General features: G+C 71.4%; 120 protein-coding genes (2 of these 120 running past the window's edge). 85 read left to right on the top strand and 35 right to left on the bottom strand.

The window, feature by feature from the left end:
• The 24 genes from fabG to cysE all read left to right on the top strand — a co-directional run.
• Window positions 1–261, top strand: the final stretch of a protein-coding gene (fabG, locus tag A37W_RS0100805) for a 3-oxoacyl-[acyl-carrier-protein] reductase (protein ID WP_018301119.1). Its footprint begins 477 nt before the window's first position; only the last 261 of its 738 coding nucleotides appear in the window; its start codon lies beyond the left edge, outside the window; the stop codon is at window positions 259–261.
• Between the two features lie 188 nt (window positions 262–449).
• A complete protein-coding gene (locus tag A37W_RS0100810) occupies window positions 450–683 on the top strand; it encodes an acyl carrier protein (protein ID WP_018301120.1) in 234 nt (77 codons plus the stop codon).
• A gap of 377 nt (window positions 684–1060) precedes the next feature.
• Window positions 1061–2320 (top strand): beta-ketoacyl-ACP synthase II, encoded by a 1260-nt coding sequence (gene fabF / locus A37W_RS0100815; RefSeq protein WP_026198212.1) that lies wholly within the window; start codon window positions 1061–1063, stop codon window positions 2318–2320.
• On the top strand, window positions 2320–3498 hold the full coding sequence (gene mltG, locus A37W_RS0100820; RefSeq protein ID WP_018301122.1) for an endolytic transglycosylase MltG: 1179 nt from the start codon (window positions 2320–2322) through the stop codon (window positions 3496–3498). The genes fabF and mltG overlap by 1 nt, the downstream gene beginning before the upstream one ends.
• A gap of 113 nt (window positions 3499–3611) precedes the next feature.
• Complete coding sequence (locus A37W_RS0100825; RefSeq protein ID WP_018301123.1) at window positions 3612–3986, top strand: hypothetical protein; 375 nt, start codon at window positions 3612–3614, stop codon at window positions 3984–3986.
• The gene (locus A37W_RS0100830; protein ID WP_081617003.1) at window positions 3886–5247 is read left to right on the top strand and encodes a DNA-packaging protein; all 1362 of its coding nucleotides are present in this window, start codon (window positions 3886–3888) and stop codon (window positions 5245–5247) included. Before A37W_RS0100825 ends, A37W_RS0100830 begins: the two co-directional genes overlap by 101 nt.
• 83 nt (window positions 5248–5330) lie before the next feature.
• Complete coding sequence (locus tag A37W_RS0100835) at window positions 5331–6182, top strand: SDR family oxidoreductase (protein ID WP_018301125.1); 852 nt, start codon at window positions 5331–5333, stop codon at window positions 6180–6182.
• A 592-nt stretch (window positions 6183–6774) separates the two neighbouring features.
• Window positions 6775–7971 carry a phage portal protein gene (locus A37W_RS0100840; RefSeq protein ID WP_018301126.1) on the top strand — a complete coding sequence of 399 codons (1197 nt, stop codon included), beginning with the start codon at window positions 6775–6777 and terminating at the stop codon, window positions 7969–7971.
• Window positions 7961–8182 carry a GTA head formation protein, RCAP_rcc01685 family gene (locus A37W_RS0100845; protein WP_018301127.1) on the top strand — a complete coding sequence of 74 codons (222 nt, stop codon included), beginning with the start codon at window positions 7961–7963 and terminating at the stop codon, window positions 8180–8182. Before A37W_RS0100840 ends, A37W_RS0100845 begins: the two co-directional genes overlap by 11 nt.
• 10 nt (window positions 8183–8192) lie before the next feature.
• Window positions 8193–8741, top strand: a complete 549-nt coding sequence (locus tag A37W_RS0100850; RefSeq protein WP_018301128.1) for an HK97 family phage prohead protease — start codon at window positions 8193–8195, stop codon at window positions 8739–8741.
• A 31-nt stretch (window positions 8742–8772) separates the two neighbouring features.
• Window positions 8773–9966, top strand: coding sequence for a phage major capsid protein (locus tag A37W_RS0100855; RefSeq protein ID WP_018301129.1), 1194 nt, complete (start codon window positions 8773–8775; stop codon window positions 9964–9966).
• Between the two features lie 70 nt (window positions 9967–10036).
• On the top strand, window positions 10037–10636 hold the full coding sequence (locus tag A37W_RS0100860) for a head-tail connector protein (RefSeq protein ID WP_018301130.1): 600 nt from the start codon (window positions 10037–10039) through the stop codon (window positions 10634–10636).
• The gene (locus A37W_RS0100865; RefSeq protein ID WP_018301131.1) at window positions 10633–10971 is read left to right on the top strand and encodes a head-tail adaptor protein; all 339 of its coding nucleotides are present in this window, start codon (window positions 10633–10635) and stop codon (window positions 10969–10971) included. The genes A37W_RS0100860 and A37W_RS0100865 overlap by 4 nt, the downstream gene beginning before the upstream one ends.
• The gene (locus A37W_RS0100870) at window positions 10968–11381 is read left to right on the top strand and encodes a DUF3168 domain-containing protein (RefSeq protein ID WP_018301132.1); all 414 of its coding nucleotides are present in this window, start codon (window positions 10968–10970) and stop codon (window positions 11379–11381) included. The genes A37W_RS0100865 and A37W_RS0100870 overlap by 4 nt, the downstream gene beginning before the upstream one ends.
• Before the next feature lie 28 nt (window positions 11382–11409).
• Window positions 11410–11829: a phage major tail protein, TP901-1 family gene (locus tag A37W_RS0100875; RefSeq protein ID WP_018301133.1), complete on the top strand. Its 420-nt coding sequence runs from the start codon at window positions 11410–11412 to the stop codon at window positions 11827–11829.
• Window positions 11829–12143, top strand: coding sequence for a gene transfer agent family protein (locus A37W_RS0100880; protein WP_018301134.1), 315 nt, complete (start codon window positions 11829–11831; stop codon window positions 12141–12143). The genes A37W_RS0100875 and A37W_RS0100880 overlap by 1 nt, the downstream gene beginning before the upstream one ends.
• A complete protein-coding gene (locus A37W_RS0100885; protein ID WP_018301135.1) occupies window positions 12140–12352 on the top strand; it encodes a rcc01693 family protein in 213 nt (70 codons plus the stop codon). Before A37W_RS0100880 ends, A37W_RS0100885 begins: the two co-directional genes overlap by 4 nt.
• Window positions 12339–12998: an RcGTA-type gene transfer agent tail tape measure protein gene (locus tag A37W_RS0100890; protein ID WP_018301136.1), complete on the top strand. Its 660-nt coding sequence runs from the start codon at window positions 12339–12341 to the stop codon at window positions 12996–12998. The genes A37W_RS0100885 and A37W_RS0100890 overlap by 14 nt, the downstream gene beginning before the upstream one ends.
• A gap of 12 nt (window positions 12999–13010) precedes the next feature.
• Window positions 13011–13643 (top strand): DUF2460 domain-containing protein, encoded by a 633-nt coding sequence (locus tag A37W_RS0100895; RefSeq protein ID WP_018301137.1) that lies wholly within the window; start codon window positions 13011–13013, stop codon window positions 13641–13643.
• Window positions 13640–14500: a phage/gene transfer agent baseplate hub protein gene (locus A37W_RS0100900; protein WP_018301138.1), complete on the top strand. Its 861-nt coding sequence runs from the start codon at window positions 13640–13642 to the stop codon at window positions 14498–14500. The genes A37W_RS0100895 and A37W_RS0100900 overlap by 4 nt, the downstream gene beginning before the upstream one ends.
• Window positions 14497–14925 carry an NlpC/P60 family protein gene (locus A37W_RS0100905; RefSeq protein WP_018301139.1) on the top strand — a complete coding sequence of 143 codons (429 nt, stop codon included), beginning with the start codon at window positions 14497–14499 and terminating at the stop codon, window positions 14923–14925. The genes A37W_RS0100900 and A37W_RS0100905 overlap by 4 nt, the downstream gene beginning before the upstream one ends.
• Before the next feature lie 14 nt (window positions 14926–14939).
• Window positions 14940–18848 carry a baseplate multidomain protein megatron gene (locus tag A37W_RS0100910; protein ID WP_018301140.1) on the top strand — a complete coding sequence of 1303 codons (3909 nt, stop codon included), beginning with the start codon at window positions 14940–14942 and terminating at the stop codon, window positions 18846–18848.
• The gene (locus A37W_RS20620) at window positions 18848–19141 is read left to right on the top strand and encodes a DUF7742 family protein (protein WP_018301141.1); all 294 of its coding nucleotides are present in this window, start codon (window positions 18848–18850) and stop codon (window positions 19139–19141) included. The genes A37W_RS0100910 and A37W_RS20620 overlap by 1 nt, the downstream gene beginning before the upstream one ends.
• Window positions 19142–19208: 67 nt before the next feature.
• Window positions 19209–20024, top strand: coding sequence for a serine O-acetyltransferase (gene cysE, locus A37W_RS0100920; protein ID WP_018301142.1), 816 nt, complete (start codon window positions 19209–19211; stop codon window positions 20022–20024).
• Window positions 20025–20245: 221 nt separating this feature from the next.
• Here cysE and A37W_RS0100925 read toward each other — a convergent pair whose 3' ends face one another.
• From A37W_RS0100925 to pdhA, 8 genes are read right to left on the bottom strand one after another with little or no spacing between them, the layout of a single operon-like run.
• Complete coding sequence (locus A37W_RS0100925; protein ID WP_018301143.1) at window positions 20246–21628, bottom strand: pyruvate dehydrogenase complex dihydrolipoamide acetyltransferase; 1383 nt, start codon at window positions 21626–21628, stop codon at window positions 20246–20248.
• A 3-nt stretch (window positions 21629–21631) separates the two neighbouring features.
• A complete protein-coding gene (locus tag A37W_RS20625; protein WP_018301144.1) occupies window positions 21632–21886 on the bottom strand; it encodes a hypothetical protein in 255 nt (84 codons plus the stop codon).
• Window positions 21886–22143: a hypothetical protein gene (locus tag A37W_RS23620; protein WP_018301145.1), complete on the bottom strand. Its 258-nt coding sequence runs from the start codon at window positions 22141–22143 to the stop codon at window positions 21886–21888. The genes A37W_RS20625 and A37W_RS23620 overlap by 1 nt, the downstream gene beginning before the upstream one ends.
• Before the next feature lie 3 nt (window positions 22144–22146).
• Window positions 22147–23541 carry a pyruvate dehydrogenase complex E1 component subunit beta gene (locus A37W_RS0100940; protein WP_018301146.1) on the bottom strand — a complete coding sequence of 465 codons (1395 nt, stop codon included), beginning with the start codon at window positions 23539–23541 and terminating at the stop codon, window positions 22147–22149.
• Between the two features lie 6 nt (window positions 23542–23547).
• The gene (locus A37W_RS0100945; protein ID WP_018301147.1) at window positions 23548–24111 is read right to left on the bottom strand and encodes a hypothetical protein; all 564 of its coding nucleotides are present in this window, start codon (window positions 24109–24111) and stop codon (window positions 23548–23550) included.
• Entirely contained in the window at window positions 24111–24644 is a 534-nt protein-coding gene (locus A37W_RS0100950) for a hypothetical protein (RefSeq protein WP_018301148.1), read from the bottom strand. Before A37W_RS0100950 ends, A37W_RS0100945 begins: the two co-directional genes overlap by 1 nt.
• 31 nt (window positions 24645–24675) lie before the next feature.
• Entirely contained in the window at window positions 24676–25224 is a 549-nt protein-coding gene (locus A37W_RS0100955; RefSeq protein WP_018301149.1) for a hypothetical protein, read from the bottom strand.
• A 40-nt stretch (window positions 25225–25264) separates the two neighbouring features.
• The gene (gene pdhA, locus A37W_RS0100960) at window positions 25265–26299 is read right to left on the bottom strand and encodes a pyruvate dehydrogenase (acetyl-transferring) E1 component subunit alpha (protein WP_018301150.1); all 1035 of its coding nucleotides are present in this window, start codon (window positions 26297–26299) and stop codon (window positions 25265–25267) included.
• 185 nt (window positions 26300–26484) lie between these two features.
• Between pdhA and A37W_RS22605 the strand changes: the two genes are divergently transcribed.
• Window positions 26485–27036 carry an alpha/beta fold hydrolase gene (locus A37W_RS22605; protein WP_018301151.1) on the top strand — a complete coding sequence of 184 codons (552 nt, stop codon included), beginning with the start codon at window positions 26485–26487 and terminating at the stop codon, window positions 27034–27036.
• On the opposite strand, the gene A37W_RS0100970 is transcribed toward A37W_RS22605, so the two are convergent.
• The 3 genes from A37W_RS0100970 to A37W_RS0100980 form a co-directional block, all read right to left on the bottom strand.
• Entirely contained in the window at window positions 27026–27325 is a 300-nt protein-coding gene (locus tag A37W_RS0100970; RefSeq protein WP_018301152.1) for an FtsB family cell division protein, read from the bottom strand. The genes A37W_RS22605 and A37W_RS0100970 overlap by 11 nt on opposite strands.
• Before the next feature lie 114 nt (window positions 27326–27439).
• On the bottom strand, window positions 27440–28093 hold the full coding sequence (locus A37W_RS0100975) for a hypothetical protein (RefSeq protein ID WP_018301153.1): 654 nt from the start codon (window positions 28091–28093) through the stop codon (window positions 27440–27442).
• Window positions 28094–28153: 60 nt separating this feature from the next.
• Window positions 28154–28681: a hypothetical protein gene (locus tag A37W_RS0100980; RefSeq protein WP_018301154.1), complete on the bottom strand. Its 528-nt coding sequence runs from the start codon at window positions 28679–28681 to the stop codon at window positions 28154–28156.
• Between the two features lie 113 nt (window positions 28682–28794).
• On the opposite strand from A37W_RS0100980, the gene A37W_RS0100985 reads away from it, so the two are divergent.
• Window positions 28795–30396: an acyl-CoA dehydrogenase family protein gene (locus A37W_RS0100985; protein ID WP_018301155.1), complete on the top strand. Its 1602-nt coding sequence runs from the start codon at window positions 28795–28797 to the stop codon at window positions 30394–30396.
• Window positions 30397–30860: 464 nt separating this feature from the next.
• Here A37W_RS0100985 and A37W_RS0100990 read toward each other — a convergent pair whose 3' ends face one another.
• The 7 genes from A37W_RS0100990 to A37W_RS0101020 all read right to left on the bottom strand — a co-directional run bounded on the left by A37W_RS0100990 (window position 30861) and on the right by A37W_RS0101020 (window position 40223).
• Entirely contained in the window at window positions 30861–32489 is a 1629-nt protein-coding gene (locus A37W_RS0100990; RefSeq protein WP_018301156.1) for an alpha-D-glucose phosphate-specific phosphoglucomutase, read from the bottom strand.
• Window positions 32490–32537: 48 nt separating this feature from the next.
• The gene (glgX, locus tag A37W_RS0100995) at window positions 32538–34622 is read right to left on the bottom strand and encodes a glycogen debranching protein GlgX (RefSeq protein WP_018301157.1); all 2085 of its coding nucleotides are present in this window, start codon (window positions 34620–34622) and stop codon (window positions 32538–32540) included.
• The gene (gene glgA / locus A37W_RS0101000; RefSeq protein WP_018301158.1) at window positions 34623–36044 is read right to left on the bottom strand and encodes a glycogen synthase GlgA; all 1422 of its coding nucleotides are present in this window, start codon (window positions 36042–36044) and stop codon (window positions 34623–34625) included.
• A 4-nt stretch (window positions 36045–36048) separates the two neighbouring features.
• Window positions 36049–37305, bottom strand: a complete 1257-nt coding sequence (glgC, locus tag A37W_RS0101005; protein WP_018301159.1) for a glucose-1-phosphate adenylyltransferase — start codon at window positions 37303–37305, stop codon at window positions 36049–36051.
• A 442-nt stretch (window positions 37306–37747) separates the two neighbouring features.
• Window positions 37748–38371: a nucleoside/nucleotide kinase family protein gene (locus A37W_RS0101010; RefSeq protein WP_018301160.1), complete on the bottom strand. Its 624-nt coding sequence runs from the start codon at window positions 38369–38371 to the stop codon at window positions 37748–37750.
• Between the two features lie 140 nt (window positions 38372–38511).
• Window positions 38512–39795 (bottom strand): homoserine dehydrogenase, encoded by a 1284-nt coding sequence (locus tag A37W_RS0101015; protein WP_018301161.1) that lies wholly within the window; start codon window positions 39793–39795, stop codon window positions 38512–38514.
• Window positions 39796–39929: 134 nt separating this feature from the next.
• Window positions 39930–40223, bottom strand: a complete 294-nt coding sequence (locus tag A37W_RS0101020; protein ID WP_018301162.1) for a hypothetical protein — start codon at window positions 40221–40223, stop codon at window positions 39930–39932.
• Between the two features lie 107 nt (window positions 40224–40330).
• Between A37W_RS0101020 and A37W_RS0101025 the strand changes: the two genes are divergently transcribed.
• On the top strand, window positions 40331–40813 hold the full coding sequence (locus tag A37W_RS0101025) for a hypothetical protein (protein WP_018301163.1): 483 nt from the start codon (window positions 40331–40333) through the stop codon (window positions 40811–40813).
• On the opposite strand, the gene glmS is transcribed toward A37W_RS0101025, so the two are convergent.
• Together glmS and glmU are read right to left on the bottom strand one after the other, a co-directional pair.
• Window positions 40814–42631 (bottom strand): glutamine--fructose-6-phosphate transaminase (isomerizing), encoded by a 1818-nt coding sequence (gene glmS, locus A37W_RS0101030; RefSeq protein ID WP_018301164.1) that lies wholly within the window; start codon window positions 42629–42631, stop codon window positions 40814–40816.
• A 3-nt stretch (window positions 42632–42634) separates the two neighbouring features.
• Window positions 42635–43978 carry a bifunctional UDP-N-acetylglucosamine diphosphorylase/glucosamine-1-phosphate N-acetyltransferase GlmU gene (glmU, locus tag A37W_RS0101035; RefSeq protein ID WP_018301165.1) on the bottom strand — a complete coding sequence of 448 codons (1344 nt, stop codon included), beginning with the start codon at window positions 43976–43978 and terminating at the stop codon, window positions 42635–42637.
• Window positions 43979–44080: 102 nt separating this feature from the next.
• Here glmU and A37W_RS0101040 point away from each other — a divergent pair, with 102 nt between their 5' ends.
• Both A37W_RS0101040 and A37W_RS0101045 read left to right on the top strand, forming a co-directional pair.
• Window positions 44081–44743: an HAD-IA family hydrolase gene (locus A37W_RS0101040; RefSeq protein WP_026198215.1), complete on the top strand. Its 663-nt coding sequence runs from the start codon at window positions 44081–44083 to the stop codon at window positions 44741–44743.
• A gap of 153 nt (window positions 44744–44896) precedes the next feature.
• Window positions 44897–46108, top strand: coding sequence for a DegT/DnrJ/EryC1/StrS family aminotransferase (locus A37W_RS0101045; protein WP_018301167.1), 1212 nt, complete (start codon window positions 44897–44899; stop codon window positions 46106–46108).
• 49 nt (window positions 46109–46157) lie between these two features.
• Here A37W_RS0101045 and A37W_RS0101050 read toward each other — a convergent pair whose 3' ends face one another.
• On the bottom strand, window positions 46158–46634 hold the full coding sequence (locus A37W_RS0101050; RefSeq protein WP_018301168.1) for a pyridoxamine 5'-phosphate oxidase family protein: 477 nt from the start codon (window positions 46632–46634) through the stop codon (window positions 46158–46160).
• 163 nt (window positions 46635–46797) lie between these two features.
• On the opposite strand from A37W_RS0101050, the gene A37W_RS0101055 reads away from it, so the two are divergent.
• The gene (locus tag A37W_RS0101055) at window positions 46798–47163 is read left to right on the top strand and encodes an NADH-quinone oxidoreductase subunit A (protein ID WP_018301169.1); all 366 of its coding nucleotides are present in this window, start codon (window positions 46798–46800) and stop codon (window positions 47161–47163) included.
• 25 nt (window positions 47164–47188) lie between these two features.
• Window positions 47189–47839 carry a cation efflux transmembrane domain-containing protein gene (locus tag A37W_RS0101060; protein WP_018301170.1) on the top strand — a complete coding sequence of 217 codons (651 nt, stop codon included), beginning with the start codon at window positions 47189–47191 and terminating at the stop codon, window positions 47837–47839.
• Here A37W_RS0101060 and A37W_RS20635 read toward each other — a convergent pair.
• Window positions 47793–48461: a TetR/AcrR family transcriptional regulator gene (locus A37W_RS20635; protein WP_047772263.1), complete on the bottom strand. Its 669-nt coding sequence runs from the start codon at window positions 48459–48461 to the stop codon at window positions 47793–47795. The two genes, A37W_RS0101060 and A37W_RS20635, sit on opposite strands and share 47 nt — an antisense overlap.
• A gap of 108 nt (window positions 48462–48569) precedes the next feature.
• Here A37W_RS20635 and A37W_RS0101070 point away from each other — a divergent pair, with 108 nt between their 5' ends.
• The 17 genes from A37W_RS0101070 (at window position 48570) to A37W_RS0101150 (ending at window position 59876) form a co-directional block, all read left to right on the top strand.
• Window positions 48570–49106, top strand: a complete 537-nt coding sequence (locus A37W_RS0101070) for a GFA family protein (protein ID WP_018301172.1) — start codon at window positions 48570–48572, stop codon at window positions 49104–49106.
• Window positions 49107–49192: 86 nt separating this feature from the next.
• Window positions 49193–49480 carry a DUF6958 family protein gene (locus A37W_RS0101075; RefSeq protein ID WP_018301173.1) on the top strand — a complete coding sequence of 96 codons (288 nt, stop codon included), beginning with the start codon at window positions 49193–49195 and terminating at the stop codon, window positions 49478–49480.
• 79 nt (window positions 49481–49559) lie between these two features.
• The gene (locus A37W_RS0101080; protein WP_018301174.1) at window positions 49560–50180 is read left to right on the top strand and encodes a NuoB/complex I 20 kDa subunit family protein; all 621 of its coding nucleotides are present in this window, start codon (window positions 49560–49562) and stop codon (window positions 50178–50180) included.
• Between the two features lie 11 nt (window positions 50181–50191).
• Window positions 50192–50815, top strand: a complete 624-nt coding sequence (locus A37W_RS0101085) for an NADH-quinone oxidoreductase subunit C (protein WP_018301175.1) — start codon at window positions 50192–50194, stop codon at window positions 50813–50815.
• A 2-nt stretch (window positions 50816–50817) separates the two neighbouring features.
• Window positions 50818–51717: a sulfotransferase gene (locus A37W_RS0101090; RefSeq protein ID WP_018301176.1), complete on the top strand. Its 900-nt coding sequence runs from the start codon at window positions 50818–50820 to the stop codon at window positions 51715–51717.
• Window positions 51714–52943, top strand: a complete 1230-nt coding sequence (locus A37W_RS0101095) for an NADH-quinone oxidoreductase subunit D (RefSeq protein WP_373286040.1) — start codon at window positions 51714–51716, stop codon at window positions 52941–52943. Before A37W_RS0101090 ends, A37W_RS0101095 begins: the two co-directional genes overlap by 4 nt.
• Before the next feature lie 321 nt (window positions 52944–53264).
• Window positions 53265–53534 (top strand): hypothetical protein, encoded by a 270-nt coding sequence (locus A37W_RS0101100; protein WP_018301178.1) that lies wholly within the window; start codon window positions 53265–53267, stop codon window positions 53532–53534.
• 16 nt (window positions 53535–53550) lie between these two features.
• Complete coding sequence (locus A37W_RS0101105; protein WP_018301179.1) at window positions 53551–53805, top strand: hypothetical protein; 255 nt, start codon at window positions 53551–53553, stop codon at window positions 53803–53805.
• Between the two features lie 110 nt (window positions 53806–53915).
• Window positions 53916–54236 (top strand): hypothetical protein, encoded by a 321-nt coding sequence (locus A37W_RS0101110; protein ID WP_026198217.1) that lies wholly within the window; start codon window positions 53916–53918, stop codon window positions 54234–54236.
• Window positions 54233–54358 carry a hypothetical protein gene (locus tag A37W_RS24495; protein WP_018301181.1) on the top strand — a complete coding sequence of 42 codons (126 nt, stop codon included), beginning with the start codon at window positions 54233–54235 and terminating at the stop codon, window positions 54356–54358. The genes A37W_RS0101110 and A37W_RS24495 overlap by 4 nt, the downstream gene beginning before the upstream one ends.
• 4 nt (window positions 54359–54362) lie before the next feature.
• Window positions 54363–55535 (top strand): NADH-quinone oxidoreductase subunit E, encoded by a 1173-nt coding sequence (locus A37W_RS0101120; RefSeq protein ID WP_018301182.1) that lies wholly within the window; start codon window positions 54363–54365, stop codon window positions 55533–55535.
• A gap of 139 nt (window positions 55536–55674) precedes the next feature.
• Window positions 55675–56640, top strand: coding sequence for a helix-hairpin-helix domain-containing protein (locus A37W_RS24100; protein ID WP_018301183.1), 966 nt, complete (start codon window positions 55675–55677; stop codon window positions 56638–56640).
• A gap of 6 nt (window positions 56641–56646) precedes the next feature.
• Window positions 56647–56859, top strand: coding sequence for a DUF5337 domain-containing protein (locus A37W_RS0101130; RefSeq protein ID WP_018301184.1), 213 nt, complete (start codon window positions 56647–56649; stop codon window positions 56857–56859).
• A 7-nt stretch (window positions 56860–56866) separates the two neighbouring features.
• A complete protein-coding gene (gene nuoF, locus A37W_RS0101135) occupies window positions 56867–58153 on the top strand; it encodes an NADH-quinone oxidoreductase subunit NuoF (protein ID WP_018301185.1) in 1287 nt (428 codons plus the stop codon).
• A gap of 472 nt (window positions 58154–58625) precedes the next feature.
• Window positions 58626–58955, top strand: coding sequence for a hypothetical protein (locus A37W_RS0101140; RefSeq protein WP_018301186.1), 330 nt, complete (start codon window positions 58626–58628; stop codon window positions 58953–58955).
• 4 nt (window positions 58956–58959) lie between these two features.
• The gene (locus A37W_RS20645) at window positions 58960–59430 is read left to right on the top strand and encodes a DUF3291 domain-containing protein (RefSeq protein WP_018301187.1); all 471 of its coding nucleotides are present in this window, start codon (window positions 58960–58962) and stop codon (window positions 59428–59430) included.
• Window positions 59427–59876, top strand: coding sequence for a hypothetical protein (locus tag A37W_RS0101150; protein WP_018301188.1), 450 nt, complete (start codon window positions 59427–59429; stop codon window positions 59874–59876). The genes A37W_RS20645 and A37W_RS0101150 overlap by 4 nt, the downstream gene beginning before the upstream one ends.
• A gap of 22 nt (window positions 59877–59898) precedes the next feature.
• Here the strand turns inward: A37W_RS0101150 and A37W_RS0101155 are convergent, their stop codons facing one another.
• The gene (locus A37W_RS0101155; protein WP_018301189.1) at window positions 59899–60177 is read right to left on the bottom strand and encodes a hypothetical protein; all 279 of its coding nucleotides are present in this window, start codon (window positions 60175–60177) and stop codon (window positions 59899–59901) included.
• A gap of 231 nt (window positions 60178–60408) precedes the next feature.
• Between A37W_RS0101155 and A37W_RS0101160 the strand changes: the two genes are divergently transcribed.
• From A37W_RS0101160 to A37W_RS0101250, 19 genes are all read left to right on the top strand, one after another.
• Window positions 60409–60822 (top strand): DUF5333 domain-containing protein, encoded by a 414-nt coding sequence (locus A37W_RS0101160; protein WP_018301190.1) that lies wholly within the window; start codon window positions 60409–60411, stop codon window positions 60820–60822.
• Window positions 60823–60932: 110 nt separating this feature from the next.
• On the top strand, window positions 60933–61943 hold the full coding sequence (locus tag A37W_RS0101165) for an alpha/beta hydrolase (RefSeq protein WP_018301191.1): 1011 nt from the start codon (window positions 60933–60935) through the stop codon (window positions 61941–61943).
• Window positions 61944–62046: 103 nt separating this feature from the next.
• Window positions 62047–64068: an NADH-quinone oxidoreductase subunit NuoG gene (gene nuoG / locus A37W_RS0101170; RefSeq protein WP_018301192.1), complete on the top strand. Its 2022-nt coding sequence runs from the start codon at window positions 62047–62049 to the stop codon at window positions 64066–64068.
• Window positions 64068–64451, top strand: a complete 384-nt coding sequence (locus A37W_RS0101175; protein ID WP_018301193.1) for a YNQ4 family lipoprotein — start codon at window positions 64068–64070, stop codon at window positions 64449–64451. Before nuoG ends, A37W_RS0101175 begins: the two co-directional genes overlap by 1 nt.
• 21 nt (window positions 64452–64472) lie before the next feature.
• Window positions 64473–65513: an NADH-quinone oxidoreductase subunit NuoH gene (nuoH, locus tag A37W_RS0101180; protein ID WP_018301194.1), complete on the top strand. Its 1041-nt coding sequence runs from the start codon at window positions 64473–64475 to the stop codon at window positions 65511–65513.
• Window positions 65513–65743, top strand: coding sequence for a hypothetical protein (locus A37W_RS0101185; RefSeq protein ID WP_018301195.1), 231 nt, complete (start codon window positions 65513–65515; stop codon window positions 65741–65743). Before nuoH ends, A37W_RS0101185 begins: the two co-directional genes overlap by 1 nt.
• Entirely contained in the window at window positions 65740–66234 is a 495-nt protein-coding gene (gene nuoI, locus A37W_RS0101190) for an NADH-quinone oxidoreductase subunit NuoI (RefSeq protein ID WP_018301196.1), read from the top strand. Before A37W_RS0101185 ends, nuoI begins: the two co-directional genes overlap by 4 nt.
• 97 nt (window positions 66235–66331) lie before the next feature.
• Window positions 66332–66736, top strand: a complete 405-nt coding sequence (locus A37W_RS0101195) for a carboxymuconolactone decarboxylase family protein (RefSeq protein WP_018301197.1) — start codon at window positions 66332–66334, stop codon at window positions 66734–66736.
• Window positions 66733–67341: an NADH-quinone oxidoreductase subunit J gene (locus A37W_RS0101200; protein WP_018301198.1), complete on the top strand. Its 609-nt coding sequence runs from the start codon at window positions 66733–66735 to the stop codon at window positions 67339–67341. The genes A37W_RS0101195 and A37W_RS0101200 overlap by 4 nt, the downstream gene beginning before the upstream one ends.
• The gene (locus A37W_RS0101205) at window positions 67338–67766 is read left to right on the top strand and encodes a hypothetical protein (protein ID WP_018301199.1); all 429 of its coding nucleotides are present in this window, start codon (window positions 67338–67340) and stop codon (window positions 67764–67766) included. Before A37W_RS0101200 ends, A37W_RS0101205 begins: the two co-directional genes overlap by 4 nt.
• The gene (locus tag A37W_RS0101210) at window positions 67766–68173 is read left to right on the top strand and encodes a hypothetical protein (protein ID WP_018301200.1); all 408 of its coding nucleotides are present in this window, start codon (window positions 67766–67768) and stop codon (window positions 68171–68173) included. The genes A37W_RS0101205 and A37W_RS0101210 overlap by 1 nt, the downstream gene beginning before the upstream one ends.
• A complete protein-coding gene (locus A37W_RS0101215) occupies window positions 68170–68598 on the top strand; it encodes a hypothetical protein (protein ID WP_018301201.1) in 429 nt (142 codons plus the stop codon). Before A37W_RS0101210 ends, A37W_RS0101215 begins: the two co-directional genes overlap by 4 nt.
• 56 nt (window positions 68599–68654) lie before the next feature.
• Window positions 68655–68960 (top strand): NADH-quinone oxidoreductase subunit NuoK, encoded by a 306-nt coding sequence (gene nuoK / locus A37W_RS0101220; protein ID WP_018301202.1) that lies wholly within the window; start codon window positions 68655–68657, stop codon window positions 68958–68960.
• A 7-nt stretch (window positions 68961–68967) separates the two neighbouring features.
• Window positions 68968–71190, top strand: a complete 2223-nt coding sequence (gene nuoL / locus A37W_RS0101225) for an NADH-quinone oxidoreductase subunit L (protein WP_018301203.1) — start codon at window positions 68968–68970, stop codon at window positions 71188–71190.
• Window positions 71190–72737, top strand: coding sequence for an NADH-quinone oxidoreductase subunit M (locus A37W_RS0101230; RefSeq protein WP_018301204.1), 1548 nt, complete (start codon window positions 71190–71192; stop codon window positions 72735–72737). The genes nuoL and A37W_RS0101230 overlap by 1 nt, the downstream gene beginning before the upstream one ends.
• 1 nt (window position 72738) lies before the next feature.
• Window positions 72739–74172: an NADH-quinone oxidoreductase subunit NuoN gene (gene nuoN / locus A37W_RS0101235; RefSeq protein ID WP_018301205.1), complete on the top strand. Its 1434-nt coding sequence runs from the start codon at window positions 72739–72741 to the stop codon at window positions 74170–74172.
• A gap of 19 nt (window positions 74173–74191) precedes the next feature.
• Window positions 74192–74923 carry a biotin--[acetyl-CoA-carboxylase] ligase gene (locus A37W_RS0101240; protein ID WP_373286043.1) on the top strand — a complete coding sequence of 244 codons (732 nt, stop codon included), beginning with the start codon at window positions 74192–74194 and terminating at the stop codon, window positions 74921–74923.
• Window positions 74924–75011: 88 nt separating this feature from the next.
• Window positions 75012–75785 (top strand): type III pantothenate kinase, encoded by a 774-nt coding sequence (locus A37W_RS0101245; RefSeq protein WP_018301207.1) that lies wholly within the window; start codon window positions 75012–75014, stop codon window positions 75783–75785.
• Window positions 75782–77449, top strand: a complete 1668-nt coding sequence (locus A37W_RS0101250) for a ribonuclease J (protein WP_018301208.1) — start codon at window positions 75782–75784, stop codon at window positions 77447–77449. The genes A37W_RS0101245 and A37W_RS0101250 overlap by 4 nt, the downstream gene beginning before the upstream one ends.
• 254 nt (window positions 77450–77703) lie before the next feature.
• On the opposite strand, the gene A37W_RS0101255 is transcribed toward A37W_RS0101250, so the two are convergent.
• Window positions 77704–78345, bottom strand: coding sequence for a hypothetical protein (locus A37W_RS0101255; RefSeq protein WP_018301209.1), 642 nt, complete (start codon window positions 78343–78345; stop codon window positions 77704–77706).
• A 67-nt stretch (window positions 78346–78412) separates the two neighbouring features.
• On the bottom strand, window positions 78413–79891 hold the full coding sequence (locus tag A37W_RS0101260) for a DEAD/DEAH box helicase (protein WP_018301210.1): 1479 nt from the start codon (window positions 79889–79891) through the stop codon (window positions 78413–78415).
• Window positions 79892–80086: 195 nt separating this feature from the next.
• Here A37W_RS0101260 and A37W_RS0101265 point away from each other — a divergent pair, with 195 nt between their 5' ends.
• A complete protein-coding gene (locus tag A37W_RS0101265; protein ID WP_018301211.1) occupies window positions 80087–80521 on the top strand; it encodes an OsmC family peroxiredoxin in 435 nt (144 codons plus the stop codon).
• Window positions 80522–80650: 129 nt separating this feature from the next.
• Here A37W_RS0101265 and A37W_RS0101270 read toward each other — a convergent pair whose 3' ends face one another.
• From A37W_RS0101270 to A37W_RS0101300, 7 genes are read right to left on the bottom strand one after another with little or no spacing between them, the layout of a single operon-like run.
• A complete protein-coding gene (locus A37W_RS0101270; protein ID WP_018301212.1) occupies window positions 80651–81265 on the bottom strand; it encodes a hypothetical protein in 615 nt (204 codons plus the stop codon).
• Window positions 81262–82605: a M81 family metallopeptidase gene (locus A37W_RS20650; protein ID WP_018301213.1), complete on the bottom strand. Its 1344-nt coding sequence runs from the start codon at window positions 82603–82605 to the stop codon at window positions 81262–81264. The genes A37W_RS0101270 and A37W_RS20650 overlap by 4 nt, the downstream gene beginning before the upstream one ends.
• The gene (locus tag A37W_RS0101280) at window positions 82602–84476 is read right to left on the bottom strand and encodes a beta-N-acetylhexosaminidase (protein WP_018301214.1); all 1875 of its coding nucleotides are present in this window, start codon (window positions 84474–84476) and stop codon (window positions 82602–82604) included. The genes A37W_RS20650 and A37W_RS0101280 overlap by 4 nt, the downstream gene beginning before the upstream one ends.
• On the bottom strand, window positions 84473–85576 hold the full coding sequence (locus A37W_RS0101285; RefSeq protein WP_018301215.1) for an N-acetylglucosamine-6-phosphate deacetylase: 1104 nt from the start codon (window positions 85574–85576) through the stop codon (window positions 84473–84475). The genes A37W_RS0101280 and A37W_RS0101285 overlap by 4 nt, the downstream gene beginning before the upstream one ends.
• Window positions 85573–86472 carry an ROK family protein gene (locus tag A37W_RS0101290; RefSeq protein WP_026198221.1) on the bottom strand — a complete coding sequence of 300 codons (900 nt, stop codon included), beginning with the start codon at window positions 86470–86472 and terminating at the stop codon, window positions 85573–85575. The genes A37W_RS0101285 and A37W_RS0101290 overlap by 4 nt, the downstream gene beginning before the upstream one ends.
• Window positions 86469–87536, bottom strand: coding sequence for an AgaS family sugar isomerase (locus A37W_RS0101295; RefSeq protein WP_018301217.1), 1068 nt, complete (start codon window positions 87534–87536; stop codon window positions 86469–86471). Before A37W_RS0101295 ends, A37W_RS0101290 begins: the two co-directional genes overlap by 4 nt.
• Window positions 87533–88390, bottom strand: coding sequence for a hypothetical protein (locus A37W_RS0101300; protein ID WP_018301218.1), 858 nt, complete (start codon window positions 88388–88390; stop codon window positions 87533–87535). Before A37W_RS0101300 ends, A37W_RS0101295 begins: the two co-directional genes overlap by 4 nt.
• Before the next feature lie 177 nt (window positions 88391–88567).
• On the opposite strand from A37W_RS0101300, the gene A37W_RS0101305 reads away from it, so the two are divergent.
• From A37W_RS0101305 to kynU, 9 genes are all read left to right on the top strand, one after another.
• On the top strand, window positions 88568–89281 hold the full coding sequence (locus A37W_RS0101305) for a copper homeostasis protein CutC (protein WP_018301219.1): 714 nt from the start codon (window positions 88568–88570) through the stop codon (window positions 89279–89281).
• On the top strand, window positions 89272–90420 hold the full coding sequence (locus A37W_RS0101310) for a Gfo/Idh/MocA family protein (RefSeq protein ID WP_018301220.1): 1149 nt from the start codon (window positions 89272–89274) through the stop codon (window positions 90418–90420). The genes A37W_RS0101305 and A37W_RS0101310 overlap by 10 nt, the downstream gene beginning before the upstream one ends.
• Entirely contained in the window at window positions 90417–91364 is a 948-nt protein-coding gene (locus A37W_RS0101315; protein ID WP_018301221.1) for a carbohydrate ABC transporter permease, read from the top strand. The genes A37W_RS0101310 and A37W_RS0101315 overlap by 4 nt, the downstream gene beginning before the upstream one ends.
• Window positions 91361–92203, top strand: a complete 843-nt coding sequence (locus tag A37W_RS0101320) for a carbohydrate ABC transporter permease (protein WP_018301222.1) — start codon at window positions 91361–91363, stop codon at window positions 92201–92203. The genes A37W_RS0101315 and A37W_RS0101320 overlap by 4 nt, the downstream gene beginning before the upstream one ends.
• A gap of 31 nt (window positions 92204–92234) precedes the next feature.
• Window positions 92235–93452 (top strand): extracellular solute-binding protein, encoded by a 1218-nt coding sequence (locus A37W_RS0101325; protein WP_018301223.1) that lies wholly within the window; start codon window positions 92235–92237, stop codon window positions 93450–93452.
• 103 nt (window positions 93453–93555) lie between these two features.
• Window positions 93556–94671 (top strand): ABC transporter ATP-binding protein, encoded by a 1116-nt coding sequence (locus A37W_RS0101330; protein ID WP_018301224.1) that lies wholly within the window; start codon window positions 93556–93558, stop codon window positions 94669–94671.
• Entirely contained in the window at window positions 94671–95447 is a 777-nt protein-coding gene (gene nagB, locus A37W_RS0101335) for a glucosamine-6-phosphate deaminase (RefSeq protein ID WP_018301225.1), read from the top strand. Before A37W_RS0101330 ends, nagB begins: the two co-directional genes overlap by 1 nt.
• A gap of 37 nt (window positions 95448–95484) precedes the next feature.
• Window positions 95485–96279, top strand: coding sequence for a hormone-sensitive lipase (locus A37W_RS0101340; RefSeq protein WP_018301226.1), 795 nt, complete (start codon window positions 95485–95487; stop codon window positions 96277–96279).
• On the top strand, window positions 96276–97460 hold the full coding sequence (kynU, locus tag A37W_RS0101345) for a kynureninase (protein WP_026198223.1): 1185 nt from the start codon (window positions 96276–96278) through the stop codon (window positions 97458–97460). The genes A37W_RS0101340 and kynU overlap by 4 nt, the downstream gene beginning before the upstream one ends.
• Here kynU and A37W_RS0101350 read toward each other — a convergent pair.
• Window positions 97457–98209, bottom strand: a complete 753-nt coding sequence (locus tag A37W_RS0101350) for a sulfite exporter TauE/SafE family protein (RefSeq protein ID WP_018301228.1) — start codon at window positions 98207–98209, stop codon at window positions 97457–97459. The two genes, kynU and A37W_RS0101350, sit on opposite strands and share 4 nt — an antisense overlap.
• A 190-nt stretch (window positions 98210–98399) precedes the next feature.
• On the opposite strand from A37W_RS0101350, the gene A37W_RS0101355 reads away from it, so the two are divergent.
• A complete protein-coding gene (locus A37W_RS0101355; protein ID WP_018301229.1) occupies window positions 98400–99263 on the top strand; it encodes an NAD(P)-dependent oxidoreductase in 864 nt (287 codons plus the stop codon).
• A 7-nt stretch (window positions 99264–99270) separates the two neighbouring features.
• On the opposite strand, the gene A37W_RS20655 is transcribed toward A37W_RS0101355, so the two are convergent.
• On the bottom strand, window positions 99271–99759 hold the full coding sequence (locus A37W_RS20655) for a MarR family winged helix-turn-helix transcriptional regulator (RefSeq protein ID WP_018301230.1): 489 nt from the start codon (window positions 99757–99759) through the stop codon (window positions 99271–99273).
• 136 nt (window positions 99760–99895) lie between these two features.
• Here A37W_RS20655 and A37W_RS0101365 point away from each other — a divergent pair, with 136 nt between their 5' ends.
• Genes A37W_RS0101365 through A37W_RS20670 form a run of 7 tightly spaced genes read left to right on the top strand, consistent with a single transcriptional unit; the run spans window position 99896 to window position 107792 of the window.
• The gene (locus A37W_RS0101365) at window positions 99896–101590 is read left to right on the top strand and encodes an AMP-binding protein (protein WP_018301231.1); all 1695 of its coding nucleotides are present in this window, start codon (window positions 99896–99898) and stop codon (window positions 101588–101590) included.
• Window positions 101587–102396, top strand: a complete 810-nt coding sequence (locus tag A37W_RS0101370; RefSeq protein ID WP_018301232.1) for an enoyl-CoA hydratase/isomerase family protein — start codon at window positions 101587–101589, stop codon at window positions 102394–102396. Before A37W_RS0101365 ends, A37W_RS0101370 begins: the two co-directional genes overlap by 4 nt.
• Entirely contained in the window at window positions 102393–103292 is a 900-nt protein-coding gene (locus tag A37W_RS20660; RefSeq protein ID WP_018301233.1) for an SDR family NAD(P)-dependent oxidoreductase, read from the top strand. Before A37W_RS0101370 ends, A37W_RS20660 begins: the two co-directional genes overlap by 4 nt.
• Window positions 103293–103344: 52 nt before the next feature.
• The gene (locus tag A37W_RS0101380) at window positions 103345–104367 is read left to right on the top strand and encodes a TRAP transporter substrate-binding protein (protein ID WP_018301234.1); all 1023 of its coding nucleotides are present in this window, start codon (window positions 103345–103347) and stop codon (window positions 104365–104367) included.
• Window positions 104368–104426: 59 nt separating this feature from the next.
• On the top strand, window positions 104427–104936 hold the full coding sequence (locus A37W_RS20665; RefSeq protein WP_018301235.1) for a TRAP transporter small permease: 510 nt from the start codon (window positions 104427–104429) through the stop codon (window positions 104934–104936).
• A complete protein-coding gene (locus tag A37W_RS0101390; RefSeq protein ID WP_018301236.1) occupies window positions 104929–106224 on the top strand; it encodes a TRAP transporter large permease in 1296 nt (431 codons plus the stop codon). The genes A37W_RS20665 and A37W_RS0101390 overlap by 8 nt, the downstream gene beginning before the upstream one ends.
• 32 nt (window positions 106225–106256) lie before the next feature.
• Window positions 106257–107792: a tannase/feruloyl esterase family alpha/beta hydrolase gene (locus A37W_RS20670; RefSeq protein WP_018301237.1), complete on the top strand. Its 1536-nt coding sequence runs from the start codon at window positions 106257–106259 to the stop codon at window positions 107790–107792.
• Between the two features lie 31 nt (window positions 107793–107823).
• Here A37W_RS20670 and A37W_RS0101400 read toward each other — a convergent pair whose 3' ends face one another.
• Window positions 107824–108317, bottom strand: partial view of a cytochrome P450 gene (locus tag A37W_RS0101400; RefSeq protein WP_018301238.1) — the final stretch only. 706 nt of this gene lie beyond the right edge of the window; only the last 494 of its 1200 coding nucleotides appear in the window; its start codon lies beyond the right edge, outside the window; it ends in the stop codon at window positions 107824–107826.

The raw sequence follows: 108317 nt of genomic DNA on the forward strand, positions 1-108317 counted from the left end.
GTCGGCTTCTCCAAGAGCCTCGCCAAGGAGGTCGCGACGCGCGGCATCACCGTCAACTGCGTCGCGCCCGGCTTCATCGCCACCGCGATGACGGACAAGCTGACGGACGAGCAGAAGGCCAAGATCGACGTGCAGATTCCCGCCGGCCGGATGGGCACCCCGCGCGAGATCGCGGCCGCCGTCCTGTACCTCGCCAGCGAGGAAGCGGCCTACGTGACCGGCGCGACGCTGCATGTGAACGGCGGCATGTCGATGGTCTGACGGCCCCTCCGGCCGCGGGGTGAAAGCGTTTGCGGCCGGGGAAATCTCTGCTATTAGCGCCAGTGATCTCAAGGCCGGTCCCTTCCGGAGCCGGCCGTGACGCCCCGCGATGTCGGGCAATCGAGCCGCCCCGAGGGGCATCAGCAAGCCGGGCCGGGAACAGGCGCGGAAGAACATGAGGAAGTGACATGAGCGACGTCGAAGACCGCGTGCGCAAGATCGTGGTGGAGCACCTTGGTGTCGAAGAGGACAAGGTGACCGAGAGCGCCTCCTTCATCGACGATCTGGGCGCCGACAGCCTCGACACCGTCGAGCTGGTGATGGCGTTCGAGGAGGAGTTCGGGATCGAGATCCCGGACGACGCCGCCGAGACCATCCAGACCTTCGGCGACGCCGTGAAGTACATCAAGGAAGCCACCTGAGCCTCTCCGGTTCACGGGTTCAGAGAGGGCGGCGCCGAGAGGCGCCGCCCTTTCTCTTTTCGGGCAGGGCCGACTGAGCGCCGGCGTGCCCCGCGGTCGGTTCCTGATATGCCCGCCCCGGACCTGATCCGGGGCCCCGATCGGCGAAGCACCCTCATTGGGCGAGGTCCCGGGTCAAGCCCGGGACGGGCTTTCGGGGGTGGGACCCTCCCGCTCCCCCCGGCGGGCCGTCGGGTCGAGCGCGCCCTCGGTCTCTGTCCCCCGGGGTCGCCTTCCTCCGCGGTCCGCCGCCGAGCGTGCGGGGCCGCGCCCTTGCCCCGTCCGCCCCGCGCGTACTATCAGGGCCGGGAAAAAGCGGGCCGAGGCGAGGGCGGAACATGCGGCGAGTGGTTGTCACGGGACTGGGACTGGTCACGCCGCTGGCGGACGGGGTGGAGGAGAGCTGGACGCGCATCCTCGCCGGGCAGTCCGGGGCCGGGCCGATCACCCAGTTCGACCCCTCGAACGTGGTCACGACCTACGCCTGCGAGGTGCCGCGCGGCGACGGCAGCGACGGCACGTTCGACGCCAACCGCTACATGGAGCCGAAGGACCAGCGCAAGGTCGACGACTTCATCCTCTACGGCATGGCCGCGGCGCAGCAGGCGGTCGAGGATTCGGGTTGGAAACCCGAGGCGGCGGAGGACCAGAACCGGACGGGCGTGCTGATCGGCTCGGGCATCGGGGGCCTCAAGTCGATCGAAGAGACGACGCTGCTGATCCGCGACAAGGGCGTGCGCCGCGTCTCGCCGTTCTTCATCCCCGGCGCGCTGATCAACCTGATCTCGGGGCAGGTCTCGATCCGCTACGGCTTCAAGGGGCCGAACCACGCGGTCGTCACCGCCTGCTCGACCGGTGCGCACGCCATCGGCGACGCGACCGAGATGATCCGCCGCGGCGCCGCCGACGTCATGGTCGCGGGCGGGGCCGAGGCCGCGATCTGCGAGATCGGCATCGCCGGCTTCAACGCCTGCAAGGCGCTGTCGACCAAGCGGGCGGACGACCCGACCAAGGCCAGCCGGCCCTATGACGCGGACCGGGACGGCTTCGTCATGGGCGAGGGCGCGGGCGTCGTCGTGCTGGAGGAGTACGAGCACGCCAAGGCGCGGGGCGCGAAGATCTACGCCGAGGTGCTGGGATACGGCATGTCGGGCGACGCCTACCACATCACGGCGCCCAGCGAGGACGGCGACGGCGGCGAGCGCTCGATGCGGGCGACGCTGGAGAGCGCGGGCCTGCAGCCGGCGGACATCGACTACATCAACGCGCACGGCACCTCGACAATGGCCGACGTCATCGAACTCGCGGCCGTCGAGAGGCTGATGGGCGACGCCGCGGCGAAGGTGACGATGTCGTCGACCAAGTCGGCGACCGGCCACCTCCTCGGCGCCGCCGGCGCGATCGAGGCGATCTTCTCGATCCTGGCGATCCGCGACCAGGTCGCGCCGCCGACGATCAACCTCGACGACCCTGCGGTGGACAGCCCCGTCGACCTTGCCCCCAACGCCAAGCGCGAGCGGAAGATCGAGGTCGCGCTGTCGAACTCCTTCGGCTTCGGCGGCACCAACGCGAGCGTGATCTTCGGGACGCCCCGCTGATGTGGCGACATGTGGCGTCCAACGCCCTGACGTTCTTCGTCGTGGTGCTGTTCCTGGTGGGCGGCCTCATCACCTGGGGCGTCGGACAGTACCGGGCCGAGGGACCGCTCGACGCCGCCATCTGCCTGAACGTGCCGTCCAACAGCTCCATGCGGTCGGTCAGCGCCGAGCTGGCCGCGCAGGGCGCCGTGACGTCGCCCACGGTCTTCCGCATCGGCGTCGACTACGAGGATATCGGCGGACAGCTGAAGGCCGGCAACTTCCTGATCCCCGCCGGCGCCTCGATGGAGGCGATCGCGGCCGAGATCACGGGCACCGGCGCGTCCACCTGCGGCACCCGCGTCGTCTATCGCGTGGGCGTCGCGCGGACGGTCGCCGAGGTGCAGTCGCTGGATCCCGCCACGGGCAGCTTCACCGAAACGGCGGAATTCGTGCCGGGCGAGGGCGAGCCGCCGGCGGAGTACCTCGAGGCGCGGGAGGCCGCCGACACGACGTTCGAGTTCGACGTCGTCCCCGGCGTCACCAGCTGGCAGGTGGTGCAGGCGATGGGGGCGATCGACCTGTTCGAGGGGACGGTGCCCGAGGTGCCGGCCGAGGGCTCGCTCGCCCCGCGCGCCTACGAGATCGAACCGGGCACCGATCCGGCGGCGCTGCTGGCCGAGATGGAGGAGCGGCAGGCGGCGATCCTCGCCACCGCGTGGGAGAACCGCGCCGAGGGGCTGCCGATCGAGACCCCGGAGGAGGCGCTGATCCTCGCCTCCATCGTCGAGAAGGAGACGGGCGTTCCCGACGAGCGGCCGCAGGTCGCCTCGGTCTTCGTGAACCGGCTGGAGCAGGGTATGCGGCTGCAGACCGATCCCACGGTCATATACGGCATCACCAATGGCGAGGGGGTCCTCGGCCGCGGCCTGCGCGCCAGCGAGCTGCGCGCGGCGACGCCCTACAACACCTACGTGATCGCGGGCCTGCCGCCGACGCCGATCGCCAATCCCAGCCGCGAGGCGATCGAGGCGGCGCTGAATCCGGCGACGACCGACTTCATCTTCTTCGTGGCCGACGGGACCGGCGGGCACGCCTTCGCCACCAACCTCGAGGACCACAACCGCAACGTCGCCGTCTGGCGCGAGATCGAGGCCGAGCAGGCCGCGGCCGCCGAGGCGGAGGCGAGCGACGGCTGATCCTGCCGGCACCGCACGGACCCTTCGGCGGCGCGTAACCCGCGCCGCTGTACATCTCCTCGCCGAGGCCCGGGATCGTCGGACGGTCCCCTGAGGGCCCGGATGGGGGCGACATGACCGAGACAGACGAGGCGCGGGACGATCGGTCCGCGTCCGACGAGGCGGAGCTCGCGGGTCTCAGGCGCGATGCGATCGCGCTGCTGGAGTCGGTGCGGACGTCGGTGAGGACCCTGCTGGACGGCGTGAAGGACGACGCCGCCAGCCACCCGGACGTCAGGGAACTGACGGCGCGTACCGCAGAGTACGAAAAGGCGATCCGCATCTACCTCGAGATCCAGACGCGGCTCGACGAGCTGTTCGCCAAGCATGCGAGGGTGATTGCCGCGTATGAAATCGACTTCGACGCCGTCCGGCACGACATCGGGTGCCGCCTCGCTCGCATCCGCGAGTGCTGCGCAGAGGGAGACGTTCCTGGCGACCCTGACTGAGGCCGAGCTTCGCGGGCTGCCCTACCTGTTCGACTTCTGGGCGCTGCCGCACCAGCTTGCGCCGCCGGGGAACTGGCGGACGTGGCTGATCCTCGGCGGGCGCGGCGCGGGCAAGACCCGGGCGGGGGCGGAGTGGGTCCGGTCGATGGTCGAGGGGCCGACGCCGCGCGCGCCCGGCCGGGCGCGCCGCGTCGCGCTGGTGGGCGAGACCTACGACCAGACCCGCGAGGTCATGGTGATGGGGGACAGCGGCCTCCTCGCCTGCTCGCCCCCCGACCGGCGGCCGGACTGGATCGCGACCCGGCGCCTGCTGGTCTGGCCGAACGGCGCCGTGGCGTCCCTGCATTCGGCCAGCGAGCCGGAGAGCCTGCGGGGGCCGCAGTTCGACGCCGCCTGGGTGGACGAGCTGGCGAAGTGGAAGAAGGCGAAGGACACGTGGGAGATGCTGGCGCTGGCCGTGCGGCTGGGCGCCGACCCGCGGATCTGCGCGACGACCACGCCCCGGTCCGTGCCGTTCCTCAAGGCCCTGATGGCGCGCGACAGCACCGTGACCACCCGGGCGCCCACCGAGGCGAACCGGGCGAACCTCGCCGACAGCTACCTCGCCGAGGTGCGGGCGATGTTCGGCGACACCCGGGTGGCGCGGCAGGAGCTGGACGGCGAGTACCTCGACTCCGTCGATGGTGCGCTGTGGCCGTGGCCGCTGATCGAGCGGCAGCGCTGTGCCGGGGTGCCGCAGCTGACCCGTGTCGTCGTCGCGGTCGACCCGCCGGCCAGCGGGCATGCCGGGTCCGACGCCTGCGGGATCGTCGTTGCGGGCGCGGTCACGGACGGACCCGCCCTCGGCTGGCGGGCCTTCGTGCTGGAGGACGCGACCGTCGAGGCCGCCTCGCCGCAGGCCTGGGCCGAGGCGGCGGTCGCGGCCTACCACCGCCACGGCGCCGCGCGCCTCGTCGCCGAGGTGAACCAGGGCGGCGCGATGGTCGAGGCGGTTGTGCGGGGCGTCGATCCCCTCGTCAGCTACCGCGCCGTCCACGCGCAGCGGTCCAAGGCGATGCGGGCCGAGACCGTCTCGGCCCTCTACGAGCGCGGGCAGGTCTTCCATGCCGGGGGCTTCCCGCGGCTGGAGGAGCAGATGAGCCTGATGACAGCGCAGGGCTTCCAGGGCGGCGGCTCGCCCGATCGGCTGGACGCGCTGGTGTGGGCGTTGCACGAGCTCCTGCTGCGCCCGGCAGGCGATCCGCGGATGCGGGCGATCTGACGCCGTCGCTGCCCGTACGGCCGGAACGACCGCGTGCGGCGGGGGTTGGAGGGGCGAGCCCCTTCAACCCATGGAGCGATCCCATGACCGAGCACGCCTTTCCGCCGCAGCATCAGGACAGCATGCCGGCGGACGAGCACGAGATGACACCCGCGCCCGACTATACCCCGCGCTTTCCCGGGGTCGGCAAGCTGAAGGACAAGGTCGCCTTCGTCTCCGGCGGCGACAGCGGCATCGGCCGCGCCGTCTCGGTCCTCTTCGCCCGCGAGGGCGCGAAGGTTGCCATCGCCTATCTGGAAGAGCACGAGGACGCCGAGGAGACGAAGCGCCTGGTGGAGGCGGAGGGGTCCGAGGCGTTGCTGATCCCGGGCGACCTCGGCCAGCGGGCTCACGCGTTCGACGCGATCGCGAGGACGGTGGAGCGGTTCGGCAAGCTGGACGTCCTCGTCAATAATTGCGCCCAGCAGTGGGTCGACGACCCGCTCGAGGACCTGAGCGAGGAGCGTCTGCGCCGGACGATGGACAGCAACGTGATGGCGCAGGTCTTCGTGACGCAGGCGGCGCTGGCGCATCTGAAGGAGGGGGCGGCGATCGTGAATACGACCAGCGTCAACGCCTTCAAGGGCAACGATTCGCTGATCGCCTATTCGACCACGCGCGGCGCCACGCTGGCCTTCAGCCGGTCCATCGCCAAGGCGCTGATCAAGCGCGGCATCCGGGTGAACGCGGTGGCGCCGGGGCCGATCTGGACGCCGTTCATCCCCGGCTCGATGGACGCCGAGACGGTCGCCGGCTTCGGCACCCAGACCGAGATGGGCCGCGCCGGGCAGCCGTGGGAAGTGGCGACGGCCTACCTGTTCCTCGCCTCCGAGGACGGCAGCTACTTCAACGGCCAGACGCTGCATCCCAATGGCGGGACCATCGTGGGGGCTTGAGGAGCGGTTGGTCAAAGTAGGGCTGATCCCGTCCCGGGCTCGACCCGGGACCTCGCGGGACAATCCAGTGCGCTCCCGGGATCGCGCGAGGCCCCGGCTCAGGGCCGGGGCGGGATATTTCGAATCGAACGAGCTTGATCCGGCGGCCACCCCCCGCGGTCACCTAAACGGGCTTGCTCATGGTCGACGTCTGCCGGACTGAAACTCGCCCGGACTCAGCCGCGCCAGCGGCCCGGGCAGCGTCTGGCCGCCCCTCCGGCCAGGCGCTTCCCCACCACCTGCGCGATGATCACCGTCGTCCGGAGCGGCTCCATAACGGACCGACCACAATCGTCGGAGCGTCTGACCGCGGCCAGACACTGCCCTCCGTCGGAAAGGGCTTCGGAGGCGCGGAACGCCGGCACGCCGGGTCCGCCAAAGCCATCATATCGGATCTGCCAACGCCCGGCACTCCGGCGAATCTGATCATCGGCAACCGAGACGCCTTCCCCGTTGCGCCCGACCTCCGCCCGCCGGCCGGTGCCCTTCCTCCGCCTTAAGCCACGTCCTGCATAACGGCCTCCATCGACGCGCGGCGACCCGAGGAGGCCCAATGTTCGACTTTCTGAAGCGCGACGCCGCGCCCGCCGGTCGGGTCGAGGCCCCGGCCGAGACCAAGGCGTCCGCGGCGGGGCGGGTGATCGCGATGGGCGGCTCGGGCCGGGTCGTCTGGTCCCCGCGCGATGCGCTCACGCTGACGAAGAACGGCTTCCTCGGCAATCCGGTCGGCTTCCGCGCCGTCCGGCTGATCGCCGAGGCCGCCGCGGCGCTGCCGCTGACGCTGCAGGATCGCGAGCGGCGCTACACCGCGCACCCCGTCCTCGACCTCCTCGGCCGCCCGAACGCGGCGCAGGGGCGGGCGGAGCTCATGGAGGCGCTCTACGGTCAGCTCCTCCTGACCGGCAACGGCTACATCGAGGCGGTCGGCGACGCCGGCCTGCCGGTGGAGCTGCACGTCCTGCGCTCGGACCGGGTGTCGCTGATCCCCGGCGCCGACGGCTGGCCGGTGGCGTTCGAATACGCCGCCGGCGGGCGCAAGCACCGCTTCGCCGCCAGCGTCGACGGGCCGAGCGCGGTTTGCCACGTCAGGACCTTCCACCCCCAGGACGATCACTACGGCCTCTCCGCCCTGCAGGCTGCGGCGAGCGCGATCGACGTGCACAACGCCGCCTCCGCCTGGTCGAAGGCGCTGCTCGACAACGCCGCGCGGCCGTCGGGCGCCATCGTCTACAGCGGCCCCGACGGCGCGGCGTCGCTGACGCAGGACCAGTACGATCGCCTCGTCCACGAGATGGAGACGCAGCACCAGGGTGCGCGCAACGCAGGGCGGCCGCTGCTGCTGGAGGGCGGGCTCGACTGGAAGCCGATGGGCTTCTCGCCGTCCGACATGGAGTTCCGGCAGACGAAGGAGGCCGCCGCGCGCGAGATCGCGACCGCCATCGGCGTGCCGCCGATGATGCTGGGGATCCCCGGCGACGCGACCTACGCCAATTACCAGGAGGCGAACCGGGCGTTCTACCGCCTGACCGTGCTGCCGCTGGCGGCGCGGGTGACGGCGGCGATCGCGGACTGGCTGTCGGACTTCGGCGGGGAGCGGGTGGAGCTGCGGCCCGACCTCGACCAGATCGCCGCGCTCGCGCCCGAGCGCGAGGCGCAGTGGCGGCGCGTCGGTCAGGCGACGTTCCTGACGGCGGCCGAGAAGCGGGCGCTGCTGGGCCTGCCGGCGCTGGAGGTCGGCGATGACGGGTAGGCCGACCGAACGCTTCGCCTGCGCCCCGGGCCTGCGCATCGATGCGCTTGAGCGGCTGAGCGAGCTGCAGTTCGAGCAGGCGGCCGGAGCCATGGCGCGGCTGGAGGCGGCGATGGAGCGGCTGGAACGGCGGCTGTGGCTGGCGGTGTTCGGCATGGTGGCCGCGGTTCTCGCCGAGGCGGTGCAGCGGCTGACGCATCTGGCGGGATGAGGGGAACGGGATGGAACTCGAATACAAGTTCGCGCAGACCGGCGCGCCGGTCACGGTCGAGGACGGCCACCGGATCAGCGGCTACGCCTCGCTCTGGGGCGCGGTGGACGGCGGCGGCGACGCGGTCGAGAGGGGCGCCTACGCGGAGAGCCTCAAGCGGCTGGGCGAGGGCGGCGGCAAGGTCCGGATGCTGTGGCAGCACGACCCGCGCGAGCCGATCGGCGTCTGGGACGAAGTGACCGAGGATGCGCGCGGGCTCAAGGTCTCGGGCCGGCTGCTGCCCGACGTGGCGCGGGCTCGCGAGGCCGCGGCGCTGGTGCAGGCGGGCGCGATCGACGGGCTGTCAATCGGCTACCGCACGGTGCGCAGCGCCAAGGCCGAGGGCGGCGGCCGCCGCCTGATCGAGCTCGAGCTGTGGGAGGTGTCGCTCGTGACCTTCCCGATGCTGCGCGAGGCGCGGGTGGGGGCGAAGGGCGCGGACGCGCCGGACGCCGCCGCCTGGCGCGAGATGGCGCGCGCCGTGCAGGCGGCGCGGGCCGCGATGGCCGGGCGGGACTGACGCCCGCGAGACGACCCCGAGAAGGAGAGAGATGGTGACACCCGAGACCACGTCCCGGGCCGGGGAGGATCTGTCCCCGGCCGAGGATCTGAAGACTTCGATGACCGCGTTCATGGGCGATTTCAGGCTCTTCGCGGGCGACATCCAGAGCCGACTTCAACAGCAGGAAGACCGCATGACCAAGCTCGACCGCAAGATGCAGACCGGCGGGCGCCGGCCCGCCCTCAGCGCCGCCGCCGAGGAGGGCGCGCCGCACCAGAAGGCGCTGTCCGCCTACCTGCGCACCGGCGACGACGACGCGCTGCGCGGCATCGTGCTCGAGGGCAAGGCGATGTCGACCGCGGTCGCCGCTGACGGCGGCTACCTCGTCGATCCGCAGATGGCGGACACGATCGCCAGCGTGCTGGCCGGCGCCGGTTCGATCCGCTCGGTCGCCAACGTGGTGAACGTCGAGGGCGGCTCCTACGAGGTGCTGATCGACCGCGCCGAGGCGGGCGCCGGATGGGGCACCGAGGCCGGCCCGCAGGCCGAGACCGGCACGCCGCAGATCGACCGGATCAGCATTCCGCTGCACGAGCTGGCGGCGCTGCCGCGGGTCAGCCAGCGCCTGCTGGACGATGCCGCCTTCGACATCGAGGACTGGCTGGCGGGCCGGATCGCCGACAAGTTCGCCCGCTCCGAGGCCACCGCCTTCGTCGGCGGCAACGGCACCGACAAGCCCACCGGCTTCCTGTCGGCGACCAAGGTGGCGGACGCCTCCTGGGCCTGGGGCTCGCTCGGCTACGTCGCCACCGGCGCGGACGGCGCGTTCGACGCGGCCGACCCGGCGGACGCGATCATCGACCTCGTCTATGCGCTGGGCGCCCGCTACCGCTCGGGCGCGACGTTCGTGATGAACTCGCGGACCGCCGGCGCGGTGCGCAAGCTGAAGGACGCCGACGGCCGGTTCCTGTGGTCCGACGGCCTGTCGGCGGGGGAGCCGGCGCGCCTTCTGGGCTACCCGGTGCTGGTGGCCGAGGACATGCCGGACATCGCCTCCGACAGCTTCTCGATCGCGTTCGGCAACTTCCGCGCCGGCTACACCATCGCCGAGCGGCCGGACCTGCGGGTCCTGCGCGACCCCTTCTCGGCCAAGCCGAACGTCCTGTTCTACGCGACCAAGCGCGTGGGCGGGGCGGTCAGCGACTACGCCGCGATCAAGCTGCTGCGCTTCGCGGCCAGCTGAGTGTGACGGCGGCCCGGGGGCGGAGTTCCCCGGGCCGCCGGGCCGAAGCGCTGAGGGGAAAGTGACGACGATGATGCTGGTGGAGACGACCACGGTGCCGGACGGGGCCTTCCCGATCGCCGCCTTTCGCGAGCACCTGCGCCTCGGCACGGGGTTCGCGGACGACGGGCTGCAGGACGGGCTGCTGACGGGGTTCCTGCGCGCCGCCATGGCCGCGGTCGAGGGGCGGACGGGGAAGATCCTGCTGGAGCGGGACTTCGCCTGGACGCGGGACGGCTGGCAGGGAGAGACGGCGCAGGACCTGCCCGTGGCGCCGGTGAGCGCGGTGGCGGGCGTGGACCTGATCGCCCCGAAGGGTGCCGAGACGGTCGCCGACGCCGCGAGCTGGCGGCTGGTGCCGGACCTGCACGTGCCGCGGCTGGAGGCGACGCGCGCGGTGCTGCCCCGTCCGTCCTTCGGCGGTTCGGTCAGGGTCCGCTTCACCGCCGGCTTCGGGCCGGACTGGGGCGACCTGCCGGCCGACCTCGGCCAGGCGGTGATGCTGCTGGCCGCGCATTACAACGAATACCGCCACGATACCGGGCTGGACGCCGGCTGCATGCCGTTCGGCGTGACCGCGTTGATCGAGCGCTACCGGACCTTCCGCCTGTTCGGCCGGGGGCGCGCATGACCCCGCCGCGCCTGAACCGCCGGCTGTCGCTGGAGCGGCCGGTGAGGACGCCCGACGGCGCGGGGGGGTTCGCCCCCGGCTGGCAGCCCGTCGGGACCGTCTGGGCCGAAATCCGGCCGCGGTCGGGCCGCGAGGCGGACGGCGCGCCCGGCGCCCTCAGCCTGCAGGCCTGCCGCATCGTGATGCCCGCCGCGCCCGTCGGCTCGCCCCGCCGGCCCGCGCCCGACCACCGCTTCCGCGAGGGGCCGCGGGTCTTCGTGGTTCTCGCGGTGACCGAGATGGATCCAGGCGGCCGCTACCTGATCTGCGAAGCCCGCGAGGAGGTGATCGCGTGACCTATGCCCTCGCCTCCGTGCTGCAGCAGGCGCTCTACGCCCGGCTGACCGGCGACGCGGCGCTGGACGCCCTCGTCGGCGGCGCCGTCTACGACGCCGCGCCGCCGGGCGTGCCGCCGTCCCTCTACGTGCTGATCGGGCCGGAGAAGGTGCAGGGCCGCTCCGACAAGACGGCCGGCGGGGCGGAGCATGATCTGTCGGTGTCGGTCGTCACCGACGCGGCCGGCTTCGCCAACGCCAAGGCGGCTGCTGCGGCCGTCTGCGACGCACTGGTGGACGCGCCGCTGGCGTTGTCCCGCGGCCACCTCGTCGGCCTGCACTTCCGCCGCGCCACCGCTGGCCGCAGCGGCACCGAACGGCGGATCGACCTCACCTTCCGCGCCCGCGTCGAGGACGACGCGGCCGCCTGACCCACACCCAAGGACGGAGGGACCGCACATGGTCGCCCAGAACGGCAAGGACCTGCTGATCAAGATCGACATGACCGGCGACGGCCTGTTCCAGACGGTCGCGGGCCTGCGCGCCACGCGCCTGTCCTTCAACGCCGAGAGCGTCGACGTCACCAGCCTGGAGAGCCAGGGCGGCTGGCGCGAGCTCCTCGCCGGCGCGGGCGTCCGCTCGGCCGCAATCTCGGGCTCGGGCGTGTTCCGGGACGAGACGACGGACGAACGGGCGCGGGCGATCTTCTGGGGCGGCGAGACGCCGGCCTTCCAGGTGATCGTGCCGGACTTCGGCACCGTCGAGGGGCCGTTCCAGATCACGTCGCTGGAGTACGCCGGCAGCCACGACGGCGAGGCGACCTACGAGCTGTCGCTCGCCTCCGCCGGCGCACTCACCTTCCTCGCCGAGGCGCCGTGATGGCGAACCCGCATGCGGGCGAGGTGGAGGTCGTCGTCGACGGCGTGCCGCGGACGGCCAAGCTCACCCTCGGCGCGCTGGCCGAGCTGGAGGCGGCGCTGGGCGAGGACAGCCTCGTCGCGCTGGTGGAGCGGTTCGAAGGCGGGCAGGTCGCCGCGCGCGATGTGTTCCGCCTGCTGGTCGCCGGTCTGCGCGGCGGCGGCTGGCGGGTGACCGAGGCGGAGCTGGTGTCGGCCGACATCGCGGGCGGTCCGGTGGGCGCGGCGAAGGCCGCGGCGGCGCTGATCGCCCGCGCCTTCGCGGTGCCGGAATGAGCCTCGACTGGCCGGGGATGATGCGCGCGGGGCTGACCCGGCTGCGCCTGCGCCCGGCAGAGTTCTGGGCGCTCACCCCGGCCGAGCTGATGCTGATGCTGGGCCTGGGCGCAGGCGTCCGCCCGATGGCCCGGGCCCGGCTGGAAGAGCTGGCGCGGGCCTTTCCCGACCGGCCGAGAGGCGAGGAGAGACAGGATGGCGAGCCCTGACTTCGACGATCTGGACGCCGAAATGGGCGACCTAGGACAGGCGATGGAGGCGGCCGGCACGATGGCCCGCGCCTTCACCGCCGAGCTGGCCGAGGTCCGCCTCGCCATGGGGGGCGCGGTGCGCGACCTCGGCCAGCTGGAACGCGGTTTCTCGCGCGGGCTGCGTCGGGCGATCGACGCGGTGGTCCTGGACGGCGCCAGCCTCGGCGACGCGCTGCGCGGCTTCGGGCGGTCGGCGGTGGACACGATCTATTCCAACGCGATGCGGCCGGTGACGGACCATGTCGGCGGCATCCTCGCCGGCGGCCTCAACTCCGTCGTCTCCGGCCTCATGCCCTTCGCGAACGGCGGGGCGTTCACCCAGGGGCGCGTCATGCCCTTCGCCCGGGGCGGCGTGCTCTCGGGGCCGACCACGTTCCCGATGCGCGGCGGCACGGGCCTGATGGGCGAGGCCGGACCGGAGGCGATCCTGCCGCTGGCCCGCGGCGCCGACGGCCGCCTCGGCGTGCGCCAGCAGGGCGGCGCGGCGCCGGTCCACGTCACCGTCAACGTGGCGACCCCCGACGTCGAGGGTTTCCGCCGCAGCCAGGGCCAGATCGCCGCCCAGGTCGGCCGCGCCCTGTCCCGCGGCGCCCGCAACCGCTGAAGAGGTAGTCCCATGGCCTTCCACGAAGTGCGTTTTCCCGCCAACCTCAGCTTCGGCTCCGTCGGCGGTCCCGAGCGGCGGACCGAGATCGTCGCCCTCGCCAGCGGCCACGAGGAGCGCAACAGCCCCTGGGCGCAGTCCCGCCGCCGCTACGACGCAGGCCTCGGCCTGCGCAGCCTCGACGACGTCGAGGCGCTGATCGCCTTCTTCGAGGCGCGGGCCGGGCAGCTGCACGGCTTCCGCTGGAAGGACTGGGCCGACTACAAGTCCGCGCTGCCGACGCGCGAGGTGACGCCGTTCGATCAGGAGATCGGCACCGGCGACGAGGTGACCGAGAGGTATCAGCTGGTGAAGCGCTACGCCTCGGGCGGCTACGAGCATATCCGTGCCATCCACAAGCCCGTCGCCGGCAGCGTCGTCGTCGCGGTCGAGGGCGACGAGCTGCAGGAGGGGGTGGACTTCACCGTCGACCCGGAAACCGGGATCGTGACGTTCCTGGAGGTGCCGGCCGTGGGCGCGACCATCACCGCGGGGTTCGAGTTCGACGTTCCCGTGCGCTTCGACACCGACCGGATCGCCGTCTCGGTCGCCTCGTTCCGCGCCGGGGACGTGCCGAACGTGCCCATCGTCGAGGTGCGGACATGAGCCGCGCCGCGCTTCTGGGTCACCTCGCCACCGGCGACACGACTGTCTGCCGCTGCTGGCGGCTGACGCGGGCGGACGGCGTGACCTACGGCTTCACCGACCACGACCGCGACCTGACCTTCGACGGGCTGACCCACCGCGCGGACAGCGGCTTGACCGCACGGGCGCTGGTGCAGGGGACCGGCCTGTCGGTGGACAACAGCGAGGCGGCGGGCGTCCTGTCCGACGCCGCGATCCGCGACGCCGACGTCGAGGCGGGGCGGTTCGACGGTGCCGAGGTCGAGAGCTGGCTGGTCAACTGGGCCGATCCGTCCCAGCGGATGCTGCGCTTCCGGGGCGCCTTGGGGGAGATCCGCCGCGAGGGGGCGGCGTTCACGGCCGAGCTGCGGGGCCTCACCGACCTTCTCAACCAGCCGCAGGGGCGGTCCTACACGCCGTCCTGCCAGGCGATCCTCGGCGACGCCGCCTGCGGCGTGGCGCTGGGGCCGCTCGCCGAGGTGCGGGAGGCGGAGAGCGTGGAGGACGCGCAGGTCTTCTTTCTGCCCGGGCTCGACGCCTACGCCGACCGCTGGTTCGATCGCGGCGTGCTGCGCGTGCTGGAGGGGGAGGGCGCGGGGCTGGAGGGCATCGTGAAGGTGGACCGCCTGCTGCCGGACGGGCGGCGGCGGATCACCCTCTGGGCGCCCATCCGGGCCGAGGTGCCGGCGGGCACGTCGCTGCGCCTGACGCCCGGCTGCGACAAGCGCCTCGCCACCTGCCGCGACAAGTTCGCCAACGTGGCGAACTTCCGCGGCTTCCCGACCATCCCCGGCGAGGACTGGCTCGTCGTCCCGCCCCGCGCGGGGGATGCGCCGTGAGCGCCATCGTCGCCGCCGCCCGCGGCTGGATCGGGACGCCCTACCGCCACCAGCAATCGGTGCGCGGTGCGGGCTGCGACTGCCTCGGCCTCGTCCGCGGCGTCTGGCGCGAGGTCTGCGGGCCGGAGCCGGCGCAGGTGCCGCCCTACAGCCGCGACTGGGCCGAGCCGCAGGGCGAGGAGCGCCTGTGGCGCGCCGCCGGCCTGTATCTCGCCGAGCGGCCGAAGGACGCCCCGACGCGCCCCGGCGACATCCTCCTCTTCCGGATGCGCGACCGCGCCGTCGCCAAGCATCTCGGCATCGCCGCCGAAATCAGCTCCGGCGCGACCTTCGTGCACGCCTACAGCGGCCACGGCGTCGTCGAGAGCCGCCTGACGTCCCCCTGGGCGCGCCGCATCGTCGCCCGCTTCGCCTTCCCCGACTGAACGAGGTCCCGCCCATGGCCACCATCGTCCTCTCCGCCGCCGGCATGGCGCTCGGCGGCTCCCTCGGCGGCTCGGTCCTCGGGCTGTCGACCGCCGTGGTCGGCCGCGCGCTCGGCGCCGCGGCGGGCCGCGCGATCGACGCCCGGCTGCTGGGGCAGGGGGCCGAGCCGGTGGAGACGGGCCGGGTCGACCGCTTCCGCCTGACCGGCGCGTCCGAGGGGACGCCTGTCGGGCGCGTCTGGGGGCGGATGCGGGTGCCGGGGCAGGTGATTTGGGCCGGCCCGTTCCGGGAGAGCGCCGAGACCAGCGGCGGCGGCAAGGGCGCGCCCGCCGGGCCGCGGGTCACCGAATATTCCTATACGGTGAGCCTCGCCATCGCCCTCTGCGAGGGAGAGCTCACCCATGTCGGCCGCATCTGGGCCGACGGAAGCGAGGTCGCGCCGGACCTCCTGAACCTGCGTCTCTATCACGGCACCGAGGACCAGCAGCCCGATCCCGCGATCGAGGCGCACGAGGGCGCCGGCAACGTCCCCGCCTACCGCGGCATCGCCTACGTCGTCCTCGACACGCTGGACCTCGGCCCGTTCGGCAACTGTGTCCCGCAACTGCAGTTCGAGGTGTTCCGCCCCGCGGCCATCGGCGACACGGCCGCCGCCGAGGACATGGCGCACCTGCTGCGCGGCGTCGCGCTGATCCCGGGGACGGGGGAATATTCCCTCGCCACCACCCCCGTCTACCTGGAGCGGGCCTACGGCGAGCAGGTGGCGGCCAATGTCGCCACCGCCTCGGGCCGCAGCGACCTCGTCACCTCCCTCGACGCGCTGCAGGGGGAACTGCCGAACTGCGGATCGGTCAGCCTCGTCGTGTCCTGGTTCGGCGACGACCTGCGGGCCGGGCACTGCACGGTGCGGCCGAAGGTCGAGCAGGACGAGATGGATGCCGAGGGCATGCCCTGGCGCGTCTCCGGCCTCACCCGCGAGACCGCCGGCCTCGTCGCCCGCGTCGCGGATCGGCCCGTCTACGGCGGCACGCCCACCGACCAGGCGGTGGTCGAGGCGATCCGCGAGATGAACGCCCGCGGCCTCAAGGTCATGTTCTACCCGTTCATCCTGATGGAGCAGCTCAGCGAGAACGCCCTGCCGAACCCCTGGACCGGCGAGGACGGCCAGCCCGCGCTGCCCTGGCGCGGCCGGATCACGACCGAGCGGGCGCCCGGCGTCGCCGGGACGACCGACGGCACCGCCGCCGCGACGGCGGAGGTCGCGGCCTTCTTCGGCGCGGCCGCGTCGGGGGACTTCGCGCCCGGCGAGGATCATGTCGGCTACACCGGCCCCGACGAGTGGGGACTGCGGAGGATGATCCTGCACTACGCCCATCTCTGCGCCCTCGCGGGCGGGGTGGACGCCTTCTGCATCGGCTCCGAGATGGTGGCGCTGACGCAGATCAGGGACGATGCCGGCTTTCCGGCCGTCGACGCCTTCCGCGCCCTGCTGGCGGACGTCCGCACGATCCTGCCGGAAGCCAAGCTCGGCTACGCCGCCGACTGGTCGGAATATCACGGCTATCAGCCGCCGGGGACGGGCGACAAGCTGTTCCACCTCGACCCCCTCTGGGCCGAGCCCGCTCTCGATTTCATCGGCATCGACAATTACATGCCGCTCTCCGACTGGCGCGACGGCGAGACCCACGCCGACGCGTCGGCCGGCTCCATCCACGACCTGGGCTACCTCACCGGCAACGTCGCGGGCGGCGAGTTCTACGACTGGTACTACCATTCCGCCGAGGCGCGGGACGCGCAGATCCGGACGCCGATCACCGACGGCGACGGCGAGCCGTGGGTCTGGCGGGTGAAGGACCTCGCCGGCTGGTGGTCGAACCCGCACCACGACCGCGTGGGCGGCGTCCGCCAGCCGCAGGCGACGGCGTGGGCGCCGAAGTCGAAGCCGATCTGGTTCACCGAGCTCGGCTGCGCCGCCATCGACAAGGGCACCAACCAGCCGAACAAGTTCCTCGACCCCAAGTCGTCGGAATCGCAGCTGCCCTACTATTCGAACGGCCTGCGCGACGACCTGATCCAGGTGCAGTACTACCGCGCCGTCCATCGCCACTTTTCGGACCTCGCCGCGAACCCGGCCTCGGACGTTTACGAGGGCCGGATGCTGGACCTCTCGCGCAGCCACGCCTGGGCGTGGGACGCGCGGCCGTGGCCGGCCTTCCCGGCGCGGGACGATCTCTGGGCCGACGGCGACAACTACCACCGCGGGCACTGGATTACGGGCCGGACGGCGAACCGGCCGCTGGACTCCGTCGTGCGGGAAATCTGCGCCGCCGGCGGCGTTGGGCCGGTGGACACGTCGCGCCTGCACGGTCTGGTGCGCGGCTACGGGGTGGACGATGTCGACACGGCGCGGGCGGCGCTGCAGCCGCTGATGCTCGCCCACGGCTTCGACGCGGTGGAGCGGGACGGCGTGCTCGCCTTCCGCAGCCGTACCGGCGGGCCGGCGACGGTGCTGGAGCCGGAGACGCTGGTGCTGGAGGAGGGCGAGACCGCGCCGTTCCTCCGCGAGCGGGCCTCGGCGGCCGAGGTGACGGGGCGCGTCCGGGTCGCCCACATCGGCGCAGGCGGGGACTACGGGACGGCGGCGGTGGAGGCGCGCCTGCCGGACGGCCGCGCGGTCGCCGTGTCGCAGACCGACCTGCCGATGGTCCTGACCCGCCCCGAGGGCCGCCGCATCGCCGAGCGCTGGCTGGCCGAGGCGCGGCTGGCGCGCGACACGCTCTCGCTGGCGCTCCCGCCCTCGGCGCTGGAGATCGGTGCCGGCGACGTCGTCGCGGTCGCCGGCACCCCCGGCCGCTGGCGCGTCGACCGGATCGAGGCGACGGAGGCCCAGGCGATCGAGGCGGTCCGCGTCGACCCCGAGACGTACCGCGCCCACGAGACCGGGGACGAGGACGGGATCCCCACGCTCTTCGTTCCGCCGGTGCCGGTGGAGGCGGTCTTCCTCGACCTGCCGCTGCTGACCGGGGCAGAGGTGCCGCACGCGCCCCATGTCGCCTTCACCGCGCGGCCCTGGCCGGGGGCGGTCGCCCTGCAGGACAGCGAGACGGACGCGGACTACGCGCTCGACCAGACCGTCGCCGTGCCGGCGACCGTGGGCACCACGCTCACCCCGCTCCTCGCCGCGCCGTCCGGCCTCTGGGACCGCGGCCCGGCCCTGCGGGTGCGGCTGGTGCGCGGCACGCTCGCGTCGGTCACGCCCGACCAGGTCCTGGCCGGCCGCAACGCGATGGCGATCGGCGACGGGACGACCGACCTCTGGGAGGTGTTCCAGTTCGCGGAGGCCGAGCTGGTCGCCCCCGGCACCTGGGACCTGCGGCTGCGTTTGCGGGGGCAGGCGGGCACCGACGGGGTGATGCCGGACGCCTGGCCGGCGGGCAGCCGCGTGGTGCTGCTGAACGGCGCGCTGCAGCAGGTGGGCTATCCTCCGGCCGAACGCGACGCCCTGCGGCACTATCGCTGGGGGCCCGCCGCCCGGCCGATCGACGATCCGACCTGGCGGCACCGCGCCGCCGCCTTCCGCGGCATCGGGCTGCGGCCCTATGCCGTCTGCCACCTCACGGCGACCGAGGCGCCGGACGGTGCCCTCGCGGTCCGCTGGATCCGCCGCACCCGGATCGGCGGCGACGCCTGGACCGGCCCGGACGTGCCGCTGGGGGAAGAGGCGGAGAGCTACCTCGTCCGCGTCGTCGTGGACGGCACGCCGGTGCGGGAGGAGGTGACGGCAGCGCCCTCGTGGGACTACCCTGCCGCCGCCCGAGCGGCGGACGGCGCGGCCGCGTCGGGCTGCCGGATCGAGGTGGCACAGGTCTCCGCCCTGTTCGGGCCCGGCCCCGCGCGCCTGATCGACATCGCGCCCGCCTGATGCGCCCGGTCCTGATCGGCGACGTGACCGAGGCGGCGCGCGCCCTCCGCGCCGTGCCGCCCGCCGCGCGGCGGGCGCTGGCCGAGGCGCTGATCGCCGAGGCCTGCGCCGCGGACCGCCACCGCCGCACGCACCGCCGCCTGCCGCGCACGGGTGGCGACGGCTCGCTCATGGCCGCCGCGCGGGCCCGGCCGCAGGCGCCGCCGCTGGCGCGGCTCGATCCCGCCGCCTGCGCCGCGCTGATCGACGTCCTTCACGCTCTCCTCCGCCGGGAGGCGGGGGCGGGCCTTTAATCGTGGCGCGACGCGGCTATCTTCGCTAGGACGGAAGCCGGATCCCGCGGCGAGAAGGAGACGCGCCTTGGCCAAGCTGAACCCGACCATCGCGCCGGTCGACCCGGTCTGGGACCGCATCCGCCGCGAGGCCGAGGAGGCCATCGCCGCCGAGCCGCTGATGGGCGGCCTGATCCATTCGGGCGTCCTGCACCACGACAGCTTCGCCCGCGCGCTGAGCTACCGGATCGCGCTGAAACTGTCCTCCGGCGAGATGAGCGAGCAGATCCTGCGCGAGATCGCCGACCACGCCCACGCCTCGGAGCCCGACCTCGGCGCCGCCGCCCGCGCCGACCTCGTCGCCGTGTTCGAGCGCGATCCGGCCTGCCACCGGTTGATGCAGCCCTTGCTCTACTTCAAGGGCTACCAGGCGCTGCAATCCTACCGCCTCGGCCATTGGCTGTGGCAGGAGGGGCGGCGCGACCTGGCCTACTTCGTCCAGATGCGGGTGAGCGAGGCGTTCGGCGTCGACATCCACCCCGCCGCCCGGATCGGCCGGGGCATCATGATCGACCACGCCCATTCCATCGTCATCGGCGAGACGGCGGTGGTGGGCGACAACGTCTCGATGCTGCATTCGGTGACGCTGGGCGGCACCGGCAAGGAGGAAGAGGACCGCCATCCCAAGATCGGCAACGGCGTGCTGATCGGGGCGGGGGCCAAGGTGCTGGGCAACATCCATATCGGCCATTGCAGCCGCATCGCGGCCGGGTCGGTCGTGCTGTCGGACGTGCCGCCCTGCAAGACGGTCGCGGGCGTTCCGGCGAAGATCGTCGGCGAGGCCGGCTGCGACCAGCCGTCGGTGTCGATGGATCACCTTCTGCAGGCGGTGCCGCAGGCGTAGGGGCGAGGCGGGGCGCGATCGAAATTCGACGAATTTCGTTCTGGGCGCAGACGAAACTCGAAATCTCTTCGCGCTGCCGGCGGGTGCCGACGCGCCAGCAGATCGAAGGAGCGCGTTCCGCGCAGTCCCTTGCGTTCGGGGGGCTGTCTGCCCCCCGTCCGCGCCGGGGCGGCGCGGACTCCCCCCGAGGGATATTTATGGCTCGATGAGAGGGAGAGGGGTCAGGCCAGCATCGCCACCGGATTCTCCAGGTTCTCGACGATCTTTTCCAGCAGCTGCGCGCCGAGCGCCCCGTCGATGACCCGGTGATCGACGCTGAGCGTCACGCTCATCACCGTCGCCACCGCCAGCTCTCCGTCCGCGCCGACCACGGGCTTCTTCACTCCCGCGCCGACCGCGAGGATGCCGCCGTGGGGCGGATTGATGACCGCGTCGAAATTGTCGATGCCGAACATGCCGAGATTGGAGACCGCGAAGGTGCCGCCCTGGTATTCGTGCGGGGCGAGCTTGCGGTCGCGGGCGCGCTTCGCAAGATCCTTCATCTCGGTCGAGAGGGTCGACAGCGTCTTCCGGTCGGCGTCCTTCAGGACCGGCGTGAAGAGGCCGCCCTCGATGGCGACGGCGACGGCGACGTCCGACGGCTTCAGCTTCAGCACGCGGTCGCCGGCCCAGACGGCGTTGGCGTCGGGCACCTGCTGCAGCGCCACGGCGCAGGCCTTGATGATGAAGTCGTTCACCGACAGCTTCACGCCGCGGGCTTCCAGCTGCCTGTTCAGCTCGCCCCGGAACTTCAGGAGCGCGTCGAGGCGGATGTCGCGGCGCAGGTAGAAGTGCGGGATCGTCTGCTTGGCCTCGGTCAGGCGGGCGGCGATCGTCCGGCGCATCCCGTCGAGCTTGACCTCTTCATACTCGCGGCCCTCGTACATCTTCTTCACCGCGTCGGCGCCCAGGCCGGCGGGCATCGCGGGCTTCGCGCCCTCGGTGGCGGCGGGGGCCGCCTTCGGCGCCTCGGCTTCCTTCGCGGGCGCGGCGCCGGGCTGGGCGGCCTCGACGTCGGCCTTCACGATGCGGCCCTTCGGGCCGGAGCCGGTCACCTGGCTCAGGTCCAGACCCTTGTCCTTCGCGATGCGCCGGGCGAGCGGCGAGGCGAAGATGCGCTCGCCCGAGCCGCTGCCGCTCCCGGCCGTCTCCTCCGCTCCGCCGCCCGTCGACGGTTGCGCCGTCTGCGGCGCACCCGCGGGCTCGGCCTTGCCGGGGGAGGGGGCCTGGCCGGCGCCGTAGCCCTTGGTCGCGTCGGACTCGGCCTCGGCGGTTTCCGTGTCCTGCCCGCCGGAGGCGTCGCCGATCTCGTCCGCGGACTCGCCCTCCGCCAGCAGGACCGCGATCGGCGTGTTCACCTTCACGCCCTCCGTCCCCTCGGCGACCAGCAGCCTGCCGACGGTGCCCTCGTCCACCGCCTCGAACTCCATCGTCGCCTTGTCGGTCTCGATCTCGGCCAGGAGGTCACCGGACGAGACGGTGTCGCCCTCCTTGACTAGCCACTTGGCGAGGGTGCCTTCCTCCATCGTGGGCGAGAGGGCGGGCATCAGGATCTCTGTCGGCATCGTCTAGTCCTCCACGAGTTCCATCCGGTTGAACGGCCGGGGGATGCGCCCCTCGCCGGACCGGAGGGCCTTGAGCGTCAGGTCGATCTCGCCCGCGTGCCGGGCGATCCAGTCGTAGGCGGTGGCATGGCCGTGGCCGCCGATCAGCAGGCCGCGGCCGATCACGTGCTCGGGCAGCAGGCCGACGATCCGGCCGTCCGGCGTGTCGGTCGCCACGCGGAAGGCCTCGCGCGCGGGGTCGCGGCCCAGCACCTCCATTACGGCACCTCCTCGACGAGGAGGCCGCCCCAAGGCGCGTCCACGACGCCGCCGGTCTCGCGCGCCGTCACCACGCCAAGGATGCCGGCCAGGTGCGCCTCGATCCAGGCGCGCCGCTCGCCTTCCGTCGCCGAGGCGCCGAGTTCCTCGTCCAGCATCGGGCCGGGCACGGTCACGCGGTAGCCGGCGCCCTCGAGGCCCGAGAGCCTCAGCACGTAATCCTCGCCGCGTTTCTCGATCGGGGGCGCCTCTGCCATGGTCTACCTGTAGGTCACCTGCTTGACCGCCTCGACCACCTCGTCGGCGGTCACCAGCGCCAGCTTCTCGAGGTTGGCGGCGTAGGGCATCGGCACGTCCTTGCCCGTCAGCGCGATCACCGGCGCGTCGAGCCAGTCGAACGCCTTCTGCATGATCTGGCTGCCGATCCAGCTGCCCACCGATCCCTGCGGCCAGCCTTCCTCGACGGTGACGCAGCGATTGGTCTTCTTCACGCTCTCCAGCACCGTGTCCATGTCCATCGGCCGGAGCGTGCGCAGGTCGATCACCTCGGCGTCGATTCCGTCCTCGGCCAGCTTCTCGGCGGCCTGCAGGGCGTAGGTCATGCCGATCCCGAAGCTGACGATGGTGACGTCGCTCCCCTCGCGGGCGATCTTCGCCTTGCCGAACGGCACGGTGAAGTCGTCGAGATCCGGCACCTCGAACGAGCGGCCGTAGAGGATCTCGTTCTCGAGGAAGATGACCGGGTTCGGATCGCGGATCGCGCTCTTCAGCAGGCCCTTGGCGTCGGCGGCGGTGTAGGGCATCGCGACCTTGAGACCCGGCACCTGCATGTACCAGGCGGCGTAGTCCTGGCTGTGCTGGGCGCCGACCCGCGCCGCCGCGCCGTTGGGGCCACGGAACACGATGGGGCAGCCCATCTGCCCGCCGGACATGTACAGCGTCTTGGCGGCGGAGTTGATGAGCTGATCCATCGCCTGCATGGCGAAGTTGAAGGTCATGAACTCCACGATCGGACGCAGGCCGCCGAAGGCCGCGCCGACGCCGATGCCGGCGAAGCCATGCTCGGTGATCGGCGTGTCGATCACCCGCTTGGCGCCGAACTCGTCCAGCAGCCCCTGGGTGATCTTGTAGGCGCCCTGGTACTCGGCCACCTCCTCGCCCATCACGAAGACGCTGTCGCTTCGGCGCATCTCCTCGGCCATCGCGTCGCGCAGCGCCTCGCGGACGGTCTGCGTCTTCATCTTGGTGCCCTCGGGCCAGTCCGGCGTGCGCGGCGGCTTGGGCGCCGCGGCGGCGGGAGAGGCGGCGACGGGCTCGCTGGTGGGCGGGGGCGCGTCGGTCTTGTCCTTCTCCTTCGCCTCGGCCTTGGGCGCGCTGCCCGAGCCGGCATCCTCGGCGGCGGAGGCGTCCTCGCCCTCCTCCAGCATGACCGCGATGGGGGTGTTCACCTTCACCCCTTCGGTGCCCTCGGCGATCAGGATCTTGCCGAGGACGCCCTCGTCGACGGCCTCGAACTCCATCGTGGCCTTGTCGGTCTCGATCTCGGCCAGGATGTCGCCGGAGGAGACGGGATCGCCCTCCTTCTTCAGCCACTTGGCGAGCGTCCCTTCCTCCATCGTGGGGGACAGGGCCGGCATCAGGATTTCGGTCGCCATACGGGGTCAGTCTCCCTCGCTGTCACGCGCGGCGCAGAAGGCCGCAAGATCGGTCACGGCCTCGGCCACGGTGTCGATGTCGGTCTCGGCGGTGTCGCCCGTCACGGTCAGGTACACGTCCCGCGCCTCGGTCGAGGCGTCGCAGTACCAGCCGTCGCAGGTCGCGCCGTACTTGTCGATGTAGGTCCGGTGCAGCTTGCCGGTGATGTCGTAGAGCGTCAGGTCGTAGCGCACCGGCGGCGCGCCCTCGCGCAGCGGCACGACGAGCTGCAAGGACCCGGCCGAGATCGGCTCGGCCACGGCGCCCGCCGCGTCGACGTCGGCGTAGTCCACGGCAACCCGCGTCTCCACCTCGACGCCGTCGCCCAGACGCTGGGTGCTGCGATGGCTGTAGAGGCAGGGCGCGTCGCGGCCCATGATCGAACTGTGGGTGGACCCGGTCCGGTTGAGGATGCGGTTCATCCGGTCGAAGGCGAGGAACTCGTCGGGGTCGATCGACTGCGCGGACGCGAGCGCCGGCGCGGTCAGCGCCAGCGCCCCGAGGGCCGGAAAGAGGGCCCCCGCCTGCATCAGCCGCAGGCCGCCGCGAAGTCGCTGAGCGCGGTCGAGAAGGCGCGCGCCCGGTCCATCCCCGCCTCTTCGCCGGCGACGTAGAACACGACCGGCATCCGCGGCGCGGCCTGCGTGGCCGAGCAGGGACCGGCGGCCGAGCAGTCGGCGCCGAGGCCGGCGGCGAACGTCTCGCGCAGCGTCGGGTCGTCGTTGTCGAGGATCATCGTCAGCTCGATCGGGGCCTGATCCTCCCGCGGGATCCAGATGTTGAACCGGTCCTCCTTGGGGTCCGGCGTGAAGGCGGCGGGGAACAGCTCGCGTGCGTCCACCGTGGCGGTCGCCGTCATCGGCGCGCCCAGCTGCGACGAGACCGCCGTCGTGGAGGAGGTCAGCATGCAGCCGTCGGCGGTGATCGCGACATGGGGCACGTCGCCCTCGGCGCCGGTGTTCGCCAGCTCCTGCAGGGTGGCGAGCGCGGCGTCCGCGTCCTGGGCGAGCGCCGGCAGCGCGAGGGTGCCGGCGAGTGAGAGTGAGAGAAGAAAGGTCTTCATGTGGTCAATGTCCTTATCAAAAACGGGCCGTCTATCCGCCGCAGACCGCGACGAATTCCTTAAGGGCGGAAATGATCGCCCCTTCCTGTGCGTCGCGGTCGTCGTCGAGCGCGAGAAGTATGACCTCGCCCTCCTCGATCACGTAGGTGCAGCCGCTGTCGTCGCAGCTGCCGCCGGGAATGTTCTCCTCGAAGAAGGTCCGCTGCTCATCCGTGTCGGCCGGCGCGGTGACGATGCGGTCCACGCCGGGCGTATCTGGCTGGATGCCGCCGAAGACGATGGTGCGGACCTCGATGGCGGGGTCCATGAGGATGTCGTCGTCGCTGTCCGGGTGCTCGAGGTCGAGGGCGGCCGGGTCGAACGTGAAGGTCGCGGTCAGGACCGTCGGGCCGACCGCCTGGCTGGCGGAATAGGTCAGCGCGCACCCGTCGCCGCGGCTGATCCCGGCCGTCGTGACGTTGGTCCCCGCCACGCCACGGGTCGCCGCCGCGTCCAGCGCGGCGAAGGCCGCGTCGGCGTCCTGCGCTGCGGCGGGGGCGGCGAGGGAGAGGCAGAGGGCGGCGAGGGCGGGACGGCGCATGGGAGGTCTCCGGAAGGCTCTGATCGCGGGGCGGGGGCCGTCAGGCTTCCGCCGGCTCGCCCTGGGGGATGTCGGTGGCGTAGATGTCGGTCCACAGCTCGGACACGTCGGGCTCGGGGCTGTCCTTGCTGAACTCCGCCGCCTCGTTGACGATGTCCTTGATCTCCTTGTCGATCGCCTTCAGCTCGTCCTCGGAGGCGTGGCTGCCGGTCAGCAGCAGCTGGCGGACGTTCTCGATCGGGTCGCGCTCGTCCCGCATCTTCTGGACTTCCTCGCGGGTGCGGTACTTCGCCGGGTCCGACATGGAGTGGCCGCGGTAGCGGTAGGTCTTCACCTCGAGGATGTAGGGACCCTTGCCGGCGCGGCAGTGCTCCACCGCCTTCTGGCCCGCGGCCTTGACGGCGAGGACGTCCATCCCGTCCACCTCCTCGCCCTCGATCCCGTAGGCGGCGCCGCGCTGCCAGTAGGTCGGCGACTTGGTGCTGCGCTTGGTCGAGGTGCCCATCGCGTACTGGTTGTTCTCGATCACGAAGACGACCGGCAAGTCCCACAGCTCGGCCATGTTGTAGGTCTCGTAGACCTGGCCCTGGTTCGCCGCGCCGTCGCCGAAATAGGTGAAGGTCACGCGGTCGTTGCCGAGGTACTTGTCGGCGAAGGCGAGGCCGGCGCCGATCGGCACCTGCGCCGCGACGATGCCGTGGCCGCCGTAGAAGTGCTTCTCGCGGCTGAACATGTGCATCGAGCCGCCCTTGCCGCCGGAATAGCCGCCCTCGCGGCCCGTCAGCTCGGCCATCACGCCCTTGGGGTCCATCCCGCAGGCCAGCATGTGGCCGTGGTCGCGGTAGGAGGTCACCCGCTTGTCGCCCTCGTCCGCCGCGGCCTCCAGCCCGACGACGACGGCCTCCTGGCCGATGTAGAGGTGGCAGAAGCCGCCGATCAGGCCCATGCCGTACAGCTGTCCCGCCTTCTCCTCGAAGCGGCGGATCAGCAGCATCTCGCGGTAATAGTGCTTCAGCTCGTCGGCCGAGACGTTGGCCTTGGCATCCGGTTTCGCACCCGACTTCGCGGTGGCCATGGGCGGGCCCTCCCTCGCTGCGGCAGATAGTTTAGCCTTAAACGATCTTGTAGCGCAGTCGCCCGCCCCGCGCCACCGGGAAACGCGACCGCCCACAGACAGGCTAGCGGTCGGAGGCGCCCTTGCAAGGGGTGGCCTTGCGGCTAGCTTTCGCGGGGTCGGGCCCAGGGGCGGCGGAGGCGACGATGATCCTGTTCCTGCACGGTGCGGGCGTGACGGCGGCCGATCTCCGCCCTGGCACCTATCCGCTGCTGCGCCGGCTGAACGACGTCGCCGGTCCGGGAGCCGAGATCGTCGTCCCGGTCCTCGCAGGTGCGTCGGCTGCCGAATGGATGGACGCGATCGGTGACGCCGCCGCTGCGCTGGGGCCGCAGGACGCCGTCGTCGGGCATTCCCATGGCGGCGCGATGGGCCTGAAGTGGCTCGCCGAGCGCGCGCCCGGCCGTCCACTCCGCGCGTTTGTCGGCTGCGCGATGCCGATGTGGGGCGCGCCGGACTGGGACGGGGACGATTACAGGCTGCCGGACGACCTCGCCTCGGCCATGGCGGGCGTGGAGCGGATCGTTCTTGCGCAGGCAGACGACGACGACACGGTCGAGCGGGGCCATCTCGACCTCTACGCGTTCCGCCTTCCCCGCGCGGAGGTCCACCGTCTCGCCGGTGGGGGGCACGACCTCGACACCGATGCGGTCGAGGAGGCCCTCGCCGTCGCGGCGCACTCGGCCGTCAGCGGATGACGACCTCGTCGGCGCGCACCAGGCCCAGCACGTCGCGGGCCTGCTCGTCCAGAAGATCGAGGTCGAGGTAGGTGTCCGACAGCCGCTGGGTGAGGTTCTCCATTGCGGCGACCTCGGCCTCCAGTTCGCTCAGCTGGGTCTGCAGCACCCGCGCCTCGGCGGCGACCTCGGCCCGGCGGAAGACGCCGTAGTCGCCCTGCACGGCGGCGAAGACGAAATAGAGGCCGAGCAGGAGCATCGTCAGCATGTAGGCGACGAAACCCAATGCGGGGCGGGACTTGCGGATCATTCTCTGCCTCGTTCCCCGGCTTCGTTTCTCGTCCGGGTGACGGCAAGACTCGCACAATCGACTGCGCTTGGGAATCCCCTATGCGCCCACGTCCGACGCAAATCGTTCACGTTTTCACAGGCTGTCGAACTGGATTTCGGTGTCGAAGGTGCCTTCGACACGGCGGCAGTCCGTCTCGTCGAAGGCGATCGCCTCGCCGTCGGTCGGGCAGACCGTCGCCGCATAGCGCCCCGTCGCGTGCCCGTAGACCTCGTCGCCGTCCCGCTCCAGCGTCTCCAGCACCAGCGTCGCGGCCCCGGGGAGGGACTGCCAGCGGGGCCCGACGATGCTGTCCTCCTTCGTGAGCGCGACCACCGCCGCCGTCGTTTCGCCCGGCGCGAGCGACGGAAGGGTGCCGCGGACGAACAGCCAGCCACGGTCCGCCTCCGGGTCGCCGTCCGGCAGGCCCCTCAGGGACAGCTGGATGGCGCCATCCACCCGCTGCAGCCACGCCGTGGCGTCGAACGCGCCGACCGAGAAGTCGAACGTCGTCCACTCGAAGGGCCGGCCGTCCAGGCGCGCCCGCATCGTCCCCATCACCGGCCATCCGCCCTCCGGCGGACCGGGCACGAAGGTCCGGATCACCTCCATCCCTTGCGGCCCGCCCGAGGTCGTCGTGACGAGCGTGCCGCCCTCGACCTCTTCCTCCGCGACCACCGTGCCCGGCGGCGGGACGGTTTCGGCGCAGGCGGCGAGGGCCAGGAGGGCGAGGACGAGGAAAGGGCGCATGGAGACCTCCAGATGACGCTGCGGCATCCTGCCGCGCGGCGGTGCCCGGGCCAACCCCGGTCACATGCTGTCGAACCGGATTTCGGTCTCGAAATGCCCCTCGACCTCGCGGCAGTCGTTCGGGTCGCGAGTCGCCGCCTCGGGATCGCCGTCGGCGAGGCAGAAGCGGCCGGCGAAGTCGCCGCGGGCGCGGCCGTAGCCGTCGTCTCCCGCGCGCTCCAGCGACGTGACATGAAGTGTTCCGGCGCCCGGCAGCGTCTCCCACCGCAGCCCCACGAGGTCGGCGCCCACGAGGGCCAGCCTCACCTCCTCGGCCGCGCCGGGGGCGGCGTCCGGCAGCACGCCGACGAGGAGGATCCGCCCCTCGCCCGCGTCCGGTTCGCCCGGCCGGTAGCCCAGGATCGACAGGCGGACGCTCCCGGTGTCGTCGGTCATCCGGGGCGACGCGCCGGACGCGCCGACCGAGAGGTCGTAGGTCGTCCAGAGCTGCGCCAGCCCGTCCACCTCGGCGGTGACTGTGCCCCTCTCGGACCACTCCTCGGACAGGGCGGGAGCGGCTGCGAGGCAGAGGGCGAGGGCGAGACGCATGGGGCACCTGTGGCGAAGCACGCCCCCTTGAACCCGCTGCCGCCACGTCGCGCAAGGGCGCAGTCTGGCCGCGGTGCGCCTGCCTGCGCATACTCGGCCCCGGAGGTGACCCCATGGCCCAACCCGTCTCCGACCTCGGCACGCACGAGGTGACGAACCAGCCGGGTCCGCGCCCGGCCGTCGACCCGTGGGCGGCGGACCCGGTCCTGCGCGCCCACGCCGCCGCCGCAGGCGGTGAGGACGCTCCGCTCGCCGCGCTCGGCCGGCGGATCGTGGAGACGGACGCGATGGCCCTCGGCGAGGCGGCGCGCCGCGTCCCGCCCGAACTGGTCCAGTTCGACCGCGCCGGCCGCCGCCTCGACGAGGTCCGCTTTCACCCGGCGTACCACGACCTCATGGCGCTGGGGCTGGAGGCCGGCTACGCCGCCGGCCCGTGGCGCGGCGGGCGGCACGCGACGCACGCGGCGATGGTGTACCTGATGACCGGCGTGGAGCCGGGCGTCTGCTGCCCGATGACCATGACCTACGCCGCCGTCCCGGCGCTGCGCACCGACGCGGACGTCGCCGCGGTGTGGGAGCCGCCGATGACAGCCGCTGCCTACGACCCGCGCGCCGTGCCGGTCGGCGACAAGCGCGGCGCGACCCTCGGCATGGCGATGACCGAGAAGCAGGGCGGTTCCGACGTCCGCGCCAACGCCACGACGGCCGAGCCGGACGGGCGAGGCTACCGCCTCACCGGGCACAAGTGGTTCTGCTCCGCGCCGATGTCCGACGGGTTCCTGACGCTGGCGCAGGCGCCCGGAGGCCTGACCTGCTTCCTCGTGCCGCGCTGGCTGCCGGACGGGGCGCGCAACGGCATCCGCCTGATGCGGCTGAAGGACAAGCTCGGCAACCGCGCCAACGCCTCGGCCGAGATCGAGTATATCCGCGCCTTCGCCCACCGCCTCGGCGAGGAGGGGCAGGGCGTGCGCACCATCATCCGCATGGTGCACCACACCCGCCTCGACACCGCGATCGCGCCCGCGGGACTGATGCGCTGGGCGCTGGCCGAGGCGCTGCACTGGTGCGAGGGGCGGACCGCCTTCCAGAAGCGGCTGATCGACCAGCCGCTCATGCGGACCGTCCTTGCCGATCTCGCGCTCGACTGGGAGGGGGCGCTGGCGCTGGGGATGCGCGTCGCGGCCGCGTTCGACGACGAAGGGCAGGGGCCGTTCGCCCGCGTCGCGGTGGCGCTGGCCAAGTTCCTCGCCAACAAGAGGGCGGTGCCGGTGATTGGCGAGGCGATGGAGGTGCTGGGCGGCATGGGCTACGTCGAGGACACGCCGCTGCCGATGCTCTACCGCGAGGCGCCGCTCAACGGCATCTGGGAAGGGTCGGGCAACGTGATCTGCCTCGACATCCTGCGCACCCTGGGGCGCGAGCCGGCCGCCCGCGACGCGCTCGAGGCCGAGCTGGCCGAGGCGCGGCCAGCCAGCCTCGCCTACGGCACCGCGCTGTCGGAGTTCCAGGCCCGGTGGCCCGGCCTGCCCGACGAGGCGGAGGCCCGCGCCTGGGCCGAGCGGCTGGCGACCCTCCTGACTGCGGCGGTGCTGCTAAGGACGTCGCCCGTGGGAGAGGCCTACGCAGCCTCGCGCCTGGGCGAGCGGGGCCTGGTGCCGGGCGCGGTGCATCTGGACGCCGGGCCGATCCTGGCGCGATTGACGGGCGCCGCCTAAGCGGCCGTCGCTTCCCGCCAGCATACCGCCCCGGGCTCGACCCGGCGAGCGGGGCCTGGTGCCGGGCGCGGTGCGTCTGGACGCCGGGCCGATCCTGGCGCGATTGACGGGCGCCGCCTAAGCGGCCGTCGCTTCCCGCCAGCATACCGCCCCGGGCTCGACCCGGCGAGCGGGGCCTGGTGCCGGGCGCGGTGCGTCTGGACGCCGGGCCGATCCTGGCGCGATTGACGGGCGCCGCCTAAGCGGCCGTTGCTTCCCGCCAGCATACCGCCCCGGGATTGACCCGGCGAGCGGGGCCTGGTGCCGGGCGCGGTGCATCTGGACGCCGGGCCGATCCTGGCGAGGTTGACGGGCGTCGCGTAAGCGGCCGTCGCTTCCCGCCAGCATACCGCCCCGGGCTTGACCCGGGGCCTCACGCCAAGCTGGACGAGATATCCCGGGAGCCTCGCGACAGAGACCTGTCCTCAGGTGATGACGTCCGGTGCGTCGCGCCCCGTATGCTCGCGAATCCGGGCGATCTCGTCGGCGGCCGCGATGACGTCCGACAGCGCCTCCTGCGGGTCGCGGTCCATCTTGTCGGGGTCGGTCTCCACGCTCTCGAGGTAGACCCGCAGGGTCGCGCCTTCGGTGCCGGTGCCGGACAGGCGGAAGACGGCGCGGCCGCCGCCCTCGAACCAGACGCGCAGGCCCTGGCCCTGGGCGCGGGAGCCGTCGACCGGGTCGTCGTAGGCGAACTCGTCCGCCTTCTCGACCGTCAGCCCGGCGGCCGTGGTGCCGGGGAGGGAGGACAGCTTGCCGCGCAGGCCGTCCATCAGCGCGTTCGCGGCGCTGGTCTCCACCGCCTCGTAATCGTGGCGGGAGTAGTAGTTGCGGCCGTAGGTGCGCCAGTGCTCTGCCATCAGGTCCTTCACCGACTTGCCCGTGGCGGCGAGGATGTTGAGCCACAGGAGCACGGCCCACAGGCCATCTTTCTCGCGCACGTGGTCGCTGCCGGTGCCGGCCGACTCCTCGCCGCACAGGGTGGCCCGGCCGGCGTCGAGGAGGTTGCCGAAGAACTTCCACCCCGTGGGCGTCTCGAAGCAGGCGATGCCCTTCGCCTCGGCCACGCGGTCCACCGCCGCGCTCGTCGGCATGGAGCGGGCGACGCCCTTGAGCCCGCCCGCGTAACCGGGCGCCAGGTGCGCCTGTGCCGCCAGCAGCGCCAGGCTGTCCGACGGCGAGACATAGAGGCCGCGGCCGAGGATCATGTTGCGGTCGCCGTCGCCGTCGCTCGCCGCGCCGAAGTCGGGCGCCGCGTCCGACAGCATGTGATCGACCAGATCCTTCGCCCAGATCGGGTTCGGATCGGGGTGACCGCCGCCGAAATCGGGCTTCGGCTCGGCATTGACGACCGACCCTTCGGCGGCGCCGAGGCGCCCTTCGAGGATCGCCTTCGCATACGGCCCGGTCACGGCGTGCATCGCGTCGAAGCGGACGCTGTGATCCTTCAGCCAGCCGGAGATGGCGTCCATGTCGAACAGCCGCTCCATCAGCGCGGCGTAGGCCTCGACCGGGTCCACCACCTCGATCGTCAGGCCGCCGAGCGTGGTCTCGCCGACGGTGGCGAGATCGACGTCCTCGCTCTCGACCATGAAGTAGCGGGTCAGGCCGTTGGTCGCGGCGTAGATCTTGTCGGTGATGGTCTCGGGCGCCGGGCCGCCGTTCGGCGTGTTGTACTTCAGGCCGAAATCCTCGTCCGGGCCGCCGGGATTGTGGCTGGCGGACAGGATGAGGCCGCCGTCGGTCCCGCGCTGGCGGATCAGGTTGGACGCAGCGGGCGTGGACAGAAGGCCGTTCTGCCCCACGATCGCCCGCGCCGCGCCGTTCGCCGCCATCATCCGCAGGATCACCTGGATCGCGCGATCGTTGAAGTAGCGGCCGTCGCCGCCGACGACGAGGGTCTTGCCCTCGATCCCGCCGATGCCGTCGAAGATCGACTGCACGTAATTCTCGAGGAAGTGCTTGCCCATGAAGACCCGCGTCTTCTTGCGCAGGCCGCTGGTGCCCGGCTTCTGCCCCTGGATCGGGGCGGTGGCGACGGTATGCACGTCCATGTCTGTCCCTCCTTCGGCCGCCCTTGAACGGGCGGTCCTCTTTCTGTGTCAGCCCTGCGCTTCCTGCACCAGCACGGCGACGGAATTCGCGGCCACGCGGATGCGCCGGCCCACCGGGCGCGGCACTCGCGGCATCTGCACGGTGTCGACGTGGCGCACCCAGTGCCGGTTCCGGCTGGGATCGGGCAACGTCACGAAAAGCCCCGCGCCGGCATTGAACACGGCAAAGATGCCATACTCCAGCACCGCATATTCGGGGGTGCCCCGCGCGGTGCGGATCTCGGCGCAGACGTAGCGCAGATCGGGGTTCGACCAGTCCGCGTCGGTCATCGGCCGGCCATCGGCGCGCCACCAGAACAGGTCCGGCTTGCCGTCGACGAGGCGGGCCATCGAATGCAGGAACCGCTTCTGCCGCAGGACCGGATGCTCGCGCCGGAAGCGGATCATCGTGGCGCAGAAGTCGAGGAACTCCTCGTCGGCATTGTCCCAGTCGATCCAGCCGGTCGGGTTGTCCTGCGCGTAGGCGTTGTTGTTGCCGGACTGGCTGTTGCCGATCTCGTCGCCGCCGAGGATCATCGGCGTGCCCTGGCTGAGCAGGAGCGTCGCCATCATGTTGCGCCGCCGCAGCGCCCGGGCGGCGAGGATCGCGTGGTCCGTCGTCGGCCCCTCGACGCCCATGTTGTCCGAGGCGTTGTCGGAATGACCGTCGCGGTTGTCCTCGCCGTTCGCCTCGTTGTGCTTCTCGTTGTAGGACACCACGTCCGCGAGGGTGAAGCCGTCGTGCGCGGTCACGAAGTTGACCGACGCGGTGGCGGGCCGGCTGTCGTGGTCGAACCGCTGCGCGCTGCCGGCGAGGCGGGTGGACAGCTTGCGGTGCATCCCCGCCTCGCCCTTCCAGAACCGGCGCACCTGGTCGCGGAACTTGTCGTTCCACTCGGCGAAGGGGTTGGGGAAGGCGCCCAGCTGGTAGCCGCCGGGCCCGACGTCCCACGGCTCGGCGATCAGCTTCGCCCGCTGCAGTACCGGATCCTGGCGGATTGCCTGGAAGAACGGCGCGTCCCGGTGAAAGCCGTCGTTCAGCCGCCCCAGTGTCGTTGCGAGGTCGAAGCGGAAGCCGTCGACGTGGAACGTCTCGACCCAGTAGCGCAGGGAATCCATGACCATCCGCATGACCTGCGGGTGGTCCATGTTCAGCGTGTTCCCGGTGCCGGTGTCGTTGATGTAGTAGCGCGGCGTCTCGGCCAGGCGGTAGTAGCTGGCATTGTCGAGGCCGCGGAACGACAGGGTGGGGCCGAGATGGCTGCCCTCGGAGGTGTGGTTGTAGACCACGTCGAGGATCACCTCGATGCCCGCGGCATGCAGGCGCGCCACCGTCTGCTGCAACTCGGCGATGCGGCCGTGGCGCAGGTAGCGCGGGTCGGGGGCGAAGAACCCGTGGGTCATGTAGCCCCAGTAGTTCGTCAGGCCCTTCTCGATCAGCCAGCGGTCGTTGAGGAACGCCTGCACCGGCAGCAGCTCGATCGCGGTGACGCCGAGCTTCAGCAGGTGCTCGATCACCGGCTCGGACGCGAGGCCGAGGAAGGTGCCGCGGTCCTCGACGTCGTGCCGGCCCATCGTCAGGCCCTTGACGTGCGCCTCGTAGATCACCGTGTCGGTCCACGGCGTCTCGGGGCTCCGCTCGGCGCCCCAGGAGTAGGCGGGATCCACGACGATGCACTTGGGCATGTAGCGGGCGCTGTCGCGGGTGTCGTAGGTCAGGTCCTGGTGCCGCGACTTCACCTCGTAGCCCATCAGCGCGTCGTGCCAGTACGGATGGCCCGTCAGCTGCTTGGCGTAGGGATCGAGCAGCAGCTTGTGCGGGTTGAACCGGTGTCCCTCGTCCGGGCGGTAGGGCCCGTGGGCGCGAAAGCCGTAGCGCTGCCCCGGCGTGATTCCCGGCAGCCAGCCGTGCCAGATGTGGCCCGTCCGCTCGGGCAGGTCGATCAGCAGGTACTCGTTCCCGCCGCGGTCGAACAGCGACAGGATCATCCGCGTCGCGTTCTGCGAGAAGACGGCGAAGTTCACGCCCTCGCCGTCGAAGGCCGCCCCCAGCGGGTAGGGGCGCCCGGGCCTGATCGCGATGTTGCCGGTCATTCAGCCCCTGTGGAGGAGGTCCCTGTAGAGGGCGGCATAGGCGGCGGCGGAGCCGTCCCATCCCACGGGGGACTTCATCGCGTTCTTTTGCATCCGGGTAAATGCCCGTGCGTCGGCGAAAAGCTCGCAGAGGCGCGACAGTGCGTTTCTGAGCGCATCCACCGTCACGGGATGAAACTGCAGGCCGGTCGCGCATCCGGCGGCGAGGGCGGCGGGCGAGGCGTTGATGACGGTGTCGGCGAGGCCGCCGGTCAGGGCGACGACCGGGACGGTGCCGTAGCGCAGGCCGTAGAGCTGGGTCAGGCCGCACGGCTCGAACCGCGAGGGGACGAGGATCGCGTCGCCGCCGGCGATCATCCGGTGCGACAGCGCCTCGTCATAGCCGATGCGGACCGCGACGTTCGGATCGCGGGCGGCGTTGAGGAACGCGCTCTCCAGCCCCCGGTCGCCGGAACCGAGGAGGGCGAGCTGGCCGCCGCAGGCGAGCAGGGTCGGCAGCGCCTGAAGCAGCAGGTCGAGGCCCTTCTGCTCGGACAGGCGCGAGACGACGACGCAGAGTGGCCCGTCCGACGGCGGCAGGCCCAACTCCTCGCGCAGGGCGTCGCGGTTGCGGGTCTTGCCGCGGGGGTCGGCATAAGCGTGGATCGCGGGATCGTCGGCGGGGTTCCAGGCGGTCTCGTCGATGCCGTTCAGGATGCCGCTCAGCGCGCCGCGCCGCGTCCGCATCAGCCCGTCGAAGCCCATGCCGAACTCCGGTGTCGTCAGCTCGTACGCGTAGGTCGGCGAGACGGTGGTGAGGCGGGTGGCGCCGATCAGTCCGGCCTTCAGCGCCGAGACGCGGCCCCACGCCTCGTAGCCGTCCGGATGGAAGCGGCCGGGATCGAGGCGGAGATCGGGGATCAGCGCGGGATCGGCCGAGCCGTGGAAGGCCATGTTGTGGATCGTCAGGACGGTCGGCGTCGCGAGATGCCGGTCGCGCAGGTATTCCGGCACCAGCCCCGCCTGCCAGTCGTGCAGGTGCAGGACGTCCGGCCGCCACTCGCCCACGCCCTCGGCCGCGATACGGGCGGCGGTCCAGCACAGGGCCGCGAATCGCTGCGGGTTGTCCGGCCAGTCCCGGCCGTCGGGTCCGAGGTAGATGCTGCCGGGCCGGTCGTAGAGGTGCGGCGCCTCCAGCACGTAGACCTGCTCGTGCGGGGCGCGGACGGACAGGACGCGGGCCGGCCCGCCGAAGAGGTCGTCGTCGCTGAGGACGTCGACCTCCGCCTGCGTCGCCTTCATCACGGCGGGGTAGCCGGGCAGGAGGACGCGCATCTCCACGCCCTGCGGCGCCAGCGCGGCGGGCAGGGCGCCCACGACGTCGGCGAGGCCGCCGGTCTTGATGAGCGGCACGCATTCGGACGCGACCGAGAGGACCTTCATGGCCTCACCGCGCCGCCAGCCACTTGTCCACCATCGGCTGCGTGATGAGGGTCGTGCCCTTCTCGGACACGCGGAAGAATTTCGCGTCCTCCGTCGGGTCCTCGCCCACCACGAGCCCCTCGGGGATCGTCACGCCGGAATCGATCACCACCTTGCGCAGCCGGGCGGACCGGCTCACCACCACACGCGGCAGGACGACCGCATGGTCGAGGACGGCGTAGGAATTGGTGTGGACGTTGGTGAAGAGGAGCGAATTGCGCACCTCGGTGCCCGAGATGATGCACCCGCCGGACACCATGGACGAGATGGCCATGCCGCGGCGATCCCGCTCGTCATGGATGAACTTGGCGGGCGGCACGCTCTCGGAATAGGTCCAGATCGGCCATTGCCGGTCCCACAGGTCGAGGTCGGGGGCGAAATCGGTGAGGTCGATGTTCGCCTGCCAGAAGGCGTCGACCGTGCCCACGTCCTTCCAGTAGGCCGGCGCGCCCTCGTCGCGGACGCAGCTGTCGTCGAAGCGGTGCGCCATCGCGTTGCCGCCACGCACGATGTCGGGGATCAGGTCGTTGCCGAAATCGTGGGACGAGGCGTCGTTCGCACCGTCCTTCAGCAGCAGCTCTCGCAGGTACTTCCACGAGAAGACGTAGATGCCCATGGAGGCGAGCGCGACGTCGGGATCGTCGGGCGTGCCGGGCGGGTCGGCGGGCTTTTCCAGGAAGTCGGTGATCCGGCCGCTCGCGTCGGTGGCCATCACGCCGAAGGCGGTCGCCTCCATCCGCGGCACGGTCAGGCAGCCGATGGTCACGTCGGCGCCCGACTCGACGTGCTGCCGCAGCATCACCTCGTAGTCCATCTTGTAGATGTGGTCGCCAGCCAGAACGATGATGTAGTCGACGTCGTAGCTGTCGACGATGTCGATGTTCTGGGTCACCGCGTCCGCTGTCCCGCGGTACCAGTCCTCGCCGCCCAGGCGCTGGCTCGCCGGCATGATGTCGAGGAACTCGTTCCGCTCCGCCCGGAAGAAGTTCCAGCCGCGCTGGACGTGGCGGATCAGGCTGTGGGCCTTGTACTGGGTCGCGACGGCCATCTTCCGGATCCCGCTGTTCATCGCGTTCGACAGGGCGAAGTCGATGATCCGGGTCTTGCCGCCGAAATAGACGGCCGGCTTGACGCGGCGGTCCGTCAGCTCCCTCAGCCGCGAGCCGCGGCCTCCGGCCAGCACGAACGCCATCGAGCGCTGCGTCAGTCTGCGATTCTCCATGCCCCTCTCCTCCCTCTTGCCCATAGGCGGCGGGGCCGCGGTCCGGTCCCCCATCCTGCCCGCCTCCCGCCGCGTCACGCAAGCCGCGTTGCGGCGTAACGGATTGAATAAAGGAGGGTAGGGCGGCGCGGCACTTGTCCAGAGGGGCGGGGGCGGGGCGGGTGTCGGAACGGAGCGGCGCCCCCTGTTCGATCGGGTGCTGGCCCATACGGACCGCCCCGCCCGGATTCAGCCGCGCAAGCGGCCCGGGCAGCGGATGGCCGCCCCCCGGCCAGCCGCTTCCGCAGCGTCGCGCAACGCTTGCAGAAGGTCCGGAGGTGGCAGGACAAACCTCGGAAAATCACTGTCCGGAGCGGCTGACCGCAGCCATCCGCTGCCCTCCGATGGCGAAACAGCGTAACGCCGAGGGCTCCGGGGTCGGCTGTGGTGCCGAGCTGTCCCCCTACCGCAGCAGGTAATCCGCCGCGAGCCGCCGCTCGATCACCCGGCGGGCGTTGACGAGGTCGTTGCCCTCGGCCCGGCGGGTGGCGGCGGCGCGGCTGAAATTGTGGCTCAGCCAGCGCTGGATCAGGCGGGCGCGCAGCTCGGGAACCTCGACGTCGAGGTAGGCCGAGACGTCCCACATGTCCCACAGGTCGGACCAGGGGTCCTCGTCGAGGAGCAGGTAGTTCCCCTCCACCACCACCACCGAGCAGTCGCGGCCCACCACCTGCGCCCCGGCGATCGCGATGTCGCGGGCGCGGTCGAAGACCGGCGCGTACACCGCCTCGCCCGCCTTGATGCGGCGGATCATCGCGACGAAGCCTGCGGCGTCGAACGTCTCGGGCGCGCCCTTGCGGCCCCGGATGCCACGGGCGTCGAGGATCGCGTTGTCGAGGTGGAAGCCGTCCATCGAGACGACGACGGTCGGCACCTTCTGCAGGTTCAGCCGGTGCGCCAGTTCCGCCGCGAGCGTCGACTTGCCCGATCCCGGCGCACCGGCGATCGCCACGACCTGCCGCGGCACCTCGTCCCGCAGCTCGTGGATGCGGTCCGACAGGACGTTCACCTGATGCGTGACGTTCATCAAAACGCGGCCCCTGCTCAGGCCGGTTCGAACTCTGTCTCCGGCTCTTTGGGTCCCGTCATATACGCCACGGCGTCCGACTTCGAATGATTTCTGGCTTCGGAGCTGTTTGAAGCAGGATCGAGACAGGGCTCTGCCCCTCAGACCTCCTCGATGCGGATCGCCACCGGGGGCGCCTCGACGACGCCGGTGGAGTCAAAGGCCGCGATCGCCTCGTCCAGCGCGAGGCGGGTGGTGCGGTGGGTGACGATCAGGACCGGCGCGGCGGTGTCCTCGTGTCCGTACTGGCGCATGCGGTCGATCGAGATGCCCGCCTCGCCGAGGCGCTGCGCGATCTTGGCCAGCGCGCCCGGCTTGTCGACGAGCGACAGGCGCAGGTAGTAGGGCGCCGGCACCGCGGCATAGGCGGCGCGGGCCTGGCGCAGCGCGCCCACCGGCTGGCCGAAGGTCGGCAGGCGCAGGCCGCGGGCGATGTCGATCACGTCGCCGATCACCGCGCTGGCCGTCGGCCCTTCGCCCGCGCCGGCGCCGCGCAGGACGATCTGGCCCACGGCGTCGCCTTCCAGCACCACCATGTTGGTGCCGCCCTGCAGCTGGCCCAGGGGCGAGGTGTCGGGGACGAGGCAGGGGCTCATCCGCTGCTCCAGCCCGCGGCCGGTCATCTGCGCGACGCCGAGCAGCTTGATCTTGTAGCCCATGTCCGCCGCCTGGCGGATGTCCTCGATGGTGACCGAGCCGATCCCCTCCAGCCGGACGTTCGGGAAGTCGACCCGCGTGCCGAAGGCGATCGCGGCGAGGAGTGCCAGCTTGTGCCCGGCGTCGATGCCGCCGACGTCGAGTTCGGGATCGGCCTCGAGGTAGCCCAGGCCATCGGCTTCGGCGAAGGCCTCGTCGTAGGTCAGGCCGGCGTTTTCCATCCGGGTGAGGATGTAGTTGCAGGTGCCGTTCATCACGCCCATGACGCGGCGGATCTCGTTGCCCGCCAGCCCCTCGGTCAGCGCCTTGATGACCGGGATCCCGCCCGCGACCGCGGCCTCGAAGCGGATCACCCGGCCCGTTGCCTCGGCCGCCTCGGCCAGCGCATGGCCGTGGATCGCGAGGAGTGCCTTGTTCGCCGTCACCACGTCCTTGCCGGCGGCGAGCGCGGCTTCGGTCGCGTCCTTCGCCGGCCCCGCGGCGCCGCCCATCACCTCGACGAAGACGTCGATATCGTCCCGCCGGGCGAGGGCGACGGGGTCGTCCTCCCACGCGTAGGCGTCCAGCGGCACGCCCCGGTCCTTCCGCGAGCGGGCCGAGACGGCGACGATTTCCACGGGACGTCCGGCGCGCGAGGCGAGGAGGTCCCGGTGGGTCTGGACGATGCGCACGACGCCGCGGCCGACGGTGCCGAGGCCGGCGATGCCGAGGCGGATTGGGTCTGTCATGGCGGCACGTCCGGGTCTGCTGAAGTCGCGCCGAGGCCTAGCCGGTTCCCGCCGCCAGTTCAACGACGGCCCCGGGGTCTGGATCGCGGGACCGAGGTCGCTCGGAGGGCGCCCGTCCTCATCCCGGAGCCGCGTCAGCTGAGGGGACCTGTCTCCACGCCGCCCGACAGCCGCCGCGCCTCGGCCGGCGACAGGACCGGGCGCCGCAGCGCGGCGGCCCGGGCGTTCAGCGCCGCCGCGCGGCCGGACAGGGCGGGGCCGGGATCCGGCGTGCCCGGGGCGTCCGCCTGCGACAGAAGCGGCCCCAGCGGCACCAGCGGCGGCGGCGCACCGACGCGCTCGGCCTCGGGGATGCGACCCGCGACCGCCGCCGGCAGCCCGGTGCAGGAGGGCAGGGCGAGGCACAGGAGAAGGGGCAGGGCGCGCATGGGGGCGACAATGGCCGCCGCCCCGGGCCCGCGCAAGCGCGGCCGCTTGCGCAGGAGGCGCGCCGCCGCTAGGCCGGACGGACCGGGGAGCGCAGGGGAGACGGACGATGCTGGAGCCCGACGTGCGGGGCGTCCTTCTGGAGATCTCGCCCTCGCCGCCGCGCCGCGCCGTCGCCGTCGGCGCCTTCTACGCGATCGGCGGCCTGTCGGCGTGGCTCGCGGTCGGCCCGTCTCCGCCGGCGCTGTTCGCGGTGCTCCTGATGGCGGTGGCCATCCTCGCGCTGCTGGCCGGAGAGGCGCTGCGCCGCGCCACCCGCCGGCACATCCTGCTGACCGAGGAGGGGCTGGCCGACAGCGAAGGCATCATGCTCGCCCGCTGGGACGAGATGGCCGCGCTGGAGCGGGGGGCCTTCGCGATGAAGCCGTCGAACGGATTCCTGCTGATCCGCCGCACGCCCGGTCCGCGCGGCTGGGTGCCGGGCGTATGGTGGCGCCTCGGCCGCCGCGTCGGGGTCGGCGGCGTGCTGTCGCGCCAGCCGACCCGGTTCCTCGCCGAGCAGATCGAGCAGCGCCTCGCCGGCGGCGGCTGACTACTCGACCGTCACCGACTTGGCGAGGTTGCGCGGCTGGTCCACGTCCGTGCCCTTGGCGATGGCGGTGTGATAGGCCAGCAGCTGCGCCGGCACCGCGTAGAGGATCGGCGCGAGCAGCGGCGTCACCGACGGCATGTGGATGAGGCCCCAGACGCCGTCGCCCGCCGCGGCCGCGCCGGCGCTGTCGGTGATCAGCAGCACCTTTCCGCCGCGGGCCATCACCTCCTGCATGTTCGACACCGTCTTGTCGAACAGCTCGTCGTGGGGCGCCATGACGATCACCGGCACGGTCTTGTCCACCAGCGCGATGGGGCCGTGCTTCAGTTCGCCCGATGCGTAAGCCTCGGCATGGATATAGCTGATTTCCTTCAGCTTCAGCGCGCCCTCCAGCGCCAGCGGATACATCCGCCCGCGTCCGAGGAACAGGATGTCCCGCGCCTCGGCGAGCCGCCGGGAGATGGCTTCGCACTCCGCCTCGATGCCGAGCGCCTGGTTCACCAGTCCCGGCAGCGCCCGCAGCTCTCCGATCCGCTCGGCCAGCGCGGCATCGGACAGCCGGCCCCGCACATGCGCCGCCTTCAGCGCGAGCAGCGCGAGGGTCAGGAGCTGACAGGTGAACGCCTTTGTCGACGCCACGCCGACCTCGGTCCCGGCGAAGATAGGCAGCGCCAGGTCGCTTTCCCGCGCGATGGAGCTTTCGGCGACATTCACCACCGACACGATCGGCGCCGCCTGGGCCGCGCAGTAGCGCAGCGCGGCGAGCGTGTCGGCCGTCTCGCCCGACTGGCTGACGAACAGGGCCGTTGTGCCCGGCGTGATGGGCGGCTCGCGGTAGCGGAACTCGCTCGCCACATCGACCTCGACCGGCAGGCCGGCCAGCTGTTCGAACCAGTACTTCGCCACGTGGCAGGCGTAGGAGGCGGTGCCGCAGGCGACCATCACCATCCGCTCCACCCGGGCGAAGTCGATGCCCAGCTCCGGCAGGACGATCTCGTCGCCGTTCAGGTAGTGGCCGAGCGCGCCGGTGAGGACCACCGGCTGCTCGGCGATCTCCTTGGCCATGAAGTGCTTGTATCCCGCCTTGTCGACGCGCGTCGCGTCGGGCCGCACGGTCCGCACCGCCCGGTTGGCGAGCGTGCCGTGCGCGTCCCGTATCTCGACGCTGCCGCGGGTCAGGAAAGCGCAGTCGCCGTCCTGCAGATAGGTGATCCGGTCGGTCAGCGGCGCCAGCGCGATGGCGTCGGAGCCGACATAGACCTCTCCGTCGCCGTGTCCGACCGCAAGCGGCGGGCCGTGGCGGGCGGCGATCAGCAGGTCGGGCTCGTCCTCGAACAGGAAGCACAGGGCGTAGGCGCCGGTGAGCCGATCGACGGTCGCCATCGCCGCCTCGCGCGGGGGCATGCCTTCGTCCCGGAAATGCTGGGCGAGGAGGGCGACCGTCTCGGTGTCGGTGTCCGTTTCATGCCGGATGCCGTTGTCGGCCAGGAAGGCGCGCAGTTCGCGGAAGTTCTCGATGATGCCGTTATGAACGACGGCGACGGTGCGGGCCTTGTGCGGGTGGGCGTTGCCTTCGGTCGGCGCGCCGTGGGTGGCCCAGCGGGTGTGGCCGATCCCGGCCTTGCCGCTGAGGGGCTGGTGCACGAGCAGGTCGCCGAGGTTCACCAGCTTGCCCACCGCGCGGCGGCGGTCCAGCCGCCCGCCTTCGACCGTGGCGATGCCGGCGGAATCGTAGCCGCGATATTCCAGTCGCTTCAGCGCCTCGACCATGAGGGGCGCGGCCTCGTGGCTGCCCAGAACGCCGATGATCCCGCACATGGTTCAGCCCTTTCCCGCCTTCTTCGCCCGCAGCTTGTCGAAGAAGCGCGTCGCGAAGCCCGGCTTGTTCTCCTGCCGGGCGCGGCCCACGGCCATCGCCCCCGGCGCCACGTCCATCGTCACGACGGTCCCGGTCGCGGTCATCGCCCCGTCGCCGACGGTCACGGGCGCCACCAGCATCGTGTTCGACCCGATGAAGGCGCCCTCGCCGATGGTGGTCCTATGCTTGAAGACGCCGTCGTAATTGCAGGTGATCGTGCCCGCCCCGACGTTCGTCCGCGCCCCGACCGAGGCGTCGCCGATGTAGGTCAGGTGGTTCACCTTGGCGCCCGTCGCGACCTCGGCGTTCTTGATCTCGACGAAGTTGCCGACATGCACGTCCTCGGCCAGTTCCGCCCCCGGGCGCAGCCGCGCGAACGGTCCCACGGTCGCACCGCGGCTGACGTGGCAGCCCTCGAGGTGGGAGAAGGCGCGGATCCGGGCGCCCGACTCCACCGTCACGCCGGGGCCGAAGACCACGTTGGGCTCGACCTCGGCGTCGCGGCCGATGACCGTGTCGTGGGCGAGGTGCACCGTCCCCGGCGCAGTGAAATGCACGCCGTCCGCCATCAGCGCGGCGCGGGCGCGGTTTTGGAACGCCGCCTCGGCCGCCGCCAGCTCGGCGCGGGTGTTGATGCCCAGCGTCTCGGCCTCGTCGCAGACGACGACGCCGGCGGACAGGCCGCGGCCCCGGGCGATGGCGACGATGTCGGTGAGGTAGAACTCGCCCGCCGCATTGTCGTCCGTCACCTCGGACAGGAGGTCGAACAGCGTTCCCGCGTCCGCGCAGACGACGCCGGAATTGCAGAGGCTTATCGCCCGTTCCTCGTCCGTCGCATCGCGGAATTCGACGATCCGCTCCAGCGAGGTCCCGTCGGTGACGAGCCGGCCGTAGCGCCCCGGCTCGGCCGCCTCGAAGCCGAGGACGACGACCGCGTTCTCCGCCCGTGCGTCGCGCATCGCCTCCAGCGTCCCGGGCCGGATGAAGGGCGTGTCGCCGTAGAGGATCAGCGCATCGCCCTCCGCCCCGGCCAGCGCCTCCTTCGCCTGCAGGACCGCGTGGCCGGTGCCGCGCTGCTCCTCCTGCCGGACGACCATCGCGTCGGGGGTCCAGGCCTCGACCGCCGTGGCCACCTCGGCGCCGCCATGGCCGACAACGACGACCACGCGCTCGGGCTCCAGCGGTTCGGCGGCCTTCAGGGCATGGACGACGAGCGGCGCGCCGGCGAGCGGATGGAGGACCTTGGGCCGGTCCGAGTTCATCCGGCTGCCCTGGCCCGCCGCCAGAACGATCACGTTCACGCCCATCCTGCCCCTCGTCCCGTCGTTGGCGCCCGTTCTACCGCGGGGCGTCCCCCGCGCAAGGCCCGCCCCCTTCACTTCGCCCTTCACTGCGTTACATCGGCGCCGATGCGCACAGTGATCTTCGACCTCGACGGCACCCTCGTGGATACCGCCGCCGACCTCGTCGCCGCGGCCAACGCCTGTTTCCGCGACCTCGGCCTCGGCGACCTCCTCGACCCGGCGGAGGATGCGGCGATCGCGATGCGCGGCGCGAAGATGATGCTGCGCACCGGCTTTGCGAAGGTGGAGGGGTTCGGGGTGGACGAAGTGGACCGGCAGTACGACCGCGTGCTCGCCTACTACGACGACGCCATCGCCGTGCATTCGGCGCTCTATCCCGGCGCGATGGAGGCGGTGGCGGCGCTGCGGGCCGAGGACATCGCCGTCGGCATCTGCACCAACAAGCCCGAGGCGCTGGCAGACAAGCTCCTTCGCGCGCTCGGCGTGCGCGACGACTTCGCCAGCCTCGTCGGCGCCGACACGCTGCCAGTCCGCAAGCCCGACCCGCTGCCGTTCCGCGAGAGCGTCACCCGCGCCGGCGGCGATCCCGCCCGCGCGTGCCTCGTCGGCGACAGCGAGACCGACCGCGAGACGGCGCGCGAGGCGGGCGTGCCGTCGATCCTCGTCACCTTCGGTCCCGCCGGGCACCTGATGGCCGACCTGCGGCCCGAGGTCCTGCTCGCCGATTACGCCGACCTGCCGGACGCGGTGCGCCACCTCGCCCTCTGAGGCGGGTCCCGGCCACCCGTTCGGGTCCGACACGAGCGCTCCCTGCCTCCATCGCATGTCCCGAAATACGCCGGCGCCCCGCCGCCGCCGGCGCCCCGCCGCAGACCGGGCGCCGATTGACGCCGCCCCCTGCGGCCGCCAACACTCCCGCCGATGGAGCGGTTCACCGGCAGTTTCACCCAGCAGGAGCCGATCCCCGAGGCGGCGATCGAGGCCGCCGTCGCGGTGATGCGCCACGGCCGCCTGCACCGTTACAACGCCGCCCCCGGAGAGGTGGCCGAAGCGGCCCTGCTGGAGGAGGAGTTCGCGGCGCTGACCGGCGCACGCTACTGCCTCGCCCTCGCCTCGGGCGGGGCGGCGATGACGACGGCGCTGCGCGCGTCGGGCGTGCAGGCGGGCGACCGTGTCTTGACCAACGCCTTCACCCTCGCCCCTGTCCCGGGCGCCATCGCGGCGGTCGGCGCGGTGCCGGAATACGTGGAGACGACTGAGGATCTCGTCATCGACCTGAACGACCTGCAGGCGAAGCTGGGCCGCGCCCGCATCCTGCTCCTGTCGCACATGCGCGGTCACCTCTGCGACATGACCCGCCTGATGGCGCTCTGCGACGCTGCGGGCGTGACGGTGATCGAGGATTGCGCCCACACGATGGGCGCGGCGTGGGACGGGGTGCCGTCGGGACGCCGGGGGGCGATGGGCTGCTTTTCGACCCAGACCTACAAGCACGCGAACTCGGGCGAGGGCGGCCTGCTGATCGGCGACGACCCGCAGGCGATGGCGCGGGCGGTGATCCTGTCGGGCAGCTACATGCTGTACGGCCGCCACACCGCCGCCCCGCCGGAAGAGGCGTTCGCGGAGGTGCGCCTGACCACCCCCAACGTCTCGTCCCGGATGGACAACCTGCGCGCCGCGATCCTGCGACCGCAGTTGCGCACGCTGGACGATCGCGTGGATCGCTGGAACGCCCTCTACCGCACGATGGAGGCCGGTCTTGCGGACACCCCCGCCCTGTCCCTAGTTCCGCGGCCGGGGGCGGAGGCGTTCGTCGGCTCCTCGATCCAGTGGCGGCTGCCGGACTGGCCCGAAGCGGCCGTGCGCGAGATGCTGGCCCGCTGCGCCGCGCGGGGGGTGGAGCTGAAATGGTTCGGCGACCCCGAGCCGCGCGCCTTCACGTCGCGCTACGATTCGTGGCGCTACGCGCCGGTGCCGTCGCTGCCGCGCACCGACCGGGTCCTCGCCGGGCTGATCGACATGCGCCTGCCGCTGACCTTCACGCCGGACGATGTCGCGCTGATCGCCCGGATCGTCCGGGCCGAGACGTCGGCGGTGTGGCAGGCCGGTGCTGGCGTCGGGGCCCGCACATAAAGAGCCGTGCACCCGAAGGCGCACGGCCGGAACTCGTCAACAAAACGCGTCAGGCGGCGAAGCGCAGGTGGTCGTGCGCGCCGACGTCGGGCTTGGCGCCCGAGACGTTCGCCTTGGCCATCTCGTACAGGAACTTGGCGTTACCGTCCGTCAGCCAGACCTCGGCCTCGGTCAGGTCCATGCGGATCAACTCCACGTTGGGGTCGTCCTTCCCGTCGAACCAGGCACCGGCGAACCGGTTCCAGTACTCGTCCAGCTTGGCGGGGTCGCGCACCGACACGGCGCGGCCGTGAATGCGCGCCCACATGTTCTGCTTGTGCGAGGCGACGATGAACACCGCTTCGGAGGGCTGCATGGCGGCCTGCCCGGTGTCGGTCCCACGGGCGGTGATGAAGTAGAGCGCCCGCGTCTCGGGGTCGGCATAATGCGTCATCGGCACCGCGTTGCTGGGGCCGACGGCGAGCATGCCCTCGCGCACGTCCTCGAGGTGTTTCCAGAAGGTCTCTTCGGTGATCTTGTCGTGCATCTCTGGCCTCTTTCGGCTGCCGTTCGGGGTCGCGGCCTCAACGCCCGCCAGCCGGCCCGCGTTCCGCACCGCGGCGCGGGGTCGGGGGGGAGGCCGGCGGCGTTGACCCTGCCGGGGGCGGGGAGTAAGTCTGCGCTCCGAATCGACGCGGAAAGGGCCGGCGATGAACCTTCTGGTGGCGGAATACCTGCCGATCCTCATCTTCCTCGGCCTCGCCGTCGCGCTGGGGCTGATCCTGATCCTGGCCGCCGTCGTCCTCGCCGTGCGCCGCCCCGACCCCGAGAAGGTGTCGGCCTACGAATGCGGCTTCAACGCCTTCGACGATGCGCGGATGAAGTTCGACGTGCGGTTCTACCTCGTCTCCATCCTGTTCATCATCTTCGACCTCGAGGTCGCATTCCTGTTCCCGTGGGCCGTGGCCTTCGGCGCCGGGTCCATGCTGGCCTTCTGGTCGATGATGGTCTTCCTCGCGGTTCTCACCATCGGCTTCGCCTACGAGTGGAAGAAGGGCGCGCTCGACTGGGAGTGATCCGCCGCTGACCCGGAGGGCCGGCATGGCCTGCTGTTCCGACGATGCCTGCGCGTCCACCGCCGCCCCGGCCGAAGGGCGGTACCGCACCGTCCTGTGGACCGTGCTGGCGATCAACGCCGCGATGTTCGCGGTGGAGCTTGCGGCCGGCCTCGCCGCCGGGTCCGCCGCGCTGCAGGCCGACGCGCTCGATTTCTTCGCCGACGCCGCGAATTACGGGATCAGCCTGGCGGTGCTCGGCGCCGCGCTGCGCTTCCGGGCGCGGGCGGCGCTGGTCAAGGGCGTCTCGATGGGGCTCTTCGGCCTGTGGGTCGTCGGCACGGTCGTGTGGAATTCGCTGACCGGTACGGTGCCGGGCTGGGCGACGATGGGGGGCGTCGGCCTCGTCGCGCTCGCGGCAAACGCCGCCTGCCTTGCGCTGCTTTACGCCTGGCGGTCGGGTGACGCGAACATGCGCTCTGTCTGGATCTGCTCGCGCAACGACGTGGCGGCGAACTGTGCCGTCCTCGCGGCGGCGGCGGGCGTGTTCGGCACCGGCGCCGGCTGGCCCGACCTCGCGGTGGCCGCGATCATGGCTGGCCTCGCGCTGCAGGGGTCGGCGACCGTGATCCGCCAGGCGATGGGCGAGCTCAGGAGCGATCGGCAGGGGCAGGGGCCGGTGCCGGTTCTGCGCTAGGACCGTAGGCGGCCAGGAACACCCGCACGCATTCCTGCGCGTGGGCCCGGGCATCCTCGTCCGCCGCCACGCTCTCCGCCCGGCCCAGCAGCATCGCCTCGCTGGTCGGGCCACCCATCAGCATCCAGTTGAACAGCCGTGCCGCGCGGGCCGGGTCCGGGGCGGAGAGGTGCCCCGATGCCGCCCACATCGCGAACGCCCGCTCCAGCCGCGCGATGGAGCTGCCGGCCCCGGCCGACAGGACCGCGCGGCCGAGCGCGGGAAAACGCTCCGTCTCGGCCGTGGCGAGGCGGCGCAGGCGCATCAGGCGGGGATCGCGGGCCGTCTGAAGCTGCTGCATCGCGTGGGCGAGGAGGAACGTCGCCGGCAGCTCGCCGGGGCCGGGGTCCGGCGCGGCCTGCGCCTGCGCGGCGACGGCACGGGCGATCATCGCGTCCGCGACTGCGACGAACAGCGCCTCCTTGCTGCCGAAGTGGGCATAGACCGTCTGCTTCGAGGCCCCCGCCCGGGCCGCGATCCCGTCCATGCCCGCCTCGGTGAATCCGGCCTCCATGAACGCCGCCTCCGCCGCAGCGAGGATCGCGGCGCGTTTGCGGGAGGGGCGCGGGGCAGGGGAGGTCATGGCCGAGTGATGGCACATCTGCTCTTGACAATCAAACTGGACCGTCCAGTCTGATCCAGAAGTGGACCGACGAGTCCAGTCTAATGCCATGAAGGAGGCCGCCGGCGAATGAGGACGACAGAGCTGGCCTGCGCCTGCGGCACGGTATCGATAGTCGTGGAGGCTGCACCGATCATGGTGGTCGAGTGTCTCTGCACCAGCTGCCGGACGGCCGCCGAGCGGATCGAATCGCGGCCCGGTGCCCCGGCCGTCCGCAGCGCGTCGGGCGGTACGCCCCACGTGATGATGCGAAAGGACCGGTTCCGGGTCACGCGCGGCGAGGAGCGGCTGGCGCAGTTTCGGCTGACGCCGGACAGCGCCACCCGGCGTGTCGTCGCCACCTGCTGCAACAGCTTCGTGTTCCTGGAGTTCGAGAAGGGGCACTGGATCGACCTGAACGCGGGCCTCTGGCCGGATGGCGCGCGGCCCGCAGTGACGGAACGGACGATGGCGAAGGATCATCCCGCCCCGGTGCCGGACGACGGCGTCCCGACGGCGCGGGGCCACGGGGCGGCCTTCATGCTGCGGCTGATTGCGGCCTGGGTGCGGATGGGCTTCCGCGCACCGAAGATGGCGGCGGGGCGGAGAGAACTGAGGGATGTCTGACGGCATGCCCGAGAGGCCGCTTGGGGCGCTTCGCCGCCGCTACTGCGCGCATCGTAGCAAGGGACACGGACACGGGAAGGCGACCGATGCCTGACGAGACGATCGAGGTGCTGACCCGGAACGGCACGCCGTGGCGCGTCGGCCGCGCCCGGTTCGAGGCGATGGACGCGGCGCTGATGGCGGTGCTGCCGGACGCCCCGCCCGGGCTGACGGTAGCCGAGGCGAAGGCCGCCCTCCTGCCGCGCCTCCACCCGGACCTCTTCCCCGGTGGCGAGAAGGCCGGCTGGTGGCTCAAGGCCGTGCAGCTGGACCACGAGGCGCGGGGCACGATCGCGCGCGAAAAGGGCAGCCCGGTCCGGCTCTGGCGCACGTGACTGCGACCTCCGCCCGCGTTGACCCTTCCGCGCTATGGGATTAGGTCGAAGCCCGAGCCACAGGCAGGAGCCGCGTCCCATGTCAGACACCGACGAGAAGCCGCTCGTGACCCAGGTGCAGGGCGAGGGCTACCAGGAGCCGCGGGTGAAGTCCGGCGTCTCCGCTCAGGCCGCGCCCTACGGCGCCGTCACGCTCGGCCCCGACAACGAGGTCGCCACGCAGGAGCTGAACCGCCAGCTGCAGGACAAGGGCTTCCTGCTGACCTCGACCGAGGACATCATCAACTGGGCGCGCACCGGCTCGCTCCACTGGATGACGTTCGGTCTGGCCTGCTGCGCGGTCGAGATGATGCACACCTCGATGCCGCGCTACGACCTCGAACGGTTCGGCACCGCGCCGCGCGCCTCGCCGCGCCAGTCCGACCTGATGATCATCGCGGGTACGCTGACCAACAAGATGGCGCCCGCGCTGCGCAAGGTCTACGACCAGATGCCCGAGCCGCGCTACGTGATCTCGATGGGCAGCTGCGCCAACGGCGGCGGCTACTACCATTACAGCTATTCCGTGGTCCGCGGCGCCGACCGGATCGTGCCGGTCGACATCTACGTCCCCGGCTGCCCGCCCACCGCCGAGGCGCTGCTCTACGGCATCCTGCAGCTGCAGCGGAAGATCCGCCGCACCGGCACCATTGTCCGCTGAGGAGACGGCACATGCCCCAGACCGCCAGCCTCACCGAGCTCGGCCAGCATCTCGAGCTGAAGCGCCCCGACTGCGTCCTGTCCTGGGACGTCGTGATGGACGAGCTGACGGTGAACGTCTCGCTGTCCTCGATCGTCGGCTTCGTCGAGTTCCTCAAGAACGACTCGACCGCCCGCTTCACGACCCTCGTCGACATCACCGCGGTGGACTATCCCGGCCGGGCCAAGCGGTTCGACGTCGTCTACCATTTCCTGTCGATGTACCGGAACCACCGGATCCGCCTGAAGGTCGCGATCCGCGAAGAGGAGATGGTCCCCTCGATCATCGAGCAGCACCCGGGCGCGAACTGGTTCGAGCGCGAGATCTTCGACATGTTCGGGATCCTGTTCTCGGGCCACCCCGACCTGCGGCGCCTGCTGACCGACTACGGCTTCCGCGGCCACCCGCTGCGCAAGGACTTCCCGACGACGGGCTACACCGAGGTCCGCTACGACGAGGTCGAGAAGCGCGTGGTGTACGAGCCGGTGAACCTGGTGCAGGAATACCGCCAGTTCGACTTCATGAGCCCGTGGGAAGGCGCGGATTACATCCTGCCCGGCGACGACAAGGTCGCGGCCGACGGCACGAAGAGCTGAGCGTGAGCGGGGCGGGTCCTTCCCCCGCGCCGACGCTGGTCTTCGGCGTGGGCGCGACCAAGGCCGGGACCTCCTGGCTCTACCGGTTCCTGGCCCAGCACCCCGAGTGCCATCTGCGCAGCATCAAGGAGCTGCACTTCTTCGACGCGCTGGAGAAGGGGGGCGACTTCCAGTTGACTCAGCAGCGCCGACGCGCCCGCAGCCTGTCGCGCAGGCTTGACGAGGTGGGCGCCGCCGCCCCAGAGGCGCCGCGCCTGCGGCGGCAGCTGACCGACGTCGAGGCCTACGCGCAGGTGCTGGCGGCGGGCGATACGGACGGGTACCTGCGCTACCTGACCGAGGGGCGCCGGGACCGGTCAGTGATCGCCGACGTGACGCCGGCCTACGCCCTCCTGCCGGAGGAGCGGCTTGGCCAGATGGCGCGACTCGCCCCCGTCACGCGGTTCGTCTACCTGATGCGCGATCCCGTCTCCCGCCTGTGGAGCCACGTGCGGATGCTGGCCGCCCGGGCGGTGAAGAAGGATGGCGGCGAGATGGAGACGGCGGCGGCGCGCATCTTCGACCGGGTGGAGCGGGGGCAGCAGCCCGACGTCACCCGGCGGGGCGACTACGCCGACTGCCTCACCCGCCTCGACCGGGCCGTGCCGCGGGACGCGCTCTGGACCGGCTTCTACGAGACGCTGTTCACGCCGCAGAGCGTGGCGGCGATCTGCGCCTTTCTCGGCATCGCGCCGGCAGAGGGCCGCTACGACAGGCGGGTGCATGAAGGCGCGCCGCTGAGGATGACCGACGACCAGAGGGCGCGCGCGGCGCGCCTGCTGGCCCCGCAATACGATTTCGCCCGCGCCCGGATGGGCCGGCTTCCCCCGCAGTGGGATGCGAACCTGGAGGCAGTAGGATGATGGACGGATCGAACGCGAACGCCCGCGGGTTCGAGGATGCGCGGACCGACGAGCAGCAGATCAGGAACTTCAACATCAACTTCGGCCCGCAGCACCCTGCGGCGCACGGGGTGCTGCGGCTGGTGCTGGAACTCGACGGCGAGATCGTGGAGCGGTGCGACCCGCATATCGGCCTTCTCCACCGCGGCACCGAGAAGCTGATGGAGAGCCGCACCTACCTGCAGAACCTGCCGTACTTCGACCGCCTCGACTACGTGGCGCCGATGAACCAGGAACATGCCTGGTGCCTCGCCATCGAGAAGCTGACGAAGACGCCGGTGCCGCGCCGGGCCAGCCTGATCCGGGTGCTCTATTCCGAGATCGGGCGTATCCTGAACCACCTTCTCAACGTCACCACGCAGGCGATGGACGTCGGCGCGCTCACCCCGCCGCTCTGGGGCTTCGAGGAGCGCGAGAAGCTGATGATCTTCTACGAGCGGGCCTGCGGGGCGCGGCTGCACGCCGCCTATTTCCGCCCCGGCGGCGTCCACCAGGACCTGCCGCCGCAGCTGATCGAGGATATCGACGCCTGGGCGCAGGTGTTTCCCGAAGTTCTCGACGATCTCGACGGCCTGCTGTCCGAGAACCGGATCTTCAAGCAGCGCAACGTCGATATCGGCATCGTCACCGAGCAGGAGATCAACGACTGGGGCTTCTCCGGCGTGATGGTGCGCGGCTCCGGCCTCGCCTGGGACCTGCGCCGCTCGCAGCCCTACGAGTGCTACGACGAGTTCGACTTCCAGATCCCCGTCGGCAAGAACGGCGACTGCTACGACCGCTTCCTCGTCCGGATGGAGGAGATGCGCCAGTCGGTCCGCATCATCCGCCAGGCCTGCGAGAAGCTGCGGAACGAGCCGGGCGAGGTGCTGGCCCGGGGCAAGGTCACGCCGCCGTCCCGCGGCCAGATGAAGACCTCGATGGAGGCCCTCATCCACCACTTCAAGCTCTATACCGAGGGCTTCCACGTGCCCGAGGGCGAGGTCTACGCCGCGGTCGAGGCGCCCAAGGGCGAGTTCGGCGTCTACCTCGTCGCCGACGGCACCAACAAGCCCTACCGGGCGAAGCTGCGGGCGCCCGGCTTCCTGCACCTGCAGGCGATGGACCACGTGGCGAGCGGGCACCAGCTGGCGGACGTGGCCGCGATCATCGGCACGCTCGACATCGTGTTCGGCGAGGTCGACCGGTAGCAGGACGCCGCCCCTCGCCGTCCGCTGCGTCGCGGGCGGGCGGACGAGGTGGCGCCGCGTCGTCCGCCCGAAGATTCCGTCCCGCGGGTCGTCCGTGCCGCCGCCCGGTGGCCGAAGGGCGGCCGGGACGAGGCCGGCCTTCGCGCCGCTAACACGCCTCGGACGCGGGCCGGGAGTCGGGCGCGCCGGCGGACAGGATCTCCCGCGACACCGCATCGTGATGCCCGCCTGCGGCCGGATGCCGCCGGGTCGCGCGGGCGGGGCTTGCGGGGCGGGGGCAGGGGCGTCATGCAGGGAGCATCCCCAACGGAGGTTTCCGACATGAAAGGCCTCGTGCTTTCCCTTCCCTTCGCCGCGGCGCTGACCGTGCCGGCGGCGGCGCAGACCCAGGACGATCTCGACCGCTTCCTCGCCATCGTCGCGCAGAACGGCTGCGTCATCACCGCCGAGAACGGTGCCGTCATCCAGCAGCAGAGCGGCATGACCGACCAGCAGCTCGAGCAGCTCATGCTCGCCATCGCCCGCGCCAACGGCCTCGCCCAAGGCGCGGACAACACGCTGCGCGTGGTTGCCGGGCCCTGCGCCGGCTGACCCTTCAGGAGCCATCATGCACCGTTTCGTCCTTCCGTTCGCCCTGGTCCTCGCGGCGCCCGCGCTGGCGCAGAGCCAGGACGACATCGACGCCTACCTCGCCGCCGCGGCCGAGCAGGGCTGCGTCCTGACCGCCGAGACCAGCCTCGCCATCGAGGAGGCGACCGGCTTCGACCGCCCGACGATCCAGGCGATCGAGGAGGCGCTCGCCGCCGACCTCGTCGTGGTCGACGCCAGCACGATCCGCGTGACCGCCGGCCCCTGCGGCTGACCTCCGCGCCTGCGACACCAGCGGCCCCCGGGTTCCGCCCCGGGGGCCGTTGACCTTCCGGGGCCGTCGCCGCAAAAGGGGGGCGCATTCGCGAGACGGAGAGCCCGATGATGTCGTCCCGACCCATCCTGTCCGGCCTGGCCCTGATGTCGCTCCTCGCGGCCTGCGCCAGCCCTGCCCGGTTCGACGACATGGGCCTGACGGCGCCGCCCGCGCCGCCCCCGCCCGAGCCGCCGCCGGAAGTCCGCCTGATCGCGGCGATCGAGAACCAGGGCTGCGTCCTGGATGCCACCAACGTCTCGTCCGTTCTGCTGGCCGCGAACCTCACGCAGGAGCAGCTGACGACCATCGTGCCGACGCTCGACGACGCCGGCCGGCTCGAGGTGGCGGGCGACGGTGCGATCCGCGTCCTGACCGAGCGCTGCGTGTGAGCGCGGCGACGCCCCTCGACGTGGTCGCCGCTGCCCTCGCCGCCCTGATCACTCCGGCCGGTTTCGTGCCGGCCCTCATCTTCGGCGCCCTCACCGCGGGCGCCCTCGTCACCGGACTTTGACCTGATGCTGCGCCGCCTCCATTCCGAACAGCCCGATAGCTTCGCCTTCACCGACGCCAACCGGCGCTGGGCCGAGGCGCAGATCAAGAAGTACCCCGAGGGGCGGCAGGCCAGCGCGATCATCCCGCTGCTGTGGCGCGCGCAGGAGCAGGAGGGCTGGCTCAGCCGTCCCGCGATCGAGCATGTCGCCGACATGCTGGGCATGGCCTACATCCGCGCCCTCGAGGTCGCGACCTTCTACTTCATGTTCCAGCTGCAGCCCGTCGGCAGCGTCGCCCACGTCCAGGTCTGCGGCACGCTCAGCTGCATGATCTGCGGCGCCGAGGACCTGATCGGCGTCTGCAAGGACAAGATCGCGCCGAAAGCGCACGCCCTGTCCGCCGACGGCCGCTTCAGCTGGGAAGAGGTGGAGTGCCTCGGCGCCTGCGCCAACGCGCCGATGGTGCAGATCGGCAAGGACTATTACGAGGATCTGACGGCCGAGAGCCTTGCCGACCTCCTCGACCGGCTCGCCGCCGGCGAGGTGCCGGTGCCGGGGCCGCAGAATGGCCGCTATGCCTCCGAGCCGAAGTCGGGCCTCACCTCGCTGAAGGAGTGGGAAGAGGGCCGCAACGAACGCAACGCCTCGGCCGCGCTCGCCACCGAGATCGGTGACACGATCAGGCGGATCGACGGCACCGAGGTGCCGCTGGTCGCGCCGTGGCTGCGCGACGGAGGTGCCGACGAGTCCGTTCCGTCCCCGGCCGAGGAGGAGCGCATCGAGCAGAGCCATCCCGGCCCGCGCCCGTCCAAGGGCCAGCCCGCCGATGCCACCGGCGTGACCGAGCAGGAGGCCGAGGCCGCCAGCCGCGCCAAGCCGCGGTCCAAGACCGACCCGGTCGGTGACAAGGCGGCCGAGATGGGCGCCGCGACCGGCCGCGACGACGGCGCGACCAAGGGAACCGAGCCCGAACGGCTGGAGGGCCCGCGCGACGGCAAGGCCGACGACCTCAAGCGCATCTCGGGCATCGGGCCCAGGATCGAGGCCATGCTGAACGAGACGGGCTTCTGGCACTTCTCGCAGATCGCCTCGTGGGGCCCGGCCGAGATCGCGTGGGTGGACAGCCGCCTCAGCTTCCGCGGCCGGATCGAGCGCGAGGGCTGGGTCGAGCAGGCGACGTCGCTGCAGGCGGACTGAGGCGGCGGCTCCGTCAGCGACGTGCAACCGCACGCTCGTCTGGCCGCACCGGTACGATCGGCCTAGGTTGAGGGACAGGCCGCGCGTGACGCGGCGTGCCCGGGCGTTCATGCCCGTCCTGACAGGGAGAGACTGACCCATGGCCGGACTGACTTGCACCCAGCGCTGCGGCGCCATCGGCGCGATCGGGGGCGTCGTCCTTCTGATCCTTCTCATGCTGGGGGGCCTCGGCTTCTTCGGCGCTCTGATCTGGGGCGTGCTCGCGGGCGGCGCCCTCGGCTTCATCCTCTACTGGTTCACCTGTCGCGGGGCCGAGGGCACGTCCCGTCCCGCCGCCCCGGCGACGAACGAGAGCGCCCGCATCGGCGCCTCCGCCGACCCGGCGCCGGGCGCGATGAGCGCGGGCAGCGCCGCCCCCGTCGGCACCGCCGCCCCTGCCGGCGTCGCCGTGCCCGCGCCCGGCGCCGCGGGCGTGACCACCGGCGCCGACGAACCGACGCGCCCCATCGCGGGCGACACCGTCACCAGCCCCGAGGCCGGCGTCACCGCCGAGAGCCCCGCGGTGGAGGAGCGGTCCTCCCGCGTCGGGGATCCCACGCCCGCCGACGCGCCGAAGCCGGGCGCCGACGAAGGTGCGCAGCGCAACGCCACCGACCGCCCCGGCGGCTACGGGGCGGTCCAGCCCTCCGCCCACCTCAAGGGACAGGCGGAACTGGAGGAAGGTCGCGGCGAGTGGAAATACCAGCCCGGCGGCGGCGCCGAGTCGGAGCCGAGCGTGGAGGAGGAGAGCGACGCCCCGATGCCCCCCGACTCGGTCGTGTCGGACGAGGACAGGCCGCAGCTCCTCGAGGGGCCGCGCGAGGGCGGGCCGGACGACCTCAAGCTGATCCGCGGCGTCGGGCCCAAGCTGGAATCGATGCTGCACCGTCTCGGCGTGTTCCACTTCGACCAGATCGCCTCGTGGTCCGAGCGGGAGGTGTCCTGGGTCGACACCCACCTCGAGGGCTTCCGCGGCCGGGTCAGCCGCGACGACTGGGTCGCGCAGGCGAAGGTCCTCGCCTCCGGCGGCGAGACCGAGTTCTCGCGCAATGCCGGCGGGGACTGACAGCGCATGGCGGAGGGATCGGGCCGGGCGGGCCGGCGCGCCGCGCTCGTCCTCGCCGGGACGGGCCTGTTCTGGATCGCCGCCACCTGGTTCGGCGGCGCGTGGGGGCTGAGCAACCGCGTCCGCGCTCTCCTCGATCTGATCGCTCTGGCGGGGTTTGGCCTTGCACTCTGGATGACGTATCAGGCATGGCGTGAACGGCAGGACGACGAAAGGTAGCGGGCCGATGCTGGACGACAGGGACCGGATCTTCACCAACGTCTACGGGATGCACGACCGGACGCTGGACGGCGCGAAGCAGCGCGGCCACTGGGACGGCACCAAGGACATCCTGGGCAAGGGCCGCGACTGGATCGTGAACGAGATGAAGGCGTCGGGCCTGCGCGGCCGCGGCGGCGCCGGCTTTCCGACCGGCCTCAAGTGGTCCTTCATGCCGAAGGAGAGCGACGGCCGCCCGTCCTACCTCGTCGTGAACGCCGACGAATCCGAGCCCGGGACCTGCAAGGACCGCGAGATCATGCGCCACGACCCGCACACGCTGGTCGAGGGCTGCCTCATCGCCTCCTTCGCGATGGGTGCGCATGCCGCCTACATCTACATCCGCGGCGAATACATCCGCGAGCGCGAGGCGCTGCAGCGCGCCATCGACGAGGCGTACGACGCCGGCCTGATCGGCCCCAACGCCTGCGGTTCGGGCTACGATTTCGACCTCTACCTGACGCATGGCGCCGGCGCCTACATCTGCGGCGAGGAGACCGCATTGCTGGAAAGCCTCGAGGGCAAGAAGGGCATGCCGCGGATGAAACCGCCGTTCCCGGCGGGCGCCGGCCTCTACGGCTGCCCGACCACGGTGAACAACGTGGAATCCATCGCCGTCGTGCCGACGATCCTGCGCCGCGGCGCGTCCTGGTTCGCCGGCTTCGGCCGCCAGAACAACGCCGGGACCAAGCTGTTCGCCATCTCGGGCCACGTGAACAACCCGTGCGTGGTGGAAGAGGCGATGTCGATCAGCTTCGAGGAGCTGATCGAGAAACATTGCGGCGGCATCCGAGGCGGCTGGGACAACCTTCTCGCCGTGATCCCGGGCGGGTCGTCCGTGCCGTGCGTCCGCGGCGAGAAGATGAAGGACGCGATCATGGACTTCGACTACCTCCGCGGCGAGCTGGGCTCCGGCCTCGGCACCGCGGCGGTGATCGTGATGGATCGCAGCACCGACATCATCAAGGCGATCTGGCGCCTGTCGAAGTTCTACAAGCACGAGAGCTGCGGCCAGTGCACGCCCTGCCGGGAAGGCACCGGCTGGATGATGCGGGTGATGGAGCGGCTGGTGAAGGGCGAGGCGTCGGTCGAGGAGATCGACATGCTGTTCGACGTCACCAAGCAGGTCGAGGGCCACACGATCTGCGCCCTCGGCGACGCGGCCGCCTGGCCGATCCAGGGCCTGATCCGGAACTTCCGCGAGGAGATCGAGGACCGCATCCGCGGCCGCGGCGCCGCCATCGCGGCGGAGTGACGATCGCGCCGGGGGCTGCCCTGCAGCCGTCCGGCAGACCCCCCGGCCCACCGATGATCCCGCCCCGGCCCTGGGCCGCATGCCGAGCGCGGGTATTGCGCGAGGTCCCGGGTCGAGCCCGGGAGGGGCTTTCCGGGGGAACTGCGGCGCCCACCGGCAACACCCGCCCCGGCCTTGAGCCGGGGCCTCGCGCGCGAAATGCACGACGTCCCGGGTTGAGCCCGGGGAGGGCTTCCCGTCGACCGCGGCGGACCCGCCCCGGCCCTGAGCCGGAGCCCCGCGCGGGGATTGCGCGAGGTCCCGGGTCAAGCCCGGGACGGGGATGCTCGTGGCGGCAAGACCCGCCCCGGGCTGACGGATCGCACCGCCCGTCGCGAGAGCGGCCATCGCCCGACGCCCCCGTAGACCGGCGGTTCCTGCTCTGGCACACTCTCCGTATTGACCGAACGTTGTTTCCGAGGGGATGCGCCCCATGCGCCTTGCATCGCTCGTTCTTCTGCTCCTGCCCGCCGCCGCCCTCGCCGAGGCCGACACCCGCGTGAGCGCCGACCGGGTCGAGGGCGTACCCGAGGAGACGGGTACGGTCTTTCACGAGGGCGGGCTGGAGGTGTTCGCCTTCCTCACCGTGACGCCGGTGACGGTCACGGTCCGCAGACTCGACGGCACCGACTGGACGGACGGGGACGCGGCGGATGCCGCGCGTCAGGTCGCGACCTGTCCGGCGGAAGGGCCGCACCGACTGACGCAGGAGACCGACGGGCCGGTCCTGCTCCTGACCTTCACCTGCAGTTCGATGTCCTGAGCCGATGCCCCTCGCCGAGTTCAACCGCGGCATCCTGCTCCACGACTGGGACGATCCCAGGGTCGCGCCCTTCGTGAACGCGCTGGCGCAGGTGAACCTGATCGCGCAGCGGACGCCCGGCTTCGTCTGGCGGCTGGACGACGCGGCGATGGAGCGGGCGCAGACCGATCCGGCCAGCGCTCTGGGACCCGACCCGCGGCTCGCCTCGACCCTGTCGGTCTGGACCGACGCGCCGGCGCTTCACCATTTCGTCTTCCGGACCCTGCACCGCGCTTTCTACGTGCGGGGTCACGAATGGTTCGTCGCCGAGACGGCGCCCCGTGTGGTGATGTGGTTCGTGCCCGAGGGGCATCGCCCGACGCCGGACGAGGCGGCGGATCGCTACGCCCGCCTCTGCCGCGACGGAGAGGGGGCCGAGGCGTTCGGCTGGGCCTGGCTGCGGGCCGAGGGGCATCTGATGGAGGCTGCGGAATGAGACGTCCGACGATCGTTGCCGTGATCCTGCTGGCCGGCTGCACCGAAGCGGCGCCGCCGGCCGGTCCGGCGCCGGCGGCGGACTACGTGTTCGTGCGCGGCGGTATCGACGACGGGGCCGCCATGGGTCAGGCGACCGCCTTCACCGTCACGCCGGACGACCGGCTCGACTGTACCTTCTCGACCCGCAGTCCGCTGACGGGCGAGGGGAGCGACCGGGACATCGACGTGACGGTGCCCGGTCTCTACGCCCGCCTCGTCGCCATCCTCGGCCCCGGAACGGCGGCCGGCCGGCTGCCCGACCTCGTCTCGGACGCGCCGTTCGTGGCGGAGATCGGCTCGGGCGGAGCGGCGACCTGGACCGCGATCGGCTATCAGGACCCGCGCTACGGACAGCTTCTCGACCTGTTCTTTCGCACGCCGTCTTCGTGCTGGACCTTCGGTTGAGGCCGCGAGCGACGACCCGGCGTCAGTAGCTGGCCGGCGGATCCGAGGCGGGAAAGCTCTCGTCCCCGGTTTCGTCGACCGGATCCCAGCGCCGCGGCGGGTCGCGCATCGCTCCCCGCCCGGCGGACCGGACGGTCCGGGCGTCGGCGGTGCCGGTCTGCTGCAGGCCCCGCGGAGACAGCGCCGCGCCGCCCGCCGGAGCGGGCAGGCGGAGTGGTGGGGCAGGGCGCGCCCGGAGGGCCCGCGCGGCGAGAAGGCCAAGCGCACCGAGGGCGAGAAGAAGGGGCAGGCGTGGCGTCATCGGGGCCTCCGTATGCGGTCTGCCCGCTCAATGCGCGGCACCCGCGCGCGTTCCCCCGCGGGCGGGGTCCGGAATGCCCGACTGGCCGCACGGCGCCGATCCGCGCGATCATCCCCTCACGGCATCGTGCTATTGCCTAGCGAGGACATCGTGAGCACCAATCGGGGCAATGAGCGCCGGAACGGACCCAGAGGCAGGGCCGGGCGCCGCAAAAACGAGAGGAGCCGCCCCATGCCCTTCAGTATCGTCACCCGGGCCTTCGCCGTCATCCTCGGCGTCGCCGTGGTCGCGGGCGGGACCGCCGCGCGCAGCGACCTGCGCAACGAGCCTGTCATCACCGAGGGGCTGATCGCCGCCGCGATGGCCTACGAGATCGGCGACAAGTGCCCGTCGCTGAACGCCCGGATCACCCAGGGCATCGCGTTCCTGTGGTCGCTCGAGGCCGAGGCGCGCGCGCTCGGCTACAGTCGCGACGAGATCAACGCCTACGTCCGCAGCGACGCTGAGAAGGACCGGATGGAGGCGCTCGCCTGGCAGCGGTTCGCGCAGCTGGGCGGGGTGCGCGAGGACATCGCCACCTACTGCGCGGTCGGCGAGGCGCAGATGGCGCAGGACACCCAGGTCGGGCGCCTGCTGTCGCGGTAGACCGGCGGGGCGCCGCCGGTCGGTGCCCGCGCCTCCCGCGCAGGTTGTCGCACGCCGCGATCCGTGGCCTCCTGACCCTGGGGCAACCCGCCCCGAGGGAGGAGACCGACATGAGACTGGCCCTGACCGCCGCGCTGATCTGCGGCACCACGACACTCGCCGAGGCGGGCGAGGTCGCGCGCTACACGTTTTCATCGGACACGCTCGGCCGGGACTACGCCTACACCATCTATCTGCCCGACGGGTACGAGGGCAGCGGCCTCGAGTATCCCGCGATGTACCTGCTGCACGGCTCGTTCGGGAACGAGATGGACTGGCTGCGCAACGGCAACGCCAAGGCGATCATCGACCAGGCGATCGAGGACGGGACCATCCCGCCCGCCGTGGTCATCATGCCCGGCAGCCTGTCCTGGTGGGTCGACGGCTACAACGAGGCGGCCGAGACGGCGTTCTTCGCGGACCTGATCCCGCATATCGAGGCGACCTGGCGCGTGATCCCCGAGCGCGAGGGCCGCGTCGTCGGCGGCCTCTCGGCCGGCGGCTACGGCACCGTGAACTTCGTGCTGGAGCATCCGGACATGTTCGCCGCCGCCGCGGCGATGAGCCCGGCGAGCTACGTGCCGCAGCCGCCCGAGACCTCGTCGGGCAACCGCCATCCGGCCTACCTCGACGCCGAAGGCAACTACGACCCCGAGAAGTGGACCGAGCTGAACTACACCGCCTACATCGACGATTACATGGCGCAGGATCTCCTCGTGCCGATGTTCATCACGTCCGGCGACCACGACGTCTTCGACATCGCCTACCACGGGGCGGTCCTCTACCAGGCCCTGCGCGAGCATCAGCCCGACGCGGTGGAGTACCGGGTGATCGACGGCGACCACGAATGGGCGGTCTGGCAGGACAATCTGCCGCACGCGCTGGAGTACGTGTTCCACCACGCGACATGGCCCCGCGGCGAGGCGCCGGCGATGCAGCCCGCGCCGGGGTCGATGACGGAGGCCGGTGCTCCGGCGGACATGGCGCAGGAGGACGAGGACGCGGCGGCCGAGGCGCCCGCGGACGCCGCCGCGGACAACGCCGCGGCCGGTGCCGAGGAGGCCGAACCGGCCGATCAGTAATCGGCCCGGACCCGCTGGCATCGGGCGGGGGGCTGCGCTAAACCGTGCCCCGACAAGGGCCCGGCGGGCGACCGCCGGGCCGAGAGCGACAGGGGCCAGGCGCATGTCCGATCTCAAGAAAATCATCATCGACGGCCACGAGGTCGAGGTGCCGGGCGCGATGACCCTGATCCAGGCCTGCGAGCAGGTAGGGATCGAGATCCCGCGCTTCTGCTACCACGAGCGCCTCTCCATCGCCGGCAACTGCCGGATGTGCCTGGTCGAGGTCGTCGGCGGCCCGCCGAAGCCCGCCGCCTCGTGCGCGATGCAGGTCAAGGACCTGCGCCCGGGGCCGGAGGGCCAGCCGCCCGTCGTCAAGACGAACTCGCCGATGGTCAAGAAGGCCCGCGAGGGGGTGATGGAGTTCCTGCTCATCAACCACCCGCTGGACTGCCCGATCTGCGACCAGGGCGGCGAGTGCGACCTGCAGGACCAGGCGATGGCCTACGGCGTCGACTTCTCGCGCTACCGCGAGCCGAAGCGCGCGACCGAGGACCTCAACCTCGGCCCGCTGGTCGAGACTCACATGACGCGCTGCATCAGCTGCACCCGTTGCGTCCGCTTCACGACCGAAGTCGCGGGCATCGACCAGATGGGCCAGACCGGCCGCGGCGAGGATGCCGAGATCACGGCCTACCTGAACGAGACGCTCGATTCGAACCTGCAGGGCAACATCATCGACCTGTGCCCGGTGGGCGCGCTGGTGTCCAAGCCCTACGCCTTCACCGCCCGCCCGTGGGAGCTGTCCAAGACCGAGACGATCGACGTCATGGACGCGCTGGGGTCGAACATCCGTGTCGACACCAAGGGCCGCGAGGTCATGCGCATCCTGCCGCGCAACCATGACGGCGTGAACGAGGAGTGGATCAGCGACAAGACGCGCTTCGTCTGGGACGGCCTGCGCCGCCAGCGACTCGACAAGCCCTACATCCGCGAGAACGGCCGCCTGCGGCCCGCGTCCTGGCCCGAGGCGCTGGACAAGGCCGCCGCCGCGATCAAGGGCGCGACCAAGGTCGCCGGCCTCGTCGGCGATCTCGCCCCGGTCGAGGCGGCGTTCGCGCTGAAGCACCTCGTCGAGGGGCAGGGCGGCGCGGTCGAGTGCCGCACCGACGGCGCCAAACTGCCGGCTGGCAACCGCTACGGCTATGTCGGCAACGCGGCGATCGAGGACCTCGATACGGCCCGGAACATCCTGATCGTCGGCGCCAACCCGGCGATCGAGGCGCCGGTCCTGAACGCCCGCATCCGCAAGGCCTGGATCCGCGGCGCCAACGTCGGCCTGATCGGCAAGGCCGTGGACCTGACCTACGACTACGAGCACATGGGCACCGACCGCGCGGCCCTGTCGATGGCGATGGAGAGCGCGGACCTCGTCAGGGACCAGGCGCCGCTGATCGTCGTGGGGCAGGGCGCCCTGTCGGGCGACGACGGCGCGGCGGTGCTGGCGCAGGTGGCGAAGATGTGCGCCGCCTCGGGCTCGCGCCTGCTGGTGCTGCACACCGCGGCGTCGCGAGTCGGCGCGATGGACGTGGGCGCGGTGACCGAGGGCGGCGTCGCCGCCGCGCTGGACGGGGCTGACGTGATCTACAACCTCGGCGCGGACGAGATCGACGTGCCGGGCGGCGCCTTCGTCATCTACCAGGGCAGCCACGGCGACCGTGGCGCGCACCGCGCCGACGTGATCCTGCCCGCCGCTTCCTACGTCGAGGAGAACGGCCTCTTCGTGAACACCGAAGGGCGGCCCCAGCTGGCGCTCCGCGCCGCCTTCCCGCCGGGCGAGGCGAAGGAGAACTGGGCGATCCTGCGGGCGCTGTCGGCCGAGATCGGCGCGCAGCAGCCGTGGGACAGCATGGCCCAGCTGCGGCAGGCGTTGGTGAAGGAGGTTCCGCACCTCGCCGATATCGACATGCTGGCCGACAACGAGGTCCGCGAGGTCGAGGCGTCGGGCGAGATGGGGACAGGCGACTTCGTCAGCCCGGTCCGAGACTTCTACCTCTCCAACCCGATCGCCCGGGCGAGCGCGCTGATGGCCGAGCTGTCGGCGAACGCCAAGGCCCGGGCCGAGGTGCGGATCGCGGCGGAATAGTGCGCCCGCTCGTCATCGCCGCCGTCGTGATGGCGGCCGGCTGCACGACTGCCGACGACGCCGCCGCACCGTCCGGCCCCGTCTATGACGGGGTCGAGACGCGCCTGCTGGAGGGCGACCTCGTGAGTTTCGTCGTGACGATGCGCGGGATCGAGGATGCCGCCCCGCTCGAAGCGTATGCCCGCTGCGCCGCAGCCCAGTACGCGCTGATACGGGGCTACGGCTTTGCCCGACATGTCCGAACTTTGGTCGAGGACGGGGCTGGAATCTGGCGCGCGGATGCGGTTTACACCATCTCGCCGGCGCTGCCCCAGGGCTTGCGCACGATCGACGCCGAGGTGACGGTGGCCGAATGCGGCCTGAACGGCATCCCGAGCGTCTGACAGAAGGATCACGGGGACGGCATGGTTCAGTTCTTCACCGAAAACCCGCTTGGAATCGTGCTCCTGATCCTCGGGCAGTGCCTGCTGATCCTGGTGCCGCTTCTGGTCGCGCTCGCTTTCCTGCTCTACGCCGACCGCAAGGTCTGGGCCGCGGTGCAGCTGCGGCGTGGGCCGAACGTGGTCGGCACCTTCGGCCTGCTGCAATCCTTCGCGGACTTCCTGAAGTACATCGTGAAGGAGGTCGTCGTCCCCGCCGGCGCCGACCGCACGGTGTTCTTCCTCGCGCCGCTGATCTCGTTCGTCCTCGCCGTGATCGCCTGGGCGGTGATCCCGTTCGACTACGGCTGGGTGCTCGCCGACATCAACGTCGCCATCCTCTACGTCTTCGCCATCTCCTCGCTCGAGGTCTACGGCGTGATCATGGGCGGCTGGGCGTCTAACTCGAAGTATCCGTTCCTCGGCTCGCTCCGCTCCGCCGCGCAGATGATCTCGTACGAGGTCTCGATCGGCCTCATCATCGTCGGCGTCATCATCTCGACTGGTTCGCTGAACCTCTCCCGCATCGTGCTGGCGCAGGATACCGGCCTCGGCCTTCTGGGCTGGTACTGGGTGCCGCACTTCCCGATGCTGTTCCTGTTCTTCATCTCGGCCCTGGCCGAGACGAACCGCCCGCCCTTCGACCTGCCGGAGGCGGAATCCGAGCTCGTGGCCGGCTACCAGGTCGAGTATTCCTCGACCCCGTTCCTGCTCTTCATGATCGGCGAGTACGTGGCGATGGTGCTCATGTGCGCGCTCGTCTCGCTGCTGTTCCTCGGCGGCTGGCTGTCGCCGATCCCCGGCCTGCCGCACGGCGTGCTGTGGTTCATCCTCAAGATCCTCTTCTGCTTCTTCATCTTCGCGATGGTGAAGGCGATCGTGCCGCGCTTCCGCTACGATCAGCTGATGCGCCTGGGCTGGAAGGTGTTCCTGCCGATGTCGCTGGCCTGGGTGGTGATCGTCGCCTTCCTCGCCAAGTTCGAGGTGCTGGGCGGCCTGTGGGCCCGCTGGACGTGGGGGATCTGATGGCAGACCAGACCACACCGCTTCGCGAGGCGCTGCGCAACGCCACCGCGCGCGAGCTGTTCGACCTCGCCCGCCACCTCGGGGCCGAGGCGCAGTTCGCCCGCGCCTCGGGCGGCAAGCTGCTGCGGATGAGCGAGGGGGACCTCGCGCAGATGATCCTGACATGGGCCGAAGGCCCGCGGCCGGCCGGATCGGCCGGACCGACCAGCAAGGCGGAGGCCGCCGAATGACCCAGATCGACTGGACCCGCGCCGCGAAGTACTTCCTGCTGCAGGACATCTTCGCCGGCTTCCGGCTCGGCTTCAAATACTTCGTCAAGCCGCGGCCGACGCTGAACTACCCGCACGAGAAGGGGCCGCTGAGCCCCCGCTTCCGCGGCGAGCACGCGCTGCGGCGCTACCCTAACGGCGAGGAACGCTGCATCGCCTGCAAGCTGTGCGAGGCGATCTGCCCTGCCCAGGCGATCACCATCGACGCCGAACCGCGGGAGGACGGCAGCCGCCGGACCACGCGCTACGACATCGACATGACGAAGTGCATCTACTGCGGCTTCTGCCAGGAGGCGTGCCCGGTAGACGCCATCGTCGAAGGGCCGAACTTCGAGTTCTCCACCGAGACGCGCGAAGAGCTGTACTACGACAAGGAGAAGCTCCTCGCCAACGGCGAGCGCTGGGAGGCCGAGATTGCCCGCAACCTCGAGCTGGACGCGCCGTACCGATGAGCGGCGGGCGCGACACCCACGGCCGGCCGGCAGAAACTGCGCAGTTTCTGCCGGCAATTTCTGCGCAGAAATTGCCGCCCGTCACGGGAGAAGCACGATGACCGACGGACCGCAGAACCCCTTCGCCGCGATGATGAAGGCCGGCCAGGACTGGGCCCGGGCGATGAACCCGGCGCTGGAGCACTTCACCCCCAAGGGGTTCGAGACGCTGTGGCCGACCATGCCCAAGGACGTCATGGAGACGTTCATGGGCAAGACCTTCAACCCCGAAGGCCTTGATTCGAAAACGAAGCTGCTGCTGACCCTGACCGGCCTCACCATTCTCGGCGCGCAGGGCGAGGCGCAGATCCGCCTCACCGTGCGCCACGCCCGCGAGGCCGGCGCGACGAAGCAGGAGATCGCCGAGACCATCGCGCTCGCCGGCCTGTTCGGCGGCGTGCCCGCGATGACGAGGTCGATGGAACTCGCGACCGAAGCCATGGAAGAGGACAAGTCCCAATGACCGTCGCCGCCGTCGTCTTCTACCTCTTCGCGATCGCCGTCCTGCTGGGCGGTCTGATGACCGTACTGGCGCGCAACCCCGTTCACTCGGTCCTGTGGCTGATCCTCGCCTTCATCTCCTCGGCGGGCCTGTTCATCCTCATGGGCGCCGAGTTCCTCGCCATGCTGCTCATGATCGTCTATGTCGGCGCGGTCGCGGTGCTGTTCCTGTTCGTGGTGATGATGCTCGACATCGACTTCGCCGCGCTGAAGGCCGAGATGGCGCGCTACCTGCCGCTGGCGCTGCTGATCGGCGTCATCATCCTGATGCAGCTCGCCCTCGCGTTCGGCGTCTGGAGCACCGCCGAGGGCTTCGAGGAGCAGCTGGCCGCGCCGGCCGATCCGGCGATCGAGAACACGACCGCGCTCGGCCTGCTGCTGTACGACCGGTATTTCCTGCTGTTCCAGCTGGCGGGCCTGATCCTGCTGGTCGCGATGATCGGCGCCATCGTCCTGACCCTGCGCCACCGCGCCGACGTCAAGCGGCAGGATCCGATCGCGCAGATGATGCGCGACCCCAAGGCGGCGATGGAGCTGCGGGACGTCAAGTCGGGGCAGGGGCTGTGAAGGCGGCGCTCGCCTTCGCGCTTGCCCTCGTCGCGGGCCCGGTGGCGGCGCTGACGCCCGCCCCGGCGTGCGAGGTCGATCCCGAAAGCCAGCGCTTCTACAGTTTCGGCGAGGCGCCGGCCGGGGCATACGTCCTCGAAGCCTGGCCCCAGCAGGTCGCGAACGGGTTCGTGGCGACGAGCGTCCATGCGGACGGGGCGGCGATGCAGTTCCTGCACCACTGCCCGACCGACCAGTACCTGATCGTCATCACGCCGGAATCGAGCGAGGACCGCGTCCTCGGTCGGTTCGACGACATGATGACGTCCGAGCAGTCCTGCACGATGCGCCAGATCGCGGACGAGATGGGCGCGCTCGGCGGCTTCACCCGGATGGGGCAGGGCGACATCGGCCGCTGCGACTGCCGTGCGGCGGGCCTCGACTGATGCGCGCCGCCGCCCTCCTCCTCCTCGCCCTCGCGGGCCAGCCGGTGGCGGCGCAGCAGCAGATCTGCCTGTGGGACGATCTGCAAGGGCGGCTCTACGAACCGCGCGGCCAGGTCGAGGGGTTGCACCTGCGCGCCTTCGAAGGCGGGTTCGTCGATGCCGGGACCGAGGACGGCCTCTCTTGGCTGCGATTGCTGCACCATTGCCCGTCCGACGGCTATCTCGTCGTGATGGCGACCGATGGCGCGATCCCCGCCGTCGACCGCGAATACACCCGGCTGATGTTCGAGGACGATGGTTTCACCATGCGTCAGATCGGCGAGCGGCTCGCCGAGCTGGGCGCGACGGCGCGGATGGGGCAGGGCGACGTCGGCCGCTGCGCGTGCCAGGCGATGGGGTATCCATGAGGACCGCCACGCTCTCCCTCGCCGTCCTCGCCACGCCCGCCGCCGCGCTGGAGCCGCTGCCGCCCTGTTTCGTCGACGGCGGCGGCGTCATGCATCCGGCGAACGCCGCTCCTGCGGGGGCGCGCGTGCCCGACTTCGTCGAGCCGGTGACGAACGGGTTCGTCATGTGGGCCTTCCCGAGCGGAGAGCGCGAGGGCGTGGTCCTGCAGCATTGCCCGACGGGCGACTACCTGAGGGTGATCGCCGAAGCCGACAACGACGTGGCCGGGGACACGTTCTTCTCGATGCTGCAGAGCGAGAGGGCCTACACGCTGGAACAGATGGCCGCCACGCTGGAGACGCTGGGGGTCGAGACGTTCCGCGGACGCGGCGGCATGGGCACCTGCGCCTGCGACTTCCTCGGCGATGTCGCCGGCGGCGGTTGACGGCGACGACGGAACGTTTGAAGAGGCGCGGGAACGGCGCCCGGGGGACGACACGGATGATCGGACTTGAACATTACCTGACGGTCGCGGCGGCGCTTTTCGTCATCGGCATCTTCGGCCTGTTCCTGAACCGCAAGAACGTCATCATCCTGCTGATGTCGATCGAGCTGATCCTGCTCGCCGTGAACATCAACCTCGTCGCCTTCTCGTCCTTCCACGGCGACATGGTCGGGCAGGTCTTCACCCTGTTCGTGCTGACCGTCGCCGCCGCCGAGGCCGCCATCGGCCTCGCCATCCTCGTCTGCTTCTTCCGCACCCGCGGGACGATCGACGTCGAAGACATCAACGTGATGAAGGGCTGATCCGCCAATGACCACGATCATCCTCTTCGCCCCCCTGATCGGCGCGCTGATCTGCGGCTTCCTGTGGCGCCTGATCGGCGAGCAGGCGGCGACCTGGGTCGCGACGGGCCTGCTGTTCCTCGCGTGCCTGCTGTCCTGGATCGTCTTCTTCGGCTTCGACGGCGAGACGCGGCAGATCGAGATCCTGCGCTACATCTCGTCCGGCTCTCTCGACACCTACTGGGCGATCCGCCTCGACCGGCTGACGGCGATCATGCTGATCGTGGTGACGACCGTCTCGGCGCTCGTGCACCTGTATTCCATGGGCTACATGGCCCACGACGAGAACTTCCGCGAGGGCGAGAGCTACCGCCCCCGCTTCTTCGCCTACCTGTCGTTCTTCACCTTCGCGATGCTGATGCTGGTGACGGCCGACAACCTCGTGCAGATGTTCTTCGGCTGGGAAGGGGTCGGCGTCGCGTCCTATCTGCTGATCGGCTTCTACTACCGCAAGCCGAGCGCGAACGCCGCCGCGATCAAGGCCTTCGTGGTGAACCGCATCGGCGACTTCGGCTTCGCGCTCGGCATCTTCGCCCTGTTCTTCCTCGTCGACTCCATCGACATGGACACGATCTTTGCCGCCTCGCCCGAGCTGGCGCAGACCACCGTCTCCTTCCTCTGGACCGATTGGAACGCGGCCGAGCTGTGCGCCGTCCTCCTCTTCATCGGCGCGATGGGCAAGTCGGCGCAGGTGCCGCTGCACACCTGGCTGCCCGACGCGATGGAGGGCCCGACGCCGGTCTCGGCGCTGATCCACGCCGCCACGATGGTGACCGCGGGCGTGTTCCTCGTCTGCCGGATGTCGCCGCTGATCGAGTTTGCGCCCCACGCCAAGATGCTGATCGTCTATGTCGGCGCGATCACGGCGTTCTTCGCCGCCACGGTCGGCCTGGTGCAGAACGACATCAAGCGCGTCATCGCCTACTCCACCTGCTCGCAGCTGGGTTACATGTTCGTCGCCGCCGGCTCGGGCGTCTACTCGGTGGCGATGTTCCACCTGTTCACGCACGCCTTCTTCAAGGCGATGCTGTTCCTCGGCGCCGGCTCGGTCATCCACGGGATGCACCACGAGCAGGACATGCGGAACTACGGCGGCCTGCGCCACAAGATGCCCTACACGTTCTGGGCCATGCTGATCGGCACGCTGGCCATCACCGGCGTCGGCATCCCGCTCACCCACATCGGCTTCGCCGGCTTCCTGTCCAAGGATGCCGTGATCGAGAGCGCGTGGGGTGGCGGCAACATGTTCGCCTTCTGGGCGCTGGTCATCGCGGCGCTGTTCACGTCGTTCTACTCGTGGCGGCTGATGTTCCTGACCTTCTTCGGCGAGCCGCGCGGCGACCGGCACACGCACGAACACGCCCATGAATCGCCGATGGTGATGGTCGCCCCGCTCGGCGTCCTCGCGCTCGGCGCGATCTTCGCCGGCATGATCTGGTACGGCCCCTTCTTCGGCGAGAGCGAGCGCGTCGCGCGGTTCTTCTCGATCCCGGCGGCCGAGGCCGCCCACGGCGAGGGCGAAGAGGCCCATGCCGAGGGGGAGGAGCACGCGACAGGCGAGGCGCATGAAGAAGCCGCCGCCGAAGAGACGGGCGGCGAGGCCGAAGGCGAAGGCGTCGTCGCGGCGACCGAGGAACTGGCCGAAGGCGATGCCGAGGGTGCGGCCGAGGCGGTCACCGACCTGCCCGGGGACGATCCGGACAGCGAAGGCCACCATTTCGCCTTCGGCGGCGCGCCGGGCGACGGCGCCATCTACATCGGTCCCGACAACCACGTCATCGACGCCGCGCACGAGAGCCCCATCTGGGTCAAGGTCTCGCCCTTCGTCGCCATGCTGCTCGGCCTCGGCCTCGCGTGGCTGGCCTACATCCGCCAGCCCTCGCTGCCGAAGACCTGGGCCGAGAATCAGGCGCCGCTGCACCGCTTCCTCTACAACAAGTGGTACTTCGACGAGATCTTCGGCTGGGCCTTCGTCCGTCCCGCCTCGGCCCTCGGACGGTTCTTCTGGCGGCGCGGCGACGGCAACGTGATCGACGGGTCGATCAACGGCGTGGCGATGGGCTTCATCCCGTTCATGACCCGCGCGGCGAACCGGATGCAGTCGGGCTACCTGTTCCACTACGCCTTCGCGATGGTGATCGGGATCGCCGTCATCCTCACCTGGCTCACGCTCTTCGGGGGGGCCAACTGATGGGCAACCTGCTCTCGCTCACCACGTTCATCCCGCTCGTCGGGGCGGCGATCCTGGGCCTGTTCCTGCGCGGCGACGACGCCCACGCGCAGCGCAACGCCAAATGGGTGGCCTTCGCCACCACGCTGTTCACCTTCGTCGTGTCGCTGTTCATCCTGTTCGGCTTCGACCCCGCCAACCCCGGCTTCCAGTTCGTGGAAGAGCGGGAGTGGCTGCTGGGCCTGCAATACAAGATGGGCGTCGACGGGATCAGCGTGCTGTTCGTGATGCTGACGACGTTCCTGATGCCCATCGTGATCGCCGCCTGCTGGGAGGTGACGCACCGGGTCAAGGAATACATGATCGCGTTCCTGGTGCTCGAAACGCTGATGCTCGGCGTCTTCTGCGCGCTCGACCTCGTCCTGTTCTACCTGTTCTTCGAGGGCGGCCTGATCCCGATGTTCCTCATCATCGGCATCTGGGGCGGCAAGGACCGCATCTACGCGGCGTTCAAGTTCTTCCTCTACACCTTCCTCGGCTCGGTGCTGATGCTCGTCGCGATGGTGACGATGTACTACGCCGCCGGCACCACCGACATCGAGCTGCTGCTGCAGGCGGAGTTCTCGTCCGAGCCGCTGACGGTCCTCGGCCTCTCCATCGCGGGCGGGCTGCAGACGCTGCTGTGGCTGGCCTTCTTTGCCTCGTTCGCGGTGAAGATGCCGATGTGGCCGGTCCACACCTGGCTGCCGGACGCGCACGTGCAGGCGCCGACCGCCGGTTCGGTCGTGCTGGCCGCGATCCTGCTGAAGATGGGCGGCTACGGCTTCCTCCGCTTCAGCCTGCCGATGTTCCCCGTCGGGTCCGAGATCCTGGGGCCGCTCGTCTTCTGGCTGAGCGCCATCGCCATCGTCTACACCTCGCTCGTGGCGCTGGTGCAGGAGGACATGAAGAAGCTGATCGCCTATTCGTCCGTCGCCCACATGGGCTACGTCACGATGGGCATCTTCGCGGCCAACCAGCAGGGCGTCGACGGCGCGATCTTCCAGATGCTGTCCCACGGCTTCATCTCGGGCGCGCTGTTCCTGTGCGTCGGCGTCATCTACGACCGGATGCACACCCGCGAGATCGACGCCTATGGCGGCCTCGTGAACCGGATGCCGATGTACGCGCTGATCTTCCTGTTCTTCACCATGGCCAACGTGGGCCTGCCCGGCACGAGCGGGTTCGTGGGCGAGTTCCTGACGCTGATGGGCATCTTCCAGGTGAACACCTGGGTGGCGCTGTTCGCGACGTCGGGGGTGATCCTGTCGGCGGCCTACGCGCTGTGGCTGTACCGCCGCGTCGTCATGGGCGACCTCATCAAGGAGGCGCTGAAGTCGATCACCGACCTCACCGGGCGCGAGAAGGCGATCTTCGCCCCGCTCGTCGCCGCGACGCTGATCCTCGGCGTGATGCCGTGGCTCGTCACCGATCTGACCGGACCCTCCGTCGCCGCGCTGGTGGACGACGTCGAGGTGGCCCAGGCCGACTACGCCGCGCGGACGCAGGTCGCGCAACTGGAGGAATGAGATGATCCAGGCCGACCTCTCCACGATCATGCCCGAGATCGTGCTGTCGCTCTACGCGATGGCGGCGCTTCTCGGCGCGGTCTACACCGGCAAGGACAAGGTGGCGCCGCTTCTGGTGTGGCTGACCTCGGGCCTGATGGTCCTGCTCGCCTTCTGGATCGGCAACGGCGACGGGGTGCACACCGCCTTCGGCCTGACCTTCATCGACGACGGGTTCGCCCGCTTCGCCAAGGTGACGATCCTGCTGTCCGCCGCCGCCGTCCTGGTGATGAGCGAGGGGTACATGGCGCGCCGCGGCCTGCTGCGGTTCGAGTATCCGATCCTGATCTCGCTCGCGACGGTGGGCATGATGGTCATGGTCTCGGCCGGCGACCTGATGACCCTCTACATGGGGCTCGAGCTGCAGTCGCTGTCGGTCTACGTGATCGCCTCGATCCGGCGCGACAGCCCGAAATCCACCGAGGCGGGCCTGAAGTACTTCGTCCTCGGCGCCCTGTCCTCGGGCCTGCTCCTCTACGGCGCGTCGCTGACCTACGGATACACCGGCACCACGACCTTCACCGGCATCATCCTCGCCGTCGGCTCGACGCCGTCGCTGGGCCTGCTGTTCGGCCTCGCATTCCTGATCGCCGGCTTCGCCTTCAAGGTCTCGGCCGCGCCGTTCCACATGTGGACGCCCGACGTCTACGAGGGCGCGCCGACGCCTGTCACCGCCTTCCTCGCCACCGCGCCCAAGGTCGCCGCGATCGGCCTGTTCGCCCGCGTCGTGCACGACGCCTTCGGCGGCATCGTGGGGGAGTGGCAGCAGATCGTCGCCTTCCTGTCGGTCGTGTCGATGTTCCTCGGCGGCGTGGCCGCCATCGGGCAGACCGACCTGAAACGCCTGATGGCCTACTCGTCCATCGCGCACATGGGCTACGCCCTGATGGGTCTCGCCTCGGGCACCGCGTTCGGCGTGCAGGCGATGCTGATCTACATGGCGATCTACGTGACCATGAACATCGGCACCTTCGCCTTCATCCTGTCGATGGAGAAGGACGGCCGCCCGGTCACCCGCATCGACGCGCTGAACATGTATTCCCGGCGCGAGCCGCTCAAGGCGCTGGCGCTGCTGATCCTGATGTTCAGCCTCGCCGGCGTGCCGCCGATGGTTGGCTTCTTCGGCAAGCTGTACGTGCTGCGCGCGGCGATCGACGGCGGTCTCGTCTGGCTCGCCATCGCCGGCATGATCGCGAGCGTCATCGGCGCCTACTACTACCTGCGGATCGTCTACCTGATGTATTTCGGGGAAGAGCGCGAGGCGCTGGACCCGTCCGGCTCTCCCGTCCTGTGGGGGTTCCTGGTGGCGTCGGCGGCGATCATGGTGATCGGCGTGGTCAACCTGTTCGGCATCGAGCCGATCGCGGCAGCGGCGGCCGGGACGCTTGTCAACTGACGGTCTGTCTCCGCGCCGGCTGTGGCCGGGGGGCTATGGCCGCGTCCTCCTCGACGAGGTTGACAGCACGATGGCCGAGGCGGCGCGCATCGTGCGCACCCTCGAGAAGCCGACCTGGATCATGGCCCGCCGCCAGACCGAGGCGCGGGGCCGCCGCGGCAAGGTCTGGGACAGCCCTCGCGGCAACTTCTCGGCCACGCTGATCTGCCGCCCGCAGGCCACCCCGCACGAGGCGGCCAAGCGCAGCTTCCTCGCCGCCAACGCCTTGTTCGAGAGCCTCGCGATCTTCGTCGACCGGACGAAGCTGGCGCTGAAATGGCCGAACGACGTGCTGCTGTCGGGCGGCAAGGTGGCGGGCATCCTTCTGGAGAGTTCCGGCAAGGGGCCTTACGTCGACTGGCTCGCCATCGGCGTCGGCGTGAACCTCGTCTCCGCGCCACCGGGGGACGGCGCCGCGTTCCGGCCGGTCAGCCTGGCCGGCGAGGGAGGCGAGAAGGTGCGTCCCGAGGACTTCCTCACCGTGCTCGCCTCGAACTTCGCCACGCAGGAGGGCAAGTGGGAGACGTTCGGCTTCCCCCGCATCCGCGAGGACTGGCTGCGCCACGCCGCCCGCCTCGGCGAGGAGATCACGGCACGGACCGGCAAGGAAACGGTCCGCGGCCTCTTCGACACCGTCGACCAGGACGGCAACCTGATCCTCATCACCGCCCGGGGCCCCCGCTCCATCGCCGCGGCCGAGGTCTACTTCTGATGGCCCCGACCTCCGGCACGGGGTTCGATCCGAAAGCCGTGGGGGCTTTCGACACGATGTCCGCACCGGACATCGGAAGGAGAAGCTGATGCTGCTCTGCATCGACTGCGGCAACACCAACACCGTCTTCTCGCTCTGGGACGGCACGCGCTTCCTCGGCACCTGGCGCACCTCGACCGAGTGGCAGCGCACGGCCGACCAGTACTTCGTCTGGCTGACGACGCTGATGCGCCACAACCAGCTGGAAGTGACGATCGACGAGGTCATCATCTCGTCCACCGTGCCCCGCGTCGTATTCAACCTGCGCGTCCTTTCCGACCGCTACTTCAACTGCCGCCCGCTCGTCGTCGGCAAGCCCGAATGCCGCCTGCCGGTGAACCCCCGCGTCGACGAGGGCACGCAGGTCGGTCCCGACCGGCTGGTGAACACCGCCGGCGCCTTCGACCGCCACGGCGGCAACCTCGTCGTCGTCGATTTCGGCACCGCCACCACGTTCGACGTGGTGGACGACGACGGCGCCTATGTCGGCGGGGTGATCGCCCCGGGCGTGAACCTCAGCCTCGAGGCGCTGCACCAGGCCGCCGCCGCGTTGCCGCACGTCGACGTCACGAAACCGCAGCGCGTCATCGGCACCAACACCGTCGCCTGCATGCAGTCAGGCATCTTCTGGGGCTATGTCGGCCTCGTCCGCGGTATCTGCGACCGCATAAGGGGCGAGCGCGACCGCGACATGCGGATCGTCGGGACCGGCGGCCTCGCCTCGCTGTTCGCGCAGGGCGACGTCCTGTTCGACCGGATCGAGGACGACCTCACGATGCACGGCCTGACCGTCATCCATCAGCATAACAAGGAGACCGCATGAGCGGCGAAAGACTCATCTACCTGCCCCTGGGCGGCGCCGGCGAGATCGGCATGAACGCCTACGTCTACGGCTACGGCCGTCCGGGCCACGAGCGGCTGATCGTCGTCGACCTCGGCGTCACGTTCCCCGACATGGACACGTCCCCGGGCGTCGACCTCATCATGGCCGATGTCGCCTGGCTGGCCGAGCGGCGGGACCGCATCGAGGCGGTGTTCGTCACCCACGCGCACGAGGACCATGTCGGCGCCGTCGGCCTGCTCTGGGACCGCCTGCGCGCGCCGATCCACGCCCGCCGCTTCACCGCCTCCATCGCCGCCCGCAAGCTGGAGGAGAACGGCGCGCCGACCTCCGGCCTGCACGTGGTGGAGCCCTGGCCGCAGACGGTGGAGGCTGGGCCGTTCCGCGTCGGCTTCCTGCCGCTCAGCCACTCGATCCCCGAGAGCGCGGGCCTCGTGATCGACAGCCCCGCCGGCCGTGTCCTGCATACCGGCGACTACAAGATCGACCTCACGCCGGTCGTCGGCGAGCCGTTCGACAGCGCGCTGTGGGAGAAGGCGTCGCAGGGCGGGGTGAAGGCGCTGGTCTGCGATTCCACCAACGTCTTCTCGCTCAATCCGGGCCGCTCCGAGGCGACGCTGGCGCCCGAAATCGAGGGACTGTTCCGCGACGCCACCGGCATGGTCGTCGCCACCACCTTCGCCTCCAACGTCGCGCGGGTGAAGACGCTGGCCGACGCCGCCGTCGCCGCCGGCCGCTCGGTCTGCCTGCTCGGCCGCGCGATGCGGCGGATGGTCGAGACGGCGCAGGAGACGGGGCTTCTCACCGACTTCCCCTCCACCATCTCGCCGGAAGAGGCGGCGGACCTGCCGCGGCAGAACGTCTGCCTTCTCGTCACCGGCAGCCAGGGCGAGCGGCGCGCCGCCTCGGCCCAGCTGGCGCAGCAGACCTATCTCGGCCTGAAGCTGTCCGAGGGCGACACGTTCCTGTTCTCCTCCAAGATCATCCCCGGCAACGAACGGGGCGTGATCAAGGTCATGAACCAGCTCTCCGAGAAGGGCGTGACGGTGATCTACGAGGAGACGGGCCGCTACCACGTCTCGGGCCACGCGAACCGGCCCGACCTCATGGCGATGCACCGGATCGTGCAGCCGCAGATGCTCATCCCCATGCATGGCGAGCACCGGCACCTCAGCGAGCATGTCCGCCTCGGCGCCGAGAGCGGGCTGACCGGGATCGTCGCGACCAACGGCATGATGATCGACCTCACCGGCGACCGGCCGCAGGTGGCGGAGTACATCGACGCCGGCCGGACCTACCTCGACGGATCGGTCTTCATCGGCGCGATGGACGGCGTGATCCGCGACCGGATCCGCATGTCGCTGAACGGGCACGTGATGGTCACGCTGATCCTCGACGAGAAGGACGAGCCGCTCGGCGACGTCTGGTGCGAGGTGATGGGCCTGCCCGAGACGGGCCGCTCCAAGGCGCCTCTGGTGGACGTGCTGGAGGAGGACCTCAGCCAGTTCGTCGGCCGCGCCAAGCGCGGCACCCTGCGCGACGAGGAGGGGCTGGACAAGGAGCTCCGCCGCATCGCCCGGCAGACCGCGCAGAACGAGATCGGAAAGAAGCCGGAGGTGACGGTGGTGGTGTCTCGGCTGTCTTGAGGGCATCCGCCGGGGCGCCTCTCTTTGCGAAAGTTGCCTCCCGCCCAAAATCAGCGGCGCAAGCCGCCCGGGCAGCGTCTGGCCGCCCCCCGGCCGGACGCTTCCGCGCCACCTGCGAGACGATAAAGGTCGTACGGGAGCCGTGAGATAAAGTGCTCGACTGCAAGGTTCGAGCGTCTGTCCGCGGCCAGTCGCTGCCCTTCCGTCGGAGGGTTCGATCAAGGCCAGCAGTCCGCGCCGCGCCTCTGCCGGTCTCACCCCGAGCAGAGGTACAGCGCCCCGCCCGCCGCCAGGACCGTCACCGCCGTCGCCCCGATCGCCTGCGGCGACGAGAAGATCAGCGCGCCGAGATGGCCGGCGGCCTCGTTCAGGACCCGGCGCAGGATGCCGCTCTGGCCCGAGACCAGCAGCGCGTTCGACGCGACGCTGTCGTTGGTGGTGAGGCCCTCGACGGGCGTCCCCTCCGACAGGTCCTCCAGCACCCCCGCGATCGCGACCGCGTCGGCCGCGGCCATGTTCACCCGCTCGCACGTCGTGCGGTCGCAGCGGCCGCGGTAGTCGCGGGCGCCGGGGACGAGGTAGAAGCCGCGGCCCGAGCGGTCGGGGGCGAGGCAGTAGCCCGCCGCCTCCTCGGCGCTCATGCCGTCGACGGCGGCCATGAAGGCGATCACCTTCTCGCTGTCGCAGGCGTTCGCCTCCCGCCCCAGAGGATCCGTCGCGAATTCGCGGGCGCCGGTGGACAGCCGTTCGAGCAGGCCGGGCGAGGGGGCGTCGACGACGCCGTCCGCGATCTCGACCGGGGTGCCGTTGACGATGGCGGTGCAGCCCTGGCTGCGGGCGGTCCCGCCGCAGGCGGTGAGCAGGACGCAGACGAGGGTCAGGGCGAGACGGCGCATGCGCGGCAGGTTCGGTCGCGCCCGCCCGCCCGTCAAGTCGGGCGGAAGGACCGTCGGGGCAGGGCGGTCAGCCCGCCCCGCGCTCGGCGAAGCTCTGGGCGATGAAGGAGGGCACGTCCTCGCCCATGCCGACGACGGCGTCCTCTCGGCGGTCGCCCCGCCGGTCGTCGCGGCGACCGCCGCGCTCGCGCCGGGGCGTGGGCCGCTCGTCGCGCGTTTCGGTCGCGGTGGGGGCCGGGGTCGGCTCGGGGGCGGGCGTCGGCGCCGCCTCCGCGATCTCTGGCGCCGGCTCGCGCCGGTCGTCGGAAGTCCGGCCGCCGCGGCGGCTCCGGCTCCGGGGGCTGCGCTTCTCCTCGCGAGGCGCCTCGTCCTCGTCCTCCGCCGGGGCGGGAGCGGTGCCCAGCGGGTTCTCGATCCGGGGAATCGCCTTCTGGATCAGCTTCTCGACGGCGTCGAAATACTTCTCGTCCCGCGGGGCGCAGATCATCATCGCCTTGCCCTGGCGCCCGGCGCGGCCGGTGCGGCCGATCCGGTGGACGTAGTCCTCGGCGTGGCTGGGGACGTCGTAGTTGATGACGTGGCTGACCGCGGGAATGTCGAGGCCGCGGGCCGCGACGTCGGAGGCGACCAGCAGGCGCAGCGACTTGTCCCGGAACCGGTCGAGCGTGCGCGTGCGCTGCGACTGGTCGAGGTCGCCGTGGATCGGCTCGGCGTCGTAGCCGTTCTTCTTCAGCGACTTGGCGACGATATCGACGTCGATCTTGCGGTTGCAGAAGACGATGGCGTTGGTCAGCGTCTCGCCCTCGCCCTCGATCAGCGCGCGCAGCAGCGCCCGCTTCTCCGACGCCTCGCGGTCGCGGCGGCTGCCGCGGAACATCACGACGCCCTGCTCGATCGTCTCGGACGCGGTCGCCTGGCGGGCGACCTCGATCTTCTCGGGCGTGTGCAGGAACTCGTTGGTGATCCGCTCGATCTCGGGCGCCATGGTGGCGCTGAAGAACAGCGTCTGCCGGGTGAAGGGCGTCAGCTTGAAGATGCGCTCGATGTCGGGGATGAACCCCATGTCGAGCATGCGGTCCGCCTCGTCCACCACCATGATCTGCACGCCGGTCAGCAGCAGCTTGCCGCGCTCGAAATGGTCGAGGAGGCGGCCCGGGGTGGCGATCAGCACATCGACGCCGCGATCGATCAGCAGGTCCTGCTCCTTGAACGAGACGCCGCCGATCAGCAGCGCCTTGGTCAGCTTGGTGTGCTTGGAGTAGGTGTCGAAGTTCTCGGCCACCTGCGCCGCCAGCTCGCGCGTGGGGCACAGGACGAGGCTGCGGGGCATCCGGGCGCGGGCGCGTCCCTTCTGCAGCAGCGTGATCATCGGCAGCGTGAAGGACGCCGTCTTGCCCGTGCCGGTCTGCGCGATGCCGAGGACGTCGCGGCCCTGCAAGGCGTGGGGGATGGCGCCGGCCTGGATCGGCGTGGGCACCTGGTAGCCGGCTTCGGAGACGGCTTGAAGAACCTTCGGATCGAGGTTCAGGTCGGAGAATTGGGTCATCTGGCCTCTTGCGCTTGTGTCGCGGCTCTGGGAAATGGCCGCCCACTTTGCGCGGCCTGCGCCGGGCCGGATTGCCGGGCGCGCGTTAGGATGCGCCGAGATAGGCACATTCTGCCCAGCGGTCAAGGAACTCGGCACCGGAACGCCCCGTCCCGGCGGGCGTTGGCGGGTGATCGCTGTCAGAAGGAGACCGACATGGCCATCAAGAAGTACGGCACCGCACACTGGACCGGTCCGCTGAAGGAAGGGCAGGGCAAGGTCTCGACCGAGACCGGCGCGCTGACCGACCAGCCCTACGGCTTCAAGCAGCGGTTCGAGGGCGTCCGCGGCAGCAACCCCGAGGAGCTGATCGGCGCAGCCCATGCCGCCTGCTACGCCATGGCGCTGTCGCTGAACCTCGGAGAGGACGGGCTGACGGCGGACGACATCGACGCGAAGTCGACGATCTCGCTGGAGGAGGATCCGCAGGGCGGCTTCAAGATCACCCGAGCGCACCTCGAGGTCACGGCCAAGGTGCCGGGCGCGAGCCAGGAGCAGTTCGACAAGGCCGCGCAGGCGACCAAGACCGGCTGCCCGGTGTCAAAGCTCCTGAACTGCGAGGTGACGCTGGACGCCAAGCTGGTGTCCTGACGAGCGCCGATCGGATGAGAGGGTCGCGGGGCATCTTCCGCGCTCCTTCCCATCAGTTGGGAAAGGGCAGAAGTCCTTCCTCGCCGATGCGCCCGCTCAAAGCCGCGGCCGTCTTCCTGTCGGGGCCCATCACGCGACCCGGTCCAGGCGCACCTGCGGACGATATCCGGCCGCCATCGCCCGGACCGTCGGCGGCGGCGTGAGGCACGTGATCCCTCCGGCCAGTCGCGGCCGCGCCGCCCGGTAGCCGTCCGGCCCGAACGGCCACAGCGCCCCGTCCCACAACAGCCCCGGTCCGTTCCCGGCGTCCACGAAGGTCCCGTCCGGTAGCACCTCCGCGTCCGCCTCGTGCCGCCGCAGGCGTCGCCCGCCGGGCTGGGCCCGGGCCGCGTGAAGGGTCGCGTCCATTTCCGTCGCTGCCGGCCGGCTGCCGAACGCCGTCGCCCACGCGTCGCGGAAGCGCTCGTAGTCCGCCCGCCGGCACTCGGCGCATGGGCGGTGCCCGGCGGCGAGCGCGACCGCCTCGTCGTGGAAGAACAGCTCGGTGTAGCGCCCCGGCGCCATCACCGGCCGCTGCCGTCCCTTGAAGTCCAGCACGCAGCAGACCCAGGTCCTGTTCCGCCATCTGGCGGCGCCGAGCCGCTGCTGATCGTCGTGCAGGATGCCGCGGTTGCCCATGAAGGCGCCCCGCGCCGGGTGCGCGAGGATCGCGCCGTCGGGTTGGACCCGGTTCTGCAGCGTCACCGCTGGAACGGCCAGGTCGGCCGCGGGCGATGCAGGTTCTCCAGCCGCTGCAGATCCTGGCTGACTGCGCCGTCGGTCAGCGCCATCACCTGCCGGCGGGGCAGGGCGCGGAGGTCCGGTGACAGGTAGCCGGACTTGACGACGAGGAGCGGGACGGCGCCGAGGTCGATCCCCAGCGCCTCGAAATCCTTCAGGTCGTGGAACGGTCGGCGCCGCCGGGTCAGCACGACGGTCGCGGACCCGCTGGTGACCACCGCGCAGTCGGCCGCGAGCGTCACCGAGTCCACCGACAGCCGCACCCGCGGCCCGCCGCCGCCGAGGCTGCCGCCGACCTCCACCTCCCGCGCGCCCTGCTCCAGCGCGGCCACGGCGGCCGGGTCGGCGATGCCCGCGAAGGTCGCCTCCAGCCCGCGGGCCAGCACCGCCTCCAGCACGTCCGCCCGGTCGCCGACGCCGCCGGCGGTGGGATTGTCGCCGCTGTCGGCGAGGATCGCGGGGGCCTGCGCGGCGTCCAGCCCCTCGGCCAACGGGGCGGCGTCCATGTCGAAGGCGAGCCGGTCGCGCGCGTCCCAGTAGGCCTTAGCGATCTCCTCCGCCGCCCGCTCGCCCGCGGCGGGGTTGGTCGCGGTCACCACCGCGGCGGCGGTGGCGCGGGGGCTGTCGGCCCAGACGTAGCCGATCATCAGGTTCGCATCCTCGACGCCCTCCCGCGCGTCGTACTCCGGCAGCGCGGCGTAGAGCGCGGCGCACGGCTCGACGAAGGTGGACGACATCTCGCCCGGCACCAGCAGCGGCACGGGCCGCCAGTGCACGGAAGGGCGTGGTCCGCCCGCCAGCGCCGCCGCCAGCATCCGCGCGGCCCGCGCCCGCGTCTCGGGGACGTCCACGTGAGGGGCCGTCCGGTAAGCCGCGAAGATGTCGAGCGCGTCCACGATGTCTTGCGTCACCTGCCCGTGCAGGTCGAACGCGCCCGCGATCACCGCGTCCGGCCCGACGATGGCGCGGACCTCGGCGATGAACTCCCCCTCCGGATCGTCGGTCCCGGGCACGAACATCGCCCCGTGCATCAGCAGCAGCACGCCATCCAGCGGGAGCGCAGCCTTCAGTCGCGCCATGAACTCCGTCCGCTGCGCCGCGAACACCTCCGCCGCCACGGGCCCGCCGGGGACGGAGCGGTCGTGGAACAACGGCACCGGCGCGATCCCGAGCGCGGCGAAGTCGACCGGAGCCATTGCGACAAGAGCGTCGCCCTCGGTGCGGGTGAAGTCGGCGGCGGTCTGCTGCAGCGGCGAGTAGCTGGAGCACTCGGTATGCAGCCCGCCGATCGCGACCCGCTTCATAGCGTCGGCACCAGCCGGGACAGCGCGGCGGCACGGGGCCAGTCCCTGGCGTCGGCCGGCGTCCAGGCCGCCTCGGCGATCAGCGCCAGGCGCGGGAAGACCATCTCGTTCAGCCGTGCGACGGAGTTCAGGTGCTCGGTCCAGATGCAGGCCTGCACGCCGACCAGCCTGCCCGGCCCGTCCGGCAGCCCCTCCGCCGGATCGTAGGCATAGGCCGCCTCGGGCGGCACGATGCCCGCCCAGGTCGCGCCGGGCGCGTCCCACCCGGCGCCCGTCGCCATGTCGAGGTAGTAGGCCTGCCCCGGCGTCGCGACCACGTCGTAGCCGGCGGCGATCAGCTCCGCCGTCTTCTCCTTGCTGCGCCACGCGAACAGCAGCGTGCCGTCCGGATCCACGCCGCCCCCGTCCGCCGCCTCGTCCCAGGCGCCCATCCCGCGGCCGAGGTCGCGGACCATTCCCTGCACCTTGCGCAGGAAATGCGCCTGCAGCTCGGCCGCGCCGCTCAGTCCCTCGCGCGCCGCCAGCGCCAGCGCGGCCGGCGACGCCTGCCACGAGTGGTGGTCCACCTCGTCGCTGCCGACATGCAGGGGTGCGCCGGGGAACAGCTCCGCCGCCTCGCGCAGCAGCGTCTCCACCACCTCGTAGGTGCGGGGCAGGGCGGGGTTCAGGGCGTTGTTGGGGTAGCCCTGGATCGAGTGGTAGCTGCCCGCCGGCTCGTCCGGGTCGGTCAGGCCGGGGATCGCGTGGAGGAGAGCGGTCACGTGGCCGGGAATGTCGAGCTCGGGCATCACGGTGATGCCGAGCGCGGCGGCGTGGTCGCGGATCTGCGCCACTTCAGCCTCGGTGTAGCTGCCGCTCTGGCCCTCCGGGCCGTCGGCGTACTGCGGCGGTGTCTCCGTCCCGCGGGCGCGGGTGCCGGCGAGGTCGGCGAGGCCCTGGAAGGCGCGGGAGGGCAGGCGCCAGCCCTCGTCGTCGGTCAGGTGCCAGTGCAGGCGGTTCATCCGCAGCCAGGCGAGGATGTCGATCAGGCGCAGGACGGTGCCCGCGCCGTGGAAGTTCCGCGCCACGTCGAAATGGCAGCCCCGCCAGCCGAAGCGCGGGGCGTCCGCGATGGTGCCGCTTTGGGGGAAGGCGAAGCGGTCGTCCGTCCGCGCGGCATGGGTCATCTGCGCCAGCGCGATCAGGCCATGCCGCAGGCCGGCTTCATCCGGATGCGCCAGCGTGATCCGGTCGGGTGAGAACGCCAGCCGGTAACCCTCGGCGGACAGGGCAGGGTCGGCCTCCGCGACGACCTCCGTTCCCGGGCCGGCCAGCGCGAACGGCGCGGGCGCGGCTGGAAACAGCCGCCGGTGCAGCGCGGCGACCGCCGCGCCGGGCGCGGCGGCGGCGTGGAGGGGGATCAGCAGGGGCGGCGACCCGAACCCGTCCACCTCCACCCTGGCGGGCCACGGCATCAGGCCGAGCGGGACGTCGATCCGCCCCTCCGGCCAATCCGTCACCGGCCCCCGCGGCGTGCCCTCCGGCGGAACGAGATCGCCAACCTCCAGCACCCGCACGCCCCCGCCCGGCAGCTCCAGCCACGCGGCCATGACGCCCTGCGTCCGGTTCTTCGGCGGATGCGTGAGGCCGTCGCAGACGACCTGCAGCGTCCCGCCGGCCGGCAGGGGCGCGGCGAGGTCGATCTCCACATGGTTCGCAAAGGTCCGCACGAGCCGGCCGCCGTCGGTCCGCGCGCCCTCCGCCAGCCGCGTCTGCGAGCTGTAGCACAGGCGCGCGGCCGGCAGGTCCTCGCCCCCCGCATTCACCAGCGTCAGATGAAACGCGCCGTGCCCGTCCCCGGGCGTCCAGCTCTGTTCGAGGCGCAGGCTCATGCCGTCTCCATCAGCGTCAGGTCGTCGTCCAGGGCGATGAGGTCCGCGAGCGCGGTCCCCGGCCCGATCTCCTGCGGCGGCAGGCCGATCACGCGGCGCGGCACGTCGGTGCACATCGCCACCGCCTCGGCCAGCGGCACGCCGACGTGGCGCACGAGGTTGGCGAGCGAGCCGACCATGTCGATATGCGCCCCGGCCAGCGAGCCTTCGGCGTTCACCAGCGCGCCGTCCTTCACGTGGATCGTCTGCCCGTAGAGCGTGAAATGATCCGGGCCGCCCACCGTCGCCATCGCGTCCGAGACGGCGAAGGTCAGGCCCCGCCGCGGCCGGGCGCGCAGGGCGATCTTCACCATGTCCCAGCGGGAATGGATGCCGTCGACGATGATCCCGGCGTAGGCGTCCGAGACCAGCGCCGCGCCGAGGATGCCGGGCGCGCGCGAGGCCATCGGCGGCATGGCGTTGTAGAGGTGGGTGAAGCAGGTGACGCCGTTCGCGAGGCCCGCCTCCGCCTCCTCCGCCGTCGCCGCGCTGTGGCCGGCCGAGACGACGGCGCCGGAGGCGGCGAGGCGGCGCAGGAGTGCGGGATCCGCCAGCTCCGGCGCCAGCGTGATCATCACCGGCACGTCCGCGGCGCGTAGCCGCTCCACCAGCTCCACCGTGCGCAGGTCGAGGGGGCGGATGCGGGCGGGGTCGTGAGTGCCCTTGCGCTCCACCGCGATGTGCGGCCCCTCGATGTGCAGGCCAAGGAGGCCGGGCAGGGCGGGCATGGCCGCCATGACCGCCTCGGCCGCGGCCTCCGTCACCTCCGGCAGATCCGTGATGACCGTCGCCAGCAGCCCGCCGGTGCCCAGCCGCCGGTGCGCGGCGACGATTGCGGCGAGGCCCTCCGGCGTCGGGTCGGAGTTCAGCATCACGCCGCCGCCGCCGTTCACCTGCAGGTCGGTCAGGGCGGGCGCCAGCAGGACCGGCGACAGGTCCGCCGCGGCGCGCGTGACATCGCGGACCTCGGCGACGCGGCCGCGCTCGACCACGACCTCCCGCCGCTCCAGCAGGCGCCCGCCGGTCCACAGGCCGACCGGCCGGATCAGCCCGTCCCTCACGACGCCACCGCCAGCAGCGCCGCGCCGCGCGCGCCCGAGCTGTCGCCGTGCTGCGCCCGGACGATCAGCGGCACCCGCTCCTGCCCCAAGCGCTGGCGCGACAGGCTTTCGGTCAGCGTCTCCGCCACGCCCGGCAGGTTGGACAGGCCGCCGCCGAGGGCGATGCAGTCGGGGTCCAGCATCAGCTGGATCGCGTTCAGCACGTCGCCCGCGACGTCGGCCCAGATGTCCATCACCTCGCGCGCCGCCGGGTCGTCCGACGCCGCCAGCTCCGGCGCGTGCAGGCGCCGGCCCATCTTCCACTCCGCAAGGTTCGCGACGCCGGTGCCCGAGACGTAATTCTCCACGCAGCCGAGCTTGCCGCAGCCGCAGCGGAAGAGCGGCAGGCCGTGCCGCTCCAGCGCCCGCGCCGAGACGCCCACGTGCCCCACCTCCACCGCCAGGCCCGCATGGCGGTGCGGCAACCGACCTTCGAGGCAGAAGCCGGCACCGACCCCGGTGCCGAGGACGAGGCCGAAGACGCTGCGGAAGGCGTCGCCGGCGCCGCCATGCGCCTCGGAATAGGCGAAGGCCATGCAGTCGTTGACCACCGGCAGAATGCGCCCGGTCGCCTCGGTCACCGCCGGCGCGATGGCGCGGCCCGTCGTCGGCACGTTGGAGGCAAAGCCGATGCCGGTCACCGGGTCCACGATCCCCGGCACCGACAGGCCGATCGGCAGGCCCTCGCCGCCGACCTCGGTCAGCCAGCGGACCTGCTCGGCGATGCCGCCGATCATCTCCTCGAAACTGCCCAAGGGGGTGGGGATGCGCCGCACCTCGACCGTCTCGGCGCCCGCGCCCTCGAACAGGCGCGCCTCGATCTTGGTGCCGCCGAGGTCGATTCCGCCGCAGGTCATGGCGCCCACGGATGCAGCGTCACGCCCGAGACGACGCGGGAGAGGTTGCGGCCCTGGAACGGGTCGTCGACCGGCAGGCCGAGGTCGGCGGACCAGCGGGCGGCGAGGATCTGCGCCGGCAGCACGGCGAGGACCGCGTCGGCGGCTGCGGTGCCGGTGCCCCGGTAGGAGATGTCGCCGCCGGGTCCGATCGTGGTGACGGAGGCGTCCGGGAACTGCGCCGCGATCTCGTCCGCCACGTCGTGATCGAAGCGGCGGGTGTGGTCGCCCGGATGCAGGAGGACGAAGACGGCCGTATCGTCGTCCACCGCCGATTTCGGCCCGTGGCGAAAGCCCATCGGGCTGTCCCACTGGGTGATCGTGCGGCCGGCCGTCAGCTCCAGCACCTTCAGCGCGCTCTCCCGCGCCGCGCCGGTCAGCGCGCCGGAGCCGAGGAAGATCGCCCGCCCCGGCCGCGGCGCAGGCCGCGCGGCGAGGGCGGGGAGGAGGGCGCGCGCCTCTTCGGCGAGGGCGGGCAGGGCGGCGGCGGGGTCGATCCCGCCGAGGCAGGCCAGAGCGGACAGCAGCATCGTCGTGAAGGACGAGGTCATCGCGAAGCCCGCGTCGTGCGTCTCCTCCGGCAGGAGCAGGACGCGCAGCTGCCCGGCCCCGGCGCTCGCCCGGGTCGCGAGCGCGCCGGCGGGATTGCAGGTGACGTGCAGCCGGTCCGCCCGCGGCGCGTGCGCGTCGAGCAGGTCCAGCAGCCCGACGCTTTCGGACGAGTCGCCCGAGCGGCCGAACTGGACGACCAGCGCATCCCCGGCCGACGGCAGCCAGTCCTGCGGGCAGGCCACGATGTCGGTCGTCGCCACCGCCCGGAGGCGGCGATCCGGCAGGCCCGCGGCGGCGATCTCGCCCACGAAGGCCGATGTTCCGGCGCCGCAGAGCCAGATCTCCCGCGGCGCTCGGGCCGCGATCCACGCGCCGATGTCCGCAGCCCGCGCCGCCAGCTCGGGCGCCCACGCCTCCCAGATGCCCGGCTGGGCGTGGATCTCCGCCCAGGTCGCCGTCTCGTCCAGTCTCATTCCGCCGCCTCCGCCGCCGGTGTCAGCAGCACCTCGACCCCGCGCGCCCGGACCTGCCCGACGAGCGGATCGCCCGGCGGCAGGTCGGTGACGAGGATCGACACCCGCTCCAGTCCGCAGATGCGGTGCAGCGAGGGTTTCAGGAACTTGGTCCGGTCCGCCAGCACGATCACCCGCGCCGCCGCCTCGACCATCGCGCGGGTATGGTGCGCCTCGTCCTCGAGGAAGGTCGACAGGCCCTGTTCGGGATCGACGCTGTCGGCGCCCATCACGAACGTGTCGAACCGCATCGAGGCCAGCACCGTCTCCACCACCCGGCCCGTCAGCGCCAGCGCGTTTGGCCGAATCCGCCCGCCGGTCAGCATCACCGTATGCCGGCCCGAGGCCAGCGCGTGCTGCGCGACCATCAGGCCCGTCGTCATGATCGTCTTCTCGTCCGCGTTCGCGATGGCCTGCGCGAACAGCTCGGCGGTGGAGCCGTTGTCGATCAGCAGGCTCCGGTCCTCGGTCACCAGCGCGGCGGCGGCGGCCGCGATACGGCCCTTGGCCTCCATGTTCACCTGCCGGCGGTCGTGGGCCAGAGGCTCCACGAAGCCCGGCTGCGGCTTCCTCGCCAGCGCCAGCGCCAGGTCGATGCGGAAATCGGACAGGCCGGAATAGCCGAAGAGCTGGCAGAACCGGATCAGCGTCGGCTCGGACGTGCCGAGGGCGGCGCAGATCTCGCGGCTGGTGTTGCGGATGAACCGTTCGGGCGCGTCCAGCGAATAGGCGGCGATGGCGCGCAGCTTGGGGGACAGGCCGGGCTGCGCGTCCGCGATGGCCGCCAGAAGGTCGCTCTGTCGCGTGTCGCTCATGCCGGACGGCCGTCTCCCTGTCGCCCTAGGTGAAAACGGGCGACGACTTTTGTCAAACACAAATCCGGCCGCACGGATTTTAGCTGGGCAAACATTTTTCTTGATTTCGAGCCGGCCCCGTGCCTCCATCGACGTCAAGAGTTGAGCCCGACGAAGCTCGGCCGCCGTGGGGGAAGTATGACTGCGCTCGAGATCTGTGTCGATACGCCCGAGGGGATCGCGACCGCCGCGACCGCCGGCGCCGACCGGATCGAACTGTGCGCGGCCCTCGGCCTCGGGGGCCTCACGCCTTCCGCCGGGCTGATCGCCGCCGCGCTCGCGGCGGAGGTGCCGGCGCACGCGATGGTGCGCCCGCGGGCGGGCGGCTTCGTCCTGAGCGAGGCGGATCTTCGGGCGATGCTGGCCGACGTCGAGGCGGCGCGCCGTGCGGGCCTCGCCGGCGTGGTGATCGGCGCCGCGCGCCCGGGCGGCACGCTCGACGCCGACGACCTGGCCCGCCTGCGCGAGGCGGCGGGGCCGATGGCGGTGACGCTGCACCGGGTGATCGACTTGACGCCGGACCCGTTGGAGGCGGTGGAGACGGCCGTGTCGCTCTGTCTCGACCGCATCCTCACCTCCGGTCAGGCTCCGACGGCGCCCGAAGGCGCGGAGTTGATCGCGGCGATGGTCGCGCAGGCGGCCGGCCGGATCGAGATCATGGCCGGCGGCGGCGTGACGCCAGCGAGCGCGCAGGCTCTGCTCGCGACCGGCGTCGATGCGCTGCACGCCTCGTGCGCGGTGGCGGCGGACGACGGTGCGCCGGGGATCGGCCTTCCGGCCTCGCGCCTGACCGACGCGGCGGCGATCCGCGCCCTCAGGGCGGCGATGACGGAGGTACGGGCATGCGCGTAGGGATCATCGGCCTCGGCCAGCGGATCGCCCACCTCGCCGGGCATTTCGCCAAGGCGGCGCCCGAGATGCAGTTCCTCGCCGTGTGCGACCCGTCCGACGTGCGCATGGGCCAGCTGACCGACCTCGGCGCCGAGCCGGCGACTTACGAGGACCCGGCCGAGATGCTGGCGGCGCACGAGTTCGACCTCCTCATGATCGGCTCGCCGAACCACCTGCACCTCGATCACCTGCGCCTCGCGCTGGAGTCCCCCGTGCCGCGCATCTTCGCCGAGAAGCCGGTCGTCATCTCCATCGACGAGACGATCGAGCTCGCCGGCCTCATCGCGCAGCACGACGGCGTCGCGCGGCTGATGGTCGGCATGGTCCTGCGCTACTCGCCGCTCTACCGCGCGCTGCGCGCCGCGCAGGCGGAGCACCTCGGCGAGATCATGTCGATCGAGGCGTCCGAGCACATCGCGCCCTACCACGGGAGCTTCTTCATGCGGGACTGGCGGCGGGAGACCTCCATCTCCGGCGGCTTCATGCTCGAGAAGTGCTGCCACGACCTCGACCTCTACCAGGGCGTCGCGGGCGCGCGGCCGGCCCGGGTGGCCAGCTTCGGCGGCCGCAAGAAGTATCTCGCCCAGCACCGCCCGGCGGGCGAGCCGCAGTACCTCGGCGTCATGGCGCCGCGCTGGGGCGGGATCAACGACGCCTTCTCGGGCGCGGGCGACATCGTGGACTACCAGACGGCGCTGGTGGAGTACGAGAACGGCGCCAACCTGTGCTTTCACACCAACCTCAACGTCCCCGACGAATTCCGCCGCTTCGCGGTGATCGGGCGCGACGGGATGGCCGAGGGCGACTTCATCCGCAACTTCTTCAAGGTCACGCTCAGCGACAGCGGGGAGACGGTGATCGACGAGGCGGAGGTGGTGAAGGACAGCTCGGGCGGCCATTACGGCGCGGACGGCGCCATGGCCGACGACATCGTCGCCTACATCAAGGGCGAGATGTCCGAGCTGCCGCTCGACGTGATCGACGCGCTGGAGGCGGGCGTGACGGCGCTCGCGATGGATCAGGCGCGGACCGAGGGGCGGGTGGTCGACCTCGCCGAGGTCTGGCAACGCTTCGACGCCGCGCTGGGGCGGACCCCGTGAGTCCGGTCGAGACCTCGCACCCGGCCTCGGCCGCCCCGGCGACCGCGGCGGCCGCGCCGGCGGTCGTCGCCGCGCCACGGCGGATCGACTGGTTTCCCTATCTGCTGCTGATCCCCGCCGCGCTCCTGACCCTCGTCATCGTCGCCTGGCCGCTGATCGAGACGTTCCGCCTGTCCTTCACCGACGCCTCGCTGCGCGGCGAGAGCTACGTCGGCGCCGAAAACTACGTCGAGATCTTCGAGGACGACTTCGCCGAGATCATGATCCGGACCTTCATCTGGATGTTCCTCGGCGTGACGCTGAAGATCGTCATGGGCGTGATCGGCGCGGTGCTGCTGAACGCGGCGCTGCCCGGCCGCGCCATCTTCCGCATCCTCGTCATGCCGCCCTGGATCGTGCCGATCGCGATCGGCGTCTTCATGTGGTCGTGGATGTACAACGGCCAGTTCGGGATGATCTCGGGCCTCGCCCAGCGGTTCGGCCTGATCGACGGCCCGTTCGAGTTCCTCGCCTACGGCACCTCCGCCTTCCTCGCCACCGTCGTCACCGACGTCTGGGTCGGCACGCCGCTGGTCGCCCTGTACCTGCTGGCCGCGATGCAGAGCATCCCGACCGAGCTCTACGAGGCCGCCTGGACCGACGGCGCCGGCCGCTTCTACCGCTTCCGCCGGATCACCCTGCCGCTGATCGCACCGTCGATCTTCACGGTGGCGCTCCTCTCCGCGATCTGGACGTTCAATTCCTTCGACATCATCTGGATCCTCACCGAGGGCGGGCCGCGCGGGTCCACCACCACGATGATCATCGACACCTACAAGACCGCGATCTCCCGCTTCCGCTTCGGCGAGGGCGCGGCGCGGGCGGTGATGATCCTGGTCTGCCTGACCGCGTTCGCGGGCGCATACCTCGCCCTGATGGCGCGCAGCCAGAGGGACGCGCGATGATCAACAAGTACACCCTGTGGGAGAAGGTCGGCCTCTACGCCGCGATCGCCGTCTTCCTGATCTTCATCCTCGCGCCCTTCGCCGAAGCCTTCATGGTCTCGCTGCGCCCGATCGAGAGCGTGTTCCGGGTGCCCTACCAGTTCTTCTCGGACGACATGACCTTCGCCGCCTACGTCGACATGTGGTCCGAGGTGCCGGGGCTGGCGCGCTACATCTTCAACTCGTTCTTCATCGCCTTCTGCGTGACGGTGCTGGCGCTGATCTGCATCATTCCGGCGGCCTACTCGTTCTCGCGCTTCGACTACCGCGGCCGCAACTCGCTGCTGACCGCGTTCCTCGCGATCAACATGGTCGGCGCCGCGGTCCTCATCATCCCGCTCTACAAGCTGATGTTCTCGCTCGGCCTGCTCAATTCCTACTGGTCGATGATCCTGCCCGGCGCGGCCTTCACCGTGCCGACGGGGATCTTCCTGATGCGCAGCTACTTCCTGCGTATCCCCAGGGAGCTGGAGGAAGCGGCCTACGTCGACGGGGCGGGGCGGGTCTACACCCTGTGGCGGGTGATCCTGCCGGTCGCGCTGCCGGGGATCGTCGTGGTCACGATCACCACCTTCATCACCGCCTACGCGCAGCAGTTCCTCTTCGCGCTGACCTTCAACGGCAAGGACGAGTTCCATCCGCTGACGGTCGGCCTGTACCAGTTCTTCGGCCGCGAACGAATCCTGTGGAACCAGGTCATGGCCGCAAGCCTGGTCGGCACCCTGCCGGTGCTGATCGTCTACGTCTTCCTTCAGAAGTACATCGTCGCCGGGCTGACCGCCGGCGCGGTGAAGGAATGACGATCCGGTCGCAAAAACAGGGAGTAGACACGTGAAACTCACGCATCTGATGATCGCCTCCACGGCGCTGGCGGGCTCTGCCACGCTCGCAGCCGCGCAGGAGACGATCGACATCATCAACTGCGGCGCGGGCGACGACGCTGCCGCCGAGGTGCAGCAGGCCGACATCGAGGAATGGATGGCCGCGAACGAGGGCTACGAGGTCACGGTCGAGTACGTGCCATGGGGCCAGTGCCAGGAGCGGGCAATCACGCTGGCCGCCGCCGGCGATCCGGCCGCGATCAGCTACATGGGCAGCCGCGTGCTCAAGCAGCTCGCCGGGTCGGGCCTGATCCGTCCCTTCGACCTGACCGAGGAAGAGGCGAACAGCTACGAGTCCTCCGTCCTGTCCACCGTCCAGTTCGACGGCCAGGTCTGGGGCCTGCCGCGCGCCTTCTCGACCAAGGCCCTCTACTGGAACAAGGGCCTGTTCGAAGAGGCCGGCCTCGACATGCCCGACGGCCCGCAGAGCTGGGACGACGTGATGACCGCCGCGCAGGCGATCACCGAGAACACCGACGCCGCCGGCATCGGCATCCCGGCCGCCGAGTTCGACAACACGATGCACGAGTTCCTGAACTGGCTCTACGCCAATGGGGGCGAGGTCATCGACGCCGACGGCAACGTCGTGTTCGACAGCCCGAACAACATCGAGACGCTGCAGTTCATGGCCGATCTCGCGCCCTACATGGAAGAGGGCCCGCTGGCCTACGACCGGGCCGAGCTGGAGCCGCTGTTCCGCGAGGGGCAGATCGCGATGTACACCAACGGCGGCTGGGGCCGCGCCGTGACCGGCGACGTCGACTACGGCATCGCCCCGATCCCCGGCGGCCCGTCGGGCGACGGCCCGTCGACGCTCCTCATCACCGACAGCCTCGTCGTGTTCGAGGGCTCGGGCGTCGAGGAGGCGGCGATGGATCTGGTCAAGTTCCTCACCGACACCGAGCGCCAGGCAGAGTTCGACGAGGGCGGCGGCTGGACCCCGATCCGCGCCACCGCGCGCTCTGACGAGCTGATGGCGAACGATCCCAGCTGGACCGTCTTCATCGAGGCGGTGCCGACCGGCGGGCCGGAGCCGTCGGTGGTCGACTACGTCGCCATGCAGGACGTGATGAACGCCGCGATCCAAGACGTCATCACCGGCGACGCCACCCCCGAGGAGGCCGCCGCCGAGGCGCAGGCCGAACTGGAAGAGCTGGCGGCCGAGTAAGGCCGCCCGGGCAGGGGCGCATCTTCGCCCCTGCCACCCCTCAGCGTACGCGGCCCGCCCTCGCCGGGGCCCGCCGCCCTCCTGCCGGACGAAGGACCCCGACATGGGACAGCTCAAGCTCTCGGGCGTGACCAAGCGCTTCGGCAAGGCCGAGGTGATCCACCCGACCGACCTGGTGATCGAGGAGGGCGAGTTCGTCGTCTTCGTCGGCCCCTCGGGCTGCGGCAAGTCCACCATGCTGCGGATGATCGCGGGGCTGGAGGAGATCAGCGCCGGCACGATCGAGATCGACGGCCGCGTCGTGAACAACCTCGCCCCGGTGGAGCGGGGCATCTCGATGGTGTTCCAGTCCTACGCCCTGTACCCGCACATGTCGGTCTACGAGAACATCGCCTTTCCGCTGCGCGTCGCCCGCACGCCCCAGGCCGAGGTCGAGACGCGGGTCCGCCGCGCCGCCGAGGTGCTGAAGCTGCAGGAGCGGCTGAAGCACCGCCCCGGCGCCCTGTCCGGCGGCCAGCGCCAGCGCGTCGCCATCGGCCGCGCGATCGTGCGCGAGCCGCAGGTCTTCCTGTTCGACGAGCCCCTGTCGAACCTCGACGCCGCGCTGCGCGCCGAGATGCGGGTGGAGCTGTCGCGCCTGCACGGCCAGCTGAAGAACACGATGATCTACGTCACCCACGACCAGATCGAGGCGATGACGATGGCCGACAAGATCGTCGTCCTGCGCGACGGCAACATCGAACAGGTCGGCACCCCGCTGGAGCTGTACCACAAGCCGCGCAACCGCTTCGTCGCCGGCTTCATCGGCAATCCAACGATGAACTTCCTGCCCGCAGAGGTGACCGCCGCCACGGGCGACAGCGTAACCGTCCGCGTCGCGGGCGGCCCCACCGTCACCGTCCCCGTGGAGCCGCAGGGCGTATCGGCCGGCGACCGCATCGAGATCGGCCTGCGCCCCGACGACCTGCATCCCGGCCGCGGCGGCGAGACGATCGAGCTGGTCCCCGACGTGGTCGAACGGCTCGGCAACCAGACCGTCGTCTATGCCGCGACCCGCGACGGCACGCCCGTCTGCATCATCGCCGGCGGGTCCGAGGACGTGCGTCCCGGCGTCGCCGTCGAGGCCGGGTTCGAGCCCGCCGACGCGCACCTGTTCCGCCGCGACGGCACCGCGCTCGGCCGGCCCGTCGACCTCGCGCGCCTCGCCGCACTCGCCTGATGCGCATCGTCATCTGCGACGACGCCGCCGCGGCCACGCGGACGGCGGTGGACCGGATCGCCGCGGCGCTCCGCGCGCGGCCCGCCTCCGTGCTCGGCCTCGCCACCGGCGGCACGATGGAGCCGGTCTACGAGGGGCTCATCGCCGCGCACCGGGACGGGCTGTCCTTCGCGCAGGCGGTCAGCTTCAACCTCGACGAATATGTCGGCCTGCCGCCCGGCCATCCGCAGAGCTACCGCAGCTACATGCAGCGGCACCTGTTCGACCACGTGGATATCGCGCCCGAGCGGACCTTCGTGCCCTCGGGCGAGGGCGACCCGCAGGCGGCCTCGGACGCCTACGAGGCCGCGCTGCGCGCGCACGGGCCGCTCGACCTGCAGCTGCTCGGCCTCGGCCATAACGGGCACATCGGCTTCAACGAGCCCGGCTCGTCCCTTGCCTCGCGGACGCGGGAGAAGTTGCTGACGCGCACCACGCGCGAGGCGAACGCCCGCTTCTTCAAGGAGGGCGAGACGCCGCCGCGCTCGGCCGTGACCATGGGGATCGGCACCATCCTCGAGGCGCGGTCGATCCTCGTCCTCGCCCTCGGGGCGGGCAAGGCGGCGGCGGTGCAGGGCACGGTCGAGGGGCCGGTGACGGCGATGTGCCCGGGCTCCGCCCTGCAGATGCACCCCGACGTGACGATGATCGTCGATTCCGCCGCCGCGGCGGACCTCTCGCTCGCCGACTTCTACCGCGAGGCCGAGGCGCTGCGCCGCTCCCGCGAGGGCGGCTGACGCTGGACAGCGCCGCCGCGGCGTGGTGGGTGGCCCCATGATCGACTGGACCGACGCCTTCGAGAACGGCGCCTACATCGCCGGCGCGGCGGACATCGTCGTCCGCTGGGCCGATGCCGCAAGCGACTTCCGCGACGCGCACCCGCCCGAGGTGCTGGCCTGGGGCGACCACCCGCGGCAGGCGGTGGACCTGTGGCGACCGGAGGGGGAGGCGCGCGGCCTCGCGGTGTTCCTCCACGGCGGCTACTGGAAGGCGTTCGACCGTACCGACTGGTCCCACCTCGCGGCCGGCGCGCTGGCCCGCGGCTGGGCGGTCGCGCTGCCGGGCTACCGGCTGGCGCCGGAGGTCCGGGTGAGCGAGATCGTCCACGACGCCGCGGCCGGCGTGCAGGCGGCCGCGGAGGCGGTGGGCGGGCCGATCCGCCTCGCCGGGCACTCCGCCGGCGGCCATCTCGTCCTGCGCCTCGCGGGCGCCGACGCACCCCTTGCCTCCGCCGTGCGCGAGCGGATCGGCCGCGTCGTCTCGATCAGCGGCGTCCACGACCTGCGGCCGCTCCGCCTCGCAGCGATGAACGAGGTCCTGCGTCTCGACGAAGCCGAGGCGGAGGCCGAGAGCGCCGTCCTGCGCCCGCCGCCGCCCGGGCCTGCGACCCTCTGGGTCGGCGCCGCCGAGCGGCCGGAGTTCCTGCGCCAGACCCGCGCCCTCGGCGAGGCGTGGGGCCGGGCGGGCGGCGACGTGCGCGAGGTCTACGACCCGGGCCGCAACCATTTCACCGTGGTCGACGCGCTCGCCGACCCGGGCTCCCCGCTGACGGAGGCGTGGCTGGCATGACTCTCCCCCGAAAGGACCTCTTCGTGCTGCCCGAGGGGGTGACCTACCTCGACGGCAACTCCCTCGGCCCGCTGCCGAAGACGGCCGCCGCGCGGCTGGCGCAGGCGGCGGAGGCGGAGTGGGGGCGGATGCTGATCCGCGGCTGGAACGACGCCGGATGGATGGCGCAGCCCGCCCGCCTCGGCGACGCGATCGGCCGGCTGATCGGTGCGCCGGAGGGCACGACGGTCGTCGGCGACACGCTGTCGATCAAGGTCTACCAGGCCCTCGCCGCCGCGCTGGAGCTGCGACCGGACCGGCGGGTGATCCTGTCGGACACCGGCAACTTCCCGACCGACCTCTACATGGCCGAGGGCCTGATCCGCAGCCTCGGGCAGGGGCACGAGCTGCGCCTCGTCGCGCCCGAGGCGGTGGCGGAGGCCATCGACGAGGACGTCGCGGTCCTGATGCTCACCGAGGTGGACTACCGCACCGGCCGCCGCCACGACATGCCCGCGCTGCTCGCCCGCGCCCACGAGGCCGGCGCGCTGACGATCTGGGACCTCGCCCATTCCGCCGGCGCCGTGCCGGTCGACGTGACCGCGGCGGAGGCCGACTTCGCCGTCGGCTGCACCTACAAGTACCTCAACGCCGGCCCCGGCGCCCCCGCCTTCATCCACGTCGCCCCGCGCCACGCCCATGTCACGCCGGCCCTGTCCGGCTGGCTCGGTCACGCCGCGCCCTTCGCGTTCGAGACCGGCTACCGCCCCGCCGGCGGGGCCGAGAGGATGCGCGTCGGCACGCCGCCGGTCCTGCAGATGGCCGCGCTGGAGGCGGCGCTGGAGGTCTGGGAGGACATCGACATGGGCGAGATCCGCGCCCGCTCCATCGGTCTGTCGGAGCGGTTCATCGCGGGCGTCGAGCGCGCGTGCCCCGACCTCGCCCTCGCCTCGCCGCGCGATCCGGCGCAGCGCGGCAGCCAGGTCTCCTTCGCCCACCCCGAGGGCTACGCGATCGTGCAGGCGCTGATCGCCCGGGGCGTGATCGGCGATTTCCGCGGGCCGGACATCCTGCGCTTCGGCATCACGCCGCTTTATCTCGACGAGGGCGACATCGACCGTGCGGTCTCCGTCCTGGCCGAGGTGATGGACGGCCGGCTCTGGGACGATCCCGCCTACCGCACCCGCCGCGCCGTCACCTAGAGTCCGCGCACGCCGCCCCAGATCAGCCTTGCGGCGAGGAGCAGCAGGACGACGTCCAGCGCCCGCCGGAAGCGGGCGTCGCTCATCCGGTTCAGCACCTGGCCCCCAGCCAGCGTACCGAGGAACCCCGCCGCGATCATCGCGGCCACGAGCCAGGCCCAGTCCGCGAAGGCGAAGCCGAGCAGGCCGAACGCGGCCGTCTTCACCCCGTGCTGCACGACCATCAGCCCCGCGTGGGTCGCGACGTGGCCGTGGCGGGGCAGGTGGTGGCTGCGGACGAAGGTGGCGACGAACGGCCCGGTCGCGCCGAAGAACATCGTCAGGAAGCTGGAGACGGCGCCCACGGTGAAGGGCCAGTCGCGGACCCCCTTCGGCGGGCGGCCGAGGACGCTCCATACGATGAACAGTCCGACGCCCAGCTGCACCGCCGCCGGCGGCAGGCTCACCGCGATCATCCCGCCCGCGCCCGCGCCGAGGATCGAGCCGGCGACGAAGGCCGGGAACATGGTCCAGACCACGTGCCGCAGCGTGACCACCGCCCGCCCGAGGTTGGAGCCGATCTGGATCACCCCGTGCGTCGGGATCAGCGCCGCTGGCGGCACCAGCGTCGCCATGATGGCGAGGAGGAACGCGCCGCCGCCGATGCCGAAGGCCACGGTGATGAAGGAGCCGGCGAAGCTGGCGCCGAGCAGCAGCGCGGCGGCGCCGGCGGCGAGGCCGTCGGGGAGGAAGGGGACGAGCCAGGTCACGCGCGCACCGCCACGGGTGCGGCGGGGCAGGAGCGCGTCCGGAGGGGCAGGGGGCTGGTCCGCATGGGCGACTCCAATTGTATGCCGTCGTATACCATGTTCGCGGCATAGCGCCAGAGCCCGCCCCGATGCTGGCGTTCAGGACGGGCCGGGCGTACTCGGGCGGGCACTGGCGGACGGAGGACCCACCATGAAACTTGCCTTCATCGGATTCGGCGAAGCCGGTCGTGCCTTTGCCAACAGCCTGCAACGTAGCGGGTCAACGGTGACGGCCGCCTACGACCTGAAGGACACGGACGAGATGGCGGAGGCGATGGCCTCCCGCGGCATCCGCCGGGCCGCCGCTCCGGCCGATGCGGTGCGGGACGCCGACTGGATCGTCTCCGCCGTGACCGCGGACCAGAGCCTCGCCGCCGCCGAGGGCGTCGCGCCGCACCTCGTCCGGGGCCAGGTCTTCGTCGACATCAATTCCGTTGCTCCGGGCCGCAAGCGGGCGACGGCGGCCCTCATCGAGGGGGCGGGCGCCCGCTACCTCGACATGGCGGTGATGGCGCCGGTCCATCCGCGCGGCCACGCGACGCCGGTCCTCATCGCCGGGCGCGAGGCGCAGGCGCTGCTGCCGGCGCTGCTCTCCGCCGGCTTCGCCGCGGACGTGGCGGGGGAGGCGCCCGGCGAGGCGACGGCGATCAAGATGGTCCGCTCGCTGTTCGTGAAGGGGCTGGAGGCGATCACGACCGAGGCGCTGATTGCCGCGTCGGCATCGGGCTGCCACGACCGCGTGCTGGCCTCGCTGTCGGAGAGCTATCCCGCCCTCGGGTGGCCCGACATCGCCGCCTACCAGGCCGAGCGGATGCTGAAGCACGGGGCCCGCCGCGCCGCCGAGATGCGCGAGAGCGCGGCGACGCTGGACGATCTGGGCCTCAACGGCGCCCTCGCGGCCGCCATCGCCGCCAGCCACGACGCGATGGGCGCGCTGCCGCTGGACGACCTGCCGGAGGGGCCGCTCGCCGAGGGCTTCGCCCGGCTCGCCGCGCTGCGGACCGGGCGCGGCTGACCGCGCCTCAGCGCAGGTTGGCGATGATCCGGTCCAGCGCGGCGACGAGCGTTGCCCGCGTCGCCGCGTCCAGCCCGTCCAGCGCGCGCGCCTCGCTCTCCGCCGCCAGCGCCCGCAGCTCCGCCGTCACCTGCCGGCCGCGATCGGTCAGCGTCACCGCCTTGGACCGCCGGTCGCCCTCAACCGCCTCGCGGGCGAGGATGCCGTCCGCCTCGAGCCGGTCGAGGATGGTCACGAGGCTGGAACGCTGCAGGCCCACCGCCTCGGCCAGCCGGCTCTGCGATTCGCCCGGATTGCCGTCGATCAGCGCCAGCAGGCCGAGGTACCGCGGCGCCGCGCCGTAGCCCGTCACCCGGTCCTCGAAACTGCGGTAGGACAGGATCTGCGCCAGCCGCAGGCGGTAGCCGACATCCTGCTCCAGCCCCGCCGGGACAAGCGGGGCGGCGGGCGGCGGGACATCGTCCGGCAGGACGGGCGCGGCGGCGGAGCGGGTCATCGCGTCTCCCCTTGACAGGTCGGCTTTCGAGGAGAATGTTCGTCGTCGAACAGTTCTTCATCGAACGTTACAGTTCGCCGAAGTCTGGCGGAGGCGGGACAGGCTGGCAAGCCGTACCGGGGACGAGGGAGGAGAGATGACGGGTTCTGCGGCCATCTGGTCCGCGGACGAGCCGGCCGGCGGCCTGCTCGACCTCGGCCTCGGCGCGATGCTGGACCGGCAGGCGGCCGCCCATGCCGATCGCCCGGCCGTCGTCGTCGAGGATGCCGCCCGCGGCCGGACGACCCGCTGGACCTATGCCGAGCTGAAGGACGCGGCCGACCGGCTCGCCCGGGGGCTGATCGGCTGGGGCGTGGGACATGGCGACCACGTCGCCGTCATGGCGCCCAACTGCGCCGAGTGGATCGCGCTGGAATACGCGCTCGCCAAGGTCGGGGCGGTGCTGGTGACGGTGAATCCGGGCCTGCGCGAGGACGAGATCGGCTACATCCTGGGGCAGGGGCGCATCTCGCACCTGCTCTTCGCGGCCGAGTTCCGGGGCTACGACCTTGCCGCCGCGCTGGGGCGGCTGATGCCGGACCTTGCCGACGCGACCGGCGGCGTCCGGACCGGCGACGCGCTGCCCGACCTGCGGCACCTGTCGCTGATCGGGCCGGGCGAGGCGCCCTTCGCGCTGCCCTTCGACGCTCTCGCCGGGCTGGGCGCGGACGTGACCGCCGACGCCCTGGCCGAGCGTCAGGCGCAGGTCGGCCCGGACGACATCGCGCAGATCCAGTACACCTCCGGCACCACGGGCCGGCCCAAGGGCGCGATGCTGCGCCACCGCTCGATCCTCAACAACGCCCGCCAGATGGGCCTGCGCGCCGGCCTCACGGCGGACGACGTGCTGCTGTCCGCGATGCCGCTGTTCCACACCGCCGGCTGCGTCTGCAACGCGCTGGGGATGCTGAACGTCGGCGGCTGCTTTGTCGCGATGGACGCGTTCGAGCCGGCCCTGATGCTGGAGCTGTGGGAGCGGCACGCGGCGACCGTCATCAACGCCGTGCCGACCATGTATGCCCGCATGCTCGACCATCCCGACTTCGCCCGCCGCCGCACCGGCAGCCTGCGCCTCGCCAACACCGGCGGAACCTCGATCCCGCCCAGCCTGATGCGGCGCCTGAAGGACGAGACGGGGGCCGAGCCGATGATCGTCATGGGCATGACCGAGTGCAGCCCGGTCATCACCCAGACCTCGCCTGAGGACGATTTCGAGACCCGCATCTCCACCGCCGGCACGCCGCTGCCGGGGACGGAGGTGCGCATCCTCGACCCCGAGACCGGCGCGCCGGTGCCGTTCGGCGCCGAGGGCGAACTGTGCATCCGCGGCTACCTACTGACCGCGGGCTACTTCGACATGCCCGAGAAGACCGCCGAGGCGATCGACGAAGACGGCTGGCTGCATTCCGGCGACCTCGCCGTGCTGGACGAGGGTGGGCACCTGCGCATCGTCGGCCGGCTGAAGGACATGCTGATCCGCGGCGGCGAGAACGTCTATCCGGTCGAGATCGAGGACTGCCTGCTGACCCACCCAGACGTCAGTCAGGCGCAGGTCGTCGGCGCGCCCGACCCGGACCTCGGCGAGGAGGTCTACGCCTTCGTCCTCCTCCGCGACGGCGCCACCGCCACGCCCGAGGCCCTGCGCGACCACGTCCGCGTCCGCCTCGCCCGGCACAAGCTGCCGAAGTGGGTGGAGGTGGTGGACGGCTTCCCGATGACCTCAAACGGCAAGATCCGGAAGGTGGAGCTGCGCGAGATCGCGGCCGTCCGGGTGCGGGAGGGCGCGGCATGAGCCTGCCCCTCCTCTACGACAAGCACGGCGAGATCGCCGTCATCACGTTGAACCGCCCCGAGTCGCGCAACGCGATCTCGCCCGAGGTCGCCTGCCGCCTCGCCGACGCCTTCGCCGACTTCGCCGCCGACGACGCGCTGCGGGTCGCGATCCTGACGGGGGCGGGGGACCGCGCCTTCTGCTCGGGCGGGGACCTGGCGCTGACGTTGCCGCTGATGACCGGCGCGCGGACGCCCGAGACGGAGTGGGACCGGCGCCTGCTGGCCGAGCCAGAGGTGATGGCGCGCTCGGCGCTGCGCGATTTCGAACTGAACAAGCCGATCATCGCCGCGGTGAACGGCGCCTGCATGGCCGGCGGGATGGAGACGGTGCTGGCCACCGACATCCGCCTCGCCGCCGCGCACGCGACCTTTGCCCTGCCCGAGGCGAAGCGGGCGGTGATCCCCTTCGCCGGATCGCTGGTCCGGCTGCCGCGGCAGATCCACCATTGCGTCGCGATGGAGATGCTGCTGACCGGCGACGCGCTGGACGCCGAGGCGGCGCGCGAGGCGGGGCTGATCAACCGCGTGGTGCCGGCCGAGCAGCTGATGGACCGCTCCTGGGACATCGCCCGGCGCATCGCCGCGAACGGGCCGGTCGCGGTGCAGCAGATCAAGCGCACGGTGCTGGCCTCGTCGGGGCGGACGCTGGCCGAGGGGTACGCGCTGGAGGACCAGGCCAAGGCGACGGTCATGGCGACGGACGACGCCCGCGAGGGGCCGCGCGCCTTCATGGAGAAGCGCCCCGCGCGCTTCGTCGGCCGATGAGCGGCGTGCTGGACGGGCAGGTGGCGATCGTCACCGGCGCCGGGCGCGGCATCGGCCGGGCGGTGGCGCTCGCGATGGCGGGCGCCGGGGCGGCGGTCGTGGTGAACGACGTCGAGGCCCAGGTTGCCGAGGCGGTCGCGGACGAGATCCGCGCCGCCGGCGGCCGGGCCGGGACGGTGGTCGCGCCCATCGGCCCGACCGAGGGGGCGGAGGCCTGCGTCGCGAAGGCGATCGAGGCCTTCGGCCGGCTCGACACGATGGTCGCGAATGCCGGCGTCCTGCGCGACAGCGTGCTGTGGAAGACCGAGGACGAGGCGTTCGACCTCGTCGTCCAGACCCACCTGCGCGGCGCCTTCACCTGCGGCCGCGCCGCCGCCCGCCACTTTCGCGCTGCCGGTCAGGGCGGGCGCATCCTGCTGGTGGGCAGCCCCGCCGGGCAGCGCGGCAATTTCGGCCAGACCGCCTATGCCGCCGCCAAGGCCGGCGTCGCCGCAATGGCCCGCACATGGTCGATGGAGCTGTCCCGCGCGAACGTCACGGTCAACGCCGTCATCCCCACCGCGCTGACGCGCATGGTCGCCAGCATTCCCGGCCTCAAGGACGCCGTCGCCGCGTCGGAGCGGGGCGAGCCGGTGCCGGACCGCCTGCGCAAGGCCGGCCTCGGCACGCCCGGGGACGTCGCGCCGCTCTTCGTCTTTCTCGCCTCCGCCGCTGCGGCCGGCATCACCGGCCAGTGCATCGGCATCGGCGGCGACCGGCTCGCGATCTGGTCGCACCCCGACGAGGCGACGATGCGCCTCCAGCCCGGCGGCTGGAGCGAGGCGCAGATCCGCGCGCGCTGGGAGGAGTTCGCCCGCGACCATATCCAATCCGTGGGGCTGGAGCTGCCGCTCTGACCCCTGCTTACCAAGGCCGGGCAGGGTCCCGGCGTCCAAGGGAGGACCACGAATGACCAAAACCACCATCCGCCTCGCCGCCGCGAGCGCGCTGGCGCTGACCGCCGCGGGCGCCAGCGCCGACGTGAACCTGCGCCTGTCGTCCTGGGTGCCGGCGCAGCACGCGCTGCAGACCACCGGCTTCGAGCCCTGGCTCGCCTCGATCGAGGAGGCCTCGGGCGGCACCATCACCTCGACGATCTTCCCGGCGCAGCAGCTGGGCTCCGCGCTCGACCATTACGACATGGCCCGCGACGGGATCGCCGACATCACCTATGTGAACCCCGGCTACCAGCCCGGCCGCTTTCCGGTGATCGCCCTCGGCGAGACGCCGTTCCACGTCGCGGATGCTGCCGAAGGGTCGGCCGCGTTCGACCGCTGGTACCGCGAGTATGCCGCGCAGGAGATGCCCGACATCCACTTCTGCATGGCCTTCCTGCACGATCCGGGCACGCTGCACACCACGACCGAGGTGCTGCTGCCCTCCGATCTCGAAGGCATGACGATCCGCCCCGGCAACGCCACGATGGGGCGGATGCTGAACCTCCTCGGCGCCGCGTCGGTGCAGGTGCCGGCGCCCGAGGCGCGCGAGGTGATCGCCCGCGGCGCGGCCGAGGGGCTGACCTTCCCGTGGGATTCGGTCTGGCTGTTCGGCATCGACAGCGAGACGAAATTTCACCTGGACATGGACCTTTACGCGACGACCTTCGTCCTCGCCATGAACCAGGCGACCTACGACGGCATGACGCCGGAGGAGCAGGCGGTGATGGACGAGCACTGCACGTCCGAGTGGGCCGGCCGGCTCGCCGCCGGCTGGGCCGAGCAGGAGGCCTCGGGCCGCGACAAGGCGCTCGCCGACGACACGCACGTCGTCCACGAGCCGACCGCGGACGAGATGGCCGCCTGGCGCGAGGCGACGGCGCCGCTGCTGGACGAGTGGCGGACCGAGGTCAACGACGCCGGCTACGACGCCGACGCGATCTACCAGCGCTTCACCGACGAGATGTCGGCGGCGGACGCGCTGGTGCAGCAGTAAGCGACACGCGGGCCGGGGGCGCCGTCCCGGCCCGTGCTCCTCCCCCCGGAGTGCCCTCGATGAAACGCCTGCTGGACGGCGCCGCCACGGCGGTCGAGACGCTGGCCGCGCTCTGCCTCGCGGTGGTGACGCTGACCGTCTTCGTCTCGGCCATCGGCCGCTACCTGTTCGCCGCGCCGATCCCGGACGCGTTCGACGTCTCGCGCCTGCTCCTCGGCCTCGCCATCGCCTGGGGCTTCGCCGTCCTCGGCTTCCGCGGCGGGCACATCTGCGTCGACCTGCTGGCCGAGGCGCTGCCGCCCGCCGCCCGCCGCTGGGTGGAGGCGCTGGCGCAGGCGGTGCTGCTGGTCTTTACGATCCTGCTGGCCTGGAAGGTCTTCGGCCGGGTCGAGAGCGCCTATGCCTCGGGCGAATCCACCTTCGACCTGCGCCTGCCGGTCTGGCCGCTGATCGCGGGCATCTGGGCCGGCCTCGCCGCCGCGGTCCTGACCACGGCCGCGGGGCTGGTCGTGCTGCTGACCGGCGGGCGGCTCGAGGGGCTCGCGCCGCAGGACGACGTCCATGAGTGAGGCCGATCTCGTCGCCCTCGTCGGCTTCCTCGCGCTCTTCGGCATGATGGCGGTGCGGGTGCCCGTCGGCATCGCGATGGGCCTCGTCGGCGTCGGCGGCTTCGCCGCGATCGCGGGGTGGGGGCCGGCGCTGAACCAGCTGGCGATCTCGCCGCTCCGGACGGTGACCGACTACAATACCTCGCTGATCCCGATGTTCGTGCTGATGGGCGTCTTCGCCACCCGCACCGGGATCTCGTCCGAACTGTTCCGCGCCGGACAGGCCTGGATGGGCCACCACAAGGGCGGCCTCGCCCTCGCCACCATCTCGGCCTGCGCCGGCTTCGCCGCGATCTCGGGCTCGTCGGTCGCCACCGCCGCGACGATGAGCAAGGTCGCGCTGCCCGAGATGAAGCGCGCCGGCTACTCCGACCGCCTCGCCACCGGCACCATCGCCGGCGGCGGCACGCTCGGCATCCTGATCCCGCCGTCGGTCGTCCTCGCCGTCTACGCCTACATCACCGAGCAGGACGTGGGGCAGCTCTTCATCGCCGGCGTGGTCCCGGGGCTGCTGGCCATCGTGATGTACATGCTCACCGTGCGCTTCGGCTTCGGGCGAGAGCTGCCGCGGGGCGAGCGCACGGACTGGGCCGGGCGCTGGCGCTCCCTCGCCGGGATCTGGGCCGTCGCCCTGCTGTTCGTCGCGATCATCGGCGGCATCTATCTCGGCGTCGTCACTCCGACCGAGGCCGCCGGGGCCGGTGCCGTCCTCACGGCCCTCATCGGCGTCCTGCGCGGGCGCCTCGGCTGGCGGGCGATGCGCGAGAGCCTCGTCGAGGCGCTGCGCACCTCGGTCGCGATCTACACGATCCTCATCGGCGCGATGCTGTTCGGCTACTTCCTCGCCATCACCCAGACGCCGCAGAAGATCACCGCATGGCTCGCCGCCCTCGACCTCGGCGCCTATCCGACGCTGGCGCTGATCCTGGTCTTCTTCCTGCTGATGGGCTGCATCCTCGACGCGATGGCGATGATCATCCTGCTGGTGCCCATCGTGTTCCCGGTGATCCAGCAGCTGGGGTTCGACCCGATCTGGTTCGGCATCATCGTGGTGATGACGGTGGAGCTGGGCCTCATCACGCCGCCCATCGGGATGAACGTCTTCGTCATCAACGCCATCGCCCGCGAGACGTCGCTGCTGACGATCTTCCGCGGCGTCCTGCCCTTCGTGGCGGTCGACATCCTGCGGCTCGTGATCCTGGTCGCGCTGCCCGCCATCGTCCTGTGGCTGCCCCGGACCATGGGGTGAGCCGGCAACCGTCTTCGAGGAGGAGAGACGACATGCTGACACGGATCCTGTTGAGTACCGCCTGCCTGCTGCCGTTCGCGGCACACGCGCAGAGCCCGAACGAGGACGCCGCGATCACCGGCACCGGCGACTGCGCCGCGCTGCTGGGCGTCGCCGCGTTCGACACCATCGTCAGCCGGGCGGAGGAGGTGACCGAGGCCGGCACGTCCTTCTGCCTGGTGCAGGGCGTGATCGAGCCCAGGATCGGCGCCGGCGGGCGCAGCTACGGCACCGGGTTCGAGCTGCGGCTGCCGGCCGACTGGAACGGCCGGTTCCTGTTCCAGGGCGGCGGCGGCTGGGACGGCGCGGTGCAGCCGGCGGTCGGCGTGATCGACCGGACGAACCCGGACGACACGGCCCTGTCGCGCGGCTTCGCGGTTGCGAGCACGGACGCCGGGCATTCCGGCGACAGCCCCACGGACGGCTGGTACGGGATCGACATGAAGGCGCGGGCCGACAACGGCTTCAACTCGGTCCGGCTGGTGACGGAGCGGACGGCGGATCTGATGGCGCGGTTCTACGGGACGGACCCGCGCCATTCCTACTTCATGGGCTGCTCCAACGGCGGGCGGCAGGGCATGGTCTCGGCCGTGCGGCTGCCCGAGGCGTTCGACGGCGTGCTCTCCGGGGCGCCCGCGCTCGACCTCACGCCCGCGATCATCGCCTGGAACTGGAACACCCGCGCGCTGATCGACGCGGCGGAGGACGGCGCGCCCGCCAGCGCGTTCACTGACGAGGAGCTGGCGATGGTTTCCGAGGCCGCGGTCGCCGCCTGCGACGCGGCGGACGGCGCCGAGGACGGGCTGGTCTTCGACACGTCCTGCACCTTCGAGCCGGCGACCCTGCAGTGCGAGGCGGGCCAGACGGACGGCTGTCTGAGCGAGGCGCAGGTGACGGCGCTGGAGAAGATCCAGGCCGGGCCGTCGGGGGCGGACGGCGAGGTGCTCTACACCGGCTGGCCGCTCGCCGATATCGAGGGGCCGTCCGGCTGGCGCGCCTGGATCCTCGGACGCGCGCCGGCCGGGGCGGCGTCGGACGCCGTCGGCTTCAGCTTCTCCCAGGGCTGGATGCGGACAGTCGGCTCCACCCCGCCGCGGCCGGACTTCGACGCGATGACGTTCGACATCGACGACCGCGACTGGCTGCTGGCGAACGAGCCGGTCTTCGCCGCCACCTCCACCGACTACCAGGCCTTCGCCGACAACGGCGGCAAGGTGATCTGGTGGCACGGCACCGCGGACCCCGCCTTCTCGGTCCGCGACTTCACCGGCTGGCTGGAGGGCTTCCGCGCGGCGAACGGCCGCGACTTCTCCCGCGCCTACCTGGTGCCGGGCATGCACCATTGCGGCGGCGGGCCGGGCCTGCAGAGCTTCGACGGGCTGACGCCGCTGGTGGAGTGGGTCGAGAACGGCACGCCGCCGGACGCGCTGACCGCCTCGATGCCCGACGGCTCGCTGGAGCGGCCGCTGTGCGACTACCCGGCCCACGCGGTGCCGGAGGGCGACGGCTTCACCTGCTCGGAGGGTTGAGCCATCGCGGGTCCGGGCAAGCCCGGGCCCGCTACACCCAGCGCAGGGACAGGCGGCTGACGCCGTATTCCGTCCACCGCGCCCAGAGCGGATCGCCCGCCGCCGCGAAGGGCGGCATCGCCGCAAGCGTGTCGAGCGCGATGCGCGCCTCCAGCCGGGCAAGCGGCTGGCCGGCGCAGGCATGGACCCCGACGCCGAAGGCGATGTGCCGGTTCGGGTGTCGGTCCTCGCGGAACTCCATCGGCGCGTCGAACACCGTTTCGTCCCGGTTGGCGGACAGGAAGTTCAGCGCCACGGGGCAACCCTTGGGGATCGCCCGTCCGCCAATCTTGGTATCTTGCGTCGTCGCCCGCACCAGCGCCTGATTGGGCGAGTAGAAGCGCAGGAACTCCTCCACCAGCAGCGTCCGGTCCACCCGGTCCGTGCGCAGCCTGTCCTGCAGGTCGCGGTCGCCGCAAAGGTGCCAGGCCATCGAGGTCATCAGGTTGCGCGGCACCACGTGCCCGCCGATGAGGAGGAGGCGCA

It is taken from the genome of Wenxinia marina DSM 24838, assembly GCF_000379485.1.
In the GTDB taxonomy this organism is placed as follows: domain Bacteria; phylum Pseudomonadota; class Alphaproteobacteria; order Rhodobacterales; family Rhodobacteraceae; genus Wenxinia; species Wenxinia marina.

Bases quoted from the DNA above. Each gene is read 5' to 3' on its own strand.
- A37W_RS0100810 (WP_018301120.1), top strand. From the start codon at position 450: ATGAGCGACGTCGAAGACCGCGTGCGCAAGATCGTGGTGGAGCACCTT.
- fabF (WP_026198212.1), top strand. From the start codon at position 1,061: ATGCGGCGAGTGGTTGTCACGGGACTGGGACTGGTCACGCCGCTGGCG.
- mltG (WP_018301122.1), top strand. From the start codon at position 2,320: ATGTGGCGACATGTGGCGTCCAACGCCCTGACGTTCTTCGTCGTGGTG.
- A37W_RS0100825 (WP_018301123.1), top strand. From the start codon at position 3,612: ATGACCGAGACAGACGAGGCGCGGGACGATCGGTCCGCGTCCGACGAG.
- A37W_RS0100830 (WP_081617003.1), top strand. From the start codon at position 3,886: ATGAAATCGACTTCGACGCCGTCCGGCACGACATCGGGTGCCGCCTCG.
- A37W_RS0100835 (WP_018301125.1), top strand. From the start codon at position 5,331: ATGACCGAGCACGCCTTTCCGCCGCAGCATCAGGACAGCATGCCGGCG.
- A37W_RS0100840 (WP_018301126.1), top strand. From the start codon at position 6,775: ATGTTCGACTTTCTGAAGCGCGACGCCGCGCCCGCCGGTCGGGTCGAG.
- A37W_RS0100845 (WP_018301127.1), top strand. From the start codon at position 7,961: ATGACGGGTAGGCCGACCGAACGCTTCGCCTGCGCCCCGGGCCTGCGC.
- A37W_RS0100850 (WP_018301128.1), top strand. From the start codon at position 8,193: ATGGAACTCGAATACAAGTTCGCGCAGACCGGCGCGCCGGTCACGGTC.
- A37W_RS0100855 (WP_018301129.1), top strand. From the start codon at position 8,773: ATGGTGACACCCGAGACCACGTCCCGGGCCGGGGAGGATCTGTCCCCG.
- A37W_RS0100860 (WP_018301130.1), top strand. From the start codon at position 10,037: ATGATGCTGGTGGAGACGACCACGGTGCCGGACGGGGCCTTCCCGATC.
- A37W_RS0100865 (WP_018301131.1), top strand. From the start codon at position 10,633: ATGACCCCGCCGCGCCTGAACCGCCGGCTGTCGCTGGAGCGGCCGGTG.
- A37W_RS0100875 (WP_018301133.1), top strand. From the start codon at position 11,410: ATGGTCGCCCAGAACGGCAAGGACCTGCTGATCAAGATCGACATGACC.
- A37W_RS0100880 (WP_018301134.1), top strand. From the start codon at position 11,829: ATGGCGAACCCGCATGCGGGCGAGGTGGAGGTCGTCGTCGACGGCGTG.
- A37W_RS0100885 (WP_018301135.1), top strand. From the start codon at position 12,140: ATGAGCCTCGACTGGCCGGGGATGATGCGCGCGGGGCTGACCCGGCTG.
- A37W_RS0100890 (WP_018301136.1), top strand. From the start codon at position 12,339: ATGGCGAGCCCTGACTTCGACGATCTGGACGCCGAAATGGGCGACCTA.
- A37W_RS0100895 (WP_018301137.1), top strand. From the start codon at position 13,011: ATGGCCTTCCACGAAGTGCGTTTTCCCGCCAACCTCAGCTTCGGCTCC.
- A37W_RS0100900 (WP_018301138.1), top strand. From the start codon at position 13,640: ATGAGCCGCGCCGCGCTTCTGGGTCACCTCGCCACCGGCGACACGACT.
- A37W_RS0100910 (WP_018301140.1), top strand. From the start codon at position 14,940: ATGGCCACCATCGTCCTCTCCGCCGCCGGCATGGCGCTCGGCGGCTCC.
- A37W_RS20620 (WP_018301141.1), top strand. From the start codon at position 18,848: ATGCGCCCGGTCCTGATCGGCGACGTGACCGAGGCGGCGCGCGCCCTC.
- A37W_RS0100925 (WP_018301143.1), bottom strand. From the start codon at position 21,628: ATGCCGACAGAGATCCTGATGCCCGCCCTCTCGCCCACGATGGAGGAA.
- A37W_RS20625 (WP_018301144.1), bottom strand. From the start codon at position 21,886: ATGGAGGTGCTGGGCCGCGACCCCGCGCGCGAGGCCTTCCGCGTGGCG.
- A37W_RS23620 (WP_018301145.1), bottom strand. From the start codon at position 22,143: ATGGCAGAGGCGCCCCCGATCGAGAAACGCGGCGAGGATTACGTGCTG.
- A37W_RS0100940 (WP_018301146.1), bottom strand. From the start codon at position 23,541: ATGGCGACCGAAATCCTGATGCCGGCCCTGTCCCCCACGATGGAGGAA.
- A37W_RS0100945 (WP_018301147.1), bottom strand. From the start codon at position 24,111: ATGCAGGCGGGGGCCCTCTTTCCGGCCCTCGGGGCGCTGGCGCTGACC.
- A37W_RS0100950 (WP_018301148.1), bottom strand. From the start codon at position 24,644: ATGAAGACCTTTCTTCTCTCACTCTCACTCGCCGGCACCCTCGCGCTG.
- A37W_RS0100955 (WP_018301149.1), bottom strand. From the start codon at position 25,224: ATGCGCCGTCCCGCCCTCGCCGCCCTCTGCCTCTCCCTCGCCGCCCCC.
- pdhA (WP_018301150.1), bottom strand. From the start codon at position 26,299: ATGGCCACCGCGAAGTCGGGTGCGAAACCGGATGCCAAGGCCAACGTC.
- A37W_RS22605 (WP_018301151.1), top strand. From the start codon at position 26,485: ATGATCCTGTTCCTGCACGGTGCGGGCGTGACGGCGGCCGATCTCCGC.
- A37W_RS0100970 (WP_018301152.1), bottom strand. From the start codon at position 27,325: ATGATCCGCAAGTCCCGCCCCGCATTGGGTTTCGTCGCCTACATGCTG.
- A37W_RS0100975 (WP_018301153.1), bottom strand. From the start codon at position 28,093: ATGCGCCCTTTCCTCGTCCTCGCCCTCCTGGCCCTCGCCGCCTGCGCC.
- A37W_RS0100980 (WP_018301154.1), bottom strand. From the start codon at position 28,681: ATGCGTCTCGCCCTCGCCCTCTGCCTCGCAGCCGCTCCCGCCCTGTCC.
- A37W_RS0100985 (WP_018301155.1), top strand. From the start codon at position 28,795: ATGGCCCAACCCGTCTCCGACCTCGGCACGCACGAGGTGACGAACCAG.
- A37W_RS0100990 (WP_018301156.1), bottom strand. From the start codon at position 32,489: ATGGACGTGCATACCGTCGCCACCGCCCCGATCCAGGGGCAGAAGCCG.
- glgX (WP_018301157.1), bottom strand. From the start codon at position 34,622: ATGACCGGCAACATCGCGATCAGGCCCGGGCGCCCCTACCCGCTGGGG.
- glgA (WP_018301158.1), bottom strand. From the start codon at position 36,044: ATGAAGGTCCTCTCGGTCGCGTCCGAATGCGTGCCGCTCATCAAGACC.
- glgC (WP_018301159.1), bottom strand. From the start codon at position 37,305: ATGGAGAATCGCAGACTGACGCAGCGCTCGATGGCGTTCGTGCTGGCC.
- A37W_RS0101010 (WP_018301160.1), bottom strand. From the start codon at position 38,371: ATGAACGTCACGCATCAGGTGAACGTCCTGTCGGACCGCATCCACGAG.
- A37W_RS0101015 (WP_018301161.1), bottom strand. From the start codon at position 39,795: ATGACAGACCCAATCCGCCTCGGCATCGCCGGCCTCGGCACCGTCGGC.
- A37W_RS0101020 (WP_018301162.1), bottom strand. From the start codon at position 40,223: ATGCGCGCCCTGCCCCTTCTCCTGTGCCTCGCCCTGCCCTCCTGCACC.
- A37W_RS0101025 (WP_018301163.1), top strand. From the start codon at position 40,331: ATGCTGGAGCCCGACGTGCGGGGCGTCCTTCTGGAGATCTCGCCCTCG.
- glmS (WP_018301164.1), bottom strand. From the start codon at position 42,631: ATGTGCGGGATCATCGGCGTTCTGGGCAGCCACGAGGCCGCGCCCCTC.
- glmU (WP_018301165.1), bottom strand. From the start codon at position 43,978: ATGGGCGTGAACGTGATCGTTCTGGCGGCGGGCCAGGGCAGCCGGATG.
- A37W_RS0101040 (WP_026198215.1), top strand. From the start codon at position 44,081: ATGCGCACAGTGATCTTCGACCTCGACGGCACCCTCGTGGATACCGCC.
- A37W_RS0101045 (WP_018301167.1), top strand. From the start codon at position 44,897: ATGGAGCGGTTCACCGGCAGTTTCACCCAGCAGGAGCCGATCCCCGAG.
- A37W_RS0101050 (WP_018301168.1), bottom strand. From the start codon at position 46,634: ATGCACGACAAGATCACCGAAGAGACCTTCTGGAAACACCTCGAGGAC.
- A37W_RS0101055 (WP_018301169.1), top strand. From the start codon at position 46,798: ATGAACCTTCTGGTGGCGGAATACCTGCCGATCCTCATCTTCCTCGGC.
- A37W_RS0101060 (WP_018301170.1), top strand. From the start codon at position 47,189: ATGGCCTGCTGTTCCGACGATGCCTGCGCGTCCACCGCCGCCCCGGCC.
- A37W_RS20635 (WP_047772263.1), bottom strand. From the start codon at position 48,461: ATGACCTCCCCTGCCCCGCGCCCCTCCCGCAAACGCGCCGCGATCCTC.
- A37W_RS0101070 (WP_018301172.1), top strand. From the start codon at position 48,570: ATGAGGACGACAGAGCTGGCCTGCGCCTGCGGCACGGTATCGATAGTC.
- A37W_RS0101075 (WP_018301173.1), top strand. From the start codon at position 49,193: ATGCCTGACGAGACGATCGAGGTGCTGACCCGGAACGGCACGCCGTGG.
- A37W_RS0101080 (WP_018301174.1), top strand. From the start codon at position 49,560: ATGTCAGACACCGACGAGAAGCCGCTCGTGACCCAGGTGCAGGGCGAG.
- A37W_RS0101085 (WP_018301175.1), top strand. From the start codon at position 50,192: ATGCCCCAGACCGCCAGCCTCACCGAGCTCGGCCAGCATCTCGAGCTG.
- A37W_RS0101095 (WP_373286040.1), top strand. From the start codon at position 51,714: ATGATGGACGGATCGAACGCGAACGCCCGCGGGTTCGAGGATGCGCGG.
- A37W_RS0101100 (WP_018301178.1), top strand. From the start codon at position 53,265: ATGAAAGGCCTCGTGCTTTCCCTTCCCTTCGCCGCGGCGCTGACCGTG.
- A37W_RS0101105 (WP_018301179.1), top strand. From the start codon at position 53,551: ATGCACCGTTTCGTCCTTCCGTTCGCCCTGGTCCTCGCGGCGCCCGCG.
- A37W_RS0101110 (WP_026198217.1), top strand. From the start codon at position 53,916: ATGTCGTCCCGACCCATCCTGTCCGGCCTGGCCCTGATGTCGCTCCTC.
- A37W_RS0101120 (WP_018301182.1), top strand. From the start codon at position 54,363: ATGCTGCGCCGCCTCCATTCCGAACAGCCCGATAGCTTCGCCTTCACC.
- A37W_RS24100 (WP_018301183.1), top strand. From the start codon at position 55,675: ATGGCCGGACTGACTTGCACCCAGCGCTGCGGCGCCATCGGCGCGATC.
- A37W_RS0101130 (WP_018301184.1), top strand. From the start codon at position 56,647: ATGGCGGAGGGATCGGGCCGGGCGGGCCGGCGCGCCGCGCTCGTCCTC.
- nuoF (WP_018301185.1), top strand. From the start codon at position 56,867: ATGCTGGACGACAGGGACCGGATCTTCACCAACGTCTACGGGATGCAC.
- A37W_RS0101140 (WP_018301186.1), top strand. From the start codon at position 58,626: ATGCGCCTTGCATCGCTCGTTCTTCTGCTCCTGCCCGCCGCCGCCCTC.
- A37W_RS20645 (WP_018301187.1), top strand. From the start codon at position 58,960: ATGCCCCTCGCCGAGTTCAACCGCGGCATCCTGCTCCACGACTGGGAC.
- A37W_RS0101150 (WP_018301188.1), top strand. From the start codon at position 59,427: ATGAGACGTCCGACGATCGTTGCCGTGATCCTGCTGGCCGGCTGCACC.
- A37W_RS0101155 (WP_018301189.1), bottom strand. From the start codon at position 60,177: ATGACGCCACGCCTGCCCCTTCTTCTCGCCCTCGGTGCGCTTGGCCTT.
- A37W_RS0101160 (WP_018301190.1), top strand. From the start codon at position 60,409: ATGCCCTTCAGTATCGTCACCCGGGCCTTCGCCGTCATCCTCGGCGTC.
- A37W_RS0101165 (WP_018301191.1), top strand. From the start codon at position 60,933: ATGAGACTGGCCCTGACCGCCGCGCTGATCTGCGGCACCACGACACTC.
- nuoG (WP_018301192.1), top strand. From the start codon at position 62,047: ATGTCCGATCTCAAGAAAATCATCATCGACGGCCACGAGGTCGAGGTG.
- nuoH (WP_018301194.1), top strand. From the start codon at position 64,473: ATGGTTCAGTTCTTCACCGAAAACCCGCTTGGAATCGTGCTCCTGATC.
- A37W_RS0101185 (WP_018301195.1), top strand. From the start codon at position 65,513: ATGGCAGACCAGACCACACCGCTTCGCGAGGCGCTGCGCAACGCCACC.
- nuoI (WP_018301196.1), top strand. From the start codon at position 65,740: ATGACCCAGATCGACTGGACCCGCGCCGCGAAGTACTTCCTGCTGCAG.
- A37W_RS0101195 (WP_018301197.1), top strand. From the start codon at position 66,332: ATGACCGACGGACCGCAGAACCCCTTCGCCGCGATGATGAAGGCCGGC.
- A37W_RS0101200 (WP_018301198.1), top strand. From the start codon at position 66,733: ATGACCGTCGCCGCCGTCGTCTTCTACCTCTTCGCGATCGCCGTCCTG.
- A37W_RS0101210 (WP_018301200.1), top strand. From the start codon at position 67,766: ATGCGCGCCGCCGCCCTCCTCCTCCTCGCCCTCGCGGGCCAGCCGGTG.
- A37W_RS0101215 (WP_018301201.1), top strand. From the start codon at position 68,170: ATGAGGACCGCCACGCTCTCCCTCGCCGTCCTCGCCACGCCCGCCGCC.
- nuoK (WP_018301202.1), top strand. From the start codon at position 68,655: ATGATCGGACTTGAACATTACCTGACGGTCGCGGCGGCGCTTTTCGTC.
- nuoL (WP_018301203.1), top strand. From the start codon at position 68,968: ATGACCACGATCATCCTCTTCGCCCCCCTGATCGGCGCGCTGATCTGC.
- A37W_RS0101230 (WP_018301204.1), top strand. From the start codon at position 71,190: ATGGGCAACCTGCTCTCGCTCACCACGTTCATCCCGCTCGTCGGGGCG.
- nuoN (WP_018301205.1), top strand. From the start codon at position 72,739: ATGATCCAGGCCGACCTCTCCACGATCATGCCCGAGATCGTGCTGTCG.
- A37W_RS0101245 (WP_018301207.1), top strand. From the start codon at position 75,012: ATGCTGCTCTGCATCGACTGCGGCAACACCAACACCGTCTTCTCGCTC.
- A37W_RS0101250 (WP_018301208.1), top strand. From the start codon at position 75,782: ATGAGCGGCGAAAGACTCATCTACCTGCCCCTGGGCGGCGCCGGCGAG.
- A37W_RS0101255 (WP_018301209.1), bottom strand. From the start codon at position 78,345: ATGCGCCGTCTCGCCCTGACCCTCGTCTGCGTCCTGCTCACCGCCTGC.
- A37W_RS0101260 (WP_018301210.1), bottom strand. From the start codon at position 79,891: ATGACCCAATTCTCCGACCTGAACCTCGATCCGAAGGTTCTTCAAGCC.
- A37W_RS0101265 (WP_018301211.1), top strand. From the start codon at position 80,087: ATGGCCATCAAGAAGTACGGCACCGCACACTGGACCGGTCCGCTGAAG.
- A37W_RS20650 (WP_018301213.1), bottom strand. From the start codon at position 82,605: ATGAAGCGGGTCGCGATCGGCGGGCTGCATACCGAGTGCTCCAGCTAC.
- A37W_RS0101280 (WP_018301214.1), bottom strand. From the start codon at position 84,476: ATGAGCCTGCGCCTCGAACAGAGCTGGACGCCCGGGGACGGGCACGGC.
- A37W_RS0101290 (WP_026198221.1), bottom strand. From the start codon at position 86,472: ATGACCTGCGGCGGAATCGACCTCGGCGGCACCAAGATCGAGGCGCGC.
- A37W_RS0101295 (WP_018301217.1), bottom strand. From the start codon at position 87,536: ATGAGACTGGACGAGACGGCGACCTGGGCGGAGATCCACGCCCAGCCG.
- A37W_RS0101300 (WP_018301218.1), bottom strand. From the start codon at position 88,390: ATGAGCGACACGCGACAGAGCGACCTTCTGGCGGCCATCGCGGACGCG.
- A37W_RS0101305 (WP_018301219.1), top strand. From the start codon at position 88,568: ATGACTGCGCTCGAGATCTGTGTCGATACGCCCGAGGGGATCGCGACC.
- A37W_RS0101310 (WP_018301220.1), top strand. From the start codon at position 89,272: ATGCGCGTAGGGATCATCGGCCTCGGCCAGCGGATCGCCCACCTCGCC.
- A37W_RS0101320 (WP_018301222.1), top strand. From the start codon at position 91,361: ATGATCAACAAGTACACCCTGTGGGAGAAGGTCGGCCTCTACGCCGCG.
- A37W_RS0101330 (WP_018301224.1), top strand. From the start codon at position 93,556: ATGGGACAGCTCAAGCTCTCGGGCGTGACCAAGCGCTTCGGCAAGGCC.
- nagB (WP_018301225.1), top strand. From the start codon at position 94,671: ATGCGCATCGTCATCTGCGACGACGCCGCCGCGGCCACGCGGACGGCG.
- A37W_RS0101340 (WP_018301226.1), top strand. From the start codon at position 95,485: ATGATCGACTGGACCGACGCCTTCGAGAACGGCGCCTACATCGCCGGC.
- kynU (WP_026198223.1), top strand. From the start codon at position 96,276: ATGACTCTCCCCCGAAAGGACCTCTTCGTGCTGCCCGAGGGGGTGACC.
- A37W_RS0101355 (WP_018301229.1), top strand. From the start codon at position 98,400: ATGAAACTTGCCTTCATCGGATTCGGCGAAGCCGGTCGTGCCTTTGCC.
- A37W_RS20655 (WP_018301230.1), bottom strand. From the start codon at position 99,759: ATGACCCGCTCCGCCGCCGCGCCCGTCCTGCCGGACGATGTCCCGCCG.
- A37W_RS0101365 (WP_018301231.1), top strand. From the start codon at position 99,896: ATGACGGGTTCTGCGGCCATCTGGTCCGCGGACGAGCCGGCCGGCGGC.
- A37W_RS0101370 (WP_018301232.1), top strand. From the start codon at position 101,587: ATGAGCCTGCCCCTCCTCTACGACAAGCACGGCGAGATCGCCGTCATC.
- A37W_RS20660 (WP_018301233.1), top strand. From the start codon at position 102,393: ATGAGCGGCGTGCTGGACGGGCAGGTGGCGATCGTCACCGGCGCCGGG.
- A37W_RS0101380 (WP_018301234.1), top strand. From the start codon at position 103,345: ATGACCAAAACCACCATCCGCCTCGCCGCCGCGAGCGCGCTGGCGCTG.
- A37W_RS20665 (WP_018301235.1), top strand. From the start codon at position 104,427: ATGAAACGCCTGCTGGACGGCGCCGCCACGGCGGTCGAGACGCTGGCC.
- A37W_RS0101390 (WP_018301236.1), top strand. From the start codon at position 104,929: ATGAGTGAGGCCGATCTCGTCGCCCTCGTCGGCTTCCTCGCGCTCTTC.
- A37W_RS20670 (WP_018301237.1), top strand. From the start codon at position 106,257: ATGCTGACACGGATCCTGTTGAGTACCGCCTGCCTGCTGCCGTTCGCG.